This window comes from Pseudomonas sp. B7 (genome assembly GCF_016735645.1).
Taxonomy (GTDB): domain Bacteria; phylum Pseudomonadota; class Gammaproteobacteria; order Pseudomonadales; family Pseudomonadaceae; genus Aquipseudomonas; species Aquipseudomonas glycinae.
Window position 1 is genome coordinate 1 of sequence record NZ_JAERRE010000011.1, and the last position, 112950, is coordinate 112950.

The window sequence follows — 112950 nt, forward strand, 5'->3', positions numbered from 1 at the left end:
AGACCGGCATTTCCAACTCCTTCCAGTCTTCGATGAACTGAAGCAACCCGCTTCGAAACCTACTTAACTCATTGAATCTCAAGGAGTTTTCCGTTTCGACTGCGCCGGAAGTGGGGCGAATTATAGAGACTCAGAATCTGCCGTCAACCCTTAATTTCGCTTTTCTTTCAATAAGTTGCGGACAGGCCAAAAAACACTCAAGACCCTCTATATAAAAGAAGGATTCAGCACCCCTTCTTTATAGAGAGAACTTTCAGAGCACTCCATCCTCTTTCATCGCAGCCACTGCTCCAGCTCCAAGACCCAGCACCCGCTGCAAAACCTCCAACGTATGCTCGCCCAACAAAGGAGGCGCATGGCGATACTCAACAGGCGTCCGCGACAACCTAATCGGACTGGCCACCTGCGGCACCATCCCCGCCAGCGCGTGAGGCAGCTCAATCGCCAACCCGCGAGACTTCACCTGTGGATCCTCGAACACCTGTGACAGATCATTGATCGGTCCACACGGTACACCCGCCTGCTCCAGCTGAGCCACCCACTCAGCGGTCGTCTTGAAGACTGTTGCCTGACGGATCAACGGAATTAGAACAGCCCGGTTCGCCACTCGCAGCTTATTAGTCGCAAAACGCGGATCGTCCGCCCACTGCGGCTGCCCCGCCACTTCGGCAAATTTACGGAACTGCCCGTCGTTGCCCACCGTGAGAATGAAGTCGCCGTCAGCCGTAGGAAAATCCTGATACGGCACGATGTTCGGATGCGCATTCCCCAGCCGCTTCGGCGCAGTGCCCGTCGTCAGGTAATTCATCGCCTGGTTGGCCAGACATGCCACCTGTACATCCAGCAGCGCCATGTCGATATGTTGCCCACCGCCATCGTGATCACGATGAGCCAGCGCCGCCAGGATCGCCACGGTCGAATACAGGCCCGTCAGGATATCGGTCAGCGCCACACCCACTTTCACCGGCCCGGCCCCCTCATCACCCTCGGGTCGCCCGGTCAGACTCATGAGCCCGCCGAGACCCTGAATCATGAAGTCATAACCCGCACGCTTGGCATACGGTCCGGTTTGACCGAAACCGGTGATCGAGCAATAGATCAGATCTGGATTGATTGCCTTCAGCGACTCGTAATCCAGGCCGTAAGCCGCCAGGCCACCCACCTTGAAGTTCTCGATCAGGATGTCGGACTTGGCTGCCAGCTCCCGAACCAGCTTCTGACCTTCGGGACGCGTGAAGTCGATCGTCACCGATTGCTTGTTGCGGTTGGCCGACAAGTAGTAAGCCGCCTCGCTGGTGTTCTCGCCATAGGCGTCTTTAAGGAAGGGCGGCCCCCAGGCGCGAGTGTCGTCACCATTACCCGGGCGCTCGACCTTGATCACTTCCGCCCCAAGATCAGCCAGAATCTGACCAGCCCATGGGCCGGCCAGCACTCGCGATAAATCCAGTACCCGTAGATGCGACAGCGCGCCCATGGTCGCTCTCCTGTTAATAGAACGCCTGCAGGCCGGTCTGCGCACGACCGAGGATCAGCGCGTGAACGTCGTGAGTACCTTCATAGGTATTCACCACTTCCAGGTTGACCAGGTGACGGGCCACACCGAACTCATCAGAGATCCCGTTGCCGCCCAACATGTCACGCGCCATGCGGGCGATCTCGAGAGACTTGCCGCAAGAGTTGCGCTTCATGATGGATGTGATTTCAACCGCAGCAGTGCCTTCGTCCTTCATGCGACCCAGACGCAGACAGCCTTGCAGTGCCAAAGTGATCTCGGTCTGCATGTCAGCCAGCTTCTTCTGGATCAACTGAGTGGCAGCCAACGGACGACCGAACTGCTGACGATCCAGGGTGTACTGGCGAGCGGTGTGCCAGCAGAACTCGGCAGCACCCAGCGCCCCCCAGGAGATGCCATAACGTGCGGAGTTGAGGCAGGTGAACGGACCTTTCAGTCCACGCACATCCGGGAAGATGTTCTCTTCCGGCACGAACACATTGTCCATGACAATTTCGCCGGTGATCGAAGCCCGCAGGCCGACCTTGCCGTGAATCGCCGGAGCGCTCAGGCCTTTCCAGCCCTTCTCCAGAACGAAACCACGGATGTCGCCGGCATCGTCTTTGGCCCAGACCACGAACACATCGGCGATCGGGCTGTTGGTGATCCACATCTTGGCGCCGGTCAGGCTGTAGCCGCCTTCCACTTTGCGTGCACGCGTAATCATCGCGCCCGGGTCGGAACCGTGGTTCGGCTCGGTCAGACCGAAGCAGCCAATCCACTCGCCGGAAGCCAGCTTCGGCAGGTACTTCTGTTTCTGTGCTTCGGTACCGAATTCGTTGATCGGCACCATCACCAGCGAAGACTGCACGCTCATCATCGAACGGTAGCCAGAGTCGACACGCTCGACCTCACGGGCAATCAGGCCATAGCTGACGTAGTTGAGGCCGCTGCCACCGTACTGTTCGGGGATGGTCGCGCCCAACAGGCCAACCTCACCCATCTCACGGAAGATCGCCGGATCGGTCTTCTCATGGCGGAAGGCTTCGAGAACGCGCGGCGCGAGGCTCTGCTGGGCGAATTGCTCGGCAGTGTCGCGGATCATGCGTTCTTCTTCAGTCAGCTGTTGATCCAGCAGCAGGGGATCGATCCAGTTGAAGCTAGCTTTGCCGCCCATGAGTGAGTCCTCGCAAATCGGGTGAATTAACGTGGCATTGATCCTAGGCCCGCTTCGCCATCCCGGCAAACGAGGTTTTCGCATCCTGTTGTGCTAATTTCTCACTCCGAAACGTCGCGAAATGCCGATTGAGCGATGTATTAGTGAGGTTGACGTACATGCGCCGCAAGATACCCAGCACCACCGCCCTGATCAGCTTCGAAGCCGCCGCCCGTCACGAGAGCTTTACCAAGGCCGCCGAAGAACTTTCCCTCACTCAAGGCGCCATTTGCCGACAGATTGCCAGCCTGGAGGACTTCCTCAGCGTCGAACTCTTCCGACGCTCGCGTCGCGGAGTGAAGCTGACCGAAGCAGGTCTTTCTTACAGCCGTCGAGTAGCGACCCAGCTTGATGCCGTTGAGCGTGACACCCTGTCGGTCATGGGCCAGCAAGGTACCAACGTGATCGAACTCGCTGTGGTGCCCACCTTCGGCACGCAATGGCTACTGCCAAGGCTCAAGGATTTCCAGCTCAAGCACCCCGAGGTTACGGTCAACCTGACCAACCGCACCCGCCCGTTCCTGTTTGCCGACACTGACTTCGATGCCGCCATCTATTTTGGCGATGCCGACTGGTCCGGTACCGAATCCCACAGGTTGATGGGCGAGAATCCGATGCCGATATGCAGTCCCGCCCTGCTCGGCAACAAGACGCATCTGACACCTGATGAGATCGCCGATCTGCCGCTGCTCCAGCAAACCACCCGCCCCTACGCCTGGCGACAGTGGTTCAACTCGCAACACCTGAACATACCCCGCGACATGACAGGTCCGCGCTACGAGCTATTCTCCATGCTGGCCCAGGCCGCCATGCACGACATGGGCCTCGCGCTGATCCCACCGTTCCTGATTCAGCGCGAACTGGCCGAGAAACGCCTGGTCATTGCCAACCCGAACGCGCTCTCCAGCATCAAGGCGTATTACTTGATGATTCCGGAGCGAAAAGTCGAATCAGCGTCACTCAAGGCTTTTCGCGACTGGTTGGTGAGCCAGGCACACAGCTACAACCTAGAAGAATAAAGGGCTACAGCGATTGCTGACCCCGTAGTCAGAAAAACCAAAGCCCTACAGATATAACTATTTGTCGCAAATAGACAGACTGTATCCGAAAGTCGTACAGACGTCCCACAAGCGCCTGCCGACGTGGCTTTGCGCCCTCATTCGCGACTCATTGCGGCCTATTCACGTCACCGATGAGAAAAATCTTCAAATTCTTCCAGACTCCTTGAAAGGCACGGCCTGCAAGGGATTCAACTGGCCATCTGCGACATTCGGTCACGGGATGACTTGTAGTTAATTTTCCGTCACCCGTCATAATCCCTTGAAGGGTATAAACTTCGCCTGCAAAATGCCGCGCCCCGCCCTGATTTGGCGGGATCGTGCTGATCGGCCGCCCCAGTCGCACCATCCGTAGTGCATGGGTTTACTCAATAAGATCACGCAGGAGATTTGACGTGCACATTGGTGTTCCTCTCGAAACCCAGACCGGTGAAACACGGGTTGCTGCAACCCCGGAAACCATTAAAAAGCTGATCAGCCAAGGTCATAAGGTCACTGTGCAAACCGGCGCCGGCGTTAAAGCCAGCGTTGTCGACAGTGCCTATGAAGCGGCAGGCGCAACCATTGGCAGTGCCAATGACGCGTTTGGCGCCGAGCTGATTCTCAAAGTGGTCGCGCCAAGCGATGCCGAACTGACGCTGATCAAGCGCGGAACGGTGCTGGTGGGCATGCTCAACCCGTTCAACAACGACACCATCGCGAAGATGGCCGAGTGCGGGATTACCGCGTTCGCCCTGGAAGCGGCGCCACGCACCTCCCGGGCCCAGAGCCTCGACGTGTTGTCGTCCCAGGCGAACATTGCCGGCTATAAGGCGGTACTGCTGGCCGCCCACTACTATCCGCGCTTCATGCCGATGCTGATGACCGCTGCGGGCACCGTGAAAGCGGCGCGCGTGCTGATTCTGGGGGCTGGTGTGGCCGGGTTGCAGGCGATTGCCACGGCGAAACGTCTGGGTGCCGTCATCGAAGCGTCCGACGTACGTCCGGCCGTGAAGGAACAGATCGAATCCCTCGGCGCCAAGTTCGTCGACGTGCCTTACGAAACCGATGAAGAACGCGAATGCGCGGTCGGCGTCGGCGGTTACGCACGCCCGATGCCGGCGAGCTGGATGCAGCGTCAGGCCCAAGCCGTGCACGAGCGCGCCAAGCAGGCTGACATCGTCATCACCACCGCACTGATACCGGGCCGCAAGGCACCGACGCTGTTGAGCGCGGACACCGTGGCGCAGATGAAACCCGGCTCGGTGGTCATCGACCTCGCTGCAGCCCAGGGTGGCAACTGCCCGCTGACCGTGGCCGATCAGGTCGTGATCGAGAACGGCGTGACCATCGTCGGCCCGACCAACCTCGCCGGTGAAGTCGCCGCAGACGCCTCGGCGCTGTATGCACGCAACCTGCTGGACTTCCTGAAGCTGGTCTTCACCAAAGAAGGCCAGTTCGAAGTAAACCTCGAAGACGATATCGTCGCCGCGTGCCTGATGTGCCGCGACGGCCAAGTCATCCGCAAAAACGCCTAAGCAGGGATTCAGACGATGGAAGAGCTTATCTCCCCCGGTATCTACAACCTGATCATCTTCGTGCTGGCGATTTATGTCGGTTACCACGTGGTCTGGAACGTTACACCCGCGCTGCACACGCCGCTGATGGCAGTAACCAACGCCATTTCGGCGATCGTGATCGTCGGCGCCATGCTCGCGGCTGCACTGACCGTCACCCCGCTGGGCAAGACCATGGGCACCCTCGCCGTGGCACTGGCCGCGGTCAATGTGTTCGGTGGCTTCCTGGTCACCCGCCGCATGCTTGAGATGTTCAAGAAGAAAGCCCCGAAAGCAAAAGAAGAGGCGCCTAAGTAATGAGCATGAACCTCGTCACGACGCTCTACCTGATCGCATCGATCTGCTTCATCCAGGCCCTCAAAGGCCTGTCGCACCCGACCACGTCGCGCCGCGGCAACCTGTTCGGCATGCTCGGCATGGCGCTGGCAATCATCACCACGATCGGCCTCATCTATAAGCTGGGCGCTGAGCTGGCGACCGCAGGCATCGGTTATGTAATCGTCGGCCTGCTGATCGGCGGCACCGCCGGTTCGATCATGGCCAAGCGCGTTGAAATGACCAAGATGCCGGAACTGGTTGCGTTCATGCACAGCATGATCGGCCTGGCAGCGGTGTTCATCGCCATTGCGGCCGTGGTCGAGCCGCAGTCGCTGGGCATCGTCAAGCAACTGGGCGACTCGATCCCGGCGGGTAACCGTCTGGAGCTGTTCCTCGGCGCAGCCATCGGTGCAATCACCTTCTCCGGTTCGGTGATCGCTTTCGGCAAGCTGTCGGGCAAGTACAAGTTCCGTCTGTTCCAGGGTGCACCGGTACAGTTCAGCGGTCAGCACAAGCTGAACGCGGTACTGGGTCTGGCGACGCTGATCCTCGGCGTCACTTTCATGCTGACCGGCAACCTCGCCGCGTTCGCACTGATGCTGGCCCTGGCGTTCGTCATGGGCGTGCTGATCATCATCCCGATCGGCGGCGCCGACATGCCGGTGGTGGTGTCGATGCTCAACAGCTATTCCGGCTGGGCAGCGGCGGGGATCGGCTTCTCGCTGAACAACTCGATGCTGATCATTGCCGGCTCCCTGGTGGGCTCCAGCGGTGCGATCCTCTCGTACATCATGTGCAAGGCGATGAACCGTTCCTTCTTTAATGTACTGCTCGGCGGTTTCGGCAATACAGCAGACGCCGGTCCTGCCGGCGAGAAAGAAGCCCGTCCGGTGAAATCCGGTTCGGCTGACGACGCGACTTTCCTGCTGACCAACGCTGACACCGTGATCATCGTTCCGGGTTACGGCCTGGCGGTGGCTCGCGCGCAGCATGCCCTGAAAGAGCTGACCGAGAAGCTGACCCACCACGGCGTGACCGTGAAGTACGCGATCCACCCGGTGGCCGGTCGGATGCCTGGCCACATGAACGTACTGTTGGCCGAGGCCGAAGTGCCGTACGACCAGGTGTTCGAAATGGAAGACATCAACTCCGAGTTCGGCCAGGCCGACGTGGTGCTGGTGCTCGGCGCCAACGACGTGGTCAACCCGGCCGCCAAGAACGATCCGAAATCGCCGATTGCCGGCATGCCGATCCTCGAAGCGTTCAAGGCCAAGACCATCATCGTCAACAAGCGCTCGATGGCCAGCGGCTATGCCGGCCTGGACAACGAACTGTTCTATCTGGACAAGACCATGATGGTGTTCGGCGACGCGAAAAAAGTCATCGAAGACATGGTCAAAGCGGTCGAGTAACCCTCGCCGGCAACACCGAACGCCCCGACTTGTCGGGGCGTTTTTGTTTGCGCAAACCGTCGGACAATTTGCCGCGTTGTTGCAGATCCAGTAACGGTGTTTTACTTGAAACCCGCTAAATAGACGCCTCGTTTGCGACCTTGGTAGCGGGACAGGCGCTCGCGAAATTCACTAGACTGCGCATCCTGCTACTCGCTGCCCGAGAAAATAATCCATGTACCGTGACCGTATTCGCCTGCCTTCGTTGTTGGATAAAGTGATGAGCGCCGCCGACGCCGCTGCGCTGATTGAGGACGGCATGACCGTCGGCATGAGCGGCTTCACCCGCGCTGGCGAAGCCAAGGCCGTGCCCCATGCGCTGGCCGAGCGAGCCAAGGTCACGCCGCTGAAGATCAGCCTGATGACCGGCGCCAGCCTGGGCAACGATCTCGACAAGCAACTGACCGAGGCCGGCGTCCTGTCCCGGCGCATGCCGTTCCAGGTCGACAGCACCCTGCGCAAGGCGATCAACGCCGGCGAAGTGATGTTCATCGACCAGCACCTGTCGGAAACCGTCGAGCAACTGCGCAACCAGCAACTGAAACTGCCAGACATCGCCGTGATCGAGGCCGTGGCCATCACCGAACAGGGCCATATCGTGCCGACCACTTCGGTGGGCAACTCGGCGAGCTTCGCGATCTTCGCCAAACACGTGATCGTCGAGATCAACCTGGCGCACAACGCTAACCTGGAAGGTCTGCATGACATCTATATTCCAACCTATCGTCCGACCCGCACCCCGATCCCGCTGGTAAAAGTCGACGATCGCATCGGCAGCACCGCGATCCCGATCCCGCCGGAGAAAATCGTCGCCATCGTCATTACCCAGCAGTCGGACTCGCCGTCCACCGTGTCATCGCCGGATGTCGATACCAAAGCCATCGCCGATCACCTGATCACCTTCCTCAAGCAGGAAGTCGATGCCGGGCGCATGACCAACAAGCTCGGCCCACTGCAGGCCGGGATCGGCAACATTGCCAACGCGGTGATGTGCGGCCTGATCGATTCGCCGTTCGAAGAACTGACCATGTATTCCGAAGTGCTGCAGGACTCGACCTTCGACCTGATTGATGCGGGCAAACTGAGCTTCGCCTCGGGCAGTTCGATCACCCTTTCGGAGCGGCGCAACAGCGACGTGTTCGGCAATCTGGAGAAGTACAAGGACAAGCTGGTACTGCGTCCCCAGGAAATCTCCAACCACCCTGAAGTGGTGCGACGCCTGGGTATCATCGGCATCAACACGGCCCTTGAGTTCGACATCTATGGCAACGTCAACTCCACCCACGTCTGCGGCACGCGGATGATGAACGGCATCGGCGGCTCGGGCGACTTCGCGCGCAACGCACACCTGGCGGTGTTCGTGACCAAGTCGATCGCCAAGGGCGGCGCGATTTCCAGCGTGGTGCCGATGGTCAGCCACGTCGACCACACCGAGCATGACGTCGACATCCTGGTGACCGAGGTGGGCCTGGCCGACCTGCGCGGCCTGGCGCCACGGGAACGCGCCCGGGTCATCATCGATAATTGCGTGCACCCGGATTACCGCCCGGCGCTGAACGATTACTTCGAAAAAGCCTGTGCGATCGGCGGCCACACCCCGCACATCCTGCGTGACGCCCTGAGCTGGCACATCAATCTGGAAGAAACCGGACGCATGCTGGCGGTGTAATCCGCACAGATTTTCCGCTGGCGCAAACACAGTTTCGTCAGCGGAATTTTGAAAACCGCCGCAGCCGTCAAAAACTGTACTGCTGTACCGGTCGTTTCCTACGGCTTTTACCTACTCGAATCATCGAACTGGGTAAAAATGCACCAAATAAGCGCAGACAGGTACAGTTTGCGCAATTTTGACCCGTACACCCCCTATAAACAGTTAACTGGTCACTCACAATACAGGTGAACTGTATCTAGAGAGTCTGGCCAAACGAGAGGATCATGGGCACCAGTTAAACCACTACCTAATCCCGCCACAAGCGGAAGGATGTCAACCATGGAACGTACACTCAGTTCCGAACTGTTCTTCGAAGACAAAGCTGTAAACACCCAGGCTTCCCTGCCTCTGCGCGTAATCGCCAATCTGATGCTGTGGCAGCGCCGCATCTCCAGCCGCCACCAACTGGCTCGCCTGGATTCGCGTCTGCTGGCCGATGCCGGTATCAGCGAAGCACAACGCTACGAAGAGCTGAGCAAGCCGTTCTGGCGCTAATCAGCGTCGCTGGCTCTGGTCGCTAGACCCACCGCCAGCAACCCGAATTGAACACACAAGACCCGTCGCGGGAAACCGCGACGGGTCTTGTCGTTTCAGGGCAGAAAAATCTGAATATCCAGCCCGAAACACCAGACAGGAACAGTTCCCTAAAAATAGATTAATAACAAGTACAGTTACGCAAAATGTGTTCAGGCCAGCATCCTGACCACTGTGCGGATTCCCCACGGAGGCCTAAGATCCATGCAGAACGTGGCGAATGCTGTGCGACTGGCGTCTGACCTTCAGACACCGAGCCACCTCTCAATACGGTTTATCCACAGGAGTTCTCCCATGTCCCGTCTTCGTCTGCTCAGCGCCGCAGCCCTGCTGGCCGTCGCTGCCAACGCCAGCGCCACCAGCTTCATCGTGACCACCGACGCCGTGGTTGGCGCGCTGAAGTCCTCTTCCGATGCCACTTCCGATGTCACCTCGTCCTTCCGTGACGACAAGATCGTGCTCGCTGCCCGTGACGACGCTGCCAGCTTCGTAGCCAGCGAAGGCGAAATCCGTGGCGTGAAACTGGAGAGCGCTCTGGATCACATCCGTCATCAGGCTCCGCAACTGAACGCGACCGACGCACAGTTGGCCCAAGCCATCCTGACGATCTAAGCGACAGAAACATCGCGGGGCACGCCGGTCGTGTCCCGATGCTTCGGCGCTGGCTCTAGTCCGGGCATTGCGCTAGCCTTGGGACTCGCCAACAACTGCCGAGTCTCATGCGTTTTCTTACAAATCTGCTTATCCCCTCTGTACTGATCACCGCCTGCTGGGTTCCTCTGGCAGACGCCTTCGATGTGTCCACGCAGAACACCGTTGTCAGCGTCTGGGCCACCGGCATGGTGTCTTCCGCGCCGTTCGACCGTAAACTGATCGTCGCCGCGCACGACGATGCCGCAGCGTTCGTTGCCAGTGACGGCCAGATGCGCGGCGCACAGCTCGAATCCGCCCTGCATTACCTGCGCAAGAGCCGGCCAAAACTTCATGTCAGCGACCTTGAACTGGCACAGGCAATTCTCGTCCAATAGTCATCCCTGTCCTTTCGGAGTCGTTCCATGCGTAGCCCGCTGATTGCTGCCACCCTTGGCCTGCTGTTGTTGGCCGATATGGCCCAGGCGCACACCCTGGTAGCCACCAGTAACATCATCGTCCGCGCCTCCCAGCGCACCATCGATTTCACTTCCGACACCACTACGTCGATTCGCGATTCGAAAATCATCCGCGAAGCCCACGACGACGCTGCCAGTTTCGTGGCCAGCGACGGTGATATCCGTGGTGCAAACCTGGAAGCGGCCTTCAATACCTTGCGCACCCGCGTACCGGAAGCCCGCGACGCCAGTGATCAGGTACTCGCCGAAGCCATCCTCGCACTGTGAGGTCACTCGGCGCCTGGCTGCTGGCCGGGGCGTTGTTGCTGCTTGGCAACAGCGCCCACGCCGGCCTGCAATTGCGGCTCAAGACCGATGGCTTGAGCCCCGCCCAACAACAGGCCAGCCAGGCGCTGCTCGATGAAGCCATGCAGGCATTGCCGCCGAGCTTCATCGAACGCCTGGACCGGCGCATCGATGTCGGCTGGACCGACGACATGCCCGGCAACGCCTATGGTCAGGCGACGCTCGTCTCCGAGCTGGACCTGAACCGCAAACTGCTCGCCAGCCTCACCGATGGCAGCGCGGCCACTCAAAAAACCAATCGCCCCCACGGCACTGTACGCCGGGAACTGCTGGCCACGGTGCTGCACGAAATCACCCACATTTACGATCGCGCGCGCTTGTGGCCGGCGGCCGAACGCACGCTGATCCAGCGCTGTACCCGCCGCAACAACAGCGCCGGGCTGATCGGCATTCCCGATGAGTGCCGCGGCCAGAACGGTCGCCGCTTCACCCTCAGCGATGATCCACGCCTGCTCGACCTCGCCGGCTGGCAGCAATACGTCGGCCGTCGTGGCGAACGTGAACAGCACAACCGGCAGATCGCCCGCAGCCCCGACCTCTACGAAATCTCCAGCCCGAAGGAGTTTGTCGCGGTCAACATGGAGTATTTCCTCCTCGACCCGAGCTACGCCTGCCGCCGCCCGGCGCTGTATCGCTATTACCAGCAGCACTTCGGCTGGGCACCGCCGGCCAAGGATGCGTGCGCCAAAACCTTCGCCTTCCTTAACGCCGGCAACGACTTTGCCAAACAGCCCCTGGGCCAGGTCGATCCGGAGCGCGTGTACGCGGTGGATTACCTGTTGGCCGAAGCCAACCAGAACTGGGTCAGCCGTTGGGGCCACAGCATGCTGCGTCTGGTGATCTGCGCACCGGGCCGACCGCGCGGGCCGGACTGCCGACTGGATCTGGACCAGCATCTGGTGCTGTCATACCGCGCCTTCGTCGGTGACGTACAGCTGTCGAGCTGGGACGGGCTGGTCGGTAAATACCCGTCGCGTCTATTTGTGTTGCCGCTGGCGCAGGTGATCGACGAATACACCAAGACCGAACTGCGCAGCCTGGCGTCGGTGCCTCTGAATCTCTCGCGCAGCGAAATCGAGGGCGTGGTCGAACACGCCGCCGAAATGCACTGGAGCTACGACGGCAATTACTTCTTCCTCTCCAACAACTGCGCGGTGGAAGGCCTGAAACTGCTACGCAGCGGCAGCAACAACGCCCGGCTCACCGGCCTCGACAGCATCATGCCCAACGGTTTGCTGGAAGTGCTGAAGGGCCGAGGCCTGGCTGACACCAGCGTGCTCGATGATCCGAAAGAGGCGTTGCGCCTGGGTTATCGCTTCGACTCGTTCCGTGATCGTTATCAGGCGATGTTCGATGTGTTGAAGAAGCAATTGCCGATCAAGCAGACAACCGTTGAAGAATGGCTTTCGCTGTCCGCCGAAGAGCGTCGCCCATGGTTCGAACGGGCTGACCTGCGCACCAGCGCCGCGCTGCTATTGCTGGAGCAAGCCAGCTTTCGCCGCCAACTGTTGCTGGCTCAGGATGAGGTCAAGCAACGCTACCTCGGCGCCCGGGAGCTGGAGAACGGTGGCATGGACAAGGCCAACGCGACCTTGCAGCAGATCCTCGCCAACAGCGGCTTCCTCAGCCGGCCGGCAGAACTGCTCGACTCCCGAGGTTATGGCCTGCCGCAACCGAGCGAGTTCAGCCGCCTGGAAGCCGAAAGCAGCCAGCGCCAGAAACAATTGCTGGCACTGACCGGCGATCTCGATAAGGAAGTACGCGCGTTGCTGGAGCCCAAACGAGCAGCCGAGATTGCGGCCAGCGAGGCCAACGTAAAGCAGATCGGCGAGCATCTGCGTAAATTGCACAAGGCCTCGGGCGGACTGGAGTTGCCCTGAAAAACAACGGCCCCGAAAACAAAAGACCGCAGCCTGTGAAGGCTGCGGTCTTTTTTATTGCCTGACGATCAGTACAGAACGCCATCCAGCACTTCGTAAACGATCCCAGTGCCCACCGCGATCAGCACGATGTCACCGCCGGCGCGACGCCATTCATAACCCGGGTAATACGGCAGGCGACTCAACGCCCGATTATCCAGCCGCTCGCCGTAATAGCCATGGGGCAGCGGTCGGCCACGTACCAGGTGGATGCCTGGAGGGGGCGGCGCACCACGAACGAAGTAGCCATGATTGTCACGGATCACCTGACGCACCGGGCCGAAGTCCCGAGGCGGCGGGCCGCCGCGATTGTCGTAGTGGCCCTGCTGCGGGCCGCCGTGGTCGTGATCGTCGCGCGGATCGGCGCTGGCCAGCAGCGGCGCTGCGCTGATCATCAGCACGCCCAGACTGGCAATCAGACGTTTCGGCATTTTCATCGGATCTTTCCTCATTGCACTGACAGCAAAAAGGGGTTCAGAACCTGGCTCTGAACCCCTCGGTCTTGCTCAATTAGTCTGTGCCGCGAGGCCCTAATTCCTCTGTATCAGGAACTTTACCTTCAGCTGACGCGAGCCTTACGCACGCCTTCGGACAGCGCCGAGCACAGGCTCAGCACGCCGTCGATGGCCTGGTCCGGTGTGGTCGCGTTGGCGATGTGATCGATCAGTGCCGAACCCACCACCACACCGTCGGCCAGACGCGCAATGGACGCGGCCTGCTCCGGCGTGCGGATACCAAAACCGATGCTGATCGGCAGATCGGTATGACGACGCAGACGCGCCACCGCTTCTTCGACGTGTTCCAGAGTCGCCGCGCCGGCACCGGTCACACCGGCAACCGACACGTAGTAAACGAACCCGGAGCTGCCATTCAGCACTTTCGGCAGACGCGCATCATCGGTGGTCGGCGTGGTCAAACGGATGAAGTCGATGCCCGCCGCCTGGGCCGGGTCGCACAGCTCCGAGTTGTGCTCCGGAGGCATGTCGACCACGATCAGGCCGTCCACGCCCGCCTCTTTGGCTTCGGCGATGAAGCGCTCGACGCCGAACTTGTGGATCGGGTTGAAGTAACCCATCAGCACCAGCGGCGTGTCGCTGTTGTCCTGGCGGAACTCGCGGACCATTTGCAGGGTTTTCGTCAGGTTCTGCTTGGCGCCCAAGGCACGGATGTTCGCCAGCTGAATCGCCGGGCCGTCGGCCATCGGGTCGGTGAACGGCATGCCCAGCTCGATCACGTCGGCACCGGCTTTCGGCAGGCCTTTGAGGATCGCCAGCGAGGTGTCGTAGTCCGGGTCGCCAGCCGTGACGAAGGTCACCAGGGCGGCGCGGTTCTGTTCCTTGAGTTCGGCAAAGCGGGTTTGCAGGCGGCTCATCAGTGTTTCTCCTGCTTGGATTGCTCTTGTTGAGAGTGTTCCATGTGGTGCATGACGGTCTGCATGTCTTTGTCGCCGCGACCGGACAGGTTGACCACCATCAGGTGATCCTTCGGCAGTTTCGGTGCGCGTTTGAATACTTCGGCCAGGGCGTGGGCGCTTTCCAGTGCCGGGATGATCCCTTCCAGGCGGCAGCACTGGTGGAATGCGGCGAGGGCTTCGTCGTCGGTCACCGAGGTGTACTGGACGCGGCCGATGTCATGCAACCACGCGTGCTCAGGGCCGATGCCCGGATAGTCGAGGCCGGCGGAAATCGAGTGGGCGTCGATGATCTGACCATCGTCGTCCTGCAGCAGGAAGGTGCGGTTGCCGTGCAGCACACCCGGTACACCGCCGTTGAGGCTGGCCGCGTGCTTGCCGGTCTCGATGCCGTAACCGGCGGCTTCGACACCGATGATTTCAACGCTCTTGTCGTCGAGGAACGGGTGGAACAGGCCCATGGCATTGGAGCCGCCACCGATGCACGCCACCAGGCTGTCCGGCAGGCGGCCTTCCTGGGCTTGCAGCTGATCGCGGGTTTCCTTGCCGATCACCGCCTGGAAGTCGCGAACCATGGCTGGATAAGGGTGCGGACCGGCCACGGTGCCGATCAGGTAGAAGGTGCTGTCGACATTGGTCACCCAGTCACGCAGCGCTTCGTTCATTGCGTCTTTCAGGGTGCCGGTGCCGGCGACCACCGGGATCACCTCGGCGCCCAGCAGCTTCATGCGGAACACATTGGCCTGTTGGCGTTCGATGTCAGTGGTGCCCATGTAGATCACGCAGTCCAGACCGAAACGCGCAGCCACGGTGGCGGTGGCCACGCCGTGCATGCCGGCGCCGGTCTCGGCGATGATGCGTTTTTTGCCCATGCGCCGCGCCAGCAGGATCTGGCCGATGCAGTTGTTGATCTTGTGCGCGCCGGTGTGGTTCAGCTCTTCGCGCTTGAGGTAGATCTTGGCGCCACCGCAGAACTCGGTCAGGCGCTCGGCGAAATACAGCGGGCTCGGACGTCCGACATAGTCACGCTGGAAGTAGGCCAATTCTTCTTTGAACGCCGGATCTTCCTTGGCCGCTTCGTATTCGCGGGCCAGGTCGAGGATCAACGGCATCAGGGTTTCGGCAACGTAACGGCCGCCGAACGAGCCAAACAGGCCGTTGGCGTCAGGGCCGTTACGCAGATCGGAGGTGTTCGAAGTCTGGGTCATGGTTCGCTCCAGCGGATTTCACGAGAAGACAATGGCGTTCACTGTACCCCTGACCTTCCAGGCTGAAAACCGATAAGATCGCCACAACCTGTCAGGAAAACTCACAGATATCATGAGCCATGACCTTCCCCCGCTGAACGCCCTGCGCGCCTTCGAAGCCACCGCCCGCCTGAACAGCGTGAGCCAGGCTGCGGAGCAACTGCACGTCACCCACGGCGCGGTCAGCCGCCAGCTCAAGGTGCTGGAAGAGCATCTCGGTGTCAGTCTTTTCGTCAAGGACGGTCGTGGCCTGAAACTCACAGATGCCGGCATTCGCCTGCGCGATGCCAGCGGCGAGGCGTTCGACCGCTTGCGCAGCGTTTGCGCCGAACTGACCCAAAGCACCGCCGACGCGCCGTTCGTGCTCGGTTGCTCCGGCAGCCTGCTGGCGCGCTGGTTCATTCCGCGACTGGGACGCTTGAATGCCGATCTGCCGGACTTGCGTCTGCACCTGTCAGCCGGCGAAGGCGATCTCGATCCACGACGCCCGGGGCTGGATGCATTGCTGCTGTTCGCCGAGCCGCCATGGCCGGCAGACATGCAAGTCTATGAGCTGGCCAGCGAGCGGATCGGCCCGGTCATGAGCCCGCTGTTCAGCGGCTACCAGCGCCTGCAATCAGCACCGCCCATCGCCCTGCTCGACGAACCCTTGCTGCACACGACTTCACGCCCGCAAGCCTGGCCGAGCTGGGCGCAGCAGAGCGGCCTCGACGCCAAGGCGTTGAAACTGGGGCAAGGTTTCGAACACTTGTATTACTTGCTGGAAGCGGCCGTCGCCGGCTTGGGCGTGGCAATCGCGCCAGAACCGCTGGTGACCGAAGACTTGAAGGCCGGACGCCTGGTTGCGCCGTGGGGTTTCAGTGAAACCTCGGCGCAACTGGCGTTGTGGCTACCCAAGCGCGCCGCAGACGGACGCGCCCGGCAATTGGCGCAGTGGCTCAGAAACGAGCTGCGCCAGGCGGATCACTCGCCGCGCTTGAACAGCAGATAAGCGGCCAGCAGACCCAGCGCACCGACCGCCACACCGGCAGTCGTCCACGGGTGTTCCTGCGCGTAATCGCGGGTGGCGATCCCGGTCTCGCGGGTTTTGACTTTGACTTCTTCGTAGGCATCGCTGAGCAGGCTGCGCGAATGTTTCAGCGCACTTTCGGCATTGCTTTTAAGCGCCTTGAGGGTCTTGCGCGACTCGTCAGAAGCGTCGTCCTTCAGGCTTTCCAACGACTTGAGCAGACTCTCGATCTCCGCTTCCATGCTTTGCAACGAGGCTTTGCGTAACGAGGTGTTGGCCATGGTGGCTCTCCTGCATTGGTGATGAGTGGCGTGTGTTGGTTGGGACTTCAGCGTTTCTGGAAAGTGCAGAAAATCTGAACTTCCTCTCGCCCGGATCGCCGAAATCAACACGGCAAATCGCTGCTAGGCTCAATTGCACACTTCAAGGAGAACACCATGAGTGACCATCACACCTACAAGAAAGTCGAGCTGGTCGGTTCGTCCACCACCAGCATCGAAGACGCGATCAACAATGCGTTGGCCGAGGCCAACAAGAGCATCAAGCATCTGGAATGGTTCGAAGTGACCGAAACCCGCGGCCACATCAAGGACGGCAAGGCGGCGCACTTTCAAGTGACCCTGAAAGTAGGGTTCCGGATTGCCAGCAGCTGAGTTTGGTCTACGCTTCTGAACTTGCGCGCTGGCCGAGTGCCATAGGAATGGCAATGCGCTACGAGGTGAGCGCATCGAGCGAATGGCTCGATGCCCGCCTTAATTAATCCGACCAGGGAGTGCGACCGATGAAGAAGTTGATATTGGCAGTAGGTTTGTTGAGCCTTGCGGGTGGTGCGTTTGCTGCCGGCAAGCCTTGTGAAGAACTGAAGGCAGAAATTGCGGCCAAACTCGATGCCAAGGGCGTTTCCGGGTATTCCCTGGAGGTTGTCGACAAGGGTGCAGCCAGTGGCGGCAAAGTCGTCGGCACCTGCGAAGGCGGCGCCAAAGAGATCGTCTACACCCGCGGCTGATCACCTCGGAAAAACAAAAGCCGACGCTATGCGTCGGCTTTTTTGTGCACGGCTATCGGGGCTCAGCCCTTCATCACCTGCGCCAGCAGCTCGTAGGAGTGCAGGCGATCGGCGTGTTCGTACAGGTCGCTGGTGAAGATCAGCTCATCAGCCTGGGTCTGTTCGATCAGCACTTCGAGTTTCGCGCGGATTTTCTGCGGACTGCCGACCATCGCCAGACCGAGGAAATCCCCCACCGCCTCACGCTCGTGGGGCAACCACAGGCCGTCCATGGTTTTTACCGGCGGACGCTGCACCAGACTTTGCCCACGCATCAGCGCGAGGATTCGTTGGTACACCGAGGTCGCCAGGTAGTCGGCCTGTTCATCAGTGTCCGCGGCCACCAGCGGCACGCCGAGCATCACGTACGGCTTATCGAGTACCGCTGACGGCTTGAAGTGATTGCGGTAGACGCGAATCGCCTCGTGCATGAAGCGCGGAGCGAAATGCGAGGCGAAGGCGTAGGGCAAACCGCGCTCGCCGGCCAGTTGCGCACTGAACAGGCTGGAGCCGAGCAGCCAGATCGGCACATTGGTGCCGGTGCCCGGCATCGCGATCACGCGCTGATCAGGGGTGCGCGGCCCGAGATAGCGCGCCAGTTCAGCCACGTCTTCAGGGAAATCATCGGCGCTGCCGGAGCGCTCGCGGCGCAGGGCACGGGCAGTCATCTGATCGGAACCCGGTGCACGGCCCAGGCCGAGGTCGATCCGACCCGGATAGAGGCTTTCAAGGGTGCCAAACTGCTCGGCGATCACCAGCGGCGCATGGTTGGGCAGCATCACACCGCCAGAGCCGACCCGGATGGTCGACGTGCCGCCGGCCAGATAGCCCAGCAACACCGAGGTGGCGGAACTGGCGATGCCATCCATGTTGTGGTGCTCGGCGACCCAGAACCGGGTGTAGCCGAACTTTTCGACGTGCTGTGCCAGATCCAGCGAGTTGCGCAGCGACTGGGCCGGGCTGCCGTTCTCGCGCACCGGCACCAGGTCGAGGGTGGAAAACTTTACGTCGGACAGTTGCTTCATAAACCTGCATCTCCGATTGAGGGCGCAGGTGTGTTCTTGGCGAACGCAAACCTGCCCAATTCATAAGCGTGTTCTGTGCAATGAGGGCATATACCCGAGTTTCAATAGCCGATCCGAAATTTCCTACTAAAAAAGTCAACGATTTACTTGGGCTGAACTTTGTTCCGGCGTCTATCCTCAGAAGCCTTGCAGGCAAAAACCACGACGGCGCGGCGTTTCGCGCCCGATTTGAAGGAGGCACACATGGCTATCGTGAAGAAGGCATCCGCGCATTGGGAAGGTGACCTGAAAACCGGCATCGGCTCGATTTCCACCGAAACCGGCGTCCTGCGTGAAGCGCCCTACGGCTTCAAGGCGCGCTTCGAAGGCGGCAAGGGTACCAATCCGGAAGAACTGATCGGCGCTGCCCATGCGGGCTGTTTCTCCATGGCGTTCTCGATGATTCTCGGTGACGCCGGGCTCAAGGCCGACAGCATCGACACCCAGGCCGAGGTCACGCTGGATCAGGTGGACGGCGGCTTTGCAATCACCGCGGTGAAATTGATCCTCAAGGCAAAAATTCCGGGAGCGACCCAGGCGCAGTTCGAGGAGCTGAGCAACAAGGCCAAGGAAGGTTGCCCGGTGTCCAAGGTGCTGAATGCGAAAATCAGCCTGGACGCTTCGCTAGTGAGTTAAGACGATTCAATCGCTTGAGCCGAATCAGAACCCGCCAGGCAAAAATGTGGTCGAATAAATGACAGCAGCTTTCGCGCATCTTCATGCGCGCTGCTTAGATGGAGCTTCAACCATGAAACGTTTTGCCTTGGCGGTTATCTGTGGCGTGCTGGCAACGTCGGCCTTCGCAGCGCCCAAAGACTGCGAAGAACTCAAGCAAGAGATCGAAATCAAGATTCAGGCGAATGCCGTGCCCTCCTACACCCTGGAGATAGTCTCCAAAGAGGAGGCTGAGAAACACGACATCGCCATGATCGTCGGCACCTGCGACAACGGCACCAAAGCCATCATCTATCAGAAGAACGACCGCTGATACGCCTCAGATGATGCAGTTGACTTCGCGATCCTCGGCGACGATTTCCCGCTTGTCGTTATACAGGCGGGCACTCGGGGTGAAGGCCAGAGAACGGCCTTCCAGCCTGTAGCGCTGCCCCGCTTCGAAATGATCGTAGCGGATGGTCAGATAACACAGGCGCTCCACCGGGCCGGTCATCAGGCTGCCACCTCCCCCGAACACTTCAAAATCGAAGCGCACCCGCAACTCGTGGCTGCCGGGCGTTACCTGGAAGAAACGCCCGTCAGTCAGCCGCTGGTTGTCGAGACGCTCGGCCATCAGCAACTTACCGCCCGGGGACGGCGTGGAGAATTCGACCCAGGCCATGTTCGGATCGGCGGGGGGCAATGGTGTCTGGCAACCGGCGAGCAGGCCGGCGGCGAGCAACAGCATCAACGTGCGCATGATGAATGTCCGTGAGTTCGGACATCCAGCATAACGCCGATCAGGTTCGCTGGCAGCCTGCCGGCGTGCCCTGGCCCACCACGTTGCGTTGTTGATCGTAGAGTTTGGCCCACGGGCGGAAACCGATGCTTCCCGCCTGCAACTGATAACGCTGGCCGGCGTTGAAATCCTTGAATTTCACGCTCAACTGACAATCACGCCATAGCGGCTCGGCATCCGGGCCGATGTTGGTCGCCTCGACCGGAAATTGATAACGCACCCTCAGCTCATGGCTGCCGGGCTGCACTTCGAAGTAACGATGATCGACGGAAGCCTTGTTGTCGACTTCCAGCGCCTGGAGCGCCGTGTCCTGTTGCCGGGCATCCAGATCGATCCAGGCTTGCGAGGGGTCAGGGGTCGGCATTCCGAATCCGGCACAACCGGCCAGCGTCAGCACGCTTCCTGTCAGTATCAACATGCGCATAGCGGAGCTCCAATGGGCGGGATAGTCTTGGGCAGACTTTCCGGGGGATTTCTTATTTTGATCAGGCCGCTTCCAAGCCATGGGTTACTTGATCGCGTTTTGCGGGTTTTGTTTCCGGGTGTGATGATTTTGTTGCTCAACGGTTGCTCAAGCCTGAGCTATTACGGCCAGCTGGCCAGCGGTCAGCTGCAGCTTTTGCGGGCGCGGGAGCCGGTGGCCAAGGTGATCGCAGACCCGGCTCGCGATGCCAAGCTGCGCACTCACCTGGCCCAATCCCAGAAAGCCCGGGCCTTCGCCAGCGAACACCTGCACCTGCCGGACAACCAAAGCTATCGCCTTTACGCCGATATCGGTCGGCCGTTTGTCGTGTGGAATGTGTTCGCCACCCCGGAGTTTTCCCTGAGCCCGCAGAACCATTGCTTCCCGATTGCCGGTTGCGTGGCCTACCGCGGCTATTACAGCCAGAGCGCGGCGCGGGGCGAAGCTGCGATTCAGCGCCTGCAAGGCATGGACGTGTCGATCGGCGGCGTCGAGGCCTACTCGACCCTCGGCTGGTTCAACGACCCGATCCTCAATTCGATGATGGGCTGGGGCGACGAGCGTCTGGCGACGCTGATCTTCCATGAACTGGCCCACCAGCGTTTCTATGTGAAGGACGACACCGAGTTCAACGAGTCCTTCGCGACCTTCGTCGAGCAGGAAGGTACGCGGCAGTGGCGAGCGTTTCGCGGCTTGCCCCCGGAAAACGACTCGAAGCTCAAGCAGCGCGATCAATTCATTCAGTTGATCCTCGATACCCGTTCACGCCTTGAAAAACTCTATGCACAACCATTGGCGACAGCGCAGATGCGCGAACGCAAGGCGGCGGAGTTCGAACGGTTTCGACACGACTACCGAATGATGCGCGATGGCCAGTGGGCCGGAGACAAACGTTATGACGCCTGGGTCAATGCGCCGTTGAACAACGCACGGCTGTTGCCGTTCGGGCTATATGACCAATGGGTACCGGCGTTTGCGGCGTTGTTCGGGCAAGTGAAGGGAGATTGGCCGCAGTTTTATGCGCGGGTCGAACAGCTGGGTAAATTGCCGGCGGACAAGCGCAAGGCAGCACTGCGTGAGCTGGCTGCCCTTCGCCCGGATTGACGATCAGCGCTGCAAAAACGCCTGATGCAGCTCCGCCAGCGTCTCGAAGTGATACGCCGGTGCTTCAGCGCTCAGCTCTTCATGGCTGCCAAAACCGTAACCCACGGCCGCCGCGTCCAGACCGTTGCTGCGAGCACCGATCAGGTCGTGTTTGCGGTCACCGATCATCAACGTACTGGCCGGGTCCAGTCTTTCCTCGGCGATCAGGTGGGCAATCAGCTCGACCTTGTTGGTACGGGTGCCGTCCAGTTCGCTGCCGTAGATCACCTTGAAGTGTTTGGCGAAATCAAAGTGCCGGGCGATTTCCCGGGCGAACACCCAAGGCTTCGACGTCGCGATATACAACTGCCGGCCCTGGCTGCCCAGGGTTTCCAACAACGGCGTGACGCCGTCGAACACCCGGTTCTCGTACAGGCCGGTAACCTTGAAGCGCTCGCGGTAGTAATTCACCGCCTCCCAAGCCTTGGCTTCGTCGAAACCATAAAACTGCATGAACGCTTGCAACAGCGGCGGGCCGATGAAGTGTTCCAGTCTGGTCAGATCCGGCTCGTCGATGCCGAGTTTGCTCAAGGCGAACTGGATGGAACGGGTGATGCCCTCACGCGGGTCGGTGAGGGTGCCGTCAAGGTCGAACAGTACGGTCTGGTAATGCATGAAAAATCCCGGGCGGTAGAAAGAAAAGTCAGAGCTGGTCGTAGCCTTCAGCCAGATGCAGGTCCTTGAGCTTCACGTAGTTCGCCGCGCTGTAGGTGAAAAAGGCGTTTTCCTTGTCGGTCAGCTGGCGGATCTGTTTCACCGGACTGCCGACGTACAGAAAGCCGCTTTCCAGATGCTTGCCCGGTGGCACCAGGCTGCCGGCGCCGATGATCACGTCGTCCTCGACCACCGCGCCGTCCATGACGATGCTGCCCATGCCGATCAACACGCGGCTGCCGACGGTGCAGCCGTGCAGCATGACCTTGTGGGCGATGGTCACGTCATCGCCGATCAGGAGCGGGAAGCCGTCCGGGTTGAACGGGCCGGCGTGGGTAATGTGCAACACGCAGCCGTCCTGCACGCTGGTGCGCGCGCCGATACGGATGCGGTGCATGTCGCCACGGATCACGGTCAGCGGCCACACGGAGCTATCTTCGCCGATTTCGACGTCGCCGATCACCACCGCCGAGCCGTCGACAAAAGCGCCTTGGCCCAAGCGTGGGGTGTGATTCTGGTACTTGCGAAGGGACACGATTAGTTCTCTCTCTGTCGCCGATAGCTGCGGTGGGTGTCGATTGTAATTAAGATGGGCGCATGTTTCTTCCAGCCAAGGTGCCAACCGTGAGCGTGAACAACCCTCTTCTGCAGTCCTACGACCTGCCGCCGTTCTCCGCGATCCGTGCCGAACACGTGCAGCCGGCCATCGAAACCATCCTGGCCGACAACCGCGCCGCCATCGCCGAAATCCTCAAGACCCAAGGCCAGAACCCGACCTGGGCCGGGCTGGTGCTGGCGATGGACGAACTCAATGATCGCCTGGGCGCTGCCTGGAGTCCGGTCAGCCACCTCAATGCCGTGTGCAACAGCGCCGAACTGCGTGAAGCCTACGAGTCGTGCCTGCCGGCATTGAGCGCCTACTCCACCGAAATGGGCCAGAACCGCGAACTGTTCCAGGCCTATGAAGCCCTGGCCAACAGCCCGGCAGCCGCCGGTTTCGACGTGGCGCAAAAAACCATTCTGGAACACGCCCTGCGCGATTTCCGCCTGTCGGGTATCGACCTGCCGGAAGCCGAACAGAAACGCTACGCCGAAGTGCAGAGCAAGCTATCGGAGCTGGGCAGCCGCTTTTCCAACCAGTTGCTCGACGCCACTCAGGCCTGGACCAAGCACCTGACCGATGAAGCCGCCCTCGCCGGCCTGACCGATTCGGCCAAGGCGCAAATGGCTGCTGCGGCACAGGCCAAGGGCCTCGACGGCTGGCTGATCACCCTGGAATTCCCGAGCTACTACGCGGTGATGACCTACGCCCAGGACCGTGCGCTGCGTGAAGAAGTCTACGCCGCCTACTGCACCCGTGCGTCGGATCAAGGCCCGAACGCCGGCCAGAACGACAATGGCCCGGTGATGGACGAAATCCTCGACCTGCGTCAGGAACTGGCAAAACTGCTCGGTTTTTCCAGCTTCTCCGAACTGAGCTTGGCCACCAAAATGGCCGAGTCCAGCGATCAGGTGCTGAGCTTCCTGCGTGATCTGGCCAAGCGCAGCAAACCGTTCGCCGCCCAGGATCTGCAACAGCTCAAGGCTTACGCCGCCGAGCAGGGCTGCGCCGATCTGCAAAGCTGGGACAGCGGTTTCTACGGTGAAAAACTCCGTGAACAGCGTTACAGCGTCGCTCAGGAAACCCTGCGCGCCTACTTCCCGATCGACAAAGTGCTGGGTGGTCTGTTCGCCATCGTTCAGCGCCTGTACGGCATCGAAATCGCCGAACTGAAAGGCTTCGACACCTGGCACCCGGACGTGCGCCTGTTCGAAATCAAGGAAAACGGTCAGCACGTCGGCCGTTTCTTCTTCGACCTCTACGCCCGCGCCAACAAGCGCGGCGGTGCGTGGATGGATGGCGCCCGCGACCGTCGCCGCACCGTCGACGGCGTGCTGCAAAGCCCGGTGGCCAACCTTGTGTGCAACTTCACCCCGGCCGACAGCGGCAAACCTGCGCTGCTGACCCACGATGAAGTGACCACCCTGTTCCACGAATTCGGCCACGGCCTGCATCACCTGCTGACCCGCGTCGAGCATGCCGGCGTTTCCGGTATCAACGGCGTGGCGTGGGACGCCGTCGAGTTGCCGAGCCAGTTCATGGAAAACTGGTGCTGGGAGCCGGAAGGTCTGGCGCTGATTTCCGGCCACTACGAGACCGGCGAGCCGCTGCCGCAGGATCTGCTGGAAAAAATGCTCGCGGCGAAGAACTTCCAGTCCGGCCTGATGATGGTGCGCCAACTGGAATTCTCGCTGTTCGACTTCGAACTGCACGCCACCCACGGTGACGGCCGCAGCGTCGCGCAAGTGCTGGAAGGCGTACGCAACGAAGTCTCGGTAATGCGACCTCCGGCCTACAACCGCTTCCCGAACAGCTTCGCGCACATCTTCGCCGGCGGTTACGCGGCGGGTTACTACAGCTACAAATGGGCGGAAGTGCTGTCGGCAGATGCCTTCTCCAAGTTCGAAGAAGACGGCGTGCTGAATGCCGACACCGGTCGCGCCTTCCGCGAAGCAATCCTCGCCCGCGGCGGCTCGCAGGAGCCGATGGTGCTGTTCGTCGACTTCCGTGGCCGTGAGCCATCGATTGACGCACTCTTGCGCCACAGCGGCCTGAGTGAGGACGCGGCAGCATGAGTGAGGCACCCGTGAAGACCAAAAAACGCTTTATCGCCGGGGCGGTCTGCCCGGCGTGCAGCGAGCCGGACAAACTGATGATGTGGAGCGAGGACGATGTCCCGCACCGCGAATGCGTGGCGTGCGGCTACAGCGATACGCTCAATGCCCAAGGGCTGTCGGTACCGAAAGAACTGGGCACGCGGGTCAATACCAGCGCGCTCAAGCCGGCTCCGGACAAAACGGTTCAGGCGGTGCAGTTCTTCCCGAATCCGAAGCTGAAGAAAAAGCCCGACGAGCAGCACTGATCCAGAACCACCTTCCACGATTCGTCGGTGGAAGGTGGTATTGGCTTACCACCTGTCCCCCGCACTTGCTTCGTAGGCTGGCCTTTTGCGCCACGCCTCGAAGGAAGCTGCCATGCCCGACACCAATCCCCTCCTGCAACACTGGACGCTGCCACCGTGGCCAGCGATTCACGCCGAGCATTTACTGCCGGCCGTCAACAGCATTATTGCCGATAACCGACGCATCATCGCCCAGGTGATCGCCAGTCAGACCGAACATCCCGGCTGGGATGATCTGGTGCTGAGCATCGACGAGGCCGACGCGCGCCTCGGCGAAGTCCGCTCGATTCTCGAAACGTTGTCGATGGTCAGATCCGACGATCCGGTCTGGCTCGTGGAAAGCGCCAAGGCGCATCTGGCGATCAATCAGTATCGCTCTGAAAAAGCCCACAATCGCCGGTTGTACGAGACCTATCAGCGTTTGGCGCAGAGCTCGATCGCCGGCAGTTTCGATGAGGCGCGCAACATCGCACTGTCGCGAATTCTGCGCCGATTCAAGCAGTCGGGCATTGAGCTTCCCACTGAACAGCAGCAGGAGCTGGCGCGGTTGAACCGCGAGATCGGAGGCTTGGAATTCGTATTTCTGGACAACCTCGAGCGCTGGGCCGAGGCGTGGAGCAAACGTGTTGACGATGTGGCACTGCTTACGGGTCTGCCGCCGGCGATGAAGGATCGGCTGGCACTCGCCGCACGCCAGACCGGCCATGACGGCTGGTTGATCCGCCTGGACCAGAACACCTTCCAGCACATCCTTAAATACGCCGAGAACCGCGCCTTGCGGGAGGAATGCTATGTGGCCTACATGACCCGTGCCTCCGATCGAGGGCCGCTGGCCGGCCGCTTCGACAACGCCCCGGTACTGAAGAAGCTGCTCGCCTTGCGTCAGCAGAAAGCCCGTTTGCTCGGTCATGAAAACGCCGCGCAACTGAGTCTTGCCAAAAACAGCGCCGGGACAACGGCATGGGTTAGTGGTTTTCTACAGCGTCAGGCGGCGCAACTGGCACCTACCCTCGCGCAGGATGCAGAACAACTGACAGACTTCGCGCAGCAACGCGGGATCGACCGGGTCCAGCCGTGGGATGAAGACTTCCTCGCCGAACAATGGCGCCAGCAGCAGTTTCCCGGTGCGCTTGAAAACCTGCGGGATTACTTCCCGCTCGAGGGCACCCTGCGCAGGCTCTTGCTGTTTTGCGAGCGAATGTTCGGGATCCGCATCGTCGAGCAATCCGGCGGTGGGCACTTGCACGACGATGTGCGCCTGCTGGAAATCAGCGAGGATGAGCAGGTCATCGGCTACATCTACCTCGATCCGTTTCACCGCGATGGCGCTGCGGATTTCCCCGGCACCTTCACGCTGCGCAACCGCCGGATCAATGCCGAAGGCCGCCCGGCGCTGCCGATTGCCCTGCTCTACAGCAATTTCACACCGGCCAGCGATACCCATCCGTGCCGGCTCGAGCTCCACGATCTGCGGGTGCTGTTTCATGAATTCGGCCATTGCCTCCAGCACGTGCTGACGCGCTCGCCCCATCACAGCCTGTCCGGCATCCTTCAATTGGGCCATGAAGCGGCGGAGTTTTCCGGGCAATTGTTCGAGCAGTGGTGTCTGTCGCGTGAGTTTTTGCTGTGGCTGGGTGCTCATTTTCAGACGGGCAAACGATTGAGCGCAGCAAGGGTCGACGCGGCATTGTCAGCCAGTCAGGCCCATTCCGCCCGGCAACAGGCCTTTTTGCTGATGGGGGCGATGATCGATTTCGAGCTGCACCTGACCCACGGCGATGGGCGCTCGGTCGAGGAGACTTGCACCGATGTGCAGCGCAGCCTGGGTCATCTGCAACTGCCGGACGATCATCGCTTCGCCAATGGATTCGATTACATGGTGACCCAGTACGACGCCTCGGTTTACGCCTACGTCTGGTCGGGCGTGCTGGCTCAGGAAGCGTTCAAGCGCTTCAGCCGGGACTGGGTGTTCAACGCGCAAACCGGCCGTGAGTTTCGTGCAACGTTCTTTGCGCCGGGTGCGGGGCGTCCATTGCTGGACGCGGTGGAAGCGTTCATCGGCCGGCCGGTCGCCGGCCTCGTTGACGGAGAGGCCGGACGAGTTACTTCAGATTGACCGTCTGAAACCAGCTCTTCATCGAGCACGTGGCAAACGCGCTGGTGCTGCAATCGCCATTGGCCAGCGCGGTGCGCAACTTGTCGACATCGGCCTGCATCACGTAGCGCACGCTGTCCCGGAAGTGCCCACTCTCGCCAAAGCCGCCCTGGGTCATTTCGTTCAGGGCGTCTTCCTTGCTCCAGCCCTGCACGACGATCCGGTACATCGCCGCCATCAGGCCGGTGCGATCGGAGCCGTGCTTGCAGTGCATCAGCACCGGGCCTTCGGCTTCGGCGGACTGAATGGCACGCAGGGTCTTGAGCACATCACTGTCGTCCACGTGATTGGTGCGATAGGGCAATTGCACCTGATGGATTCCGGGGGTTTTCAGCCAGTTGGAATCCGCTTCCGGCAGGAAGTTGATAACCGTCGCCACTTTCAGGTTGTTCAACAACGGCACTGCACCGTCATCGGGGAGTGCACTGCGGTAAAGCGTGGGCGACATCTGGAACAGGTTGTATTGCACCTCGACCGGTTGCGCCCACTCAGTGGGACGAGCAGCAGCCGGAGCCTCCGCCGCTTGGGCGGGAATACAGCTGAACAGGGCAAGCAGCGACAAACAGAATGCGGAGGAAAAACGCGTCAGGAACATGCTTTGCGGCGACCGTGTGGGTTTTGTCATTGAAGGCCTCAGCTTGCGAGCCATGCAGTCAAATCCCCGTGAGGCGCTTGTAAAAGAATCGTGAAGACACCGGTTTACTTGGCGAAAAACGCTGTTTTTTTGGCTGAATCGGTTCATCTCGTTGCTTAGCCTGCTACCATTTGTCACATCATGTTGCAGACGCGTCCTCGTTGTTCCCGGCCTTCCGGCCACGTCGCAAACAGAAAATTCTTGAGCCGTTCGCAGAAACGGCTGACAACCATCAATGCCTGATGAGGTGCACCCCCCATGTCTGATGAAGATCGAGACAACCCGCGGCGTGAGTTTTTGCGCAAATCCCTGACCCTGATTCCGGTCGTGACTCTGGCCGGCAGCGGTCTCGGCAGCACGGTGCTGCAAGCCGCGCCCGAAAGCGCGCCTGCCACATCCCAGGCAAAATCGGCCACGGTTGAAGCCAGCACGTATCAGCCGAGCTACTTCACCGCTGAAGAGTGGGCGTTCATCAATGCCGCCGTCGCGCAATTGATCCCCAACGATGCGCAGGGTCCAGGTGCACTCGAGGCCGGCGTGCCGGAATACATCGACCGTCAGATGAACACGCCGTACGCCGCCGGTGCCCTTTGGTACATGCAGGGCCCGTTCAACGCCGACGCCGCGCCGGAGATGGGCTGGCAGAGCAAACTGGTGCCAAAAGAGATCTATCGCCTCGGCATTGCCGCCACGGATCAGTGGGCAAAATCCATCAACGGTAAAACATTTGCCGAGCAAGACAGCGCTACCCGAGACGATCTGCTCAAGCAGCTTGAAGCCGGAAAACCGCAATTCGACGCGGTTCCGGCGAAGATTTTCTTCAGTCTGCTGCTGCAGAACACCAAGGAAGGGTTCTTCTGCGACCCGATCCACGGCGGCAATAAAGGCATGGTCGGCTGGACCATGATCGGCTTCCCCGGCGCCCGCGCCGATTTCATGGATTGGGTGGAACGCAACGAGCAATACCCCTTCCCGGCAGTTTCGATTCGCGGCGAGAGGGCGTGAGCATGGCAACGGTAATGAAGAAGGTCGACGCAGTGATCGTCGGTTTCGGCTGGACAGGCGCGATCATGGCCAAGGAGCTGACCGAAGCAGGCCTCAACGTGCTGGCGCTGGAACGCGGGCCGATGCAGGACACCTACCCGGACGGCAACTATCCACAGGTGATCGACGAACTCACCTACAGCGTGCGGAAAAAACTCTTCCAGGACGTTTCCAAGGAAACCGTCACCATCCGCCACAGCATCAACGACATCGCCCTGCCGAATCGCCAGTTGGGCGCGTTCCTGCCCGGCAATGGCGTGGGCGGCGCCGGGCTGCACTGGTCGGGCGTGCACTTTCGGGTCGACCCGATCGAGTTGCGCATGCGCAGCCACTACGAAGAGCGCTACGGCAAAAGCTTCATCCCCAAGGACATGACCATCCAGGACTTCGGCGTCAGCTATGAAGAGCTGGAACCGTTCTTCGATTTCGCCGAAAAAGTCTTCGGCACCTCCGGCCAGGCCTGGACCGTGAAAGGCCAATTGGTCGGCCAGGGCAAGGGCGGCAACCCGTACGCACCGGATCGCTCGAACCCGTTCCCGCTGGAAGCGCAGAAGAACACGGTTTCCGCACAGCTGTTCGGCAAAGCGGCTACCGAAGTCGGTTACAAACCCTACAACCTGCCTTCCGCCAATACTTCAGGGCCGTACACCAACCCCTACGGCGCGCAGATGGGACCATGCAACTTCTGCGGTTTCTGCAGCGGTTACGTTTGCTACATGTATTCCAAGGCGTCGCCGAACGTGAACATTCTGCCGGCGCTGAAGCCGCTGCCGAATTTCGAACTGCGGCCCAACGCCCACGTGCTGCGGGTCAACCTCGACAGTACGAAAACCAAAGCCACCGGCGTCACCTACGTCGACGGCCAGGGCCGCGAGATCGAACAACCGGCGGACCTGGTGATCCTCGGCGCATTCCAGTTGCACAACGTGCGTCTGATGCTGCTCTCCGGCATCGGCAAACCCTACGACCCGGTCAGCGGAGAAGGCGTGGTTGGGCGCAACTTCGCCTACCAGAACATGGCCACGATCAAGGCGTTCTTCGACAAGGACACCCACACCAACAACTTCATCGGCGCCGGCGGCAACGGTGTGGCGGTGGATGACTTCAACGCCGACAACTTCGACCACGGGCCTCACGGTTTCGTCGGTGGCTCGCCGATGTGGGTCAACCAGGCCGGCAGCCGACCGATCGCCGGCACCTCCAACCCGCCCGGTACTCCGGCCTGGGGCAGTGCGTGGAAACGCGCGACCGCCGATTACTACACCCACCAGGTGTCGATGGACGCCCACGGCGCGCATCAGTCCTACCGTGGCAACTACCTCGATCTGGACCCGGTGTACCGCGATGCCTACGGCATGCCGCTGCTGCGGATGACGTTCGACTGGCAGGAAAACGACATCAAGATGAACCGCTTCATGGTCGAGAAAATGGGCAAGATCGCCGAAGCCATGGGCCCGAAAGCCATTGCCGTGATCGGCAAGAAAGTCGGCGACCACTTCAACAGCGCCTCGTACCAGACCACCCACCTCAACGGTGGCGCGATCATGGGCACCGATCCGAAGACCAGCGCGCTGAACCGCTACCTGCAGAGCTGGGACGTGCACAACGTATTCGTTCCGGGTGCCTCGGCATTCCCGCAAGGGCTGGGTTACAACCCGACCGGGCTGGTCGCCGCGTTGACCTACTGGTCGGCGAAAGCGATTCGCGAGCAGTACCTGAAAAACCCCGGCCCGCTGGTTCAGGCTTAAGGAGCGATGACCATGAAGACTCTCGTTATCGCGACCCTCGCGCTGCTCGGCAGCACGGCCGCTCACGGCGCCGAAATTGATCAATCCCTGATCAAACAAGGCGAATACCTCGCCCGTGCCGGCGACTGCGTGGCCTGCCACACGGCCAAGGATGGCAAGCCGTTCGCCGGTGGCCTGCCGATGGAAACCCCGATCGGCACAATTTACTCAACCAACATCACCCCGGATAAAACCGGTGTCGGTGACTACAGTTTCGAGGACTTCGACCAGGCCGTGCGCCATGGCGTGGCCAAAAACGGCACGACCCTGTACCCGGCGATGCCGTACCCGTCCTACGCCCGTGTCAGCGAAACCGACATGCGGGCGCTCTACGCCTACTTCATGCATGGCGTTGCACCGGTGGCGCAAGAGAACAAGGCCAGTGACATCCCGTGGCCATTGAGCATGCGCTGGCCGCTGATGGGCTGGCGCTGGCTGTTCACGCCAAAGGTCGAGGACTACAAACCCGCGTCGGACGATGCCGTCGTCAGCCGTGGGGCATATCTGGTGGAAGGCCTCGGACATTGCGGCGCCTGCCATACGCCACGGGCCTTGACCATGCAGGAAAAATCCCTGAGCGCAGCCGAAGGCAGCAGTTTTCTGTCAGGCAGTGCGCCGCTGGAAGGCTGGATCGCCAAGAGCCTGCGCGGCGACCACAAGGACGGTCTCGGCAGCTGGAGCGAAGAACAACTGGTGCAGTTCCTCAAGACCGGGCGCAGCGACCGCAGTGCGGTGTTCGGTGGCATGAGCGACGTGGTCACCCACAGCATGCAATACATGACCGACGCCGACCTGACCGCGATTGCTCGTTACCTGAAATCGCTGCCGGCCAATGACCCTGCCGACCAGCCGCACCAGTACGACGAAAAAGCTGCCAAGGCCTTGTGGAACGGTGACGACAGTCAGCGCGGTGCGTCGGTCTACATCGACAACTGTGCGGCGTGCCACCGCACGGACGGCCATGGCTACACCCGGGTGTTCCCGGCGCTGGCAGGCAATCCGGTGCTGCAATCGGACGACCCGACTTCGCTGATCCACATCGTGCTCAAGGGTGGAACGCTGCCGGCGACGCACGCGGCACCGTCCACCTTCACCATGCCCGGTTTCGCCTGGCGCCTGTCGGATCAGGAAGTGGCGGATGTCGTGAGCTTCATCCGTGGCAGTTGGGGCAACAAGGGCGCGCCCGTCAAGGCCGCTGATGTCGCCGAATTGCGCAAGGACGATATGAAGCAAACCTCGAACGATGACCTCGGCCAGGTGACACAGCACAACTGACTGTTCGCCAAACGGCACTGGTCAGATCGACAGCGCCTCGATACTGTATATATAAACAGTATCGAGGCACTGCCATGTCCACCCCTCTTCCTCCGCGCGGTCGCGGCACCGCCACCAACCCGCACAACCGCTTCGCGCCGAGTCGCTCGGTGGCCGAGGATGACGGCTGGTTTCAGGAAGTGCCTTTGACCCAAGGCACCGAAGTCAGCTTTGAGACGGCAAAGACCATCATCACCCGCAACACCTCGCCGGACCTGCCCTTCGACCGCTCGATCAATCCCTATCGCGGCTGCGAGCATGGCTGCATTTATTGCTACGCACGTCCCAGCCACGCCTATTGGGACATGTCGCCGGGGCTGGATTTCGAAACCAAACTGATCGCCAAAACCAACGCGGCACAGCTACTGGAAGAACAGCTGGGGAAAAAAGGCTATCAATGCGCGCCGATCAATCTCGGCTCCAACACCGATCCCTATCAGCCGATCGAACGCGAACACAAAATCACCCGCCAGACCCTGGAAGTGCTGCTGCGCTACCGGCACCCGGTGACCATCGTCACCAAGGGCTCGCTGATCCTGCGCGACCTCGACCTGCTCACCGAACTGGCGCAACAACGGCTGGTGGCGGTGATGATCAGCCTGACCACCCTGGACGACGAGCTCAAACGCATTCTCGAACCCCGCGCTGCAGCGCCCAAGGCCCGGTTGCGGGCGATCCGGGTCATGCGCGAGGCGGGGATTCCGGTCGGTGTGCTGTGTTCGCCGATGATTCCGATGATCAACGACAGCGAAATCGAAAGCCTGCTGACCGAGGCCCACGCGGCCGGCGCCCAGAGCGCGGCCTACATGATGCTGCGCCTGCCGCTGGAAGTGGCGCCGCTGTTCGAGGAATGGCTTGAGGCGCACTACCCGCAACGTGCGGCGCATGTGTTGAGCCTGATCCGCCAGAGCCGTGGCGGCGAGCTGTACGACAGCCGTTTCGGTGCCCGGATGCGCGGCGAGGGTCCGTTCGCCGATCTGCTCGCCCAGCGCTTCGCCAAAGCGATCAAGCGCCTGGGGCTCAATCACCGCGAAGGTTTCAACCTCGATTGCACGGCCTTCTGTCCACCGGGTCGCCAGATGGCGCTGATTTAGGGTCAATTGGCCTATGGTTGAGAGGAAGTAACGCTTGACCGGTTTACCCCGGTCACGTTTTTTGTGACCTGGAACACACGTTCTAGAGCGCTTGATTCAGTTTGAGTTAAGTTTCGGCGGTTACCTTGTTCATCGAGTGACTGACGGGTCGGGATGACCCGGATGTTCTAAACAGCCACTGGCTTCACACCGGAATACACGGGAACGACTCCCCGAATCCGCCAATGAGGATGAATCATGAGTGACAAGGATAAACAGCCGTTGGCTGCGTCGGCGCAAGCCGCCCCTGTGGCGGAATCCGCCGATGCAGCGTTGAAGCGTATCGTTGACGGCTTTTTGCATTTTCATCATGAGGTCTTTCCGCAGCAGGAAGAACTCTTCAAGAAACTCGCCACGGCACAGTCGCCACGGGCGATGTTCATCACCTGCGCCGACTCGCGCATCGTGCCCGAACTGATCACCCAGAGTTCGCCCGGCGATCTGTTCGTGACCCGTAACGTCGGCAACGTCGTGCCACCCTACGGCCAGATGAACGGCGGCGTTTCCACCGCCATCGAATACGCGGTCCTGGCCCTCGGCGTGCAGCACATCATCATTTGCGGCCACTCCGACTGCGGCGCCATGCGGGCGGTGCTCAACCCGGACAGCCTGGAAAAAATGCCGACGGTCAAAGCCTGGCTGCGCCACGCCGAAGTCGCGAAAACCATGGTGCATGACAACTGCAACTGCACCGACGAAAAAGAAAGCATGCCGATCCTCACCGAGGAGAACGTCATCGCCCAACTGCAGCACTTGCGTACCCATCCTTCGGTAGCCTCGCGCATGGCGAACGGTCATTTGTTCATCCATGGCTGGGTCTACAACATCGAAACCAGCGAAATCAAAGCTTACGACGCGGATCAGGGTTGCTTCCTGCCGCTCGACGGCAGCCATCCGATTCCGGTGGCGACGCCCAAAGCGCGCTTCTAAATCCTCCTAAAAATCCGTGTGGTTTGACGCCGGCCGCTGTTTCAGCGGCCAGGCCTTGCCACGCCTGAAGAAAACTTCGGGAGAATCGCCATGCGTGCGGCTCAATTGAAAGCTGTGTTGCCACGGGAGTTGCTCGCTTCAGTGGTTGTGTTTCTGGTCGCTCTGCCGCTGTGCATGGGCATTGCCATTGCTTCAGGGCTGCCGCCGGCCAAAGGCCTGATCACCGGGATCATCGGCGGTCTGGTGGTGGGCTGGCTGGCGGGCTCGCCGTTACAGGTCAGCGGGCCGGCGGCGGGTCTGGCGGTGCTGGTGTTCGAGCTGGTGCGCCAGCACGGCATCGAAATGCTCGGGCCGATCCTGCTGCTCGCCGGCTTCCTGCAACTGGTGGCCGGACGGCTGAAGCTCGGTTGCTGGTTCCGGGTCACGGCGCCAGCGGTGGTGTACGGCATGCTTGCGGGGATCGGCGTGCTGATCGTGCTCTCACAGGTGCATGTGATGCTCGATGCGTCACCGAAACCCTCAGGTCTCGACAACCTGACGGCATTCCCCGGCGCGGTGGCGCAGGCCTTGCCGTCCCTTGGCTGGCAGGCCGGTTTGCTCGGGCTGTCGACCATCGCGGTGATGTGGTTGTGGGAGAAATTCCGCCCGCATTCGCTGCGCTTTATTCCGGGCGCGCTGCTCGGTGTCGGTCTGGCGACAGGTGCCAGCCTTTTGCTGGCGCTGCAAGTGAAGCGGGTTGAAGTGCCGGCGAATCTGGCGGAAGCCATCGACTGGCTGAAACCGGCGGATCTGCTCAGCCTGGCCGACCCGACGCTGCTGATCGCCGCGTTCGCCGTGGCCTTCATCGCCAGCGCCGAAACCCTGCTGTCCGCCGCGGCGGTGGATCGCATGCACAGCGGCCCACGTTCGGATTTCGACCGTGAGCTGTCGGCGCAAGGTGTCGGCAACATGCTCTGCGGTCTGGTCGGCGCGCTGCCGATGACCGGAGTCATCGTGCGCAGTTCGGCCAACGTCCAGGCCGGCGCCACCACACGCTACTCAACGATTTTCCATGGCCTGTGGCTGCTGGCGTTCGTGCTGTTGCTGTCGAGCCTGCTGCAGAGCATTCCGGTGGCGAGTCTGGCGGGTGTTCTGGTCTACACCGGTTTCAAACTGGTGGATCTCAAGGCGTTCCGTGGTCTGGGCCGTTATGGCCGGATGCCGATGTTCACCTACGCCGCCACGGCGCTGGCGATCATCTTCACCGACCTGTTGACGGGCGTATTGATCGGTTTCGGCCTGACTTTGTTGAAACTGGCGTTCAAGGCCTCGCGCCTGAAAATCAGCCTGATCGATCTGCCGCAGGAAGGGGAAATGGAGTTGCGTCTGGTGGGCGCGGCGACCTTCCTCAAAGTGCCGGCACTGACTCAGGTGCTGGGCAGCATTCCGCCGGGCACGACGGTGCATGTGCCGCTCAACAACCTGAGCTACATCGACCATTCGTGTCTGGAACTGCTCGAAGAGTGGGGCCGGGCGAATGCGGCCAAGGGGGCGAAACTGTTGATCGAGTCTCGCGGTTTGAAGCGACGGCTCGAGGGGCGGATCCGCACCACAACCGGGATCGGTGCGGCGGGCTGAAAACACTGGGGGAACAGAGCAATCTGTTCCCCCAATCGTTTGCGCAGAGATCAAGCAGCAGGCTGATCCAGCTCCAGGCCCACGCCCAGACGGCGGCTCATGCACGGCCAGCGTTTCCACGCCGCACCGGTGTCCGGGCTGCTGAGTTTCTCGCGGTAGGCTTCCACCGACTCCAGCGCAAAGCTGTCATCGTCGAGCATGCTGTCCACCGCGTGATGCACCACTTCGTCGAGTTGGTTGGCAAATTCCTCACCGATCAACTGGTGAGCAATCAGATTGGCGACCGTCATGTCCAAGGGGATCAGTGGCTGGCCGAAATGCTTGATGTACAGGTCGTTGACCTCTTCGACAAAACGGTGCGCCAGATAGGCTTCGTCCAGCAGACTGTCCAGGCCCACGGGTGGCTGGAGGAAGTACTGCTCGGCGATTTTCAGCACCGGTTTGATCTGCGATTCGATTCCCGCTTCCCTGGCGACTTCATTGGCTGCATCCAGCAGGTCTGGCACTTCGTCGATGTAGGCGGCGACAAAACGCGTCAGCACACCGTTGGCGTCGGTTTCCGGCAACTGGATCGCCGGGTGCAGGTGTTGCATTTGAGCTTCGAGCTGACGGGTCAGCTTTCCGGTTTCAATCTCGTGTTGTCGGGCTATGTGTATTTGCTCGCGCAATGCGGCGGTGTTCATGAAAACTCCAGGAAACAAGGCAATGAAATAGGGAAGACATAACTTAGCTGGCTTACGAAAAATGCTAAGACGCATTTGTCATAATTATTTCATCCTTGATGCACCGGCGTTATATCGGTTTGCCACCACTCGTCTGCATCCTTCTCCATTCGTGCCCTGGAACGCAAGTGCCAGCTGTTTCATTCGATTTACGTCCGCACATTGCATTTTTCAGCCGCTGTCTATACTCGCCAGTGAATGGAGTTAGCTGATGACGCCCGACTGCACCCGCAGCAAGGCCCGGCGATTCAAGTTCGTAGTCTGATGCAGCCGATCCCTTGCCGCAGGCGAAAGCCGGCGGGATAACAAGAACGATAAGGGGAACCCGCAATGATGCGACATCCACACGTCTGGATGGGCCTCCTGTTGTGGTCGATTTTCAGCCCGGTGCAAGCTGCCTGGACTGTGAATATGGCGCCTGGAGCGACTGAAATCAGTCACGCAGTATTCGACCTGCACATGACCATTTTCTGGATCTGTGTGGTGATCGGGATCATCGTCTTCGGCGCCATGTTCTGGTCGATGATGGTGCACCGCCGTTCTACCGGGCAGGTCGCCGCAAAATTCCACGAAAGCACCACCGTCGAAATTCTCTGGACCGTCGTCCCGCTGCTGATTCTGGTGGCGATGGCCGTTCCGGCGACCGCGACCCTGATCAAGATGTACGACACCAGTGAGCCGGATATCGATATCCAGATCACCGGTTATCAGTGGAAGTGGCACTACAAATACCTGGGCCAGGACGTCGAGTTCTTCAGCAACCTGGCCACGCCCGCCGAGCAGATCCACAACAAGGAAGCCAAGGGCGAGCACTACCTGCTCGAGGTCGACAAGCCGCTGGTGCTGCCGACCGGCGCCAAGGTGCGCTTCCTCGTGACCTCCGCCGACGTGATCCACTCCTGGTGGGTGCCGGCCTTCGCGGTCAAGCGCGATGCGATTCCGGGGTTCGTCAACGAAGCCTGGACCCGCATCGACAAGCCCGGCCTCTACCGTGGCCAGTGCGCCGAACTGTGCGGCAAGGATCACGGCTTCATGCCGATCGTGGTCGACGTCAAGGAGAAGGCCGACTACGAAAAATGGCTCGCCGAGCGCAAGGCCGAAGCGTTGCAGCTCAAGGAGCTGACCAGCAAGGAATGGACCCTCGACGAACTCAAGGAACGTGGCGACAAGATCTACCACACCACCTGCGTCGCCTGTCACCAGGCTGAAGGCCAGGGCCTGCCGCCGATGTTCCCGGCCCTCAAAGGCTCGAAAATCGCCACCGGCCCGAAAGAGGCGCACCTGAGCATTGTCTTCCACGGCAAGCCCGGCACCGCCATGGCGGCGTTCGGCAAGCAGCTGTCGGAAGTCGATATCGCAGCGGTCGTGACCTACGAACGTAACGCCTGGGGCAACAACAAGGGCGACATGGTCACGCCAAAAGAAGTGCTGGAGCTGAAACAGGCGGAAAGCAAATGAGCCGGTCTATTGCGTACTTCGTGAACCGGTCGGAGCCCTGCGCTCCGACCTGCCCAGTCCACTCACATGAAGGAGACCGGCCATGAGCGCTGTCATCGATGACCACGGTCATGCCGACCACGACCACGCCCACGGCCCCGCCAAAGGCCTGATGCGCTGGGTGCTGACTACCAACCACAAGGACATCGGCACGCTGTACCTGTGGTTTGCATTCTGCATGTTCCTGCTCGGCGGCTCGTTCGCCATGGTGATCCGCGCCGAGCTGTTCCAGCCCGGCCTGCAGATCGTCGAACCGGCATTCTTCAACCAGATGACCACCATGCATGGTCTGGTGATGGTGTTCGGTGCGGTGATGCCGGCGTTCGTCGGCCTCGCCAACTGGATGATCCCGCTGATGGTCGGCGCACCGGACATGGCCCTGCCGCGGATGAACAACTTCAGCTTCTGGCTGCTGCCGGCGGCGTTCCTGCTGCTGGTCTCGACCCTGTTCACCCCCGGTGGCGGGCCGAACTTCGGCTGGACGTTCTACGCGCCGCTGTCCACCACCTATGCCCCGGAAAGCGTGACGTTCTTCATCTTCGCCATCCACCTGATGGGGATCAGTTCGATCATGGGCGCGATCAACGTGATCGCCACCATCCTCAACCTGCGCGCCCCCGGCATGACCCTGATGAAAATGCCGCTGTTCGTCTGGACGTGGCTGATCACCGCGTTCCTGCTGATCGCGGTGATGCCGGTGCTGGCCGGGTGCGTGACGATGATGCTGATGGACATCCACTTCGGCACCAGCTTCTTCAGTGCCGCCGGTGGCGGTGACCCGGTGCTGTTCCAGCATGTGTTCTGGTTCTTCGGCCACCCCGAGGTGTACATCATGATCCTGCCGGCCTTCGGTGCCGTCAGCCAGATCATCCCGACCTTCTCGCGCAAGCCGCTGTTCGGCTACACCTCGATGGTCTACGCCACGGCGAGCATCGCGTTCCTGTCGTTCATCGTCTGGGCGCACCACATGTTCGTGGTGGGCATCCCGCTGGTGGGCGAGTTGTTCTTCATGTACGCGACGATGCTGATCGCGGTGCCGACCGGGGTGAAGGTGTTCAACTGGGCCAGCACCATGTGGCAAGGCTCGATGACCTTCGAGACGCCGATGCTGTTTGCCGTTGCGTTTGTGATCCTGTTCTCGATCGGCGGTTTCTCCGGGCTGATGCTGGCCATCGCGCCGGCGGACTTCCAGTACCAGGACACCTACTTCGTGGTCGCGCACTTCCACTACGTGCTGGTGCCGGGGGCGATCTTCGGGATCTTCGCGTCGGCCTATTACTGGCTGCCGAAATGGACCGGCCACATGTACGACGAAACCCTGGGCAAGCTGCACTTCTGGCTGTCCTTCGTCGGCATGAACCTGACCTTCTTCCCGATGCACTTCGTGGGTCTGGCGGGCATGCCCCGGCGGATTCCGGACTACAACCTGCAGTTCGCCGACTTCAACATGGTGTCGTCGATCGGCGCGTTCATGTTCGGTGCCACGCAGATCTTCTTCCTGTTCATCGTGATCAAGACCATCCGTGGCGGCGAACCGGCTCCGGCCAAACCGTGGGATGGTGCCGAAGGTCTGGAATGGAGCGTGCCGTCACCGGCGCCGTATCACACCTTCACCACGCCGCCGGAAGTGAAATGAACCCTGTAGCCGTTGAGGGCCGCCACCATGGCTGACTCGATTTCGATGAAGAAGCTGGTCACCCGACTGCTCGGCGTGGTGGTGGCGATGTTCGTCTTCGGCTTTGCCCTGGTGCCGATCTACGACGTGATGTGCAAGGCGTTCGGCATCAACGGCAAAACCGCCGGACAGTACGAGGGCGAGCAGACCGTCGATGCTTCGCGGCAGGTGCGGGTGCAGTTTCTGTCGACCAACACCGCCGACATGCCATGGGATTTCTACCCCAAGCATGACGAGCTGACGGCCAACCCCGGCGCGGTGAACGAGATGATCTTCATCGCGCGCAACCCCACCGACAAACCAATGAGCGCTCAAGCCGTACCAAGCATCGCACCGAGCAATGCGGCGGCGTATTTCCACAAGACCGAATGCTTTTGCTTTACCCAGCAGGTGCTGCAGCCCGGTCAGCAGATCGAGATGCCGGTGCGTTTCATCGTTGACCGCGACATGCCCAAGGACGTGAAGCACCTGACGCTGTCCTACACGCTGTTCGATATCACCGCCCGACATCCTCCGGTGGCTGCAAACACTGGCGGTTAAGCGTGCCCGATAAGGAGAACAATAAATGGCAACTCATGAGCACTATTACGTCCCGGCCCAGAGCAAGTGGCCGATCGTCGCCACGGTGGGGATGTTCGTCACCGTGTACGGTCTGGCGACCTGGTTCAACGATCTGAAGGCAGCGCGTCCGGAATCCCACGGCCCGCTGATCTTTTTCGTCGGCGGCCTGTTGCTGGCGTACATGCTGTTCGGCTGGTTCGGCACGGTGATCAAGGAAAGCCGCGCGGGCTTGTACAGCCCACAACTGGACCGCTCGTTCCGCTGGGGCATGAGCTGGTTCATCTTCTCCGAGGTGATGTTCTTCATTGCCTTCTTCGGTGCGCTGTTCTACGTGCGACACATCTCTGGCCCGGCGCTGGGCGGCGAAGGCACCAAAGGCATCGCCCACATGCTCTGGCCGAACTTCCAGTTCACCTGGCCGCTGCTGCACACGCCGGATCCGAAACTGTTCCCGCCGCCCAAGGAAGTCATCAGCCCTTGGGGCCTGCCGCTGATCAACACCATCCTGCTGGTGAGCTCCAGCGTGACCATCACCATCGCCCACCACGCGCTGAAGAAAGGCCATCGCGGCGCGCTGAAACTGTGGCTGGCGATCACCGTGCTGCTGGGCTGCGCGTTCCTCGGCTTCCAGGCCGAAGAATACATCCACGCCTACCACGAACTGGGGCTGACCCTCGGCTCGGGCATCTACGGCGCGACGTTCTTCATGCTCACCGGTTTCCACGGCGCCCACGTGACCATCGGCACGATCATTCTGTTCGTGATGCTGATGCGCATCATGAAGGGCCATTTCGACAACGAACATCAGTTCGGCTTTGAAGCGGCGAGCTGGTATTGGCACTTCGTCGATGTGGTGTGGATCGGCTTGTTCATCTTCGTTTACGTGCTCTGAGGAACAGAGCTACCAAGGCGCGTGCGACACCAGTTGGCCGCTGTAGAAACCCCAGGCGATCAAGCCGACGGTGCAGGCGGCCAATGCCACCCGAACACTCAAGGCGATCACCAGCCGATTCGAGCTGCTGTCGTCCTTGACCAGGAAAAACAGGCCGCTGAACAGGCTGACCACCGTGGCAATCAGCATCAGGACGATGGCTGCTTTGAGCATGGGAAGAACTCCGGGGGAACAAGCAATGCAGTTGAGTATAGCGATCGCGTTCACTGATTTTCTGGCGCGACCATGAAGCGCTTCCGGCCGGGCGTGGTGCCGACCCTGGTGGTCGGCCTGCTGCTGCCGTTGCTGATTTCGCTGGGCTTCTGGCAGCTGGGCCGGGGCGCGGAGAAAACCGCCCTGCTCGCCAGCTACGCCGAACGCCGCGCCGCCGAACCGATGGCCAGCACCGAGTTGCTGCACAGCGCCGATCCGGCCTTTCGCCGGGTGCATCTGCACGGCCAGTTTGACGCCGCCCACAGCCTGTTGCTGGACAACCGTCAGCGCAACGGCAAGGTCGGCGTCGAATTGCTGCAACCGTTTCAGGATCAGCGCAGCGGCCAGTGGCTGCTGGTCAATCGCGGCTGGCTGCCATGGCCGGACCGGCGCACGGCCCCGCAGTTCAACACACCGGTCGACGCCGTGGATGTCGATGCCTGGGTGTATGTCGCCCCCGGCGCCACCTTCCAGTTGCATGCCGATCCGGTCAGCAGCACCTGGCCGCAAACCGTCACCGCCGTCGAACCCACGAAGCTGTGGAAAACCCTCGAACGCGACGGTTTCGCCTACGAATTACGCGCCGAACCCGGCCCCGCCAGCTATCAGGCCGACTGGCCGGTAGTCGCGATGGGCCCGGAAAAACACCTCGGTTACGCCGTGCAGTGGTTCGCCATGGCCACCGCCCTGCTCGGGCTCTACCTCTATCTCGGCTGGCACAACGCAAAGGAGAAACACCATGGGAGCGGCCATGAATCCACCCAGCATGTCTGAAACGAAAGGCCCGGCCAGTCGCCGTCGCGGACGCATCCAGCTGCTGCTGATCGTGCTCGGCGTGGTCGGTCCGATGATCCTCGCCACCGGCATGTACAAGTTGCAGTTCTGGGTGCCGGAAGGTCGCAGCTATCACGGCGAACTGATCGGCAACGGCCAGACCCGCGCCGACCTCGGCATCCAGGCTGACGAAACGCGCTGGCAGATGCTGGTCACCGCACCGAAGGACTGCGCGGTGGACTGCCAGCAGCTGGTGTACCTGGCGCGGCAGATCCAGATCGGCCTCGGCCGCGAAGCCGGGCGCGCCAGCCACGCCCTGGCCGCTGCACAACCGTTGGCTGCCGACTACGAAGCCAAGCTGACCCGCGAATACCCGCAGCTGCAACGCTACCCGCTGGACGCAGCCACCTTCAGCAAGGCCACGGGCGACAAGGCCACACCGCAGCTGTGGATCATCGATCCCCACGGCAACCTCGTGCTGCGCTACGACCCGAGCGTCAAAGGCAAGGACCTGCTCAACGACCTGCGTCACCTGCTGAAACTGTCGAACATCGGATAAGGGCATCGTCATGGCCAAACCTGGATTTCGCCTCGCGCTGTTTGCCACCCTGCTGGCACTGATCGTGGTGCTGCTCGGCGCCTACACCCGCCTGACCCACGCCGGCCTCGGCTGTCCGGACTGGCCGGGCTGCTACGGCTTCATCAGCGTGCCGAAAAGCGAAGCCCAACTGGCCCATGCCGAACTGCATTTCCCGGACGCGCCGGTAGAAGCACACAAGGGCTGGAACGAGATGATCCACCGCTACTTCGCCGGCACTCTCGGCATGCTGATTTCGGTACTGGCCGGGCGCGCGTGGGTTAATCGTCGTCATCCCGGGCAACCGCTGAAACTGCCACTGTTTCTGCTGGCGGTGGTGTTCGCCCAGGCGGCGTTCGGCATGTGGACGGTGACGCTCAAGCTCTGGCCGCAAGTGGTGACCGGGCATTTGCTCGGTGGCTTCGCGACGTTGAGCCTGCTGTTTCTGCTGACGTTGCGACTGTCCGGCGTACTGCCGGCACTGACCGTGCCCAAGCGTCTGCAATATTGGGCGACTGCCGGATTGCTGTTGGTGATCGGCCAGATTGCTCTCGGCGGCTGGGTCAGTTCCAACTACGCGGCGGTGGCCTGCATCGACTTCCCGACCTGCCACGGCCAATGGCTGCCCCCGGCAGATTTCGCCAACGGCTTTCACCTGACTCAACACATCGGCCCCAATTACCTGGGCGGGCAACTCGACAGCGATGCGCGCACGGCAATTCACCTGACCCACCGCATCGGCGCGTTGCTGGTGACGGTCGTCCTGCTCGGTCTGGCCTGGCAACTGAAAGTGGTGGGCATGACGCGACTGGCCGGGCTGGTGCTGATCGCCCTCGGCGCGCAGATCACCCTCGGCATCAGCAACGTGCTGTTCCATCTGCCGCTGCCGGTGGCCGTGGCGCATAACGCCGGCGGTGCCGCGCTGCTGCTGACGATGGTGCTGGTCAACTACCACGCGCGGACCAGCCTGGTTCGGGTCAGGCAGCCGATGATCGCGCGCTGGCGCCTGAGGCCGCGCAAACACTCGGCGGCGCCCATCACTATTAAAGGAGAGACGCCATGGCGATTCTGATCGGCGAACGTCCGGCGCAGGCGCTGTGGCGTGATTACCTGGAGCTGACCAAACCGAAAGTCGTGGTGCTGATGCTGATCACCTCGCTGGTCGGCATGTTCCTCGCGACCCGCGCCGGGGTGCCGTGGACGGTGCTGGTGTTCGGCAACCTGGGGATCGCGCTGTGTGCCGGTGGCGCGGCGGCGGTCAATCATGTGGTGGACCGGCGCATCGATGCGGTCATGGCCCGCACCCACAAACGGCCGCTGGCCGAGGGCCGGGTTTCGCCCACAGGCGCACTGACCTTTGCGCTGGTGCTGGCACTGCTCGGCCAGGCCCTGCTGCTGACCTTCACCAATCCGCTGACTGCGTGGCTGACCCTGGCCTCGCTGCTCGGCTACGCGGTGATCTACACCGGTTTCCTCAAACGCGCGACGCCGCAGAACATCGTCATCGGTGGCCTTGCCGGCGCCGCGCCGCCGCTGCTCGGCTGGACCGCCGCGACCGGCCACGTCAGCGCCGAACCGTTGCTGCTGGTGCTGATCATCTTCGCCTGGACCCCGCCGCACTTCTGGGCGCTGGCCATCCACCGCAAGGAGGAATACGCGAAGGCCGACATTCCGATGCTGCCAGTCACCCATGGCGAGCACTACACCAAGGTGCACATTCTGCTGTACACCTTCGCCCTGCTGGCGGTCAGCCTGTTGCCGTACGTGATCCACATGAGCGGCCTGCTGTACCTGATCTGCGCGCTCGGTCTGGGAGCCAGGTTTCTGCAATGGGCCGTGGTGCTGTACCGTGGCACTCGGCCGCACGCGGCGATCAACACCTTCAAGTACTCTATCTGGTACTTGTTTCTGCTGTTCATCGCCCTGCTCGTAGACCACTACTTACTGTTGAACCTATGACTCGAACCCAGAAAACCGTCTTCATCCTCGTCGCCGTGATCGCGCTGATCCTCGGCCTGACCGTCAACAAAGTGCTGAGCGGCAAGGGCCAGGGCGACCCGACCGCACTGATCGACGCCGGCATCATCCTGCTGCCGCAGAGCCGCAACCTGCCGGACGTGACGATGACCAATCAGGACGGCCAACCGGTCACGGTCAACGAGCTCAAGGGCAAGTGGAGCCTGCTGTTCTTCGGCTACACCTTCTGCCCGGACATCTGCCCGACCACCCTCGCCCAGCTGCGCCAGATCAAGAGCGAACTGCCGAAGGATGCTGTGGATAAATTGCAGATCGTACTGGTCAGCGTCGATCCGAACCGCGACAACCCTGCGCAGTTGAAGCAGTACCTGGGCTACTTCGATCCACAGTTCATCGGCCTGACGCCGAAGTCGATCGACGAGCTGCAGAAGGTGGCGAACGCAGTGAGCATTCCGTTCATTCCGGCGGACACCAGCAAGCCGAATTACACGGTGGATCACAGCGGGAACCTGGCGGTGATCGGGCCTGATGGGACGCAGCGCGGGTTTATTCGGGCGCCGTTAAATAATGCCAAGCTGGTGGCGCAGTTGCCGGTGATGTTGAACCGCAAGTAAAAACTGAACGCACAAAAAAGGGGACGCCACTGGCGTCCCCTTTTTCGTTTTGATCAGATTAGAACGCCGGCAACACCGCGCCTTTGTACTTCTCGGTAATGAATTTCTTCACTTCCGGGCTGTGCAGGGCGGCAGCCAGTTTCTTCATCGCGTCGCTGTCCTTGTTGTCCGCGCGGGACACCAGGATGTTCACGTAAGGCGAGTCGCTGCCTTCGATGACCAGCGCATCCTTGGACGGATCGAGCTTGGCTTCCAGCGCGTAGTTGGTGTTGATCAGCGCCAGGTCGACCTGGGTCAGCACGCGAGGGATGGTCGCGGCTTCCAGTTCACGGATCTTCAGGTCTTTCGGGTTCTGGGCGATGTCCTTGACGGTCGACAGAATGTTGGTCGGATCCTTCAGGGTGATCACGCCGGCCTTGGCCAGCAGCAACAGCGCACGGCCGCCGTTGGTGGCGTCGTTCGGGATCACCACGTTGGCGCCGCTTGGCAGCTCTTCGATTTTCTTAAACTTGCTGGAGTAGGCGCCCAGCGGCTCCAGGTGCACGCCAGTCACGGAAACCAGGCTGGTGCCCTTGGCCTTGTTGAATTCATCGAGGTACGGCTGGTGCTGGAAGAAGTTGGCGTCCAGACGCTTCTCGGCCACCTGGACGTTCGGCTGAACGTAGTCGGTGAAGACCTTGACCTTCAGATCCACGCCTTCTTTCGCCAGAGCAGGCTTCACGAATTCGAGGATTTCCGCGTGCGGTACCGGAGTGGCAGCAACGGTCAGGGTTTCGTCGGCATGGGCCGAGAACGCTGCAACGGCAGCCAGGGCAACGATCAGTTTTTTCATTCAGCTAACTCCTTTTTCGGCGCCCGTCTGGCGCCTGCCAGCGAATGGCCGGCTCATGTCATTACAAAACCGGTTATTTGCGCGAGAAGTGCACGACCAGTCGGTCGCCGACCATTTGCAGCACTTGCACCAGAATCAGCAGCAATACCACGGTCACGATCATCACGTCAGTCTGGAACCGCTGGTAGCCGAAACGGATCGCCAGGTCACCCAGGCCACCGGCACCGACCACACCGGCCATCGCCGTGTAGGAAACCAGTGTAATCGCCGTCACCGTAATTGCTGCGAAGATGCCCGGACGGGCCTCCGGCAGCAGGGCGTTCATGATGATCTGGCGAGTGGTCGCGCCCATCGACTGGGTTGCCTCGATGATGCCGCGATCAACTTCACGCAGGGCGGTTTCCACCAGCCGCGCGAAGAACGGCGTCGCGCCCACTACCAGCGGCGGAATCGCACCGGCCACGCCGAGCGAGGTGCCGGTGATCAGCACGGTGAAAGGGATCATCACGATCAACAGAATGATGAACGGCAGCGAACGCAGGATGTTCACCACCAGCGACAGCAGCGCGTACACGCCTTTGGCTTCGAGCAACTGACGCGGGCTGCACAGGAACAGCAGCACGCCCAGCGGCAGGCCGAGCAGCACGGTGAACAGCAGCGAACCGCCGAGCATCATCAGGGTGTCGCCGGTGGCGAGCCAGATTTCGTACCAGTCGATATTGGTGAAGAAACTCATCAGGTCTTCCATTAGCGCAACACCTCCATATGAACGTCAGCGGCGGTGAAGCGGGCGAACGCCGCTTCCATGTCGCCACCGGTGACGGCGAGGGTCAATTGCCCGTAAGGAATGTCTTTGATGCGGTCGATACGACCGGCCAGGATGCTGTAGTCCACACCGGTTTCCCGGGCGACAGTACCGAGCAACGGCGCGTAGGTCGCTTCGCCCTGAAAAGTCAGACGCACGATGCGACCCGGCACGTGAGCGAAGTCATCGCGCTGCTCACTTTCATCAATCTGCTCGCTTTCCTGGACGAAACGCTTGGTGGTCGGGTGTTTCGGATGCAGGAACACATCGGCCACCGAACCTTGCTCGACGATCACGCCGGCATCCATCACGCCGACCTGATCGCACACGCGGCGGATCACATCCATCTCGTGGGTGATCAGGACGATGGTCAGTTTCAGCTCGCGGTTGATCTCGGCCAGCAATTGCAGGACCGACGCCGTGGTCTGCGGGTCGAGGGCGCTGGTGGCTTCGTCGCACAGCAGGATCTTCGGCTTGGTCGCCAGAGCGCGGGCGATGCCGACACGCTGCTTCTGACCGCCGGACAACTGCGCCGGGTACTTTTTGGCGTGATCGGACAGACCGACCCGCGCCAGCAACTCGGCCACACGCTGGTCAATCTCGGCGCGGGACAGTTCACCGGCCAGGGTCAGTGGCAGCGCGACGTTGTCGGCCACGGTCTTGGATGCCAGCAGGTTGAAGTGCTGGAAGATCATCCCGACCTGCTGACGGAAACGGCGCAGGCCGTTGGCGTCCAGCGCGGTGACTTCTTCGCCGTCGACGATGATCTTGCCGCCACTGGATTGCTCCAGGCGATTGATCAGACGCAGCAGGGTACTTTTTCCCGCGCCGGAGTGGCCAATCAGGCCGAACACCTGACCGTTCTCGATGGAGAAGCTGGTCGGGTGCAGCGCGGTGATGTCCTTACCGGCGACGCGGTAAGTCTTATGGACGTTTTGAAACTCGATCACGTAGCGAACCTTGTGGGGCGCGTTGGAAAAGGATCAGCGGTTAGCCGGGCGCGCATTTTAGCCTGTCCGTATAGAGGTTCTTAGCATTTATTTCGCAAATAACCTTCGATTTGGCAATAACAGGATCAAAGGTCATAAAAAAGGAACGCTCGAAACCCTCGTCAGTCACTAATTAAGCGACTTGAAATCCCTGGGTGCCGTGCCTGGGAAACACTCAAGCGTTCCGGAGCAATCCCGGGACAAACAGGAGTTCATGACTGATGAGTACCAAGAAACCTGCCAATGACAAAAGCCAACTGGCCGGCACCGATACCCCGGATCGCGCCAACACCAATGCCAAACTCGACAGCCTGGAGAAGTTTCGCTCCGATGCCACGGGCCAGGCACTGCGCACCAACCAGGGCGTGAAAATTGCTGATAATCAGAACACCCTCAAGGCCGGAGCTCGCGGGCCGTCGCTTTTGGAAGACTTCATCATGCGTGAAAAGATCACGCACTTTGACCATGAACGGATTCCCGAGCGCATCGTCCACGCCCGCGGCACCGGCGCCCATGGTTTCTTTCAGAGCTACGAGAACCATTCGACGCTGACCAAGGCCGGTTTCCTGCAGGATCCGGGGAAGAAAACCCCGGTGTTCGTGCGTTTTTCCACGGTACAGGGGCCACGCGGTTCCGGCGACACGGTGCGTGACGTGCGTGGTTTTGCCGTGAAGTTCTTCACCGACGAAGGCAACTTCGATCTGGTCGGCAACAACATGCCGGTATTTTTCATCCAGGACGCGATCAAGTTTCCCGACTTCGTCCACGCCGTAAAACCCGAGCCGCATAACGAGATCCCCACCGGCGGCTCGGCACACGACACCTTCTGGGACTTCGTGTCGCTGGTGCCAGAATCGGCGCACATGGTTATCTGGGCCATGTCCGACCGGGCGATCCCGAAAAGCCTGCGCAGCATGCAGGGCTTCGGTGTACACACCTTCCGGCTGATCAACGCCGAGGGCAAATCGCGCTTCGTCAAATTCCACTGGCGCCCTACCGCCGGCACCTGTTCGCTGGTCTGGGACGAAGCGCAGAAGCTCGCGGGTAAAGACACCGACTACCATCGGCGCGATCTCTGGGAAGCCATCGAAATGGGCGACTACCCGGAATGGGAACTCGGCGTTCAGGTCATCGAAGAGGAAAACGAACACGACTTCGATTTCGACATTCTCGACCCGACCAAGCTGATTCCCGAGGAAATTGTTCCTATCACGCCATTGGGCAAGATGACCCTCAACCGCAACCCGGACAACTTCTTCGCCGAAACCGAGCAGGTTGCGTTTTGCCCCGGCCATATCGTGCCGGGCATCGACTTCTCCAATGACCCACTGCTGCAAGGCCGGCTGTTTTCCTACACCGACACGCAGATCAGCCGACTTGGCGGGCCGAACTTTCATGAGTTGCCGATCAATCGCCCAGTGGCACCGTTCCACAACGGCCAGCGCGATGCTCAGCACCGCACGGTGATCGACAAGGGGCGCGCCTCGTATGAACCCAATTCCATCGATGGCGGCTGGCCGAAAGAAACCCCGCCGGCTGCGCAGGACGGCGGGTTCGAAAGCTATCCGGAACGCATCGATGCCAACAAGATCCGCCAGCGCAGCGAGTCGTTCAGCGATCACTTCTCCCAGGCGCGGTTGTTCTTCAAGAGCATGAGCAAGCACGAGCAGGAACACATCATTTCGGCTTACAGCTTCGAACTGGGCAAGGTTGAGCGCGAGCACATTCGGGCGCGGGAAGTGAACGAGATCCTGGCCAACATCGATCTGGAACTGGCCAAACGCGTGGCGCAGAACCTTGGCTTGCCGGCACCGTCCAAAGGCACGGTCGATGTGCCGAAAACATCACTGGATCACTCGCCATCGCTGAGTCAGGCCAACTTGTTGCCGGAAAACATCAAGACGCGGAAAGTCGCGATTCTTGCGGCCAACGGCGTCGATGGTGCAGCGATCGATGCGATGAAGAAGGCGCTGACGGCAGAGGGTGCGCACGCCAAACTGCTCGGCCCGACCTCGGCGCCGGTGAAGACCGCCGATGGCAAAAGCCTGGCGGTGGATGCGTCGATGGAAGGTTTGCCTTCTGTGGCGTTCGACGCGGTGTTCGTGCCGGGTGGCGCGGCGTCGGTCAAGGCGTTGAGCGGGGATGGCGTAGCGTTGCATTACCTGCTGGAGGCGTACAAACACCTGAAGGCGATTGCGCTGCAGGGTGAGGCCAAGCAGTTGCTGGATGTGCTGAAGCTGGAGGCGGATGCCGGGTTACTGGAGGGCAAGGATGTTGGCGCGCTGACCAAACCATTCTTTGCTGCGATCGGGCAGCATCGGGTATGGGATCGGGAGGCTAAAGCCAAGGCCATTCCCGCTTAAGCTCTTCGTTGGCTGAAAAGACGCTTTCGCGAGCAAGCCCGCTTCCACAGGATTCACGCTGTACCTGTGGGAGCGGGCTTGCTCCGGGCGGCTTTCCGCCGAAGCTTTTAAGGTTTGCGCGGACTCAGAACCATCTGCGCCGGGACCGTACGCAGAATCTGTTTCTCGATCTTCAGATCGAAATCCGGATCGAGCTTCTTCACACGCTTGGTGATCAACGTCGCCAGCCACGGGTAATCATTGGTGCGTGGGGCCTGAATGCTCACCGCACAGTTGTAATTCACCACATCGGCGGCGATCGCATCCAGTTGGCGGCGAAGTTTGCGGCTATCGGTGATGTTCAGCGCGACCGTGGTGCTCTCGGCGGTCGGATCAATCACCTTGGCTTTCGGCTTGGCTTCAGCGGCTTGCAGCGCCGCTTCGGCTTTTTCCAGCTCAGCCTTGCGCGCTTCGGTGATCGCGCCGTTGACGCCACCGGTCAGTGCCGGGGCCTTGGGCATCAGCACACGGGCACGGGCCAACGCGGTCGCGGCCGCATTCACATCGCCCTTTTGCAGGACGATCTGGCTGCGGCGCAGATAGGCTTCGGCCAACTGGCGCTGGTATTGCTCAAGGGATTGATCGTTGGGTGTCTCGGCCTGCAAGGCTGCCAATTGGTCTTCGGCAGTGGCCAGTTCGCTGCTGGCCAGGCTTTGCTCCAGCTGTGCGATGGCCGTGGCCCGCGCATCGGGGACTTCGGCCACCGGCGGCGTGCTTTGGCAGGCGCCCAGCAGCACTGAAAAGGCCACAAGGAGCAGATAACGGGAGGCGAACGGCTTCATTCCTGCGACTCTCTATTTGCGCAAAAAACGAGCAAGTCTACACCCCTCGACGGGGCAGAACAAAACTCAGCAGAAACAGTGCGGCCGCCGTCACAACGATTGACGGGCCGGCCGGGGTGTCCTTGAACCAGGACAGCGCCAGCCCGCCACACACGGCGAGCATGCCCAGCACGCTCGCACCCAGTGCCATCTGCTCCGGAGAACGGGCGTGACGCTGTGCCGCAGCCGCCGGAATGATCAATAGCGAAGTAATCAGCAACACACCGACGATTTTCATCGCCACTGCGATCACCACCGCGATCAACAGCATCAACGCCATGCGCAAACCGGCCACCGGCAGGCCTTCGACCCTGGCCAGCTCTTCGTGCACGGTGATCGCCAGCAATGGGCGCCATAGCGTCACCAGCAACACCAGCACGGCTGCGCTGCCACCGAGGATCCACGCCAGATCGGTCGGGCTGATCGCCAGCAGGTCGCCGAACAGATAGGCCATCAGGTCGATCCGCACTTCATGCATGAAGCTTAGTACCACCAGCCCGAGAGAGAGCGTGCTCGGTGCGAGAATTCCCAGAAGCGTGTCGGACGCCAGTGGCTGACGCTGCTGCAAGGTCACCAGCAACACCGCCAGCAGCAGGCAGCCCACGGTCACCGCCACGGTCGGGCTGACATCCAGCAAAAAGCCCAGGGCCACGCCAAGCAGTGCGGCGTGGGACAGCGTATCGCCGAAATAGGCCATGCGCCGCCAGACCACGAACGAGCCGAGCGGCCCCGCGACCAACGCCAGCGCCAGACCTGCAAGCAGGGCGTAGAACAGAAAATCAGCCATGCTTGCAGCTATCTCCGTGAACGTGAGGTTGGCCTGTCACAGGCCCTTTGACCACCGAACCGTGCAGGTCGTGGGCATGGTCATGATGGTGGTGATAGATCGCCAGGCTCGGCGCGTTGTTGCCGAACAGCTCGACGAACGCCGGATCGCCACTGACCTGCTCGGGATGCCCGGAGCAGCAGACGTGACGGTTGAGGCATACCACCTGATCGGTGGTGCTCATCACCAGATGCAGATCGTGGGACACCATCAACACGCCGCAGCCATGCCGATCGCGCAGCCGGGTGATCAGGCTGTACAGCTCGGCTTGCCCGGCGACATCGACGCCCTGCACCGGCTCATCGAGCACCAGCAGTTCCGGCTCGCGCAACAAGGCACGGGCCAGCAGCACGCGCTGCATTTCACCGCCGGAAACGCTTTGCACCGGGCTGTCGATAACGTGCTCGGCGCCGACTTCCTTGAGCGCCGCCAGCGCACGCGGGCGATCGACACCCGGCACCAGCCGCAGGAAGCGCAGCACCGACAGTGGCAAGGTCGGATCGACATGAAGTTTTTGCGGCATGTAGCCGACACGCAGTTTCGGCTTGCGCCATACGCTGCCGCTGTCGGGTTTCAACAGACCGAGCACGGCGCGCACCAGCGTGGTCTTGCCGGCGCCGTTGGGGCCGATCAGGGTGACGATCTGCCCCGGTTCGACGCTCAGGTGAATGTTGTCCAGCACGTTCTGCCCGGCAAACCGGACCGCCACCTGCTCCAGACGGATCAGCGCATCGCTCATCAAGCCCCCCGGCAACCGGAGCAGAGGCCGACCACTTCGACGGTCTGGGCCTCGACGATGAAGCCGACATCCTTGGCGCTGTGGACAATCGCGTCGCTGATGGTTTTTTGCTCAAGTTCGATGGCGGCATGGCATTCACGGCAGATCAGGAACTGGCCCTGATGCGAATGTTTTGGGTGCACGCAGCCAACGAAGGCGTTGAGCGAGGAGATGCGGTGCACCAGGCCGTTTTCCAGCAGGAAATCCAGCGCCCGGTACACGGTTGGCGGCGCGGCGCGGCGGCCGTCCTGCTCGCTGAGCACCGCCAGAATGTCGTAGGCACCCAGCGGCTTGTGGCTCTGCCAGACCAGTTCCAGCACGCGCCGGCGCAACGCGGTCAGGCGCAAGCCTTTCTGTGCACACAGGGCATCGGCCTCGGACAGCGCGCTGTGAACGCAGTGCGAGTGGTCGTGGGGACGGCTGGCAATCGGTGTAATAGGCATGAGCGGCGACGAGTTTGGTTAGAGACGTTATTATGTTACCCGTTCTCGCCTCATTGAGTGGTCATCGTGTCCCGACTTTTTTCTGTTTTTGTCGTATTCATCACCGGTTTTCTGCTGATCGGCCCGGCTCAGGCCGAGGTCAGAGTCCTCACCAGCATCAAGCCCCTGCAACTGATTGCCGCTGCGGTGCAGGACGGCGTGGCGATTCCGGAAGTGCTGCTGCCGCCGGGGGCTTCGCCTCATAACTACGCGTTGCGCCCGTCCGACGTGCGCAAGGTGCAATCTGTTGACCTGCTGTACTGGATCGGCCCGGACATGGAAGGTTTCCTGCCTCGCGTGCTGAACGGTCGTACGCTGCCGAGCGTTGCCGTGCAGGATCTGCCGGGCATGAAACTGCGCCGCTTCGCAGCAGACAGTCATTCCCATGCCGAAGAAGCCGACGAACACGATCACGACCATCGCCCGGGCAGTCTCGATGCGCATTTGTGGCTATCGCCGGTGAACGCGCGGGTTATTGCCGACAAAATGGCCGCCGACTTGAGCGCTGCTGACCCGGCCAACGCCGAGCGTTATCAGAGTAACGCCAAAGCGTTCGACGAGCGTCTGGATGCACTGGATCAGCGTTTGAAGAAACGTCTGGCCAGTGTTGAAGGCAAACCCTACTTCGTCTTCCACGAAGCCTTCGATTACTTCGAAGACGCCTACGGCTTGAAACACACCGGCGTGTTCAGCGTTGCAGCAGAAGTGCAACCCGGTGCCCAGCATGTAGCGGCGATGCGCACGCGTTTGCAGGAGGTCGGCAAGACCTGCGTGTTCAGTGAGCCGCCGCTGCGTCCACGACTGGCCGAGACCCTGGTGGCGGGCCTGCCGGTGAAGCTGGCGGAGCTGGATGCTTTGGGCGGGTACACGCCAGCCACGGCTCAGGGTTATGAGCAAGTGCTGGAGAAGCTCGGGAATGATCTGGCGGGTTGTCTCGAATCGCTCTGATACAAAAAAACCGCAGCCTGCACAGGCTGCGGTTTTTTCTTTTACAGGGCGAAAGGTAGCGGCGTACTGACCGTCTGACGCTGCGCCAGCCGCTGCTCGAACTCTTTCGGATCGTGAATCAGCACGTCCTGCCCGGCGAACGATTCCGCCGCAATCAGGCGCGACAGCCAGAACCGAACGCACGCCACTCGCAGCATGGTCGGCCACAGCTCGGCTTCGGCCGCCGTGAATGGACGCAGTGCCGCGTAGGCGCCAAGGAACGCACGCGCACGCGGGCCGTCGATCAGGCCGTTATCGTCCGAACACCAGTCGTTCAGAGCAATCGCCACGTCATAGAGCATCGGCCCGGAGCAGGCGTTGTAGAAGTCGATCAACCCGGTCAGGTGTGTGCCTTCGAACATCGCGTTGTCGCGGAACAGGTCGGCGTGGATGTTCGCCCGTGGCAGCGCGAGAATTTTCTCTCTCTGTTGGGTGATTTCGTCCAGCGCCTTCTGCAGCAGTGCGCGCGGCTCATCGCTCAGGTGCGAAAGAAACTGCGTACCCTCTTCCAGCATCCAGTCCAGGCCACGATCGGTCTTGCGCTTGATCATGTTGTCGCCCTGGGTCGCCAGGTGCAGATGCGCCTGCAAGTCACCGACCTGCGCGCAATGCTGGGCGTTGGCCTGCTTGATGTGCTTGCCAGCCAGGCGCGGTTGCAGCAATGCCGGTTTGCCCTTCAGCTCGCGCAGGGCCACGCCGTCGGTGGTGCGCAGTGCGTAAGGCACCGGCAGATCGGCTTCGTGCAGGACGTCGAGCAGGTCGATGAAGAAAGGCATTTCCTGCACCGGGCCGCGCTCGACCAGGGTCAGGACGAACTCGCCCTTTTCCATGCTGATGAAGAAGTTGGTGTTTTCGCTGCCGGCGGCGATCCCCTGGAAATCGAGCAGACGGCCGAGCCCGTACGGGGCGAGAAAGGTTTCCAGCTCGGGCCGAGCCAGGGGGGTGAACACAGACATGGTTAAAAACTGCTCAGTTCTGGCGCCGTTATCAGACGGCGCCGATTAAAAGTCAGGAAACTTACTTCCAGGTAAAGATTTCCCACGACGGAATCAGCATATCCGGCTGGTCGGACCGGATGTAGTTCGCGTCCGTACCATCGGCGCGCACCAGGAAATAGGGTTTACCGCCCTTCGGTGTGACCTTGATCGCATACACGAACCCACTCCGGCTGTATTCCTGAATGACCTTGTCGCCTTCGGTGTGCGTGCTAATGGTAACTTCCGGCTCCGACGATGGCGCATCATCCGCCGCGATCGCGGCCAGCGGTGAGACAGCAATCAGACTGACCAGCAGCAAGCGATTTAACGTACGCATGATAACCTTGTCCCTTTGTCGTCAACGGTCCCGCTATTCTAGCGCCGGGCCCGCCGAAAAGGTTGATTCTGCTCATGAGCCAAGCCCCCCTCGTCCTGGTGGACGGTTCGTCTTACCTGTACCGCGCCTTTCACGCGCTGCCACCGCTGACCACCTCCAAAGGCCTGCCGACCGGTGCGGTCAAAGGCGTGCTGAACATGCTCAAGAGCCTGCGCAAGCAGTATCCGGACAGCCCGTTCGCGGTAGTGTTCGACGCCAAGGGTGGGACATTTCGCGATGAGATGTACGCCGAATACAAGGCCAACCGCCCAAGCATGCCGGACGACATGCGCGTGCAGATCGAGCCGCTGCACCAGAGCGTGATCGCCCTCGGTTTCCCGCTGCTATGCGTCGAAGGCGTCGAGGCCGATGACGTGATCGGCACCTTGGCCCGCAGCAGCGCGGCCGCCGACCGCCCGGTGATCATCTCCACCGGCGACAAGGACATGGCGCAACTGGTCGACGGCCACATTACCTTGGTCAACACCATGTCCGGTAGTTCGATGGATGTGGACGGCGTGAAGGAGAAATTCGGCGTCGCTCCAGAGCAGATCATCGATTATCTGGCCCTGATGGGCGATTCCTCCGACAACATCCCGGGCGTTCCCGGCATCGGCCCGAAAACCGCTTCCGGCCTGCTGGTAGGCGTCAACGGCGGCCTGACCGAGCTGTATGCGCAGCTCGACATCGTGCCGACCCTGCCGATCCGTGGCGCCAAGACCCTGCCGGCCAAGCTCGAAGAACACAAGGAAATGGCCTTCCTCTCTTATCAACTGGCGACCATCAAGGTCGACGTGCCGCTGGATATCGGCCTCGACGACCTGCAAATGGGTCCGGAAGATCCGGCCAAGCTTTACGAGTTGTACACCCTGCTGGAATTCAAGAGTTGGCTGAATGACCTGGATCGCGATGCCAAGCGCCAGGAACTGAGCGCGGCCGCCGAGCCTGTGCCGGCCGGTGATCTGTTCAGCGCGCCTGCCGAAGAGGAAGCGCCCGCCGCTCCGGCTGAAGCCGCGTACGAAACCATCCTCGATCAGGCGCGATTCGACGTTTGGCTGGAAAAGCTGAAGAACGCCAAACTGTTCGCCTTCGACACCGAAACCACCGGCATCGACGCGCAACAGGCGCAGCTGGTCGGCTTGTCCTTCGCGGTGCAGGCCAACGAAGCGGCCTACATCCCGCTGACCCACTCCTACATCGGCGTGCCGGAGCAGCTGGATCGCGACACTGTGCTGCGCGCACTCAAGCCGATCCTTGAAGACCCGAACAAGCTCAAGGTCGGCCAGCACGCCAAGTTCGACATGAACATCCTGGCCAACTGCGCCATCGGTGGCGATCAGAACGAAGGCATCACCGTGCGCGGAATTGCCTTCGACACGATGCTTGAGTCCTATGTGCTCAACTCCACCGCCACCCGCCACGACATGGACAGCCTAGCGCAGAAGTACCTGGATCACACCACCGTGAGTTTTCAGGACATCGCCGGCAAAGGCGCCAAGCAACTGACCTTCGACCAGATCGCCCTGGAACAGGCCGGGCCGTATGCCGCCGAAGATGCCGACGTGACCCTGCGCCTGCACCAGACGCTGTTCGACAAGCTCAGCGCTATCCCGAGCCTGGCGAGTGTACTGACCGATATCGAGATCCCGCTGGTGCCAGTGCTTGCTCGCATCGAGCGCCAGGGCGCGTTCGTCGACGCTGAACTGCTCGGCATCCAGAGCATTGAACTGGGTAACAAAATGATCGCGCTGGAGCGTGAAGCCTTCGAGATTGCCGGTGAAGAATTCAACCTCGGTTCGCCGAAGCAGCTGGGCGTGATCCTCTACGAAAAACTTGGCCTGCCGGTGCTGAAGAAGACCGCCAAGGGCCAGCCGTCCACCGCCGAAGAAGTGTTGGCGAAACTGGCCGAAGACGATCACCGCTTGCCGAAAGTGCTGATGGAACACCGTTCCATGAGCAAGCTGAAAAGCACCTACACCGATCGCCTGCCGGAGCAGATCAACCCGCGTACCGGGCGTATCCACACTTCGTACCATCAGGCCGTTGCGTCGACCGGTCGCTTGTCGTCGAGCGATCCGAACCTGCAGAACATCCCGGTGCGCACCGCCGAAGGCCGACGCATCCGTCAGGCGTTCGTTGCGCCGAAAGGTTACAAACTGCTGGCAGCGGACTACTCGCAGATCGAACTGCGGATCATGGCCCACCTGTCCCGCGACGAAGGCCTGATGAATGCTTTCCGCAATAACCTGGACGTGCACACCGCCACGGCGGCCGAAGTGTTCAAGGTCGAGCTGAATGAAGTGACGTCTGACCAGCGCCGGGGCGCCAAGGCGATCAACTTCGGTCTGATCTACGGCATGGGCGCGCAGAAACTGGGCAAGGACATCGGCGTCGATACCAAGACCGCCAAGGCCTACATCGACACCTACTTCGCGCGTTATCCGGGCGTTCGCGAATACATGGATCGCACCCGCGCCCAGGCAGCAGACCAGGGCTTTGTGGAAACGATCTTCGGTCGTCGCCTGTATCTGCCGGACATCAACTCCAACAAGCCGCAGGAACGCGCGGCCGCCGAACGCACGGCAATCAACGCGCCGATGCAGGGCACCGCAGCGGACATCATCAAGAAAGCCATGGTGGCAGTGGATAACTGGCTGTGCGCTTCCGGGCTGGACGCCAAAGTCATCCTGCAGGTGCACGACGAACTGGTGCTGGAGGTCCGCGAGGATCTGGTCGATCAGGTTCGCGAAGAAATTCGCGTGCACATGAGCGAAGCCGCGAAACTGGATGTGCCGTTGCTGGTGGAAGTGGGAGTCGGCAACAACTGGGACGAGGCGCACTGAGGCCTCTGGGCCGGGATTTTGCCGCGACAGTGCGTCGCGGCAAAGGCATCGAGTGGGGCTTAGGTCGGATTGTTCTTGAGCTTATTCCAAAGTTTTTTGAAAAGAATCTGAACTAATCTTGCGCCAGGGTACTCAGAGATACTGAATGGCTGGTGAAGCCCTTCGATGCTCCTATGTTGTGTTAAGTGTTGGCAGATATCTGAACCCCGCCCTAGCGGTTCGGAACTTAAACCCCGGAACTTCTCCCTCCCCATATGAAGTCCGGGGCTTTTTTTGCCTGCGATTTACTCAGCAGGCAATTCCTTTATCCGCCAACTCCATCCAGCCCGCCAACACAGTGTAAGCCTCTTCCAGGCCCATGCGTTTTGGTGCGGAGAACAGCTGGATCGTCACTTGATCGCCCCAACCCTTACGGATTTCCGACTGCACCTTGAGCAGCGTGTTCTTGGCTGCGCCGTAGGTCAGCTTGTCTGCCTTGGTCAGCAGAATGTGCATCGGCATGCCGGCGGCAACGGCCCAGTCCAGCATCAGCAGGTCGAAGTCGGTCATTGGATGACGGATGTCCATCATCAGAATCAGCCCCTTCAAACTCTCGCGGCCACCGAGGTAAGCCTCAAGGTGACGCTGCCAGTGTTGCTTCAGCGGGATTGGTACTTTTGCATAACCGTAGCCCGGGAGGTCGACCAGACGCCGTTCATCGTCTAGCTTGAAGAAGTTCAACAGCTGTGTGCGACCCGGGGTTTTCGAGGTGCGCGCCAGGCTGGCGTGAGTCAGAGTGTTCAGCGCACTGGATTTACCGGCGTTGGAACGACCGGCGAACGCCACTTCGAAGCCTTCGTCGTCGGGGCACTGATCGACTTTGGCGGCACTGAGCATGAACGTGGACTGTTGGCACAGGCCGAGGATGGGATTCTTGAGTTGCATGGGATTTCCGATGTGGGCGGCGCCGGGATTAGGCGCGGAACGCGGTGTCGCTTCCGTTTCAGTGACGCCAGTATATAATGCCGCAGATTTTGTGTGTGCTTTGTCCCAGCGAAGGATGAAGTTCACGAGAGCGACAGACCTTGATTGCGCATTAGAACGCAGAACGCTCTCAACCCTGAAAAGGTCGTTTTATGACGAAATGGCTGCTGGCTGCCGGAGTCTTGATGCCGCTTTACAGCGCACAGGCTACACAGGATCCGGAAGCCGTGTACAACCGTGTTTGTGGAGCCTGTCATTCCGGCCAACTACCCATGGCGCCCAAAAGAGGCGATCAGGCAGCTTGGACGCCGAGGTTGGCGAAAGGTATGGAGACGCTGGTGCAACACGTGACCCAGGGTTTCAAGGCGATGCCGCCGCGTGGTTTGTGCATGGACTGCAGTGCCGAGGATTACCAGGCCCTCATCCTCTGGATGAGCGAGAGTAAGCCCGGTCCATAACTCTTAACCCTTAGCCGTAGTTGGATTAGCTGATGAACAAACTGATCGTGAGTCTGCTGTTGACCGTGGGAATCTCAGGCTTCGCCCATGCTTCCGGTGATGCAGCCGCAGGCCAGGCAAAAGCCGCCGTATGCGGCGCCTGCCATGGCCCGGATGGCAACAGCATGGCGCCAAACTTTCCAAAGCTGGCCGGACAGGGTGAACGCTACCTGACCAAGCAATTGCACGACATCAAGTCGGGCAAGCGCACCGTTCTGGAAATGACCGGCCTGCTGACCAACCTGAGCGATCAGGACCTGGCCGATATCGCCGCCTACTTCGCCAGCCAGAAAGGCAGCGTCGGCGCCGCCGATCCGAAGATCGTCGCTCGCGGTGAAGCCCTGTTCCGTGGCGGCAACCTCGAGAAAGGCCTGCCAGCCTGCACTGGTTGCCACTCGCCGAACGGTGCCGGCAACGCAGCTGCCGGCTTCCCGCACCTGGGTGGCCAACACGCTCAGTACATCGCCAAGCAACTGACCGATTTCCGCAAGGAAGAAGCCGGCCGCAACAACGACGGCGACGCGATGACCATGCGTACCATCGCCCGCAAGCTGAGCGACGAAGACATCGCGGCAGTCTCCAGCTACATTCAGGGTCTGCACTAAGACATGCGATTCGAGCGGTGCGTGCAATGGCCAACGCCTGCCACGTTAACGCTCGATTAATCCGTCGCAGGAAGTATAAAAAGGGTGGCTTTGGCCGCCCTTTTTTGTGGCCGCTGCCGTTACACTACAGAACTCATGCCCGCCAGGATCTGTCTGAAAACAGGTCGCGCGAGGCGACCAAAATTGTCCAGGAGTAAAGCATGCGTAATCTGATCATCAGCGCCGCCCTCGTCGCTGCCAGCCTGTTCGGCGTCACCGCCCAGGCCGCCGAAGCCCCTGCTGCCCCTTACGTCGAGCTGAGCAACCCGGTACCGGTCGCCGTGCCTGGCAAGATCGAAGTGGTCGAGCTGTTCTGGTATGGCTGCCCGCACTGCTACGCGTTCGAGCCGGTGATCAATCCGTGGGTTGAAAAACTGCCGTCCGACGTCAACTTCGTACGCATTCCTGCGATGTTCGGTGGCCCGTGGGACGCTCACGGCCAGATGTTCCTGACCCTGGAAGCCATGGGCGTCGAGCACAACGTGCACGCTGCCGTTTTCAACGCGATCCAGAAAGAACACAAGAAGCTGACCGACAAGAACGACATGGCCGACTTCCTCGCCACTCAAGGCGTGGACAAGGACAAGTTCCTGGCGACCTTCGATTCGTTCGCCATCAAAGGGCAGATCGTGAAAGCCCGCGAACTGGCCAAGAAGTATGAAATCTCCGGTGTTCCAACCATGATCGTCAACGGTAAGTACCGCTTCGACATCGGCTCTGCCGGCGGTGCCGAACAGGCGCTGAAACTGGCTGACCAACTGGTGGCCAAAGAGCGAGCGACCAACAAGGCAGCCGCCAACTAAGCGCGGCAATCGCCATGCGCCGCTGGGGAACCGAACGCGTCGTTGGCCTGCATGAACCGCAGGTCAACGAGCATCACCTGGAGTCGACGGGCCTGCCCGCAGACAGCCGTCTGCGCTTGCTCAGCTTCAATATTCAGGTCGGCATCAGCACCGAGCGCTATCGGCACTACCTGACCCGCAGCTGGCAGCATCTGCTGCCGCACCCCGGGCGTTCGAGCAATCTGCAAAAGATCGGCAATCTGCTTGGCGACTTCGATCTGGTCGCCCTGCAGGAAGCCGATGGCGGCAGCCTGCGTTCAGGTTACGTCAATCAGGTCGAACACCTGGCCCAGCTCGGTGCCTTCCCCTACTGGTATCAACAACTCAATCGCAACCTTGGCCGACTGGCCCAGCACAGCAATGGCGTGCTCAGTCGCCTGCGGCCGTGGGCGATCGAAGACCACCCGCTGCCGGGTCCGAAGGGACGCGGGGCGATTCTGGTGCGTTTTGGCGAAGGCCCTGAAGCGCTGGTGGTAGTGATGATGCACCTGGCGCTCGGCGCCCGGGTCCGCAGCATGCAACTGGCCTATATCCGCGAGCTGATCGGCGGCTACAAGCATCAGGTGCTGATGGGCGACATGAACACCCACGCCAGCGATCTGCTGCAACATTCACCGTTGCGCGACCTCGGCCTGCTGGCCCCGCAACTCGAAGCGACATTCCCCAGCTGGCGCCCGCAGCGCTGCCTGGACCATATTCTGCTCAGCCCGACCCTGACCCTGGAAAAGGTCGAAGTGCTGGCACAACCGATTTCCGATCACCTGCCGGTCGCGGTAGAGATTCGTCTGCCGGGTTCGCTCACGGCCGATGCATTGCCCGCGTTGAGCACTGCCCTTCGCGGAACCCCTGAATGAGCGACGAAGCCCAGCGCTGGAAAGAGAAATACCTCAAAAGCATCGAACAACAGGAAAAGCTCGAACGTCGATGGGACGCCCGGCTCGACCTGCTGCGCCGCGGCCTGGTGCGCAGCACCCTGGCGGCGGAAGGCACCGACCGCGTGGTCGATCAGTGCATGAAAGAGATGCGCGACGTGGTGCGCACCGATGACATGGACGCCGGCCTCGCCGCCCTGCTGCCACGTCTGGAAAAAGCCGTGCTCGATTCCGAGCAGCGCCGGGAAACCCGGATCGAGCAGGTCAGCACCGCACTGACTGCACTGGTCACTCAATTGCAATCCCTGCCGCTGCCCCGAGAAGTGGCCCAGCCGCTGAAGAAGTTCGCCAAGCAGCTGGACGGCCGGGTGAGTCAGGCAAGGGAAATGCCGCTGCTGCTCAGCGAACTCAGCGGCCTGCAGGGCAAGGCCTTGAGTCAGCTGGCGACGCCGACGGAACCGGGGCGTCCCGGGTTGTTGCAGCGCCTGTTCGGCAGCCGCGACAGCGAGGAAACCCCTGCTCAAGTGGCCCAGGCTCCTGCGGTGACCCCGTCAGTGCAGCCAGAGCAACCACCCGTCACACATGAAGCTGTGCCAGCGCCGCAAGCGCCTGTTACAAGCGCTGAACAGGTCGCCACTGCGCCCGTCAGCCCAGCGCTGATCGCCGCCCCCGTGGCCGAACCATCCAAAGCTCCAGAGCCAATCCCAGAAGACTTTACAGAGCCGGAGGTGGTCGCATTTGAGCCGGCCAGAATCCTCACCGAAGCGCCCAGCGCTCCCAGCGAACCAGAACCCGTCGAGCCGGAATCAAAGCTGCAACCCTTCACGCCTCCTCCGGTTTTCGCGCCGGCAGTGCCCACGGCCATCAACCCCGACGAGTTGATCCTCCCCGGCGATACCCCTCCGCCCGTGATCCTCGACAGCCTGCCCCTGCCCGAACCCATCGCCCAGGCATTGGCCGCCATCGATCCGGAACAATCCGAGCATGACATTCTCTATGCCCTGCCGGACTCGCCAGAGCCGTCCTACAGCTCGGTCGCCCGACACATCGAAGACACGCTGATTGGCTTGCTGGATGACCTGACCCTGCCGGAGCGCCACCGCCCGCAAGCCGAAGCCATGCGCGACCGGCTGAAAAATGGCCTTAACTGGTACGAACTACTACCGATCCTCGACGATCTTGCGACATTGATGCTGGCCATCACAGACAGCGGCCAGCACGAATTCGAAGCTTATCTGCAGCAACTCAATGAACGCCTCGAGGCATTCCAGAGCAACTTGCAGGCTGCCAGCGAAGGACACGCCGACAACAGCTCCGCCGCGAGAGCAATGGACACGCAGATCCGCGAACAGGTCGACGGCTTGCAGACCAGCGTCCAGGAGGCGGCGGATCTGAATGATCTCAAGCAAGTGCTGGAAAACCACCTCGAGGGCCTGCTCGGCACCATGGATCAGCACCAGAAGCAGCGCGACGCTCGGGAACAGGAAGTCGCCGGACGCCTGAAAAGCCTGGCCGAGCGCGTCGCGCACATGGAGCAGGAAGCGCTGGGCTATCGCGAACACCTCGAAGAGCAGCGCCAGAAAGCCCTGATCGATCCGCTCACCGGCCTGCCCAACCGCGCGGCCTGGACCGAACGGCTCGAACATGAAATCGCCCAGTGGCAGCAGCACGGCAACACTCTGAGCCTGGCCATGCTCGACCTCGATCACTTCAAGCGGATCAACGACAACTACGGGCACCTGGCCGGTGACAAGGTGTTGAAGATCATCGCCACAGTCCTGCGCAAGCGTATGCGTGGCAACGATTTCATCGCTCGTTTCGGCGGTGAGGAGTTTGTCCTGCTGCTTCCAGCCACCCCACCAGCGGTCGGCGCCAAACTCCTGGAAAACCTACGCGCCTCCATCGAGGCCTGCCCGTTTCACTTCAAGGGCGAGCGCGTCACGATCACGATCTCAATGGGACTGGCGGCGTTTCGGCCGGGAGAACACAGCGATCTGGTGCTCAAAAGAGCCGATCAGGCGCTTTATCGGGCGAAAAACGCGGGACGTAACCGGGTGGAGCTGGGCTGAGGCAATTGTTCCATATTGTTTAAATCAGCCCTTTAAGCGTCGAAGCGCAAGGCGATACGTTACACTGTTGCATTATCGTCTTGCGTGTACTGCCCTCTGCCATGAAATTTTTTACCCTCCTCGCGTCGCTCCTCTTACTGGCCGGTTGTGCCAGCGGCCCGCGTTTTGACACCAGCCATCCTTCGGTCAATCACGACAGTCGCGTGCAGTTTGTGATCGTGCACTACACCTCCGCCTCGCTTGAACGCTCACTTCAGTTGCTGACCCACGGCGAAGTCAGCAGTCATTACCTGATCGGCGACGACAAGAGCGCCACCATCTACAAGCTGATGGACGAAAACCTGCGGGCCTGGCATGCCGGAGAAAGCGAATGGCAAGGCCGGACCTGGCTCAACTCCAGCTCGATCGGTATCGAGATCGTCAATCCGGGCTTCAAGGACACACCGACCGGTCGCCTCTGGTATCCCTACAGCGAAGCCCAGGTGCAATCGCTCATCGTTCTGCTCAAGGACATCAGCAAACGCCAGGGCATCAGCCCGCGCCACATCATCGGCCATAGCGACATCGCCCCGTTGCGCAAGCTCGACCCGGGGCCGCTGTTCCCCTGGAAGCGCCTGGCAGCCGAAGGGCTGGGGCTCTGGCCCAATGAACAAGCGGTGGCACGCCAACAGGCGCAGTTCGACGCCGAACTGCCGAGCATCACCTGGTTCCAGAGCCAACTGGCGCGCCTGGGCTACTCGACGCCGCAGACCGGCGAGCTGGATGTGGCGACCCGGCACGTGCTCGCGGCCTTCCAGATGCACTACCGCCCTGCGCGCTTTGACGGCACGCCGGATGCGCAAACGGCAGCGTTGCTGCTGGTGCTGAATCAGACAAAATAATGACGCCCGCCCGACGGTCAGGGCGAAAATGCAATCAGCAGCTATAACTCATTGGTAATTCTTCGGATATCCATGATGGTTGCTACCCGAGAGACGCTGCGTAGCTGGTTTTATCGCCCCTGGTTTCTGGCGATGATCGCGGCTGTCCTCAGTGCGAGCCTGCTGATCACCGGTGGGCTGTTCGTGGCCATGCGCCAGGTCGAACAAAGCGAAAGCCAGGAAATGAACGCTCAGGGCGAGCGGTTCCTGGCGCGTCTGGAGCAACTGTTCGGCCAGTTGCGCGAAAGCCTCGACGACCTCGAAGCCCAGCCCTTGCGAAGTTGCGACGACGAAATGATCGCCACGTTGCAGCAAGTGACGTTCAACTATCGCTTCGTCTATGAAGCGGCCTACATGGATGCCACGCGGATCTGCTCGAACCGCCCGCGTCAGGAAGGCCTGTCGGTGATCCGCCCTCCGGACATCAAAGGCCCGACGTACAGCTATTGGCTGAACACCACCACCGAACCCGATGAAAATCGCGCAGCGTTGATGCTCGGGCGCGGCAACTTTCGCGTGGCCACCTCACGCGGGCATCTGACCGACATGGTTGATCTGTCGCCCGGCAGCAGTCTGCTGGTGGTGCTCGATCATGGAACCCGAGCGATTCCGGTACTTGGCGTGCCACAGGCCTGGCCACCCACCGAGCCCTGGCCGCCGAAAACCCCGAATGCGCTGCAAGTTACCCAGTCGCACCTGATCTATCGCATGCCCACCGACAACCCGGAATACCAACTGGTGCTGATCAGCCCACGCACGGGCATGCACATTCCGGAGCTCTGGTGGTGGATGGTGCCGTTCTGCCTCGTGCTTGGGGCGTTTGTCGGAGTTCTGGTGTTCTGGATCGTCCGCCAGCGCCAATCGCTGGACGCAGAGCTGCACGGCGCGATCCGCCGGGGCGAATTGCAGGTGCTGTATCAACCGATCTTCGATCTCGACAGTCGCAACTGCGTCGGCGCCGAAGCCCTGCTGCGCTGGCGCCGGCCGGACGGCACGCTGACCAGCCCTGACCTGTTCATCCCGATGGCCGAGAACACCGGGCAGATTCGCCAGATGACCGACTTCGTCCTGCAACGCTTGCTCGAGCAGCTCGGCCAGCTGCTGCGAGCCAATCCGCAACTGTACATCTCGGTGAACCTGGCCGCCTGCGACGTGATGGTGCCGCGCATCGGCCAGGTCATGGCGCGGCTGTTGACCCTGCACCGGGTCGCGGCGCGGCAGATTGCTTTTGAGGTGACCGAACGTGGCCTGATCGATGTGGTGGTGGCCCGGGAAAACCTGCAAGCGCTGAGGGATGTCGGCCATCAAGTGCTGATCGACGATTTCGGCACCGGTTATTGCAGCCTGGCGTACCTGCAAACCTTGCCGGTGGACTGCCTGAAGATCGACAAGGCATTCATCGACGCCCTCGGCCATGACGCCGCCAGCAGCGGTGTCGCGCCGCACATCATTCACATGGCCCAGGCCCTGGACCTGAAAGTGATCGCCGAAGGTATCGAATTCGAGTCCCAGGCGGCACTGCTGAGCAGCGAAGGAGTGAAGTTCGGCCAAGGCTGGCTGTTCGCCCACGCCTTGAGCGCGGTGCAGTTCATCGAGCTGATAACACGTGGACGGCGACTCGCCGGGCGCCGGTTGGACGATGAGGCCTAGACCGCCAGCGCCATGTAGAACTGCGTGCCCTGCCCCGGCCGCGAGTAAACACCCATTCGCCCACCGTGCAGCTGGACGATTTCCTTGCACAGCGCCAAACCGAGCCCGGCCCCGCCCTTTTTCCTGCCGACCTGGACGAAGGGTTCGAAGATCCGCCCCTGCTGACCGTAGGCAATCCCTTCACCGTTGTCTTCGACGCTGATGATCACCCGCTCGCCATGGCGCCGGGCCTGCAAGCGGATCAGCCCGTCGCGCGCGGTGTGGCGCAAGGCGTTGTCGATCAGGTTGTCGAGGACTCGATCAAGCTGCGCCTGATCCGCCTGCAAGCGTGGCAGCGAGCCCTGCGCTTCGACATTCAGGGCAACGCCCTTCTGCGCTGCTGAATCGGCGAAACGCAAACGCGCCCGCTCCAGCAGTTCCTCGATGGAGCAAGGCGCCAACGTAAGTTTTTGCAAACCACTCTGATAGCGCGAGAAGTTCAGCAGATCGTTGATCAGCTGCATCAGGCGCTGCATTTCCTCATTAACCGTGTCGAGCAGGTCGGACTCCCGAGACTCCTCAGGAAACTTGGCCCGTTCGCGAAACAGCCCGAACGCCATGTGCATGCCCGTGACCGGTGTGCGCAATTCGTGAGACGCACGCAGGACAAACTCGCTGCGTACCCGTTCGAAGGCGCGTTGCTCGGTGACGTCATGCAAAACCATCACAGCACCGAGGATATGTCCCTGGGTATGACTGACGGGCGTCAGGCTGTAGGTCAGCAGGCGCGATTCGCCATCAACCTCGATGCTCAAATCTTCCGGTGCCCGTTCAAGGGTACCGCCGCGCAGTACCAATTGCAGTTGTGCATCCAGCTCGGGTCGCTGAAGCGCCGTGCCGAGGCCCTCGCCGAAGCGATCGCTGTCCCAGCCCAGTTGCCGCTGGGCCACCGGGTTCAAGTGTTCCAGTCGACCCTGACGGTCGATCATCAACAAGCCGTCATCGATGCTGTCGAGTACCGCTTGCAGACGCTGCTGGCCGGCAAGCAATTCGTCGACGTTGGTCGCCTGATGTTCGCGCAGGGCTTCGGCCATGAGCCCGAAGCGCCGGGTCAGGAGGTTGATCTCCATCGCCGAGGACACTGGCAGGGTCACTTCGAAATTGCCTTGGCCGATATTGTCCGCCGCTTTGGCCAGCGCTTCGATCGGCGCACCAAAACGCCGGGCAATGCCCTGGGCGGTAACGAAGCCAATGATCAGCACCGCCAGCCCCACCAGTCCCAACAGGCCAGCGATCAGCAACGCGCGGTCGCGAGCGGCGTGCTGGACCGAATTGATGTTGTTCAGCGCGTGTTTGTGTTCGGTGATCAACCCGTTGCGCAAGGTGTTGAAGCGCTCACGCAAGTCGCCACCGCCGCTCAGGGCAGCAGCCGGGTCGCGGGAGATGTCGAACGCCTGGAGGAAGCTCAGGTAATCGGCTTTGGCCTGACTGAATCCATACTGGCGATCGTCGTCTTTCTGCTCTTGGGCGATGCCCTCGTCGAGCAACTGGAAGTAATGCTGTTTGGACGCTTCGAACGCCACGGGGTCGGGCTTTTCGGCGAGCATCATGATCAGTTGATCGCCGAGTGTCTGGCGCAGCTTGAGCCCCAGATCCAGGGTGACAAAGTTGTTGCGGATCAGCGCCTCCTGAGTGCCGGCCATCTGCATCACACTGACCAGCCCGAGCATCAACCCGAGCAAGGCCACGGTGATCAGCGCGGAAATGCTCAGGAACAAGCGAGTCCGCAACTTCATCGCCAGTTTCATCGGCGGATGCTCACAGGTTGTACTGCTTGCGCTTGCGATACAGGGTCGAGGCGTCGATCCCCAGAGTCTTGGCAGCCTGATCGAGGGTCCCGGCGGTCGCCAGTACTGCGCCGATGTGAGCCTTTTCCAGCTCGTCGAGGCTCAGCGCGGCGCCGACCCGTGGCGCGTTGTTGGCCGGTTGCTCGGCCATGCCGAGGTGGCTGATTTCCACGCGCTCCTGCGGGCAGATGATGCTCGCCCGCTCGACCACGTTGCGCAGCTCACGGATGTTGCCGGGCCAACGGTAGCCCAGCAGTGCTTCGCGAGCCTCGTCGCTGAAGCCCCGTGCCGGACGCGCATACTCCTTCACGAAACGGGCGAGGAAACGGTCGGCCAGGGTCAGGATGTCTTCGGCCCGCTCGCGCAGCGGCGGCAAATGCAGGGTGATGACGTTCAGGCGATAGAGCAGGTCTTCACGGAAACGGCCGTCGCGCACCATGTCCTCAAGATTGAGGTTGGTGGCGGCGAGGATGCGCACATCGGCGCGGCGGGTGACCGGATCCCCTACCCGCTCATATTCCTTGTCCTGAATGAACCGCAGCAACTTGGGTTGCAATGTCAGCGGAAAATCGCCGATCTCGTCGAGAAACAGCGTACCGCCATCGGCCTGATTGACCCGACCGAGCGTGCTTTCGCTGGCCCCGGTGAAGGCGCCACGACTGTGACCAAACAGCTCGCTCTCCATTAATTCGGCGGTCAGTGACGGGCAATTGATGGTCACACAGGATTTCTTCTCGCGCTTGCTCCAGCCGTGAATCGCCCGGGCCAGCTCACCTTTACCGGTGCCGGACTCGCCGAGGATCAGGATGTTGGCGTCGGTGCCCGCCACTTGCCGCGCGGTTTCCAGTACGACTTTCATCGCCGGGCTGTGGGAATCGAGGCCGTCCTTGGGTTTGCGGATCTCGCCTTCGAGGGCTTCCAGACGCGCCGACAGCTGGCGCACTTCAAGCTGCTTGGCGGTCGCCAGGCGCAATTGATCCGGGCTGCACGGTTTGACCAGATAATCGGCAGCGCCGGCCTGAATCGCGTCTACCGCGGTATCGACGGCCGAATGGGCGGTAACGATGACCACCCGCATCCACGGCGCCTGAATGCGCATCTGCGCGAGTACATCGAGGCCGTTGTCTTCACCCAGGCGTAAATCAAGGAAGCACAGGTCGAACACCTGGCGTTGCAGCAGCGCGTCAGCCTGAGCCGCACTGTTGGCGGTGGCGACGGTATAACCTTCGTCTTCGAGGCAATAACGAAAGGTTCGCAGGATGGCGGATTCATCGTCCACCAGCAGAATGCGGCCTTGGTGCTCAGTGGCTGATTCCATTTTTCCTACGCTCCATAAGTGAATGTCTTGGGTTAGTCCCGGAAAAATCGGGCAAGTTGCATGGTTGATTCTGATCGATTCCAGTCATAGCAGGGTAGCTCTCTCCTGCCCTAACGGCTAATCCACTGATTTCATTAGTTTTTTACACATCGCACAGTTTCAGGTCGGTTTCCTGCCTACTTTTCTGACATCCGTACCCTGTCCTCAATTCAAAAATAATGATTTCTCCTACGAAATAATCGTGCATTACGCACGACCCTATGCGGACCATCGTGCAGGATGCGTCGTCAGGAATTTTCATACCGTTTGTAACTAGCTGATTTTATTGGTTTTTTTCAAACAAAAAAGCTGGCACGCAGGCTGCAATACCTCTTTCAGCCCGGGCAGATATGCACTGCCCCAATCGAACAAGAGTGAGGAACCCAGGATGACTCGCCCACGTGCCGCCCAAATGCGTATCTCGCCACTGCACTTGCAGCAGGCCCTGTTTGGCGCACTTGCGCTGCTGATCACTTTGATCGCCTGCCAGCAATACCTGCGCTGGGAGCACAGTCAGCAACCTGAGCCTTTGATCTCGATGGAACACGCGACGCAGACGCACTTCAGCGCCGTCAGCAGCAGCCAGGCCGACAACGGCGCGATGCGCATGATGGACGTCGACCAGCCACAGCCACTGGGCGACATGCCCCGCGAAGAACGCTGGGTTTTCTGATCAACGAATCTGGGCGCCCCCGCGCCGAGACCGGCAACATCCCTAAATAGAAGCAAGGAGAATCACCATGTTGAGCTGGGCAATCACATTCCTGATCATTGCCATCATCGCTGCAGTACTGGGCTTCGGTGGTATCGCGGGCACCGCCACGGGTATCGCCAAGATTCTCTTTGTCGTGTTCCTGGTGATGTTCATCGCTTCCTTCTTCTTTGGCCGTCGCGGTCGAGGTTGAACATGAAGGGTTTAAAGACATTGGCAGCCGCCCTGCTCCTGGGCGGTAGTGCCATGGCGATGGCGGCCAATGACGGCCAGGCGCGGGTCAACGAACTGCTGAGTTCCGACCCGCAATACAGGGAAACCTGGGAAGGCGTGGTGAAGAAGGAAGAACGCCTGCCGGAATGGGTAATGAACCTCTCCGGCGCGCCGGACCAACAGATGAATGCCGTGACTGAAGATGGCGATCAGTATCTGGTGGGGCCGCTCTGCGAATCGCAGGACAAATGCCTCAACCACCGTCTGATCGTCGCCTTCAGCTTCGACAAGAAACATGCTTACGCCATGTTGGTCGATGTGCCCGAAGGACTGCCGGCCGACAAGTCGCCAACGCGACATGCCACCTACCGCTTCCTCGGCAAGCCCGACCAGGGCATGCAGGATCTGTTGATGGAAACGCTGAAGAAAGATCCGAACTGGTATTGAACACGAGGGCAGCCGAAAAGCTGTCCTCCATTGCGTCGGCCCGAGGAAGGCCGGTGCATGACCAGGGGGCCGGGACGTTCTGACTGTTGCAGGGTCGGAGTGACCTACGGGTACAGGGAGTGCCTGCGATGAGGGCCGGGTCAGGGTAAAAGCTGCGACGCAAGTCCGCCAACCGAAGCGGCTCGACGGACTTGCGCTGAGCTTTCAACGTGACAAAACGTTGATCCAGAGCGTTCTGGTCTTCATTTTTATCGCCCACACTGCGTGCGAAAGCATTTCGCGGTGTTTCCTGGCGACCGTATATCGAGAAAGAGTCGATCCACCAAGTCGGACATTTAGTTTCCGTACGTAGGCTTTTTCCTAAATTTTTCGTCGAAATCACTCGTTCAAAAAATAACCAACCTACGCTGTAATGGCCGGTTCACGGCACTTATGCCTGCCGAAATGTCGTATTCGAACCGGTTGGGACGCCAGTTTCATTTAAAAAAGCTCATGCCGATTCGGCATAGGGTAGGCGTTTACGGCATTAGACGGCGCAACCTTGCATCGGAATAGTTGCGCCTTTTTTCGCCTGCCGGAGAGCCGTAAACACGCGCTTCGGGGCACCTTATACGGAGGCAGATGCACAGACTTTTCCGCTGATGAGCGTTCCAGTTCCTGCATGTGCCTGAGTCAAACGCAAGTAAGGGTAAAGATAATGAAGAAGGCAAAGCTTAGCCTCGCCTGGCAGATCCTCATCGGTCTGGTATTGGGAATTGCAATCGGTGCGTTGCTCAACCATTTCAGTGCCGAGAAGGCCTGGTGGATCAGCAACGTCCTGCAACCGGCAGGCGATATCTTTATCCGTCTGATCAAGATGATCGTGATCCCGATCGTCATCTCTTCCCTGATCGTCGGCATTGCCGGCGTGGGCGACGCCAAGAAGCTCGGGCGCATCGGCCTGAAGACCATCATCTACTTCGAAATCGTCACCACCATCGCCATTGTTGTCGGCCTGCTGCTGGCCAACCTGTTCCACCCGGGTGCCGGCATCGACATGAGCACCCTGGGCACTGTGGATATCTCCAAGTACCAGGCGACCGCCGCCGAAGTGCAGCATGAACACGCGTTCATCGAGACCATCCTCAACCTGATCCCGTCGAACATCTTCGCGGCCATGGCCCGCGGCGAGATGCTGCCGATCATCTTCTTCTCCGTACTGTTCGGTCTCGGTCTGTCGAGCCTGCAGTCGGACCTGCGCGAGCCGCTGGTAAAGATGTTCCAGGGCGTCTCGGAAAGCATGTTCAAAGTCACCCACATGATCATGAACTACGCCCCGATCGGCGTATTCGCCCTGATCGCGGTGACCGTGGCCAACTTCGGTTTCGCCTCACTGCTGCCGCTGGCCAAACTGGTAATCCTGGTTTACGTCGCCATCGCCTTCTTCGCCTTCGTGATTCTCGGCCTGATCGCCAAGATGTTCGGTTTCTCGGTGATCAAGCTGATGCGCATCTTCAAGGATGAGTTGGTGCTGGCTTACTCCACCGCTTCCTCGGAAACCGTGCTGCCACGGGTGATCGAGAAGATGGAAGCCTACGGCGCACCGAAAGCCATCTGCAGTTTCGTAGTGCCGACCGGCTACTCGTTCAACCTCGACGGCTCGACCCTGTACCAGTCCATCGCGGCGATTTTCATTGCCCAGCTGTACGGCATCGACCTGTCGATCAGCCAGCAACTGCTGCTGGTCCTGACCCTGATGGTTACCTCCAAAGGCATCGCCGGCGTACCGGGCGTGTCCTTCGTGGTGCTGCTGGCCACCCTGGGCAGCGTGGGTATTCCGCTGGAAGGCCTGGCCTTCATCGCCGGTGTCGACCGTGTGATGGACATGGCGCGGACCGCCCTGAACGTGATCGGCAACGCCCTCGCCGTACTGGTCATCGCCCGTTGGGAAGGCATGTACGACGACGCCAAGGGCCAGCGCTACTGGAACTCGCTGCCGCATTGGCGCAGCAAGGAAAAACTGCCGGCCGGTGACGTTTCGAAAAACTGATCCCGCCCGCAAGGCACCCTGACAAACCCCGGAGAAATCCGGGGTTTGTCGTTTCTGGCGACCCCGCTATCATTCGCCGCATCTTCCGGGGGGATTTGACTGATGCTTAATGGCCTGTGGCTTGGCTTCTTCGTCGTGGCAGCCGTTTCGGCGCTGGGGCAATGGCTGATCGGCGGCAACGCCGGGATCTTCGCGGCGATGGTGGAAAGCATTTTTGCCATGGCCAAGCTGTCGGTCGAAGTCATGGTGCTGCTGTTCGGCACGCTGACCCTGTGGCTGGGCTTCCTGCGCATCGCCGAGAAGGCCGGAATCGTCGAGTGGCTGGCCAAAGTGCTCGGGCCACTGTTCCTGCGCCTGATGCCGGAAGTTCCAGCCGGACATCCCGCGCTGGGTCTGATCACCCTGAACTTCGCCGCCAACGGCCTGGGCCTGGACAATGCCGCCACGCCGATCGGCCTCAAAGCCATGAAGGCGCTGCAGGAGCTCAATCCCAGCTCGACCATCGCCAGCAATGCGCAAATCCTGTTCCTGGTGCTCAACGCGTCTTCCCTGACCCTGCTGCCGGTGACGATCTTTATGTACCGCGCCCAACAAGGCGCGCCGGACCCGACGCTGGTGTTCCTGCCGATCCTGCTGGCGACCAGTTGCTCGACCATCGTCGGCTTCCTGTCGGTGGCGTTCATGCAGCGCCTGCGGGTCTGGGACCCGGTGGTGCTGGCTTATCTGATTCCCGGCGCGCTGATCCTCGGCGGCTTCATGGCGTTGCTCGCGACGATGTCGGCCACTGCACTGGCGGGGCTGTCGTCGATCCTCGGCAACCTGACGCTGTTCGGCCTGATCATGCTGTTCCTGGTGATCGGCGCGTTGCGCAAAGTGAAGGTCTACGAGGCCTTCGTCGAAGGTGCGAAGGAAGGTTTCGACGTGGCCAAGAACCTGCTGCCGTACCTGGTGGCGATGCTCTGCGCGATCGGCGTATTGCGCGCATCGGGCGCGCTGGACTTCGGCCTCGACGGCATCCGCCATCTGGTGGAGTGGGCAGGGTGGGACACGCGCTTCGTCGATGCGCTGCCGACTGCGATGGTCAAACCGTTCTCCGGCAGCGCCGCCCGGGCGATGCTGATCGAGACGATGAAGACCTCGGGCGTGGACAGCTTCCCGGCGCTGGTGGCCGCAACGATCCAGGGCAGCACCGAAACCACGTTCTACGTATTGGCGGTGTACTTCGGCGCGGTGGGCATCCAGCGCGCCCGGCATGCCGTCGGTTGCGCGCTGCTGGCCGAACTCGCGGGCGTGCTCGGCGCTATCGGTGTCTGCTACTGGTTCTTCGGTTAAGCCTCAAGGCCGGGCAGGTGGGGCAACCTTCTGCCCTTGCTCCACCGCCCACGCCACGACTTTCGCGGTGAGACGATCACTGGCCTGCCCGAATCCGGCCACCACCGCCGGAACCTTCACATCACTGAGCGGCTGACGCTCTTCAAAGCGGCGACTGGCGAGAATCCGCTGGTCGTAACCGCGCACCAGCAACGCATCGACACGCACCACCACGCTGGCCTGTGTGCCCTGATACTCGGTCTGAAACGCCTGCAGGCTGCCGCCCAGTTCCAGGTCTGCCTGGAAATTGCTGTCGTCGGTGCTCAACAGCGATACCCGGCCATCGCGCTGAAAACCATCGAGCAAGCGGTTACGCACCAGCACCGGCGCCGGATCGCTCCAGCGCGAGGCCTTGTAGCTGCTGATCACATCGCCCTGAGGAATCACCGCGATGCTTGGTCGGTTCAGCGCTTCGCTGGCCTGCAGTTTGTTCAGGCGCAGCGACCAATGCTGAGTCGCCGACGAACCGGCCGAGGCGGGCGCCTGTGCGGCTGGCAAACGGTAGACGTCCAGCGGTTCGGACTTGGGCAGGATCGAGCATGCGCTGATCAACGTGAAGCCGGCTAGGAGGGCGAGGCGAGTCAGCTTCATGGCGTGAACTCCTTGTTCTTGTCACTGCCCAGCAGGTAACCGCTGGGGTTGGCCTCCAGGCGTTGGGAAATGGCGCGCAGCGAGTTCAGGGTTTCGCGCAGTTCGCGGATCGCCGGGGCCAGGCCGTTGAGGCCCTGCATGCCGCTGTCGAGGGAATTCTGATTCTTGCTGAGCAGGCCGTTGATGGTGACGCTGCTTTGCTCCAGGGATTTCATCGCCTGTTCGGCACTGCCGAGCGCCTGTTTGCCCTGATCGTTGAGCAGGCCGTTGGCGTTGCGCATCAACGCGGACGTCTGTTCAAGCATGTTGCCCGCCTGTTTGCCGACCGTCGCCAGTTGCTGCATGGCCTGACGCAGGTCGCCGCGCTGATCGTTGATCGAGCCAGTGGTCTGCTCCAGATGCTCGAGGGTCTTGCTCACGCGCTCGATGTTGTCGGCAGAGAACATCTGATTGGCATTACTGAGCAACGTCGTGACCCCGCTCATCAAATCGTTGCTGTCGCTGAGCAGCCGCGAAATGGGCGAAGGCGAGGCGACGATGGTCGGCAGGTTGCCGTCATGGCCCTTGAGTTTCGAGCTTTGCGGCGTGCCCCCGCTGAGCTGGATGATCGAGGTGCCGGTGATCCCGGCCAAGGCCAGTTTGGCCTCGGTGTCTTCCTTGACCGGCGTGTCGCCAGCCAGGCGAATCCGTGCCAGCACTCGACGCGGGTCCTTCGGGTCGAGGCGCAGGCTGACCACGTCGCCGACCTTGATCCCGCTGTACTGCACCGGACTGCCCCGGGACAGACCGCTGACCGCCTCGTTGAACACGACTTCGTAATCCTTGAACTCGGTATCGACACTGGACTTGGCCAGCCACAGACCGAAGAGCAGGGCGCCTGCCACCACAATCACCGTGAACAGGCCGATCAATACATGATGGGCTCGGGTTTCCATGTCAGACCTCGTTGAGCTGTGTGGCGGCGTCCAGCGCCGAGCGGCCGCGAGGGCCGTGGAAGTATTCGTGAATCCACGCGTCGTCGGTTTCCGAGACCACGTCGATGGGGCCCGCCACCAGCACTTTCTTCTGCGCCAGTACCGCGACGCGGTCGGTGATGGTGTAGAGCGTGTCGAGGTCGTGGGTCACCAGAAACACGCTCAGGCCCAGCGCGTCGCGCAGGGTCAGGATCAATTGGTCGAACTGCGCCGCGCCAATCGGATCGAGGCCGGCGGTGGGTTCGTCGAGAAACAGGATGTCCGGATCCAGCGCCAGCGCCCGGGCCAGCGCCGCGCGCTTGATCATGCCGCCGGACAGTGAGGCCGGGTACTTGTCCGCCGCCGACAGCGGCAGCCCGGCCAGCGCCAGCTTCACTGCCGCCAGATGTTCGGCGTCGTCGCGGCTCAGCCCGGCGTGTTCGATGAGGGGCAGGGCGACGTTCTCGGTGACGGTCAGCGACGAGAACAGCGCGCCCTTCTGGAACAGCACACCGAAGCGCCGCTCGATCAGCGAACGCTCATGCTCCGGCAGGCTCGGCAGGTTCTGGCCGAACACCTTGACCATGCCTTCGCTGGGCCGGCGCAGGCCGACGATGCTGCGCAGCAGCACCGACTTGCCGCTGCCGGAACCGCCGACCACGGCCAGGATCTCGCCTTTGTACAAGTCGAGGTCGAGGTTCTCGTGCACGCTCTGGTGGCCGAAGCGATTGCACAGGCCACGAACTTCGATCACCGCCTCGGAGGGCGTGCGGGGTAGACGACTCACCAGCCCATCTCCATGAAAAACAGCGCGGCGACCGCATCGAGCACGATCACCACGAAAATCGATTGCACCACGCTTGAGGTGGTGTGGGCGCCGACCGATTCGGCGCTGCCGCTGACCTTGAAGCCTTCCAGACAGCCGATGGCGGCGATCAGGAACGCAAAGATCGGGGCTTTGACCAGGCCCACCAGGAAATGTTGAATCCCTATGTCGCTTTGCAGCAGCGACAGGAACATCGCCGGCGAGATATCCAGCGACACCGCGCAGACCACCGCGCCGCCGACGATCCCGCAGATCATCGCCAGAAACGTCAGCATCGGCAGCGCCACCAGCAGCGCCAACACCCGCGGTACCACCAGCAATTCCATGGGGTCGAGGCCGAGGGTACGAATCGCGTCTATTTCCTCGTTGGCCTTCATCGAGCCGATCTGCGCGGTGAAGGCACTGGCGGTGCGGCCGGCCATCAGAATCGCCGTGAGCAGCACGCCGAACTCGCGCAGGAAGGCGAAGCCGACCAGATCCACGGTGAACACGCTGGCGCCGAAACTGGCCAGCACCGTCGCCCCGAGGAATGCCACCACGGCCCCCACCAGAAAGGTCAGCAACGCCACGATGGGCGCGGCGTCGAGGCCGGTCTGTTCGATGTGCGCAATCATCGGCGTGATCCGCCAGCGCTTGGGCCGGAACAGGCTGCGGGCGATGGTTTCGAGGATCAGGCCGACGAAGCCGAGCAACTGCAGGGTGTCCTGCCAGACCGTATCGACGGCCCGGCCGATGCGCGTCAGCAGTTGCACGCTGACGCTGATTTCCGGTTCCTTGATCGGCACGCAGAAGTCGGTCAGCGAGCGATACACGGTTTGCAGCAAGGCGCGGTCGGCGCTGGAAATCGTGCAGTCGGGGTGTTCGGCGGACTTGCCCAGCCGCTCGGAGCCGAGCAGTTCCACCAGCAACGACGCGCCGGCGGTGTCGAGGGCGCCGAGGCCGTTTAGATCGATCGGGGTGTTGGCGTCGTACTGGCCGTTGAGCGTTTCGCTCAGTTGCTTGAGCTCGGCGTAATGGGCAAGCGTCCAGTCCCCGGTCACCCGCAGGCGGGCAGGGGTGATCGAGGTGTCCAGGCGGGCACTGCCGGTCGTTGGGCTGCTGGTCATAAGCTCCGTGCTTGTTCGGCTTTTGAGACGAACCTACGTAATAGCACGAACCCGGTTACTTTTCTTTGGTCGGTGTGCTGTCCGTGACCTCGAAGCGCAGCACGCCGATCACCTGTCCGTCCTCGGTCAACACCCGCACCTGCCACTTGCCCGCCGGGTTGCCGGGGAAGTTCTGCTTGTGGGTCCAGGCCCGGTAGCCTTCCTTGCGCCCGCCGTGAATGTCGAGGGCGATGCGGTCGACCTCTTTGCCGTTGAACTGCCAGACGTGATAAATCCGCTCGTCGAGCCCGCGCGGCGCGTTGATCGCGGTGTAGGCGTAGAGCCCGCCACCACGGATCTGCTCGGCGCTGACTTCCTTGAGGCTGGCGCCCGGAACCCGGTCCTGCACCTGAGTGCTGATCGCCACGTCGGTCATCCATAGCGTCGCCGGCGGCACCCACGAACGCAGGACCCAGCCCACGCCACCGATGCCGACCGTGATACACAGGATCGCCAAGGCATTGCGTACGGTGCGGATCGGGAAGATCGACGCCAGGCTCGGGAACGACAGCAGCACCGCAATCCCCAGTGCCCATTTGAAGCTCTGCGAGGTGGTCAGGTGCATGATCACCGGCAGCGCCGTGAGCAGGGCGGCGAACAGGGTCAGGGTATGCAGCGCGAGGAACGCCCAGCGCCGTGGCGCCAGCCACTTGTAGTAGAGCGGGTCGACGATCGAGATCAGCGCCGCGATGCACAACAGCCCGGTGAAAAACAGCTGGCCGCTGTTCCAGGTGGTGGTGATGAAGAAGAACGGCAGGACGAAAAACAGGCTTTCCTGGTGGATCATCTGCGTCGCGTAACGCAGCAGCGGCTGGGGGATTTCCCGTTTGAAGATCCTTGTGAACAGCCTGGTCAGGCTGTTTTCCAGCATCAGCCAGATCCAGCTCAGCAGCATGATCGTGGTGATCCAGCTCGCCAGGCCCTGTTGCCGGTCGACCAGAATGAAGCTGCCGACCCCGGAGATGAAACCACCGAGCGCAATGACCCCGGGGTAGCGCTTCATCAGTTCGAGAATGCGCTGGATCAGGAGGGTCAATTTAGACATGGGGGTGGTTCACGACTGGATAGGAAAAAAACCTCGACAGAGTACCGCCCGCCGGGCCCCGTGGCGAGGCTGCCGGTCATTCCGGATCCACGGAATTGCGCCGATGCAGGTGCCAGCCGAGCAGAATCAGCACCAGCACGCCCAATCCGCCCGCCAGCAGCCACAACACTTGATCGTCGCTGAGCAGCGGTTTCTCGATCCGCAGATAACCCGGTTGCAGCAACAACTCGCGCATGGCCTTGTTCGCCGCCTCCAGCGTCACGCCTTGCAGCTCCCGCGCAGGATCGGCAAAGCGGCCATCCTCGTAGTCGCCCAGCGCGCTCCAGTAGTAATCGGCCAATGCACTGGTGCCTTGCACGGCCCAGGCCTGATGGGCGATGGCGGCTTGTTTCAAGCGATTGAAGGTGTCGGCGTCGAGGCCGTTTTTCAGCAGGCCGGCCTTGAGGTCTTCCAGCACTTGTTCGGCTTCGGCGATGTCACCGCGATCCAGATCGGCGTTGAGGCTCATGAAGCCGACACCGCCGAACACTTCGCGCTCGGCCCACGGCCCGTAGGACAAACCGTGGTTCAGGCGCAATTGGCGGTACAGCGCCCACTCCAGGTATTCCTTGAGCAGGTCGAAGGTTTCATCGTACTGATCGTCCAGCACCGGCTCCGGCACCAGCCAGTGCAGCTTGGCGCTGTTGCCGATGAAGCCGCGAGTGATCGTGCGTTCGTGGGCGGCGCTGGCGCGGATGTCAGGCAATGGACGGTGCTCGCTCGGCTCGACCGCTTCGAGCGCGCCCCACGCCCGTTCCAGATAGGCCGGCAGCAGTTTGTCGAGGTCACCGACGACGATCAGGGTCATGTTGTTCGGCGCGTACCAGGCCTTGCGCACCTTATCCAGCTGCTCGCGGGTCAGGCCATCGACTTCGGCCCGCTGCGGGCATTTCAGGCCCAGCTCGACCGCCAGTTGATTGCTTGCAGTGTGGCCCAGGTCCTGCCGGTCGAGGAAGCGCTGCAGGCGGGTGTAGTGACCACCGTCCTCGCGCTCGACCACCCGCTTGGCGGCGTTGATCGCGTTGTCGTCGAAGCGGGTCTGGGTCAGCAGTGCCAGCAGCAGGTCGAGGACCTTGCGCTGGTTTTTCGCAGGGGCTTCGATGACGAACGTGGTATCGGCGTTGCTGGTGAAAGCGTTCCAGTCACCGCCGAGGGCCTGCATGCGTTCTTCGAGGCCACCTTCGCCGGTGGCGTCGATGCCGCTGAACAGCAAGTGTTCGAGCAGGTGCGGCAGCTCCTTTTCATTGCAGTCGAAATCGTCGAGACCGACACCGATCACCAGCCGGATCGCCACGTGCCCACGCTCGGTGCCGGGCTTGAGCAGCAATTGCAAACCGTTGGGCAGCGCATAGCCTTCGACCTGAAAACGATCCAGGGCGAAGGCGGGCAGGGAACCGAGCAGCAGACAGGCGAACAACAGGCAACGCATAACGAGCTTCCATACGGCTGAATTGGAGATCCGTGTCGTCAGTCCGGCCGCGAGGCCAAACCTTGAGTTACTGACTGACCGCAACCCCAGACGTTCAAGGCGAATGCGTGATGTCCGCCATATCGTCCGCCGCCAGCGCGCCGGTATCGGAAGTTTCCAGCACCACATAGGCGCTGCTGCAGAACAGCGAGTTCAGGCGTTTCATGTCGGCAATCAACTCCAGGTGCAACGAACTGGTCTCGATACTCTGCACGATCTTGCGTTGCAACCGGCTGACATGGGCGTGGGCCAGACGTCGTTCCTGTGCGCGAAAGCGCCGTTTCTCGCGCAGCAACTGGCGGGCGCTCTCCTTGTCGCCGCTGAGGAACACCGACAGCCCGAGCCGCAGGTTGGCGATCAATTGCTGGTGCAGGCCGGCCAATTCTTCCAGCCCGTCTTCGGAAAACGACCGGCGTTGCGAAGTCTTCTGCTGCTGCACCTTGCGCAGCATGCGTTCGATCAGGTCGCTGGCGAGTTTAAGGTTGATCGCCAGCTCGATAATTTCCGCCCAGCGCCGACTGTCCTGTTCGCCGAGATCCTCGCGGGGCATCTGCGCCAGGTACAGCTTGATCGCGCTGTACAGCGCTTCGACATCATCGGTCAGCTTGCGCATTTCCTGGGTGACGGCGGTCTGCTTGCCGCGCAGCACGTCGAGGGTCGCGTCGAGCATGTTGTCGATCAGGTCGCCCATGCGCAGGGTTTCCCGGGCGGCGTTGGCCAGCGCCAGACTCGGCGTGACCAGCGCGGTGGGATCAAGGTGACGGGGCTTGGCGGTGCCATTGACCTCGGGGCGCTCCGGCAGCAGCCAGGCACACAGCCGCGCCATCGGGCCGACGCTCGGGAGCAGGATCAGGCAGCGCGCGGTGTTGTAGAGCAGATGGAAGCCGATGACCATTTCCTGGGGGCTGAAATCCAGGCTGTCGATCCAGTGCACCAGCGGGTCGAGCACCGGAATGATCAGCAGCAGCCCGATCAGTTTGTACAGCAGGCTGCCCAGCGCCACCTGCCGGCCGGCGGCGTTCTGCATGCTGGTGCTCATGAACGCCAGCACGCCGCTGCCGATGTTGGCACCAATCACCAGACCGATCGCCACCGGCAGACTGATCACCGCAGCGCCGGCGAGCGTGGCGGTCAGCAGCACGGCCGCCAGACTGGAGTAGGAAATCATCGCGAACAGCGCGCCCACCAGAGCGTCGAGCAGGATATCGCCAGTCAGCGACGCGAAAATCACCTTCACCCCTTGGGCATGGGTGATCGGCGCAGCGGCCTCGACGATCAATTGCAGCGCCAGAATGATCAGCCCAAGCCCAATGGACACGCGGCCCATCTGCCCGAGCCGGGTCTGTTTGCGCGACAGAAAGAAAATCACCCCGATAAAAATCAGCAGCGGCGACAGCCACGACAGGTCGAACGTCAGCACCCGCGCCATCAGCGCCGTACCGACATCGGCACCGAGCATGGTCGCCAGGGCCGGGGTCAACGCCATCAGGCCCTGACCGACAAAGGACGTCACGAGCATGGCGGTGGCGTTGCTGCTCTGCACCATCGCAGTGACAACGATGCCGGCGACAAAGGCCAGCCAGCGCCTGGACATGTTCTGGCCGATCACGTGGCGCAGATTGGTGCCGTACACCCGCAGGATGCCGGTACGAACGATGTGCGTGCCCCAGATCAGCAGGGCCACGGCAGACAGCAAATTGAGCAGGGTGAGCATGCAGACCCCCTGTAATGGCAGCGCCCCAGAGGGGCAAGTTGACGGTACCGCGCAATTTCTACGTTCTGATACTTAAGCTGTAGTTGGCTAACGGTCTGGGCGCCAGCATTGCACAGCTAAAGCGGGGATTGAAACAAAAGTGTCATGAAAACAGGTTCATGCGGCCATGAAAAAAGGGCCCGAAGGCCCTTTGATCATCAGTGCAGCATTCGGGTTACTGACCCGGAATATCCTTGCGCAGTTTCACCGGATCCTGCTGTTTGCGTTTTTTCGCGATGGCGGTGCGCATCTTGATGTTGATCGCCTCGACCGCCAGCGAGAACGCCATGGCGAAGTAGACGTAGCCTTTCGGTACGTGCACGTCGAACGATTCGGCAATCAGCACGGTACCGACCACCAGCAGGAACGACAGCGCGAGCATTTTCAGCGACGGGTGCTTATCGATGAATTCGCTGATCTTGCCCGAGGCCGCCATCATCACCAGCACCGCCACGATGATCGCCGCGACCATCACCGGTACGTGGGACACCATGCCGACGGCGGTGATCACCGAGTCCAGCGAGAACACGATGTCGATGATCGCGATCTGGATGATGGTGTAGAGGAAGTTGCCGCCCTTGCCCGAAGGCTCGTCGTCGCTTTCGTCTTCACCTTCCAGTGCGTGGTACATCTCCTGGGAGCTTTTCCACAGCAGGAACAGGCCACCGAAGAACAGGATCAGGTCGCGGCCGGAAATGCCCTGGCCGAACACTTCGAACAGGTCGGCGGTGAGGCGCATGACCCAGGTGATCGACAGCAGCAACAGGATCCGCGTGATCATGGCCAGGCCAAGACCGAAGATCCGGGTGCGCTGCTGCATGTGTTTGGGCATGCGGCTGACCAGGATCGAAATCATGATGATGTTATCGATGCCCAGAACGATTTCCAGGGCGGTCAGGGTGAAGAAGGCAACCCAAATCTCAGGGTTGGTCAGCCATTCCATGTGTATTCCTTTGAGCGAGTGTTAAACCAGGACGCCAGCAATCAGCTGGCGTCCGGGTGAGTTTGGTGCCGTTACAACGTGCTGAACAGCGGGAAAGTCCCCAACAGCAAGGCTGCGACCAGTATGCACAGGCAGACCAGCACTGCCCACTTCAGGGTGAAACGCTGATGATCGCCGAACTCGATCCCCGCCAGTGCCACCAGCAGGTATGTCGACGGCACCAGGGGGCTCAGCAGGTGAACCGGCTGGCCGACGATCGAAGCGCGGGCCATTTCCACTGCGGTAATGCCGTAATGGCTGGCCGCTTCGGACAACACCGGCAACACACCGTAGTAGAACGCGTCGTTCGACATGAAGAACGTGAACGGCATGCTCACCAGCGCCGTGATCACCGCCAGGTACGGGCCGAGGAAATCAGGGATCACCGCCAGCAGGCTTTTCGACATGGCATCGACCATGCCGGTGCCCGACAGGATACCGGTGAAAATGCCCGCCGCGAAGATCAGACTGACCACCGACAGCACGCTGCCAGCGTGGGCCGCGACGCGATCCTTCTGCATCTGCAGGCAAGGGTAGTTGACGATCATGGCAATACTGAACGCCACCATGAACAGCACCGGCAGCGGCAGCAGGCCGGCGATCAGGGTGCACATCAGGGCCAGAGTCAGCAGGCCGTTGAACCAGATCAGTTTCGGACGACGGGCATCCGGGAATTGCGAGACGCTGATTTCGCTGTGATCGATTTCGTCGCCGATCAGGTGCAGCTCACCCAGACGCGCACGCTCACGTTTGCCGTAGAAGTAGGCAATGATCAGGATCGCTACCACACCGGCAGCCATCGCCGGGATCATCGGTACGAAGATGTCCGACGGGTCCACGTGCAGCGCACTGGCGGCACGGGCGGTCGGGCCACCCCATGGGGTCATGTTCATCACGCCGCCGGCGAGGATGATCAGACCGGCCATGATCCGCGGGCTCATGCCGATGCGGCTGTACAGCGGCAGCATCGCGGCCACGCAGATCATGTATGTGGTCGCGCCGTCACCATCGAGGGAAACGACGAGCGCCAGTACGGCGGTGCCGACCGAAACTTTCAGCGGGTCGCCCTTGACCAGTTTGAGGATCTTGCGCACGGCCGGGTCGAACAGTCCGGAGTCGATCATCAGGGCGAAATACAGAATCGCGAACATCAGCATCACGCCGGTCGGCGCAAGCTTGGTAATACCTTCGAGCATCATCGGGCCGATCTTCGGCGCGAAACCACCGAACAGGGCGAACAGGATCGGGATGATGATCAGAGCGATCAGCGCAGACAGGCGCTTGGTCATGATCAGGAACATGAACGTGATGACCATGGCGAAGCCAAGGAAAGTCAGCATGGGAATACTCCAGGCGTAGCGCGGCTAGGTAAGTGAGCGGATCGGGCGGGATCAGCGCAGAACGGGAAGCACGAGGCGTACGGGCGGAGTTGCAGCGAAGAGGCGGGTTGCAGAGGACATCAGAATCACCATTGTTGTTGTTAATTGGGCCTGTCGTGCGAGCAATCACACGCGTTGGCCAACCGGTCTGTTGCCGGCAGTGGGGGCGATCCTAATCGGGGAACCTTTCAGCTACCTTTCGCGCAAGAAAGCTTTGGGCGAACGGCCAACCGGCCGTCGGATGCGGGCTAGAGTCAATGAACACGGGAAGCGGAGGGCAGGGCGATGACTGAGTTGCACGGCGGTGGCTGTCACTGCGGACATATCCGCTATCAGTTCAGCGGACCGTTGCACGACATCGCCCACTGTCATTGTTCGATCTGTCGAAAGGTCAGCGGCGGCATCGTCACCACCTGGATCACGCTGCCGGCGGCGAACTTCCAGTGGCTGACAGGGAAACCTTCGCGCTATGACTCGTCGACCAGTTGCGCACGGTTTTTCTGTCCGAACTGCGGCGCACACCTTGCGCTGGTGACGCTGCTCAGCCCCGAGAGCATCGATCTGACGATTGCCACACTGGATCATCCAGAGCAGGCCGCCGCCGAGCGGCATATCTGGACCGACAGCCAGTTACCGTGGCTGCATCTGGACGAGCATTTGCCGGGCGAACCCGAAGAAACCATCTGATTAAAAAACAGACAGATCCAGCGGCCGCATCGCGCCCATCCAGATCGCGTGTTCGGTGTGATCGAGCAAGTCATCGCCGGTGTCCGGGTGCAGGAACACCACCAACCCTTTGCGATTGAGCGCCAGCCACGGCAGCACGTCGCCGATCAGCTCCGGGCCGAAGGCCAGCTGGCAGCTCCAGTCCGGGTGCGGGCCCACCGGGCGTTCGTGCACGCGGCCCATCTTCAATGGAAACAGCGCTGCTGCCTGCTCACAAAGTGCCCGCGCCTGTTTGATCGTGCTGGCGTCGTAATAAACGTGGGCGTGATAACCCTTGATCGTCTGCATCGCAAACCCTCTGAATCGGTTCGAACCCTCGCCGTTGACCGTATGTCACACGCCATACAAGGGAAAACAAAAGGGAACTCAGCCATGAAAAATGCCGAAACCCCGGCGGTGAAAGTGGTGCTCTATGGTGCCATGAGTAGCCTGGGCAGTGCGTTGATGGCTGAACTGCTGCGTCGCCAGCACGAAGTCATTGCCATCCTCGACGATCTGACGGCGCTCGCCCCACGGCCGGGGCTGCGCACCAAAAGCGGCGATCTGCTCGATGCCGAGCGGGTCAACCAGAGTGTCGCCGGCAGCTCGGCAGTGATCTGCCTGCTCAATGCGCCGGGCTTGCCGCTGAGCAGCGATCATGTCGAGAAATCCGTGGTGTTGGGGCCTGTGGAACAGGTGCTGGCGGTGGATGCGCTGATCGACGGACTGCAGGCGGCGAACGTCTCGCGGCTGTTTGTCATCGGCGAATTCGAAGCCCTGGACGATCCGGAAAACGCCGACCCGTTGCAACGCCACGCCGCTCAAGAGGTTCGCGAAGCCCTGCAAAGCAGCCCGCTGCACTGGACGCTGGTGAATGCACCGCGCAGCGTGGCCGGGCTGACGATCGAGCATTTCAGTCAGGTCGGCCGCACGCTTGAACCGGGTCTGGCCGAACCGCTGGAGCGCCTGAACCGGGTGGCGGTGGGCATTGCCGATGAGCTGCGGCTGAATTTGCATCTGCGCCAGCACGTGGATTTTGTCGCCGCTTCTTGATCCGTTACACAGCAATCGACGGCAACGGTAGCCCGGCCAGGGATTCGGCGCTGCTCGCCTGTTCGGCCATCAGCCAATCCACGAACGTCTGGATCAACGCGCCCCGGCGTTTGCGTTGCGGCAGCACCACGTAATAACCGAGGCGCGACAGGGTGGTCTCAGCGATCGGCCGGCACAACAGACCCTGAGTGAGCAAGTTATCCACAAGGTGTCGCCAGCCAATTGCCACGCCCTGACCGCCAATCGCCGCTTGAATCAACAAAGTGTAATTGTCGAAGCGCAACTGGCCCGGGGCCGGCGGCGTACTGATGTTCAGCGCGCGGAACAGGCCGCTCCAGTCGAACCAGTTACTGCTGTTTTCCCCGCGCAGGTGCAGCAGCGGAAACTCCATCAATGCCTGGGCCGGCAAGGGCAGGGAGCAATCCTTGAGCAATTGCGGACTGCACACCGGAAACACTTCTTCGCTGAACAACCAGTGACTTTCGCCCTGCTTGAAGCGACCGTCGCCGAACAGCACGGCAACGTCGATATCCGGACGCAGCATGTTGTGATTGCGCTCGCTGGTGACCAGGCTCACGTCCACCTGTGGATAAGCTTCATGGAAGCGGTGCAGGCGCGGCATCAGCCAATACGCGGCGAAGGCGAAATCGGTGGCGACCTGCAGTACTTCATGTTGCTGCTGCGTGCTGATCGCGCTCAATCCTGCGTCGATATTCTGCAAACCGAGGGTAACCTGCTCGAACAGGATCGATCCGACCTCGGTCAGTTCGATGCCCCGGTAGATGCGGTCGAACAGCCGCGTGCCGAGTTGTTCTTCAAGCCGCTTGATCTGCTGGCTGATGGCCGGTTGGGTCGTGCCGAGCTCCACCGCCGCAGCGGTAAAACTGCGATGACGGGCCGCCGCCTCGAAGGCGCGCAGCAGGTCCAGCGACAAATCACCGAGGGCTTCATACATAAGCTGTGCTTATCCTAGTCATTGTCCGGCGCGGGCTTTACCGGATATTGCGGGGAATCCATGCTCGATCGCAGCAATGTCGCATAAATATTCACTATGGAATGCCGCGATCACATGAAGCGCAAGAACATTCTTTTCATCATGGCCGATCAAATGGCCGCGCCAATGTTGCCGTTCTACGGCCCGTCGCCGATCAAACTGCCGAATCTCAGCCGCCTCGCCGAACAAGGCGTGGTGTTCGATGCCGCGTACTGCAACAGCCCGCTGTGCGCACCGTCGCGTTTTACCTTGGTCAGCGGGCAATTGCCGAGCAAGATCGGCGCCTACGACAACGCCGCCGATTTCCCCGCCGACATTCCCACCTACGCCCATTACCTGCGCCGCCTCGGTTACCGCACCGCGCTCTCCGGCAAGATGCACTTCTGCGGCCCCGATCAACTGCACGGTTACGAAGAGCGCCTGACCAGTGATATCTACCCGGCCGACTACGGCTGGGCGGTGAACTGGGACGAGCCCGATGTGCGGCCGAGCTGGTATCACAACATGTCTTCGGTGTTGCAGGCCGGGCCGTGCGTGCGCACCAACCAGCTCGACTTCGATGAAGAGGTGGTGTTCAAGGCTCAGCAATACCTGTTCGACCACATCCGCGAGGACGGCGACCAGCCGTTCTGCCTGACCGTGTCGATGACTCACCCGCACGATCCGTACACGATTCCCAAGGCATTCTGGGATTTGTACGACGATGCGGATATACCGCTTCCAACGACGCCGGATCAGCATTCACTCGATCCGCATTCCCAGCGTTTGCTCAAGGTCTACGACCTGTGGGACAAGCCGCTGCCTGTGGATAAGATTCGCGACGCGCGCCGTGCCTACTTCGGTGCTTGCAGTTATATCGACGCCAACGTCGGCAAACTTCTGCAAACCCTCGAAGATTGTGGGCTGATGGATGACACCGTCATCGTATTTTCCGGTGACCATGGCGACATGCTCGGCGAGAAGGGCCTCTGGTACAAAATGCACTGGTTCGAAATGGCCGCGCGGGTTCCCCTGTTGATAAGTGCACCCGGTCAGTTCAAATCGGGCCGTGTCAGCGCTGCCGTCTCCACCGCCGACCTGTTGCCGACCTTCGTCGAGCTGGCGGGCGGCAGCCTGGAACCGAATCTGCCGCTGGACGGCCGCTCGCTGGTTCCGCACCTGAACGGGCAGGGCGGTCACGACGAAGTGTTCGGCGAATACATGGCCGAAGGCACCGTCAGCCCGCTGATGATGATCCGCCGTGGCGCCTTCAAATTTATCTACAGCGAAACCGACCCTTGCCTACTCTTCGATGTGGATAACGATCCACGCGAGCAGGAAGAACTCAGCCAATCGCCACAACATCGCCAACTGTTCGACGATTTTCTCGCCGAAGCGCGGGCCAAGTGGGACATCCCGGCCATCCACCGCAAAGTCCTAGAAAGCCAGCGCCGTCGGCGTTTCGTCGCCGAGGCGCTGACGATCGGCAAACTGAAGAGCTGGGATCACCAGCCGCTGGTGGACGCCAGTCAGCAATACATGCGCAACCACATCGACCTCGATGACCTGGAGCGCAAGGCCCGTTATCCACAACCCTGCCAAAACCAATAACGTTAAGGGGAAGTCCATGGTCAAGTTATCCACAGTCGTGACGGTCAGTCTGCTGGCACTGGGCAGCGCATCCGCGTTCGCCGAGAGCTGCGACACGGTGAAAATGGCCGATCCCGGCTGGAGCGACATTGCCGCGACCAACGCCATCACCGGGTTTCTGCTCGATGGCATGGGCTACAAGGCCAAGGTCGACACCCTCGCGGTGCCGATCACCTTCGGCGGCTTGAAGGATGGACAGGTCGACGTGTTCCTCGGCAACTGGATGCCGGCGCAGCAGGGCTTCTACGACAAGTTCGTCGCCACCGGTGACGTCACGCAACTGGCGAAGAACCTCGACGGCACCGAATTCACCCTGGCCGTGCCGGATTACGTGTGGGACGCGGGTGTGCATAACTTTGCCGACCTGAACAAGTACGCCGATAAATTCGAGAAGAAGATCTACGGCATCGGCTCCGGCGCGCCGGCGAACATCTCGCTGCAAGAGATCATCAAGAAGAACGACTTCGACCTGGGCCAGTGGAAGCTGATCGAGTCCAGCGAACAGGCGATGCTCGCCGAAGTGTCGCGGGCAGTGAAGAAACAGAAATTCGTCACCTTCCTCGGCTGGACCCCGCACCCGATGAACGTGCAGCTGAAAATGCATTACCTCAAGGGCGGCGAGAAGTACTTTGGCGACACCGGCAGCGTCTACACCCTGACCCGCAAGGGTTACGCCGAAGCCTGTCCGAATGTGGGTAAATTGCTGACCAATCTTGCGTTCACTCAGGAGATGGAGAACAGCATCATGGCCGAGGTGGTGAACAAGAAGGTCAGCAATGCGGAGGCGGTGAAGGCGTGGATCAAGGCGAATCCGGGGGTGTTGGATAAGTGGCTTGACGGAGTGAAGACTGTGGATGGCAAAGATGCGTTGCCGGCAGTTAAAGCCAAACTGTAACTGCGCGGGCCGATCGTTCCCACGCTCTGCGTGGGAATGCCGCAATGGACGCTCCGCGTCCCGGGCTGCGTACAATGCGCAAAATTTCACCCGCGAGGATCCATGGCCCTCCCCAGCCGTCGCTCACTTTTCCCCTTCCTGACCTGGCTGCCGCGGCAGACCCGCGCCAGCGTCGGGCGGGACCTGGTCGTCGGGCTCAGCGGGGCGATTCTCGCGTTGCCCCAGTCGATTGCCTACGCCCTGATCGCCGGTCTCCCACCGGAATACGGGCTCTACGCCGCCATCGTTCCGGTGTTGATCGCCTGCCTGTGGGGCTCGTCGTGGCATCTGATCTGCGGCCCGACAGCAGCGATCTCGATTGTGCTGTTCGCCAGTGTCAGTCCGCTGGCCGTGCCGGAATCACAGGACTACATCACCCTGATCCTGCTGCTGACCTTCCTTGCCGGGATTTTCCAGTGGCTGCTCGGCCTGTTGCGCTTCGGCGCGCTGGTGAATTTCGTCTCACATTCCGTAGTGCTGGGTTTCACCCTCGGCGCGGCGGTGGTGATTGCCATCGGTCAATTGCCGAACCTGCTGGGGCTGGAGCTGCCGGCCAAGGCCACGGCGCTGGACAGTCTGATGGATCTGCTGCGCCATCTCGGGGCGGTGGATAAACCGTCGCTGGTTCTTGGTGTGGCGACGGTGGTGGTCGGTGCGTTGCTCAAACAATGGCTGCCGCGCTGGCCGACGCTGTTGATGACCTTGGTCCTCGGCAGTCTGGTGGTGTGGCTGTGGCCGGCGATGTTCGGCCATGTTCAACTGGTCAGCGCGTTTTTCGGGCGCTTGCCGCCGTTCAGTGGATTGCCGCTGGATATGGACCTGGCCCTGCGCCTGCTGCCCAGCGCCGTGGCGGTGGGCATGCTCGGGCTGGTCACCAGCCTGTCGATTGCCCGTTCGATATCCGCACGTTCGCAACAGTTGCTCGACGCCAATCAGGAAGTCCGTGCGCAAGGTCTTTCGAACATTGTCGGGGCGTTCTTTTCGGGATCGCTGTCCGCCGGCTCGTTCACCCGTTCCGGGCTGAGTTATGAGGCCGGGGCCTGCTCGCCGCTGGCCGGGGTGTTCTCGGCGTTGTGGGTGGCGTTGTTTGCGATTTTCGGTGCCGGGCTGATCGCGCACATTCCTATTCCGGCCATGGCCGGCAGCATTCTGCTGATCGCCTGGGGACTGGTGGATCATCGCGGCATTCGCGCGTTGCTGCGGGTCAGCCGGGCGGAATTCGTGGTGATGAGCCTGACCTGCGTTGCCACGTTGCTGCTGGAGTTGCAGACGGCAATCTATGCCGGCGTGCTGGCCTCGCTGTTTTTCTACCTCAAGCGCACTTCACAGCCGAGGGTGCAGCACTGGCGCGATGGCGAAGACGATGTGCTGCGGGTCGGCGGGTCGATCTTTTTCGGCGCCAGCCACTATCTGCAAGTGCGCTTGCAACGGATGCAGGGCGCGCGGGTGGTGATCGAGGCGCAGCAGATCAACTTCATCGACTATTCAGGCGTGGAAATGCTTCATCAGGAGGCCCGGCGCCTGCTGCGTCAGGATCGCAGCCTGACCTTGCGTCAGGCGCGACCACAGGTAGTGGAGGAGTTGCGCAAACTCGAAGGGCCGGAGAAATGCCCGATCCGCTTCGAAGACTAAAGCGCCTTACAGCGTCAGTTGTCGACGCAACTCCGCCAGAACCGGCGCAGTGTCGGGACGCACACCGCGCCACAGGAAGAAGGCTTCCGCCGCCTGTTCCGCCAGCATGCCCAAGCCATCCATCACCACGCCCGCGCCATGCTCGCTGGCCCAGCGGCAGAACGCGGTCGGTTCCTTGCCGTACATCATGTCGTAGCACAGGGTCTTGCCGGGTTCGATCAGGCTTTCTGCAATCGGCGGCACATCGCCGGTGAGGCTGGCGGAGGTGGCGTTGATGATCACGTCCACCGGTTCACGCAACCAGTCGTAACCACTGGCCGACACCGGCCCCAGATCACAAAACAGTTCAGCCAGCAGCTCGGCCTTGTCCACTGTGCGGTTGGCGATGATCACCGAGGCCGGTTTCTCCGCCAGCAACGGCTCCAGTGCACCGCGCACCGCGCCACCGGCGCCGAGCAGCAGAATGCGTTTGCCGGTGAGGCTGAACCCGGCATTGACCGTCAGGTCCCGCACCAGCCCGGCGCCGTCGGTGTTATCGCCGAGCAGGCTGCCGTCAGCCAGTTTGCTCAGCGTGTTCACCGCACCCGCGCGTTCGGCGCGGGCGGTCAGGCTGTTGGCCAGGCGATAAGCATCTTCCTTGAACGGCACGGTCACGTTGGCGCCGCGACCTTCCTGGAAAAACGCCGTGGCGCAGCCGGAAAAATCGTCGAGCGGCGCCAGCAGGGTGCTGTAGTCGAGGCTCTGCCCGGTCTGTTCGGCGAACAGTTTGTGAATCATCGGCGACTTGCTGTGGCCGATCGGGTTACCGAAAACGACGTAACGATCCATGAGAAGTCCTCAGGCCTGGGCCAGCCAGTCGCGATCTTGCAGGAAGTACTCGGTCAGGCGCGCTTCTTCGCTGCCCGGTTCGGCTTTCCAGTCGTAGGCCCAGCGCACTTGCGGTGGCAGCGACATCAGGATCGACTCGGTGCGCCCGCCCGATTGCAGGCCGAACAGGGTGCCACGGTCGTAAACCAGGTTGAACTCGACGTAGCGGCCGCGGCGGAATTCCTGGAACTCACGCTGCCTGGCGGTGAAGGCGTCGTTCTTGCGGCGCTGCACGATCGGCAGGTAAGCGTCGATGTACGCATCGCCGATGGCGCGCATGAAGGCGAAACTGGTGTCGAAATCCCACTCGTTCAGGTCATCGAAGAACAGGCCGCCGATGCCGCGCGGCTCGTGGCGATGCTTGATGTGGAAATAGGTGTCGCACCAGGCCTTGTAGCGCGGGTAGACGTCCGGACCGAACGGCGCGCACGCCTTTTCGGCGACGCGGTGCCAGTGTATGCAGTCTTCTTCGTTGCCGTAGTACGGGGTCAGGTCGAAACCACCGCCGAACCACCAGACCGGTTCTTCACCTTCCTTCTCGGCGATGAAAAAGCGCACGTTGGCGTGGGACGTCGGCACATGCGGGTTGTGCGGGTGGATCACCAGCGACACACCAAGGGCTTCGAAACCACGCCCGGCCAGTTCCGGCCGATGGGCGCTGGCAGACGGTGGCAGGCCACTGCCGAAGACGTGGGAAAAGTTGACGCCGCCCTTTTCGATCACCGTGCCGTTCTCGATCACCCGGGTCCGACCGCCACCGCCGGCCGGACGGGTCCAGGCGTCTTCGACGAAGCGCGTGCCGCCGTCTTCAGTTTCCAGCGCGGCGCAGATGCGGTCTTGCAGGTCGAGCAGATAGGCCTTTACGGCGTCGGTGCGGGTCGTCATGGCTTCACCTTGGATCGGGCGGAACTGCGCGGCGCCCCGCGCAAATGGGCGCGTAGCATACCATCGCAAACCGGCACGCCGCAGTTGACGAAGATCAAGCATGAGCGTTCGATAGGGACCTTCCCAAATGACCCAAGGAGTAGGCAGATGGCCAAGCGAATCCAGTTCCGCGCCCACGGCGGCCCCGAAGTGCTCGAGTACGTTGACTATCAACCGGCCGAGCCCGGTCCGCAGCAGGTTCGCGTGAGCAACAAGGCCATCGGCCTGAACTTCATCGACACCTACTACCGCAGCGGTCTTTACGCGCCACCGGCCTTGCCGTCGGGCGTGGGTGCGGAAGGCGCCGGCATTGTCGAGGCGGTGGGCAGCGAAGTCACCCGGTTCAAGGTCGGCGACCGCGTGGCTTATGGCAGCGGCCCGCTGGGTGCATACAGCGACGTCCACGTCCTGCCGGAAGCGAATCTGGTGCACCTGCCGGACGCCATCAGCTTCGAAACCGCCGCCGGCGTGATGCTCAAGGGCCTGACCGTGCAGTACCTGCTGCGCCAGACCTACGAACTCAAGGGTGGCGAAACCATTCTGTTCCACGCAGCGGCCGGCGGCGTCGGCTTGCTTGCCTGCCAATGGGCCAAAGCCCTGGGCGTGAAGCTGATCGGCACCGTCAGCTCGAAAGCCAAAGCCGATCTCGCCAAGGCCCACGGCGCCTGGGAAACCATCGACTACAGCCACGAAAACGTCGCCCAACGGGTACTGGAGTTGACCGACGGAAAAAAAGTCCCGGTGGTCTACGACGGCGTCGGCAAGGACACCTGGCCAGCGTCGCTGGACAGCGTGGCGCCCCGTGGCCTGTTGGTGAGCTTCGGCAACGCCTCGGGTGCGGTGGACGGGGTGAACCTCGGTATTCTCGCGGCAAAAGGTTCGCTGTACGTCACCCGGCCGACCCTGGCGACCTACGCCAATAACGCTGAAAACCTTCAGCGCATGGCGGATGAGCTGTTCGGGATGATCACCAGCGGCAAGCTGAAAGTGGATATCAGCCAGCGTTATCCACTGGCTGATGCGGCGAAAGCGCAGACCGAGCTGTCGGCGCGGCGCACGACAGGTTCGACTGTTTTACTGCCTTAAGGCGTCATCGCCGGCAAGCCGGCGATTGAAGGCACCCGGCCTCAGGCCGGGCGCACGATATTGCCGGTGGCCAGATCCCGAATCAGGCTCGGGTTCTTGCGACCGCCAAGCGCTCCGCCGAGCACCAGATCGACCTGACCACGGAAATACTGCTCGACCCGCAAGCGCGTTCGCGCCGCAGGCCGCCCTTGTGGGTTGGCCGACGTCGAAATCAACGGTCCCACCAGCGAGCACAGATCCCGCACCTGCGGATGATCGCTGACCCGCAGCGCCACGGTGTCATGCACCCCGGTCACCCATTCCGGCAGCAGGTTCTGGTGCGGCACCAGCCAGGTGTTCGGACCCGGCCACGTGCTGGCCATGCGGTCGATCCAGTCCTGGGGGAAATCCTCGAACAGAAAATCGAACTGACGAATGTTGTCGGCGACCAGGATCAAGCCCTTGTCCACCGAACGGTTCTTGATCGCCAACAGGCGATCCACCGCTTCTTCATTCCAAGGATCGCACCCCAGCCCCCAGACGGCTTCGGTTGGATAGGCAATCACCGCCCCGGCGCGAATCTCTCGTGCGGCTTGTTGCACACGCCAACTGTTGACCATGAAAAACTCTCCGCAAACAGGTTTCGCGCAGTTTACCGATCTTCAATGTAAAACCTAGCTCACGCGCGCAAACCAGCGGCCGTTTTCGCACACCGCGCGGCCATCCATCTCCAATTCGGTCAATGCCGCCAGGACTTTGGGTAACGCCCAGCCACTGCTGTCGGCCAGCCCTTCGCTGGTGTGCGGCGCGGCGTGCAATAGACGCAACAACGGGTTGTCCGGATTCGCTGCGGCTGTGGATACCGGCAGATGTTGCCAGCCGCGCAGGGCTTCGAGAATGTGCTCGATGGTTTCCACCAGCACGGCGCCGTCACGGATCAGTTGATGACAGCCCCGGGCGCCGGGGTGGTGGATCGAACCCGGAATGGCGTACACCTCGCGACCCTGTTCCGCCGCCAGCCGCGCGGTGATCAACGAACCGCTGGCCACGCTGGCCTCGACCACCAGCACGCCGAGGGACAAACCGCTGATGATCCGATTGCGTCTTGGGAAGTTGCTGGCCGTCGGCCCGGTGTCCAGAGGAAATTCCGAAACCACCGCACTGCCGGACGCAATCATCACGTCCGCCAACCGCCGATTGCGCTGTGGATAAAAGTTTTCCAGACCGGTACCGAGCACGCCGACCGTTTGCCCGCCGACGTCGACAGCAGCTTGATGCGCCGCCGCATCGATGCCCAGCGCCAGCCCACTGGTGATGACAAATCCGGCCCCGGCCAGACTGCGGGAAAACGCAGCGGCAGTGTCCATGCCCGGGCGGGAAGCGCGGCGACTGCCGATCACCGCCAGTTGCGGTTTTTCCAGAATCCGTGGGTCGCCAGCGACAAACAGCAGGGGCGGTGGATCGGGAATCTGCGCCAGCAAGGCCGGATAATCCGGGTGATCCCACATCAGCAAATGTTGATCCGGACGCTCTAGCCAGCGCAATGCATGGCTGGCGCCGTCCCGAACTTCAGGGCAGCGTCTGGCCTCGGCGCTGGTCGCCGGCAATCCTAACGAGCGCCAGGCGCTGGCCGGTGCGCTGATCGCCTTTGAGGCACAGCCGAAGGCTTCGAGCAGTTTGGTGAAACGCTTGGGACCGATTTCCGGCAAGCGGTGCAGGCGCAGGCGCGCTTCCAGTTCCGCCGGGGAAACCGACGCAGAGACAGGCATCATCATGGATCATCCTTGATCGTTATAAAGCCCGAACCTTTCGGAACAAGCTGTGGATAACTCTGTTGGTAACTTGTGAAGCCAGCTAAGGATTTCTCACTTTGTCCAGCACCGCCAGCGAGCGCGATGCGTTCAGCACGAGGCCGTAACTGAGTTTGTCGTAGGTGCGGAACACCATCAGCAGTCCAGCACGTTCATCCGGGATTTTCAGCGGCTGGCCGGTGATCCGGTCGCGCACGGTTTCCCCGGTTTTCATCACCACCAGCACGTTGCCCTCGGCCAGGCCGTCGCGTTTGCCCTTGTTCAGGGTCACCACGTCCATCGCGCCGATCTGTGTGACGCCGCGCGGCACATCGATGATCAGGCCGTTGATGTCGGTGGTGGGGGCGCTGGGCATGAAGTTCGAGTTGATCGAACGCTCTTCGCCGCTGAACAAGCGGTCGCCGAGACGCACTTCCTGGGTCGTGCGTTGCAGGGCGAGGGTGGCGACGTCTCCTTCAGTGGCGACGATTTCGCCGCCGCCGATGTCGTCGGCGTTGATCCCCAGAAACTCCTTGCTCTGCGGATCGGTGTAGACCTTACCCTGGCGGAAGATGCCGTAGACCGGCTGGTTCGGGTCGAAATGTCCACGGGCGAAGATCCGGTCGCCGGTGCCGCTGAGCACCCGTTCGGCATCGCCGGCGACGATGTACGGCGCCTTGTCGAAGTCCTCGACCTTGTCGACGATGCGGTTGCTCAGCAGAAAGCTGTTGATGGATTTGAGCGGAATGCTCGGAATCGCCTCGGCCACCGGGCTGGTACGGATGCGTGGCGACAACTTGATGGTGCCGCGCGACTCGCCGCGATTGACGGTCAGGCGCGGCTGACCGTTGACGTAACTGAGCGTCAGTGTGTCGCCGGGGTAGATCAGGTTGGGGTTTTCGATCTGCGGATTGGCTCGCCACAGCTGCGGCCACTGCCAGGGTTCGCGCAAATATTTACCGGAGATGTCCCAGAGTGTATCCCCCGAAACCACCGTGTATTGCTGTGGAAAACCTTCCTTGAGTTGCACTTGCCCGTGCGCGGCGCCGGCCGAGGCCAGAAACAGCAGGGCGAGTAGTGATTTCCTCATGCGGTGAATCCCTTTATTATGTGCGTTCGCGTGAAACGCCAGAGCCCCCGTGGCTCGCTCCCTGCTCTATGCTGAAAATCAAGGAGCTACGTTTCACAACGGTAGCCTGCATCTTCGGACCCGCCAGGCCATCGCCCGACTTTACCTCACACGTGCAGCAATCAAGCTTATGGCCATTTTGAACATCCTCGAATTTCCGGACCCGCGTCTGCGCACTATCGCCAAACCTGTGGCTGTAGTGGACGACGAAGTGCGTCAGCTGGTCGATGACATGTTTGAAACAATGTATGAAGCGCCGGGCATCGGCCTTGCCGCGACCCAGGTCAACGTGCACAAACGTATCGTCGTGATGGACCTTTCCGAAGACCGCACCGAACCGCGGGTGTTCATCAACCCCGAGTTCGAATCGCTGACCGACGAAATGGAGCAATACCAGGAAGGCTGCCTCTCGGTGCCGGGTTTCTACGAAAACGTCGACCGCCCGCAGAAGGTCAAGATCAAGGCTCTGGACCGCGACGGCAAGCCTTACGAACTGATCGCCGAAGGCTTGCTCGCCGTGTGCATCCAGCACGAATGCGACCACCTCAACGGCAAGTTGTTCGTCGATTACCTGTCCACGCTCAAACGCGACCGGATCAAGAAGAAACTGGAAAAGCAGCACCGCCAGAACGCTTGATGCCCCTCTCCAAAGGCTTGCTGCGGCAAGCCTTTTTCTTTTTATGAGACTCCCCCATGACTGAGCCACTGCGCATCGTTTTTGCCGGCACCCCGGAATTCGCCGCCGAACACCTCAAGGCCCTGCTGGACAGCGCTTACGAGATCGTTGCGGTCTACACCCAACCGGATCGTCCGGCCGGTCGTGGGCAAAAACTGATGCCGAGCCCGGTCAAACAGCTCGCCCTGGAAAACAATATCCAGGTGTTGCAGCCGCCGACCCTGCGCAATGCTGACGCTCAGGCCGAGCTCGCTGCGCTGAAACCGGATTTGATGGTGGTGGTGGCCTACGGCCTGATCCTGCCGCAAGCGGTGCTGGATATTCCGCGCCTGGGTTGCATCAACAGTCACGCCTCGCTGCTGCCGCGCTGGCGCGGTGCGGCGCCGATCCAGCGCGCCGTGGAAGCGGGCGACGCCGAGAGCGGCGTGACCGTGATGCGCATGGAAGCCGGCCTCGATACCGGGCCGATGCTGCTTAAAGTCGTGACCCCGATCAGCGCCGACGACACCGGCGGCAGCCTCCATGACCGTCTCGCCGAAATGGGCCCACCTGCCGTGGTGCAGGCGATTGCCGGTCTGGCCGCTGGCACCCTGGAAGGCGAAGTGCAGAACGACGAACTCGCCACCTACGCGCACAAACTGAACAAGGACGAAGCACGCATCGACTGGAGCCGCCCGGCCGTTGAGCTGGAACGTCTGGTCCGCGCCTTCAATCCATGGCCGATCACCCACAGCACGCTCAACGGCGAAGCGCTGAAAGTGCTGGCGGCGACACTGGCCGAAGGCAAAGGCGCACCGGGCACGATTCTCGGCGCCAGCAAGGACGGCCTGCTCGTCGCCTGTGGCGAACAGGCGCTGTGCCTGACCCGTCTGCAATTGCCCGGCGGCAAGGCGCTGAACTTCAGCGATCTGTTCAACAGCCGTCGTGAGAAATTCGCCACCGGCACCGTGCTGGGTACAGCGGTGGGTGCGCAATGAACCCGCGTCTGGCCGCCGCCAAGGCACTCGCCGCTGTCCTCAGCGGCAAGGCTTCGCTCAACAGCTCCCTGCCGACGCAACTGGACAAGGTCGAAGATCGCGATCGCGGTTTCACCCAGGACCTGGCGTTCGGCACCGCCCGTTGGCAGCCACGTTTGTCGGCGCTGGCGGAAAAACTGCTGCAGAAGCCGTTCAAGGCAGCGGACGCCGATGTCGAGGCGCTGCTGCTGGTGGGTCTCTATCAACTGCTCTACACCCGCGTCCCGCCGCACGCCGCGATCGGCGAAACCGTCGGTTGCGCCGACAAGCTGAAAAAGCCGTGGGCCAAAGGTCTGCTCAACGCCGTACTGCGCAATGCCCAGCGCGAACATGAGGCGATCTTCGCCGAACTGGAGCGCGATCCGGTGGTACGCACCGCTCACCCGCGCTGGCTGCAAAAATCCCTGAAGGCCTTCTGGCCTGAGCAATGGGAAGCGATTTGCGAGGCCAACAACGCGCATCCGCCGATGATCCTGCGGGTCAACCGCCGTCATCACAGCCGTGACGCCTACCTGGGTCTGCTGACTGAAGCGGGTATCGCCGCGCAGCCGTGCACTTTCAGCCGCGACGGTATCGTGCTGGAGGCCGCCGCCGACGTGCGCAGCCTGCCGGGCTTCGCCGAAGGCTGGATCAGCGTGCAAGACGAAGCCGCACAACTGGCCGCCGACCTGCTCGACCTCGCACCGGGCCAACGGGTGCTGGACGCCTGCTGTGCACCGGGCGGCAAGACGTGCCACATCCTCGAAGCCGAACCGGCACTGGCCGGCGTGGTGGCGGTGGATCTGGAAGCCAAACGTCTGGTGCGAGTGAAGGAAAACCTTGAGCGTCTCGGCCTGAACGCCAAACTGATCGCCGCCGACGGTCGCGACACGGCAGCCTGGTGGGACGGCAAACCGTTCCAGCGCATCCTGCTCGACGCTCCATGCTCGGCAACCGGCGTGATCCGCCGCCATCCGGACATCAAGCTGACCCGCCAGGCCGACGACATCCCAGCCCTCGCGCAACTGCAAGGCGAGTTGCTCGACGCGATGTGGAAAACCCTCGAAGTGGGCGGCATCCTGCTCTACGCCACCTGCTCGGCCTTGCCGACCGAAAATACCGAAGTCATCGGCGCGTTTCTTGAGCGCACGCCGGGCGCCCGGGAGCTGGATCTGGCTACCACCGCCGGAATCAAACAGCCTCATGGTCGCCAATTGCTGGCCCAACAGGGCGGGCATGACGGGTTCTACTACGCCAAGCTGATCAAGATCGCTGCCGCGCGCGGCTAAACGGATTCAACGGAGTGACTGGATGAAAATCATCATCCTCGGTGCGGGACAGGTCGGCGGTTCGCTGGCTGAACATCTGGCCAGCGAGGCCAATGACATCACGGTGGTCGACACTGACGGCGACCGTCTGCGCGATCTTGGCGACCGCCTCGACATCCGTACCGTGCAGGGCCGTGGCTCGTTGCCGAACATTCTGCGTCAGGCCGGTGCCGACGACGCCGACATGCTGGTGGCGGTGACCAACAGCGACGAAACCAACATGGTCGCCTGCCAGGTTGCTCACACCCTGTTCCACACCCCGACCAAGATTGCCCGGGTGCGCGAAGCGTCGTACCTCACCCGCGAGGAGCAACTGTTCCAGAACGAGGCGATTCCGGTCGACGTGCTGATCAGTCCCGAGCAGGTGGTGACCAACTACATCAAGCGTCTGATCCAGCACCCCGGCGCCTTGCAGGTGATCGATTTCGCCGAAGGCCAGGCGCAACTGGTCGCGGTGCGCGCCTACTACGGCGGGCCGCTGGTCGGTCAGCAACTGCGCCAGTTGCGCGAACACATGCCGAATGTGGAAACCCGAGTGGCCGCGATTTTCCGCCGCGATCGACCGATTCTTCCCCAGGGCGACACAGTGATCGAGGCGGACGACGAGGTCTTCTTCATCGCTGCCCGTGCGAACATTCGCGCGGTGATGAGCGAAATGCGCCGGCTCGACGAAAGCTACAAACGCATCGTCATCGCCGGCGGCGGGCAGATCGGCGAACGGCTGGCCGAGGCCATCGAAAGCCGCTACCAGGTGAAGATCATCGAGATGAACCCGGCACGTTGCCGCTACCTCTCCGATACCCTCGACAGCACCGTGGTGCTGCAGGGCAGCGCGTCGGATCGCGACCTGCTGCTGGAAGAGAACATCGCCGACGCGGACATCTTCCTCGCGCTGACCAACGACGACGAAGCCAACATCATGTCGTCGCTGCTGGCCAAGCGCCTGGGCGCGAAGAAGGTGATGACAATCATCAACAACCCGGCCTACGTCGACCTGATCCAGGGCGGCGACATCGACATCGCCATCAGCCCGCAACTGGCGACTATCGGCACCTTGCTGGCCCACGTGCGGCGTGGCGATATCGTCAGCGTGCACTCGTTGCGCCGGGGCGCGGCGGAAGCCATCGAAGCGGTGGCCCATGGTGATTCGAAGTCGAGCAAGGTGATCGGCAAGGCCATCGAAAACATTGCACTGCCACCAGGAACCACCATCGGCGCCATCATCCGCGATGAAGAAGTGATCATCGCCCACGACGACACGGTGATCGCCGCCGGCGACCACGTGATCCTGTTCCTTGTGGATAAAAAGCATATTCGCGATGTGGAGAAGCTGTTCCACGTGGGCTTGAGTTTCTTCTGATCGACCGAGAGGCGAAACCGATGATCGAATCCCTGGAAAAAATGCTCGCCAAGGGTGTGGATAACTCATTGCTGCGCTTCGGCCTGGGCAAGGGTTATCTGGATCTGGGAGAAAACGCGAAGGCGGCCGAGCATTTCCAGCGGTGTGTCGGCTTCGATCCGAAGTATTCGGCAGCGTGGAAACTTTTGGGCAAGGCGCAACTGGCGCTGGGTGACCTGACGGCTGCGCGGCAGGCGTGGGAGCAGGGTCTGGAAGCGGCCCGGGCCCATGGTGACAAGCAGGCCGAGAAGGAAATGACGGTGTTTCTGAAGAAGCTCGATCGGCAGAAGCCGTGACGGCTGTGGATAACCCTTATCGTCGCGTTATCCACAATTGCACATCGCCGATCAGTACCAGCGCGCCTCACCCGGTGGACGTTTCTTGAAGCGTTTCATGCTCCACATGTACTGGCTCGGGTAAGCCGCCACGTAACGCTCGACGACTTTACTCATCGCTGCGCAGGAGGTTTCGGTGTCGGTGCTGTACATCGCTTCCGGCGCCGCTTCCAGGATCACCTTGTAGCCGGAACCGTCCGGCAGACGCAGGGCATGCAGGAACACCCCGACGGCTTTGCCGCCGGCGAGCATGTTCGGCACGAACTTGCTGGTCAGGGCCTGGGTGGCGAAGAACGGCACGAAGATCCCGGCGGATTCGGCCGGCTCCGGGTCCGCGGGAATCCCCACCTGACCGCCCTTGCGCACTTCCTTGATGACACTGAGGATGCCTTCCTTGGTCGACGCGGCGACTTTGTTGCCCAGTTGCACCCGCTGCTTGCGCAGCAATTCATCCACAGCCTTGAGCTTCGGCGGCCGGTAGAAAATGATCGGTTTGCACTGACTGCAATAGAAGTGGTTGAGCACTTCCCAGTTGCCCAGGTGGCTGGTGATGCCGACCACGCCCTTGCCCGAGGCCAGCGCTTCTTTCAGCACCTCGAGGCCTTCGACTTCGCGCACCAGGTCAATGGAACGCTGGGCCGGCCAGATCCAGGCGCAGGCGCTTTCGGTCAGGGACTTGCCGATGTCTTTCAGGGTCTGGCCGACCAGACGCTCGCGTTCGGCCGGGTCCATCTGTGGAAAACATTTGGCGAGGTTGATCCGCACCACATCGCGGGAACGGTTGGGGGTTTTCCACATGATCCAGCCGATCGCCGAACCCACGGCCTGCACGGCCCGCCACGGAAGCAGGGCAAACAGCCGCAGAGCGCCAACCAGCATGGCGCCTTTAAACTTTTCCACAGGTCACTCCTGATCTTGTGCTGTGCGCGAGGCGGCCATTCTAACCGGCGTTGACCAGCTGCGCGTAGCGGTCGCAGTCCTGAGTGTGATCCATGACCATGCCCGAGGCCTGCATCAGCGCGTAGCAGATGGTCGGACCGACGAAGGTGAAACCGGCCTTTTTCAAGCCTTTGCTCATGGCCACGGCTTGCGGGGTGATGGCCGGGACTTCGCTGCGATCCTTGAAATGATTGATCACCGGGCGGTTATCCACAAACGACCAGAGAAACGCCACCGGATCCTCCAGCGCCAGCCACGACTGGGCATTACGCCGGGCGGCATTGAGCTTGAGGCGGTTGCGGATGATCCCCGGATCGAGCATCAATTCATCGATTTCCGCGTCGCTCATCTGCGCCACGCGCTGTACGTCGAAGCCGAACAACACCTCGCGATACCGCTCACGTTTACGCAGCACGGTGATCCACGACAGCCCGGCCTGGAACCCTTCGAGCAAAAGCAACTCGAACAAACCCTGCGCATCGCGTAGCGGCGTACCCCACTCCTGATCGTGGTAAGCCATGTACAGCGGATCTTCGTTGCACCAAAAGCAGCGTGGCATAAGGCTCCAGGGGGTGGAGGTGCGACTGAATCGGGTATACTCCCGCTCTTTAAATCGCAGCCCAAGAAACAGGTGAATTTCGTGAGCCAGCCTACGCCAGCCGTGCGTACCTTCCAAGACTTGATCCTCGCGCTCCAGCAATACTGGGCCGAGCAAGGTTGTGTGGTACTTCAGCCCTACGATATGGAAGTAGGCGCCGGCACTTTCCACACCGCGACATTCCTGCGCGCCATCGGCCCGGAAACCTGGAACGCCGCCTACGTGCAGCCAAGCCGCCGTCCGACTGACGGCCGTTACGGCGAAAACCCAAATCGTCTGCAGCACTACTACCAGTTCCAGGTAGTCCTGAAGCCGAACCCGGACAACTTCCAGGAGCTGTACCTGGGCTCCCTCAAGCATGTCGGCCTGGACCCGCTGGTCCACGACATCCGCTTCGTCGAAGACAACTGGGAATCGCCGACCCTCGGCGCCTGGGGTCTGGGCTGGGAAGTCTGGCTGAACGGCATGGAAGTGACCCAGTTCACTTACTTCCAGCAGGCGGGCGGCATCGAGTGCTACCCGGTGACCGGCGAGATCACCTACGGTCTGGAGCGTCTGGCCATGTACCTGCAGGGCGTGGACTCGGTCTACGACCTGGTCTGGGCTGACGGTCCGTTCGGCAAAGTGACCTACGGCGACGTGTTCCACCAGAACGAAGTGGAGCAGTCCACCTACAACTTCGAACACGCCAACGTCGACAAGCTGTTCGAGCTGTTCGACTTCTATGAAAGCGAAGCCAAGCGCCTGATCGAACTCGACCAGCCGCTGCCGTTGCCAAGCTACGAAATGGTCCTGAAGGCCTCGCACACCTTCAACCTGCTGGATGCGCGCCGGGCGATCTCGGTGACTGCGCGTCAGCAATACATTCTGCGCGTTCGCACCCTGGCGCGCTCCGTCGCCCAAGCCTACCTGCTGGCCCGCGCCAAGCTGGGCTTCCCGATGGCAACCCCGGACCTGCGTGACGAAGTACTGGCCAAGCTGGAGGCTGCACAATGAGTGCTCAAGATTTTCTGGTTGAACTGGGCACCGAAGAACTGCCACCCAAAGCCCTGAACACCCTGGCCGAAGCGTTCCTGGCCGGTATCGACAAGGGCCTGCAAGCTGCCGGCCTGAATTATGAGAGCAAAACCGTCTACGCCGCGCCGCGTCGTCTGGCTGTGCTGATCACCGCGCTGGCCACCCAGCAGCCGGATCGCAGCATCAACCTCGACGGCCCGCCACGTCAGGCTGCGTTCGATGCCGACGGCAACCCGACTCAAGCGGCACTGGGCTTCGCCAAGAAGTGCGGCGTCGAGCTGAGCGAAATCGACCAGAGCGGTCCGAAACTGCGCTACAGCCAGAACATCGCCGGCAAGCCGACCGCCAGCCTGCTGCCGACCATCGTCGAAGACTCGCTGAACGACCTGCCGATCCCGAAACGCATGCGCTGGGGTGCGCGCAAGGAAGAGTTCGTACGTCCGACCCAATGGCTGGTGATGCTGCTCGGCGACCAGATCATCGACTGCACGATTCTCGCGCAGAAGGCTGGCCGTGAATCCCGTGGCCACCGCTTCCACCACCCGCAAAGCGTGCGCATCGGTTCGCCGTCGAGCTACCTGGCCGACCTGCGTGCCGCCTACGTGCTGGCCGATGCCAACGAGCGTCGCGAAATCATCAGCAAACGCACCGAAGAACTGGCGACCCGTCAGGAAGGCACTGCGATCGTGCCGCCGGCGCTGCTCGACGAAGTGACCGCGCTGGTCGAGTGGCCAGTGCCGCTGGTGTGCTCGTTCGAGGAACGTTTCCTCGACGTGCCGCAGGAAGCACTGATCACCACCATGCAGGACAACCAGAAGTACTTCTGCCTGCTGGATGCCGACGGCAAGTTGCTGCCACGGTTCATCACCGTGGCCAACATCGAATCCAAAGACCCGCAGCAGATCATCGCCGGTAACGAGAAAGTGGTTCGCCCACGCCTCACCGACGCCGAGTTCTTCTTCAAGCAGGACAAGAAGCAGAAGCTCGAAGCCTTCAACGATCGCCTGCAGAACGTGGTGTTCCAGGAAAAACTCGGCAGCGTCTACGACAAGGCCGAGCGGGTGTCGAAACTGGCCGCGTACATCGCCGCACGCATCGGCGGCAACGCTTCGTGGGCTGCCCGCGCAGGCCTGCTGTCCAAGTGCGACCTGGCCACCGAAATGGTCGGCGAGTTCCCGGAGATGCAAGGTGTCGCCGGCTACTACTACGCGCTCAATGACGGCGAGCCGGAAGACGTCGCCCTGGCGCTGAACGAGCAATACATGCCACGCGGTGCCGGCGCTGAACTGCCAGCCACCCTGACCGGTGCGGCCGTGGCCATCGCCGACAAGCTCGACACCCTGGTCGGCATCTTCGGCATCGGCATGCTGCCGACCGGCAGCAAAGACCCGTATGCCCTGCGCCGTGCGGCACTGGGCGTGCTGCGGATCCTGATCGAGAAACAACTGGATCTGGACCTGAACGATGCCGTGGCGTTCGCCGTGAATGCGTTCGGTGCCAAGGTCAAGGCTGCCGGCCTGAACGACGCGGTGCTGGAGTTCATCTTCGACCGTCTGCGTGCGCGTTACGAAGACGAAGGCGTGGATGTCGCCACCTACCTGTCGGTACGTGCCCTGAAGCCGGGTTCGGCGCTGGACTTCGACCAACGTGTGCAAGCGGTGCAGGCCTTCCGCAAACTGCCGGAAGCGGCAGCGCTGGCGGCGGTGAACAAGCGTGTGTCGAACCTGCTGAGCAAGGTGGAAGGCTCGGTGCCGACCGAAGTCCAGGCCAAGTACTTCGACAACGCCAACGAGTTCTCGCTGTACTCGGCGATCCAGCAAGCGGACCAGGCTGTACAGCCAATGGCCGCGGCGCGTCAGTACAACGAATCGCTGGCACGCCTGGCCGCCCTGCGCGAGCCGGTGGACGCGTTCTTCGACGCGGTGATGGTCAATGCCGAAGACGCCAACGTACGAGCCAACCGTTACGCGCTGCTGGCGCGTCTGCGTGGCCTGTTCCTGGGCGTTGCCGACATTTCGCTGCTGGGTTGAGGGACTGCTGTTGAAACTGCTGATTCTCGATCGGGACGGAGTGATCAATTACGACTCCGACGCTTACATCAAGTCGGTGGAGGAGTGGATTCCGCTGCCCGGCTCGATCGAAGCGATTGCGCAGTTGAGCAAGGCCGGCTGGACTGTGGCGGTCGCCACCAACCAGTCGGGCATTGCTCGCGGCTACTACGACCTCGCCACCCTCGATGCCATGCACGCGCGCCTGCGCGAACTGGTGGCGGAGCAGGGCGGTGAAGTCGGGCTGATCGTGTATTGCCCGCATGGGCCGGACGAGGGTTGCAACTGCCGCAAGCCGAAACCGGGGATGTTGAGAACCATCGCGCAGCATTACGACGTCGCGCTGACGAATGTCTGGTTCGTCGGCGACAGCCTTGGTGACCTGGAGGCCGCCAAAGCCGTCGATTCACAGCCCGTTTTGGTAAAGACCGGGAAAGGCGAAAAGACTCAGGCCAAGACCTTGCCGGTGGGCACCCTGATTTTTGACGATCTCGCGGCGATTGCCGCAGAACTTATCCACAACTAGAGTGCTTCTGAAGTTCCTGACCAGGGATTGATCGGGAGTGCGCTTGAACAGTCGGGCATTGCCCGTAACGGTAAACGTCGCCATGTCGATACTGCAGGCCATCAGAATCTTCCTCTTTTACCTGCTGCTGGGCACCACCGCTCTGCTGTGGTGCAGCCTGAGCTTTTTTATCGCGCCCTTTCTGTCGTTCAAGGCGCGCTATCGTTTCATCAACGTGTACTGGTGCCGCTGCGCCTTGTGGTTGACCAAGGTGTTTCTCGGTATCCGTTACGAAGTCAAAGGCGCGGAAAACGTGCCTGACCGGCCGTGCGTGATTCAATCGAACCACCAGAGCACGTGGGAGACGTTTTTTCTCTCCGCTTATTTCTCGCCCTTGAGCCAGGTGCTCAAGCGCGAACTGCTGTACGTGCCGTTCTTCGGCTGGGCCATGGCCATGCTGCGGCCGATCGCGATTGACCGCGACAACCCGAAAGCCGCCCTCAAGCAGGTGGCGGCGAAAGGTGACGAGCTGCTCAAGGACGATGTCTGGGTGCTGATCTTCCCGGAAGGCACTCGCGTTCCCCACGGCACCATCGGCAAGTTCTCCCGCAGTGGCAGCGCATTGGCGGTGAATGCAGCGCTTCCGGTACTGCCGATTGCACACAATGCCGGCAAGTTCTGGCCGAAAATCGGCTGGGGCAAAAAGTCCGGTGTGATCACCGTGGTGATTGGTGAGCCTATGTACGCCGAGGGCAGTGGACCTCGCGCCATCGCCGATCTGAATGATCGGGTGCAGGCGTGGAACGAGAAGACACAACGGGAAATGGGCTCGCTGCCCCCGGCTCCTGAGGCACCGGCTGCGAACGATCAGATCGCTGTCTGAGATTTGTGGATAACCTGTGTACGGTTTGTTCGCAAAGCGCCGAATCATCAAACTAAGTGACTGATTTATTTATATATTTCCGAATCTGATAAAACACCGTAAAAGGTGCATAAGTTTTTTTCGGAAGTAAGGAAACCGGCTGATATAGCCGGTTTTTTTATGCCTGCTCTTCAGCGATCAGCGGCAGCTCCAGACGGAACGTCGTGCCTCGATCAACCACGCTCACGCATTCGATCCGGCCACCATGGTGATCGACCACGGCTTTGACCATCGACAACCCCAGGCCCACGCCGTCGATACCTTGTGCAGAAGAAAAGCGCCGGTACTGGCTGAACAGATCGGGCAGTTCCTCTGCAGCGATGCCTTTGCCTTGATCAATCAGTTCACAACGCAGCCAGTCGTCGTGGCAGCTGACACTCAGATCGACGGTTGAACCGGCCGGGCTGTACTTGATTGCATTTTCCAGCAGGTTGAACAGCGCGCGGGTCAGCAAGCCCTGATCGGCCATGATCAGGCGCTCGTGTGATTGTTCGTCCATGTCGCTCGAGAGCTCGATGAGCTTTTGCTGAGCGATCGGCAACGCCTGATCCAGCACGTCCATGACCAGCATCCCGAACAGGCTCGGTTGAAACTGATAGGCCTCGGACTCGGCCCGGGCCAACAGAACGAAGCCGTCGGTGAGTTCCAGCGCCCGACGTACCTGGCGCTCAATCTGTTCGAACAGCGGTGAATCCGTTCCCGTCTGATGCCGGTGTACCTCGAGCAGGGCAAGAATCGCCGAATGAGGAGCGCGCAGGTCGTGGGACAGAAAGCGCAACAGCACGCCACGCTGTTCCTCGGCGGCGCGTTCGGCGCTCAGGTCAGTGAGACTCAGCAGCCAGCCAATCGGTATGTCGCCATCCACTGGCAACAACGCGGCGCGTTCCAGACGCAGGCTACGTTCCTTGTGGTCACGAAACTCCAGCAGAGGCAGCTCGGATAGTGGCGGGCGCGGCTCTGTGGACAACTCCGGATAGCCCAGGCTCGCCAGTTGATCGAGCACATCCTCGCCCACCAGAGTGTGATCGAACAGGTTCCGGGCCTTGCGATTGCCCAACAGGACCTCTCCTCGAGGATCGCTGATCAGCGTTGCGACCGGCAGATATTCCAGCCCGTCGGCAATGAATCGGCGAGTATCGCGGGTACGGCTCATGGCTTGCTCAAGCGCCATGATCTGCCCCTGCAAGCGGTCGGCGCTGGGAAACTGCGCCCGACGTCGTTCGGGAAAGACTTTCGGTTCACTGTCCAGCCGCGCCAACTCCCAGCCGAAGTAGGTGAGCACCACACTCAAGCGACGCCAGTTCCAGATCAGATAGCCGAACAGCATGCCCAGCGCCGCAGGCGTGGGTGACCACCAACGCCGCGTTTCAGCCAGGCCTGCACTGGTCAGCAGCACGCAGGCAATCCCGCCCAATGTCAGCCATAACGCCAGTCGCGGGCGCCACAGCAGCAACCCAAGTACGCACGCAACCATGGCTACCGAAAGTCCTGCGCCCATCAACGGCACCGGGTCATGCAAATTGATCTGCGCACGCCAGGAAAGCAGTGCAGTCAGCGGCAACAGCACTAGACTTATCCACACCCACTCGCGCACCAGTTGCCGGAACAACCGCTGAACCTGGCTGGGTACGCGGCTTTCGTGTCGGCGCTGGTTATTCATGGGAAACAGGGCAGGGCAGGTTGAATGGTTTCATAGGCGGCCGGTCTGAGGACGTAGACCCGAAGAATCATAGCGGCTCACTCCAAGGCGTGCCGCTTACTTTCACTGCATGGAGTGAGCCGATCCGGTCGGCACACCACCCGAGCGACAAGGAACCACCGCGTATGCGCGTTGCGATACTGGACGATGAACCCGCCGAACTGCGCCGGGTCGAGCAGACCCTGCAACAAATGGCCGAGGCCGGAGGACAGCCCTGGTCACTGCACAGCTTCGAAAGCGGTGAAGACCTGCTGCGTCAGTTGCGTCGAGAAACCTTCGACCTGCTGATCCTCGACTGGCAATTGCCCGACCTGACCGGCCTGGCGCTGCTGCGCTGGACCCGCGAACACATGGAAGCGCCGCCAGCGGCCATCATGCTGACCAGCCGCGATGGTGAGAGCGATATCGTCCAGGCCCTGAATGCCGGGGCCGACGATTACGTCAGCAAGCCGTTTAGGCCCAATGAATTGAAAGCCCGGGTTGCAGCGGTACTGCGTCGGCACAGCCTGCAACGTAACGCCGCGGCCGACGTCCTGCGTTTCAATGACCTGGTGTTCGACGACGCCGAGCTGACTGTCACCCGCGACGGGAAACCGATTGTCATGACCGAGCGCGAGTATCGACTCGCTCACTGCCTGTTCAGCAATCTTGGCCGACCGCTTTCACGGGATTACCTGTACGAACGATTCTGGCCCCACGAAGAAATGTCCACGTCGCGACCGCTGGACACGCATATCTATCGCCTGCGCAACAAGCTCGGGCTGACGGCGGATCGGGGTTGGCAGTTACTGACGATTTATGGGTATGGGTATCGTTTGGAGAGTGTGGCGGCAGGCGAGTGAATCGCAGGCAATAAAAAAGGCCAACGCTGGTGCGTTGGCCTTTTCGTTGGTGCTGACCAGGATCAGAAATCCAGGTTGGACACCGCCAGAGCGTTGCTCTCGATGAAGTCACGGCGAGGTTCGACCGCATCACCCATCAGGGTGTTGAAGATCTGGTCTGCGCCAATGGCGTCTTCGATGGTGACTTTCAGCATGCGGCGCACGCTTGGGTCCATGGTGGTTTCCCACAGCTGATCCGGGTTCATTTCGCCCAGACCTTTGTATCGCTGAATGGTGTGGCGCTTGGTGCTTTCGGCCATCAGCCAGTCCAGGGCTTCCTTGAACTCAGTGACCGCTTTTTTACGCTCGCCACGCTGGATGTATGCGCCTTCATCAAGAAGGGTGCTCAGTTGAGCGCCGAGGGTGACGACGGTCTTGTAGTCGTTGCTGCCGAAGAAGTCGCGGTTAAAGGTGACATAGTTCGACAGACCGTGGGAGATCAGTTCGACCTCTGGCAGCCAAACGCCACGTTCACGATCTTCACGCAGGCTGGCCTTGTAGACCAGGCCCGACTTCTCGACGGTGCGCAGACGGACTTCGTACTGGGCCAGCCAGTCCTGCATCTTCGCGTGGTCGCCGAGCATTTCCAGGCTGACGGCCGGCAGGTAGATGAAGTGCTCGGTCAGCTCCTGCGGGTACAGGCGCGACAGACGCTTGAGGGTCTTCATCACCATGCGGAAGTCGTTCACCAGACGTTCCAGCGCTTCGCCGGAAATGCCCGGGGCGTCTTCGTTCAGGTGCAGGCTCGCATCTTCCAGGGCCGACTGCGTCATGTACTCTTCCATGGCGTCGTCGTCTTTGATGTATTGCTCTTGCTTGCCTTTCTTGACCTTGTACAGCGGCGGCTGGGCGATGTAGATGTAGCCACGCTCGATCAGCTCAGGCAACTGACGGAAGAAGAAGGTCAGCAGCAGGGTACGGATGTGCGAACCGTCGACGTCAGCATCGGTCATGATGATGATGTTGTGATAGCGCAGCTTGTCGATGTTGTACTCTTCGCGACCGATACCGCAGCCCAGCGCGGTGATCAGGGTGCCCACTTCCTGGGACGAGATCATCTTGTCGAAACGGGCTTTCTCGACGTTGAGGATCTTGCCCTTCAGCGGCAGGATGGCCTGGGTCTTGCGGTTACGTCCCTGCTTGGCAGAGCCGCCCGCGGAGTCACCTTCCACGAGGTACAGTTCGGACAGCGCCGGGTCTTTTTCCTGGCAGTCAGCGAGCTTGCCCGGCAGGCCGGCGATGTCCAGCGCGCCTTTGCGGCGGGTCATCTCACGGGCCTTGCGCGCTGCTTCACGGGCACGAGCAGCGTCGATCATCTTGCCGACGACCAGTTTGGCTTCGTTCGGGTTTTCCAGCAGGAAGTCGGAGAAGTACTTGCCCATTTCCTGTTCGACCGCAGTCTTCACTTCGGAAGAAACCAGCTTGTCTTTGGTCTGGGAGCTGAACTTCGGATCCGGCACCTTCACCGAGATGATCGCGGTCAGGCCTTCACGGGCATCGTCACCGGTGGTGGCGACTTTGTGCTTCTTCGCCAGGCCTTCCTGCTCGATGTAGTTGTTCAGGTTACGCGTCAGTGCCGAGCGGAAGCCCACCAGGTGAGTGCCACCGTCGCGCTGCGGAATGTTGTTGGTGAAGCACAACAGGTTCTCGTTGAAGCTGTCGTTCCACTGCAGGGCGATTTCCACGCCGATGCCGTCTTCACGCTGGATGTTGAAGTGGAACACCTGGTTGACCGCAGTCTTGTTGGTGTTCAGGTATTCAACGAACGCACGCAGGCCGCCTTCGTACTTGAACAGTTCTTCCTTGCCGCTGCGCTCGTC

At 61.2% G+C, this 112950-nt stretch carries 111 protein-coding genes (1 of these 111 only partly in view); 65 read left to right on the forward strand and 46 right to left on the reverse strand.

What is annotated here, in order from left to right; genetic code table 11:
- Positions 1-253: 253 nt before the first annotated feature.
- Together JKA62_RS22940 and JKA62_RS22945 are read right to left on the reverse strand one after the other, a co-directional pair.
- Entirely contained in the window at positions 254-1474 is a 1221-nt protein-coding gene (locus JKA62_RS22940; protein WP_011331835.1) for a CaiB/BaiF CoA transferase family protein, read from the reverse strand.
- 13 nt (positions 1475-1487) lie between these two features.
- Positions 1488-2669, reverse strand: a complete 1182-nt coding sequence (locus JKA62_RS22945) for an acyl-CoA dehydrogenase (RefSeq protein ID WP_064379316.1) — start codon at positions 2667-2669, stop codon at positions 1488-1490.
- Positions 2670-2827: 158 nt separating this feature from the next.
- On the opposite strand from JKA62_RS22945, the gene JKA62_RS22950 reads away from it, so the two are divergent.
- The 10 genes from JKA62_RS22950 (at position 2828) to JKA62_RS22995 (ending at position 12670) form a co-directional block, all read left to right on the forward strand.
- Entirely contained in the window at positions 2828-3727 is a 900-nt protein-coding gene (locus JKA62_RS22950; protein ID WP_201819601.1) for a LysR family transcriptional regulator, read from the forward strand.
- Between the two features lie 434 nt (positions 3728-4161).
- Complete coding sequence (locus JKA62_RS22955; RefSeq protein WP_011331831.1) at positions 4162-5283, forward strand: Re/Si-specific NAD(P)(+) transhydrogenase subunit alpha; 1122 nt, start codon at positions 4162-4164, stop codon at positions 5281-5283.
- Between the two features lie 15 nt (positions 5284-5298).
- Positions 5299-5619, forward strand: a complete 321-nt coding sequence (locus JKA62_RS22960; RefSeq protein ID WP_003220416.1) for an NAD(P) transhydrogenase subunit alpha — start codon at positions 5299-5301, stop codon at positions 5617-5619.
- Positions 5619-7052 (forward strand): NAD(P)(+) transhydrogenase (Re/Si-specific) subunit beta, encoded by a 1434-nt coding sequence (locus tag JKA62_RS22965; RefSeq protein WP_011331830.1) that lies wholly within the window; start codon positions 5619-5621, stop codon positions 7050-7052. The genes JKA62_RS22960 and JKA62_RS22965 overlap by 1 nt, the downstream gene beginning before the upstream one ends.
- Positions 7053-7266: 214 nt before the next feature.
- A complete protein-coding gene (locus tag JKA62_RS22970; RefSeq protein WP_201819604.1) occupies positions 7267-8760 on the forward strand; it encodes an acetyl-CoA hydrolase/transferase family protein in 1494 nt (497 codons plus the stop codon).
- Positions 8761-9081: 321 nt separating this feature from the next.
- Complete coding sequence (locus tag JKA62_RS22975) at positions 9082-9297, forward strand: DUF1127 domain-containing protein (RefSeq protein ID WP_007911656.1); 216 nt, start codon at positions 9082-9084, stop codon at positions 9295-9297.
- Positions 9298-9630: 333 nt separating this feature from the next.
- Positions 9631-9948, forward strand: a complete 318-nt coding sequence (locus tag JKA62_RS22980) for a DUF2388 domain-containing protein (protein ID WP_007953908.1) — start codon at positions 9631-9633, stop codon at positions 9946-9948.
- A gap of 107 nt (positions 9949-10055) precedes the next feature.
- Positions 10056-10364, forward strand: a complete 309-nt coding sequence (locus JKA62_RS22985; protein WP_011331827.1) for a DUF2388 domain-containing protein — start codon at positions 10056-10058, stop codon at positions 10362-10364.
- 27 nt (positions 10365-10391) lie between these two features.
- The gene (locus tag JKA62_RS22990; protein ID WP_011331826.1) at positions 10392-10712 is read left to right on the forward strand and encodes a DUF2388 domain-containing protein; all 321 of its coding nucleotides are present in this window, start codon (positions 10392-10394) and stop codon (positions 10710-10712) included.
- Positions 10709-12670, forward strand: coding sequence for a DUF7844 domain-containing protein (locus tag JKA62_RS22995; RefSeq protein WP_201819607.1), 1962 nt, complete (start codon positions 10709-10711; stop codon positions 12668-12670). Before JKA62_RS22990 ends, JKA62_RS22995 begins: the two co-directional genes overlap by 4 nt.
- A gap of 68 nt (positions 12671-12738) precedes the next feature.
- Here the strand turns inward: JKA62_RS22995 and JKA62_RS23000 are convergent, their stop codons facing one another.
- The 3 genes from JKA62_RS23000 to trpB all read right to left on the reverse strand — a co-directional run bounded on the left by JKA62_RS23000 (position 12739) and on the right by trpB (position 15328).
- The gene (locus tag JKA62_RS23000) at positions 12739-13146 is read right to left on the reverse strand and encodes an anti-virulence regulator CigR family protein (RefSeq protein WP_201819610.1); all 408 of its coding nucleotides are present in this window, start codon (positions 13144-13146) and stop codon (positions 12739-12741) included.
- A 122-nt stretch (positions 13147-13268) separates the two neighbouring features.
- The gene (gene trpA / locus JKA62_RS23005) at positions 13269-14081 is read right to left on the reverse strand and encodes a tryptophan synthase subunit alpha (RefSeq protein ID WP_201819613.1); all 813 of its coding nucleotides are present in this window, start codon (positions 14079-14081) and stop codon (positions 13269-13271) included.
- On the reverse strand, positions 14081-15328 hold the full coding sequence (gene trpB, locus JKA62_RS23010; protein ID WP_064379337.1) for a tryptophan synthase subunit beta: 1248 nt from the start codon (positions 15326-15328) through the stop codon (positions 14081-14083). The genes trpA and trpB overlap by 1 nt, the downstream gene beginning before the upstream one ends.
- 112 nt (positions 15329-15440) lie before the next feature.
- Between trpB and JKA62_RS23015 the strand changes: the two genes are divergently transcribed.
- Positions 15441-16358 (forward strand): LysR family transcriptional regulator, encoded by a 918-nt coding sequence (locus tag JKA62_RS23015; protein WP_011331821.1) that lies wholly within the window; start codon positions 15441-15443, stop codon positions 16356-16358.
- Here JKA62_RS23015 and JKA62_RS23020 read toward each other — a convergent pair.
- Positions 16331-16657 carry a DUF883 family protein gene (locus JKA62_RS23020; RefSeq protein ID WP_011331820.1) on the reverse strand — a complete coding sequence of 109 codons (327 nt, stop codon included), beginning with the start codon at positions 16655-16657 and terminating at the stop codon, positions 16331-16333. The two genes, JKA62_RS23015 and JKA62_RS23020, sit on opposite strands and share 28 nt — an antisense overlap.
- Before the next feature lie 156 nt (positions 16658-16813).
- Here JKA62_RS23020 and JKA62_RS23025 point away from each other — a divergent pair, with 156 nt between their 5' ends.
- Both JKA62_RS23025 and JKA62_RS23030 read left to right on the forward strand, forming a co-directional pair.
- The gene (locus tag JKA62_RS23025; protein WP_005783406.1) at positions 16814-17029 is read left to right on the forward strand and encodes a dodecin; all 216 of its coding nucleotides are present in this window, start codon (positions 16814-16816) and stop codon (positions 17027-17029) included.
- A 128-nt stretch (positions 17030-17157) separates the two neighbouring features.
- Positions 17158-17382 (forward strand): DUF1161 domain-containing protein, encoded by a 225-nt coding sequence (locus JKA62_RS23030; protein ID WP_011331819.1) that lies wholly within the window; start codon positions 17158-17160, stop codon positions 17380-17382.
- A gap of 62 nt (positions 17383-17444) precedes the next feature.
- Here the strand turns inward: JKA62_RS23030 and JKA62_RS23035 are convergent, their stop codons facing one another.
- Positions 17445-18446 carry an LLM class flavin-dependent oxidoreductase gene (locus JKA62_RS23035; RefSeq protein ID WP_011331818.1) on the reverse strand — a complete coding sequence of 334 codons (1002 nt, stop codon included), beginning with the start codon at positions 18444-18446 and terminating at the stop codon, positions 17445-17447.
- Positions 18447-18689: 243 nt separating this feature from the next.
- Between JKA62_RS23035 and JKA62_RS23040 the strand changes: the two genes are divergently transcribed.
- Both JKA62_RS23040 and JKA62_RS23045 read left to right on the forward strand, forming a co-directional pair.
- On the forward strand, positions 18690-19121 hold the full coding sequence (locus JKA62_RS23040) for an OsmC family protein (RefSeq protein ID WP_011331817.1): 432 nt from the start codon (positions 18690-18692) through the stop codon (positions 19119-19121).
- Positions 19122-19233: 112 nt separating this feature from the next.
- Positions 19234-19473, forward strand: coding sequence for a DUF1161 domain-containing protein (locus tag JKA62_RS23045; RefSeq protein WP_007953935.1), 240 nt, complete (start codon positions 19234-19236; stop codon positions 19471-19473).
- Between the two features lie 6 nt (positions 19474-19479).
- Here the strand turns inward: JKA62_RS23045 and JKA62_RS23050 are convergent, their stop codons facing one another.
- Together JKA62_RS23050 and JKA62_RS23055 are read right to left on the reverse strand one after the other, a co-directional pair.
- Positions 19480-19899, reverse strand: a complete 420-nt coding sequence (locus tag JKA62_RS23050) for a PA0061/PA0062 family lipoprotein (protein WP_011331816.1) — start codon at positions 19897-19899, stop codon at positions 19480-19482.
- A 40-nt stretch (positions 19900-19939) separates the two neighbouring features.
- Positions 19940-20362 carry a PA0061/PA0062 family lipoprotein gene (locus tag JKA62_RS23055; protein ID WP_011331815.1) on the reverse strand — a complete coding sequence of 141 codons (423 nt, stop codon included), beginning with the start codon at positions 20360-20362 and terminating at the stop codon, positions 19940-19942.
- Positions 20363-20419: 57 nt separating this feature from the next.
- On the opposite strand from JKA62_RS23055, the gene JKA62_RS23060 reads away from it, so the two are divergent.
- Positions 20420-21505 carry an aminopeptidase gene (locus JKA62_RS23060; RefSeq protein ID WP_041475096.1) on the forward strand — a complete coding sequence of 362 codons (1086 nt, stop codon included), beginning with the start codon at positions 20420-20422 and terminating at the stop codon, positions 21503-21505.
- A 3-nt stretch (positions 21506-21508) separates the two neighbouring features.
- On the opposite strand, the gene JKA62_RS23065 is transcribed toward JKA62_RS23060, so the two are convergent.
- Positions 21509-22159 carry an HAD family hydrolase gene (locus JKA62_RS23065; RefSeq protein ID WP_011331813.1) on the reverse strand — a complete coding sequence of 217 codons (651 nt, stop codon included), beginning with the start codon at positions 22157-22159 and terminating at the stop codon, positions 21509-21511.
- A 28-nt stretch (positions 22160-22187) separates the two neighbouring features.
- The gene (locus JKA62_RS23070; protein WP_011331812.1) at positions 22188-22733 is read right to left on the reverse strand and encodes a gamma carbonic anhydrase family protein; all 546 of its coding nucleotides are present in this window, start codon (positions 22731-22733) and stop codon (positions 22188-22190) included.
- Between the two features lie 62 nt (positions 22734-22795).
- Between JKA62_RS23070 and prlC the strand changes: the two genes are divergently transcribed.
- From prlC to JKA62_RS23085, 3 genes are all read left to right on the forward strand, one after another.
- Entirely contained in the window at positions 22796-24874 is a 2079-nt protein-coding gene (gene prlC, locus JKA62_RS23075) for an oligopeptidase A (RefSeq protein WP_011331811.1), read from the forward strand.
- Positions 24871-25161: a YheV family putative zinc ribbon protein gene (locus JKA62_RS23080; RefSeq protein ID WP_007953955.1), complete on the forward strand. Its 291-nt coding sequence runs from the start codon at positions 24871-24873 to the stop codon at positions 25159-25161. Before prlC ends, JKA62_RS23080 begins: the two co-directional genes overlap by 4 nt.
- Positions 25162-25273: 112 nt before the next feature.
- A complete protein-coding gene (locus JKA62_RS23085; RefSeq protein WP_201819614.1) occupies positions 25274-27316 on the forward strand; it encodes a M3 family metallopeptidase in 2043 nt (680 codons plus the stop codon).
- Here the strand turns inward: JKA62_RS23085 and JKA62_RS23090 are convergent.
- Positions 27303-27950: a phosphatase domain-containing protein gene (locus JKA62_RS23090; protein ID WP_201819831.1), complete on the reverse strand. Its 648-nt coding sequence runs from the start codon at positions 27948-27950 to the stop codon at positions 27303-27305. The genes JKA62_RS23085 and JKA62_RS23090 overlap by 14 nt on opposite strands.
- A 297-nt stretch (positions 27951-28247) precedes the next feature.
- Here JKA62_RS23090 and JKA62_RS23095 point away from each other — a divergent pair, with 297 nt between their 5' ends.
- From JKA62_RS23095 to JKA62_RS23120, 6 genes are all read left to right on the forward strand, one after another.
- Positions 28248-28994: a gluconate 2-dehydrogenase subunit 3 family protein gene (locus JKA62_RS23095; RefSeq protein ID WP_201819616.1), complete on the forward strand. Its 747-nt coding sequence runs from the start codon at positions 28248-28250 to the stop codon at positions 28992-28994.
- Between the two features lie 2 nt (positions 28995-28996).
- Positions 28997-30781 (forward strand): GMC family oxidoreductase, encoded by a 1785-nt coding sequence (locus JKA62_RS23100; protein ID WP_085613564.1) that lies wholly within the window; start codon positions 28997-28999, stop codon positions 30779-30781.
- Between the two features lie 12 nt (positions 30782-30793).
- A complete protein-coding gene (locus JKA62_RS23105) occupies positions 30794-32095 on the forward strand; it encodes a c-type cytochrome (protein WP_201819618.1) in 1302 nt (433 codons plus the stop codon).
- A 74-nt stretch (positions 32096-32169) separates the two neighbouring features.
- Positions 32170-33228, forward strand: coding sequence for a PA0069 family radical SAM protein (locus JKA62_RS23110; RefSeq protein WP_201819620.1), 1059 nt, complete (start codon positions 32170-32172; stop codon positions 33226-33228).
- Between the two features lie 237 nt (positions 33229-33465).
- The gene (locus JKA62_RS23115) at positions 33466-34197 is read left to right on the forward strand and encodes a carbonic anhydrase (RefSeq protein ID WP_011331804.1); all 732 of its coding nucleotides are present in this window, start codon (positions 33466-33468) and stop codon (positions 34195-34197) included.
- 90 nt (positions 34198-34287) lie between these two features.
- Positions 34288-35814 (forward strand): SulP family inorganic anion transporter, encoded by a 1527-nt coding sequence (locus JKA62_RS23120; RefSeq protein ID WP_201819622.1) that lies wholly within the window; start codon positions 34288-34290, stop codon positions 35812-35814.
- A 50-nt stretch (positions 35815-35864) separates the two neighbouring features.
- Here JKA62_RS23120 and JKA62_RS23125 read toward each other — a convergent pair whose 3' ends face one another.
- A complete protein-coding gene (locus JKA62_RS23125) occupies positions 35865-36497 on the reverse strand; it encodes a hypothetical protein (protein ID WP_039764833.1) in 633 nt (210 codons plus the stop codon).
- Between the two features lie 369 nt (positions 36498-36866).
- Between JKA62_RS23125 and coxB the strand changes: the two genes are divergently transcribed.
- The 4 genes from coxB (at position 36867) to JKA62_RS23145 (ending at position 41161) form a co-directional block, all read left to right on the forward strand.
- Positions 36867-37994, forward strand: a complete 1128-nt coding sequence (gene coxB / locus JKA62_RS23130; protein ID WP_011331801.1) for a cytochrome c oxidase subunit II — start codon at positions 36867-36869, stop codon at positions 37992-37994.
- Positions 37995-38076: 82 nt separating this feature from the next.
- Positions 38077-39669, forward strand: a complete 1593-nt coding sequence (ctaD, locus tag JKA62_RS23135; RefSeq protein ID WP_007953983.1) for a cytochrome c oxidase subunit I — start codon at positions 38077-38079, stop codon at positions 39667-39669.
- 27 nt (positions 39670-39696) lie between these two features.
- Entirely contained in the window at positions 39697-40248 is a 552-nt protein-coding gene (locus tag JKA62_RS23140) for a cytochrome c oxidase assembly protein (protein ID WP_011331799.1), read from the forward strand.
- Between the two features lie 25 nt (positions 40249-40273).
- Entirely contained in the window at positions 40274-41161 is an 888-nt protein-coding gene (locus tag JKA62_RS23145) for a cytochrome c oxidase subunit 3 (protein WP_011331798.1), read from the forward strand.
- A gap of 9 nt (positions 41162-41170) precedes the next feature.
- On the opposite strand, the gene JKA62_RS23150 is transcribed toward JKA62_RS23145, so the two are convergent.
- Complete coding sequence (locus tag JKA62_RS23150) at positions 41171-41374, reverse strand: twin transmembrane helix small protein (RefSeq protein ID WP_064379555.1); 204 nt, start codon at positions 41372-41374, stop codon at positions 41171-41173.
- A gap of 72 nt (positions 41375-41446) precedes the next feature.
- On the opposite strand from JKA62_RS23150, the gene JKA62_RS23155 reads away from it, so the two are divergent.
- From JKA62_RS23155 to JKA62_RS23175, 5 genes are read left to right on the forward strand one after another with little or no spacing between them, the layout of a single operon-like run.
- Complete coding sequence (locus tag JKA62_RS23155; RefSeq protein ID WP_011331796.1) at positions 41447-42187, forward strand: SURF1 family protein; 741 nt, start codon at positions 41447-41449, stop codon at positions 42185-42187.
- Positions 42153-42746: a hypothetical protein gene (locus JKA62_RS23160; RefSeq protein WP_201819624.1), complete on the forward strand. Its 594-nt coding sequence runs from the start codon at positions 42153-42155 to the stop codon at positions 42744-42746. Before JKA62_RS23155 ends, JKA62_RS23160 begins: the two co-directional genes overlap by 35 nt.
- A gap of 10 nt (positions 42747-42756) precedes the next feature.
- The gene (locus JKA62_RS23165; RefSeq protein ID WP_201819628.1) at positions 42757-43836 is read left to right on the forward strand and encodes a COX15/CtaA family protein; all 1080 of its coding nucleotides are present in this window, start codon (positions 42757-42759) and stop codon (positions 43834-43836) included.
- A complete protein-coding gene (cyoE, locus tag JKA62_RS23170) occupies positions 43824-44723 on the forward strand; it encodes a heme o synthase (RefSeq protein WP_007953992.1) in 900 nt (299 codons plus the stop codon). Before JKA62_RS23165 ends, cyoE begins: the two co-directional genes overlap by 13 nt.
- Entirely contained in the window at positions 44720-45355 is a 636-nt protein-coding gene (locus tag JKA62_RS23175) for an SCO family protein (protein WP_007953994.1), read from the forward strand. Before cyoE ends, JKA62_RS23175 begins: the two co-directional genes overlap by 4 nt.
- 58 nt (positions 45356-45413) lie before the next feature.
- On the opposite strand, the gene JKA62_RS23180 is transcribed toward JKA62_RS23175, so the two are convergent.
- The 3 genes from JKA62_RS23180 to JKA62_RS23190 all read right to left on the reverse strand — a co-directional run bounded on the left by JKA62_RS23180 (position 45414) and on the right by JKA62_RS23190 (position 47942).
- Positions 45414-46187 (reverse strand): MetQ/NlpA family ABC transporter substrate-binding protein, encoded by a 774-nt coding sequence (locus JKA62_RS23180; RefSeq protein WP_085647188.1) that lies wholly within the window; start codon positions 46185-46187, stop codon positions 45414-45416.
- A gap of 73 nt (positions 46188-46260) precedes the next feature.
- Positions 46261-46935: a methionine ABC transporter permease gene (locus JKA62_RS23185; protein ID WP_011331789.1), complete on the reverse strand. Its 675-nt coding sequence runs from the start codon at positions 46933-46935 to the stop codon at positions 46261-46263.
- Entirely contained in the window at positions 46935-47942 is a 1008-nt protein-coding gene (locus JKA62_RS23190; protein ID WP_007953999.1) for a methionine ABC transporter ATP-binding protein, read from the reverse strand. The genes JKA62_RS23185 and JKA62_RS23190 overlap by 1 nt, the downstream gene beginning before the upstream one ends.
- Positions 47943-48202: 260 nt before the next feature.
- Here JKA62_RS23190 and katE point away from each other — a divergent pair, with 260 nt between their 5' ends.
- The gene (katE, locus tag JKA62_RS23195) at positions 48203-50344 is read left to right on the forward strand and encodes a catalase HPII (protein ID WP_201819631.1); all 2142 of its coding nucleotides are present in this window, start codon (positions 48203-48205) and stop codon (positions 50342-50344) included.
- Positions 50345-50451: 107 nt separating this feature from the next.
- Here the strand turns inward: katE and JKA62_RS23200 are convergent, their stop codons facing one another.
- From JKA62_RS23200 to zur, 4 genes are read right to left on the reverse strand one after another with little or no spacing between them, the layout of a single operon-like run.
- The gene (locus tag JKA62_RS23200) at positions 50452-51165 is read right to left on the reverse strand and encodes a PA5502 family lipoprotein (protein WP_179693131.1); all 714 of its coding nucleotides are present in this window, start codon (positions 51163-51165) and stop codon (positions 50452-50454) included.
- A gap of 37 nt (positions 51166-51202) precedes the next feature.
- The gene (gene znuB / locus JKA62_RS23205) at positions 51203-51991 is read right to left on the reverse strand and encodes a zinc ABC transporter permease subunit ZnuB (RefSeq protein ID WP_197869007.1); all 789 of its coding nucleotides are present in this window, start codon (positions 51989-51991) and stop codon (positions 51203-51205) included.
- Positions 51984-52769, reverse strand: a complete 786-nt coding sequence (gene znuC, locus JKA62_RS23210; protein ID WP_064379570.1) for a zinc ABC transporter ATP-binding protein ZnuC — start codon at positions 52767-52769, stop codon at positions 51984-51986. Before znuC ends, znuB begins: the two co-directional genes overlap by 8 nt.
- Positions 52769-53251, reverse strand: a complete 483-nt coding sequence (gene zur / locus JKA62_RS23215; protein WP_011331783.1) for a zinc uptake transcriptional repressor Zur — start codon at positions 53249-53251, stop codon at positions 52769-52771. The genes znuC and zur overlap by 1 nt, the downstream gene beginning before the upstream one ends.
- Before the next feature lie 57 nt (positions 53252-53308).
- Here zur and JKA62_RS23220 point away from each other — a divergent pair, with 57 nt between their 5' ends.
- On the forward strand, positions 53309-54238 hold the full coding sequence (locus JKA62_RS23220; RefSeq protein ID WP_201819634.1) for a zinc ABC transporter substrate-binding protein: 930 nt from the start codon (positions 53309-53311) through the stop codon (positions 54236-54238).
- 41 nt (positions 54239-54279) lie between these two features.
- On the opposite strand, the gene JKA62_RS23225 is transcribed toward JKA62_RS23220, so the two are convergent.
- Both JKA62_RS23225 and JKA62_RS23230 read right to left on the reverse strand, forming a co-directional pair.
- Positions 54280-55233, reverse strand: coding sequence for a homoserine kinase (locus tag JKA62_RS23225; RefSeq protein WP_011331781.1), 954 nt, complete (start codon positions 55231-55233; stop codon positions 54280-54282).
- A 61-nt stretch (positions 55234-55294) separates the two neighbouring features.
- A complete protein-coding gene (locus JKA62_RS23230) occupies positions 55295-55591 on the reverse strand; it encodes a DUF2782 domain-containing protein (protein WP_011331780.1) in 297 nt (98 codons plus the stop codon).
- A gap of 74 nt (positions 55592-55665) precedes the next feature.
- Between JKA62_RS23230 and polA the strand changes: the two genes are divergently transcribed.
- Positions 55666-58473 (forward strand): DNA polymerase I, encoded by a 2808-nt coding sequence (polA, locus tag JKA62_RS23235; RefSeq protein ID WP_011331779.1) that lies wholly within the window; start codon positions 55666-55668, stop codon positions 58471-58473.
- Between the two features lie 288 nt (positions 58474-58761).
- On the opposite strand, the gene yihA is transcribed toward polA, so the two are convergent.
- On the reverse strand, positions 58762-59397 hold the full coding sequence (yihA, locus tag JKA62_RS23240) for a ribosome biogenesis GTP-binding protein YihA/YsxC (RefSeq protein ID WP_201819637.1): 636 nt from the start codon (positions 59395-59397) through the stop codon (positions 58762-58764).
- 191 nt (positions 59398-59588) lie between these two features.
- Between yihA and JKA62_RS23245 the strand changes: the two genes are divergently transcribed.
- The 7 genes from JKA62_RS23245 to JKA62_RS23275 all read left to right on the forward strand — a co-directional run bounded on the left by JKA62_RS23245 (position 59589) and on the right by JKA62_RS23275 (position 66930).
- Positions 59589-59894 carry a c-type cytochrome gene (locus JKA62_RS23245; protein WP_041475093.1) on the forward strand — a complete coding sequence of 102 codons (306 nt, stop codon included), beginning with the start codon at positions 59589-59591 and terminating at the stop codon, positions 59892-59894.
- A gap of 32 nt (positions 59895-59926) precedes the next feature.
- On the forward strand, positions 59927-60538 hold the full coding sequence (locus tag JKA62_RS23250; RefSeq protein ID WP_011331776.1) for a c-type cytochrome: 612 nt from the start codon (positions 59927-59929) through the stop codon (positions 60536-60538).
- Positions 60539-60738: 200 nt separating this feature from the next.
- A complete protein-coding gene (locus JKA62_RS23255) occupies positions 60739-61380 on the forward strand; it encodes a thiol:disulfide interchange protein DsbA/DsbL (protein WP_007954043.1) in 642 nt (213 codons plus the stop codon).
- Positions 61381-61394: 14 nt separating this feature from the next.
- Positions 61395-62273 (forward strand): endonuclease/exonuclease/phosphatase family protein, encoded by an 879-nt coding sequence (locus JKA62_RS23260; protein ID WP_011331775.1) that lies wholly within the window; start codon positions 61395-61397, stop codon positions 62271-62273.
- Positions 62270-64360, forward strand: coding sequence for a diguanylate cyclase (locus JKA62_RS23265; RefSeq protein ID WP_011331774.1), 2091 nt, complete (start codon positions 62270-62272; stop codon positions 64358-64360). Before JKA62_RS23260 ends, JKA62_RS23265 begins: the two co-directional genes overlap by 4 nt.
- Before the next feature lie 101 nt (positions 64361-64461).
- Complete coding sequence (locus tag JKA62_RS23270) at positions 64462-65241, forward strand: N-acetylmuramoyl-L-alanine amidase (protein WP_011331773.1); 780 nt, start codon at positions 64462-64464, stop codon at positions 65239-65241.
- A 72-nt stretch (positions 65242-65313) separates the two neighbouring features.
- Positions 65314-66930, forward strand: coding sequence for an EAL domain-containing protein (locus tag JKA62_RS23275; RefSeq protein WP_011331772.1), 1617 nt, complete (start codon positions 65314-65316; stop codon positions 66928-66930).
- On the opposite strand, the gene JKA62_RS23280 is transcribed toward JKA62_RS23275, so the two are convergent.
- Together JKA62_RS23280 and algB are read right to left on the reverse strand one after the other, a co-directional pair.
- Positions 66927-68717, reverse strand: coding sequence for a KinB sensor domain-containing domain (locus JKA62_RS23280; RefSeq protein ID WP_011331771.1), 1791 nt, complete (start codon positions 68715-68717; stop codon positions 66927-66929). The two genes, JKA62_RS23275 and JKA62_RS23280, sit on opposite strands and share 4 nt — an antisense overlap.
- Before the next feature lie 10 nt (positions 68718-68727).
- Positions 68728-70074: a sigma-54-dependent response regulator transcription factor AlgB gene (algB, locus tag JKA62_RS23285; protein WP_007954049.1), complete on the reverse strand. Its 1347-nt coding sequence runs from the start codon at positions 70072-70074 to the stop codon at positions 68728-68730.
- A gap of 427 nt (positions 70075-70501) precedes the next feature.
- Here algB and JKA62_RS23290 point away from each other — a divergent pair, with 427 nt between their 5' ends.
- From JKA62_RS23290 to JKA62_RS23310, 5 genes are all read left to right on the forward strand, one after another.
- Entirely contained in the window at positions 70502-70786 is a 285-nt protein-coding gene (locus JKA62_RS23290; protein WP_201819640.1) for a hypothetical protein, read from the forward strand.
- Between the two features lie 67 nt (positions 70787-70853).
- Positions 70854-71018, forward strand: a complete 165-nt coding sequence (locus JKA62_RS23295) for a DUF1328 domain-containing protein (RefSeq protein ID WP_003177151.1) — start codon at positions 70854-70856, stop codon at positions 71016-71018.
- A gap of 2 nt (positions 71019-71020) precedes the next feature.
- Entirely contained in the window at positions 71021-71485 is a 465-nt protein-coding gene (locus JKA62_RS23300) for an inhibitor of vertebrate lysozyme family protein (RefSeq protein WP_007954053.1), read from the forward strand.
- A gap of 697 nt (positions 71486-72182) precedes the next feature.
- A complete protein-coding gene (gene gltP, locus JKA62_RS23305; protein ID WP_011331769.1) occupies positions 72183-73514 on the forward strand; it encodes a glutamate/aspartate:proton symporter GltP in 1332 nt (443 codons plus the stop codon).
- A 102-nt stretch (positions 73515-73616) separates the two neighbouring features.
- Positions 73617-74846 carry a nucleoside recognition domain-containing protein gene (locus tag JKA62_RS23310; protein ID WP_011331768.1) on the forward strand — a complete coding sequence of 410 codons (1230 nt, stop codon included), beginning with the start codon at positions 73617-73619 and terminating at the stop codon, positions 74844-74846.
- 3 nt (positions 74847-74849) lie between these two features.
- On the opposite strand, the gene JKA62_RS23315 is transcribed toward JKA62_RS23310, so the two are convergent.
- The 9 genes from JKA62_RS23315 to JKA62_RS23355 form a co-directional block, all read right to left on the reverse strand.
- Positions 74850-75476, reverse strand: coding sequence for an ABC-type transport auxiliary lipoprotein family protein (locus JKA62_RS23315; RefSeq protein WP_201819645.1), 627 nt, complete (start codon positions 75474-75476; stop codon positions 74850-74852).
- A complete protein-coding gene (locus JKA62_RS23320; protein WP_011331766.1) occupies positions 75473-76411 on the reverse strand; it encodes an MlaD family protein in 939 nt (312 codons plus the stop codon). Before JKA62_RS23320 ends, JKA62_RS23315 begins: the two co-directional genes overlap by 4 nt.
- Position 76412: 1 nt before the next feature.
- Positions 76413-77216 (reverse strand): ABC transporter ATP-binding protein, encoded by an 804-nt coding sequence (locus tag JKA62_RS23325; protein WP_011331765.1) that lies wholly within the window; start codon positions 77214-77216, stop codon positions 76413-76415.
- Positions 77213-78361, reverse strand: coding sequence for an ABC transporter permease (locus JKA62_RS23330; protein WP_011331764.1), 1149 nt, complete (start codon positions 78359-78361; stop codon positions 77213-77215). Before JKA62_RS23330 ends, JKA62_RS23325 begins: the two co-directional genes overlap by 4 nt.
- 55 nt (positions 78362-78416) lie before the next feature.
- A complete protein-coding gene (locus JKA62_RS23335; protein WP_011331763.1) occupies positions 78417-79445 on the reverse strand; it encodes a DUF5924 family protein in 1029 nt (342 codons plus the stop codon).
- 76 nt (positions 79446-79521) lie between these two features.
- Positions 79522-80913: a M16 family metallopeptidase gene (locus tag JKA62_RS23340; RefSeq protein ID WP_201819648.1), complete on the reverse strand. Its 1392-nt coding sequence runs from the start codon at positions 80911-80913 to the stop codon at positions 79522-79524.
- Positions 80914-81007: 94 nt separating this feature from the next.
- Positions 81008-82666 carry a Na/Pi cotransporter family protein gene (locus tag JKA62_RS23345; RefSeq protein ID WP_011331761.1) on the reverse strand — a complete coding sequence of 553 codons (1659 nt, stop codon included), beginning with the start codon at positions 82664-82666 and terminating at the stop codon, positions 81008-81010.
- Between the two features lie 214 nt (positions 82667-82880).
- On the reverse strand, positions 82881-83648 hold the full coding sequence (locus JKA62_RS23350; protein WP_011331759.1) for a TerC family protein: 768 nt from the start codon (positions 83646-83648) through the stop codon (positions 82881-82883).
- Between the two features lie 71 nt (positions 83649-83719).
- The gene (locus JKA62_RS23355; protein WP_007954069.1) at positions 83720-85027 is read right to left on the reverse strand and encodes a CitMHS family transporter; all 1308 of its coding nucleotides are present in this window, start codon (positions 85025-85027) and stop codon (positions 83720-83722) included.
- A 324-nt stretch (positions 85028-85351) separates the two neighbouring features.
- Here JKA62_RS23355 and JKA62_RS23360 point away from each other — a divergent pair, with 324 nt between their 5' ends.
- Positions 85352-85753 (forward strand): GFA family protein, encoded by a 402-nt coding sequence (locus JKA62_RS23360; RefSeq protein ID WP_011331758.1) that lies wholly within the window; start codon positions 85352-85354, stop codon positions 85751-85753.
- Here JKA62_RS23360 and JKA62_RS23365 read toward each other — a convergent pair whose 3' ends face one another.
- Positions 85754-86080, reverse strand: a complete 327-nt coding sequence (locus JKA62_RS23365) for a DOPA 4,5-dioxygenase family protein (protein ID WP_011331757.1) — start codon at positions 86078-86080, stop codon at positions 85754-85756.
- A gap of 84 nt (positions 86081-86164) precedes the next feature.
- Here JKA62_RS23365 and JKA62_RS23370 point away from each other — a divergent pair, with 84 nt between their 5' ends.
- A complete protein-coding gene (locus JKA62_RS23370; RefSeq protein ID WP_011331756.1) occupies positions 86165-86824 on the forward strand; it encodes an NAD(P)-dependent oxidoreductase in 660 nt (219 codons plus the stop codon).
- A gap of 4 nt (positions 86825-86828) precedes the next feature.
- On the opposite strand, the gene JKA62_RS23375 is transcribed toward JKA62_RS23370, so the two are convergent.
- Positions 86829-87779, reverse strand: coding sequence for a choline sulfate utilization transcriptional regulator (locus tag JKA62_RS23375; RefSeq protein WP_201819651.1), 951 nt, complete (start codon positions 87777-87779; stop codon positions 86829-86831).
- Between the two features lie 114 nt (positions 87780-87893).
- On the opposite strand from JKA62_RS23375, the gene betC reads away from it, so the two are divergent.
- The 3 genes from betC (at position 87894) to JKA62_RS23390 (ending at position 92013) form a co-directional block, all read left to right on the forward strand.
- Positions 87894-89408, forward strand: coding sequence for a choline-sulfatase (betC, locus tag JKA62_RS23380; protein WP_201819654.1), 1515 nt, complete (start codon positions 87894-87896; stop codon positions 89406-89408).
- A gap of 16 nt (positions 89409-89424) precedes the next feature.
- Positions 89425-90342, forward strand: a complete 918-nt coding sequence (gene choX / locus JKA62_RS23385; RefSeq protein WP_011331753.1) for a choline ABC transporter substrate-binding protein — start codon at positions 89425-89427, stop codon at positions 90340-90342.
- A gap of 102 nt (positions 90343-90444) precedes the next feature.
- Positions 90445-92013, forward strand: a complete 1569-nt coding sequence (locus JKA62_RS23390; protein ID WP_201819657.1) for a SulP family inorganic anion transporter — start codon at positions 90445-90447, stop codon at positions 92011-92013.
- Positions 92014-92019: 6 nt separating this feature from the next.
- On the opposite strand, the gene aroE is transcribed toward JKA62_RS23390, so the two are convergent.
- Positions 92020-92841 (reverse strand): shikimate dehydrogenase, encoded by an 822-nt coding sequence (aroE, locus tag JKA62_RS23395; RefSeq protein WP_201819659.1) that lies wholly within the window; start codon positions 92839-92841, stop codon positions 92020-92022.
- 9 nt (positions 92842-92850) lie between these two features.
- Positions 92851-93765, reverse strand: a complete 915-nt coding sequence (gene hemF, locus JKA62_RS23400) for an oxygen-dependent coproporphyrinogen oxidase (protein ID WP_011331750.1) — start codon at positions 93763-93765, stop codon at positions 92851-92853.
- 147 nt (positions 93766-93912) lie between these two features.
- Between hemF and JKA62_RS23405 the strand changes: the two genes are divergently transcribed.
- Complete coding sequence (locus JKA62_RS23405) at positions 93913-94890, forward strand: NADPH:quinone reductase (RefSeq protein ID WP_011331749.1); 978 nt, start codon at positions 93913-93915, stop codon at positions 94888-94890.
- Positions 94891-94931: 41 nt separating this feature from the next.
- On the opposite strand, the gene JKA62_RS23410 is transcribed toward JKA62_RS23405, so the two are convergent.
- The 3 genes from JKA62_RS23410 to JKA62_RS23420 form a co-directional block, all read right to left on the reverse strand.
- Positions 94932-95489 (reverse strand): L-threonylcarbamoyladenylate synthase, encoded by a 558-nt coding sequence (locus JKA62_RS23410; RefSeq protein ID WP_011331748.1) that lies wholly within the window; start codon positions 95487-95489, stop codon positions 94932-94934.
- Between the two features lie 54 nt (positions 95490-95543).
- Positions 95544-96644 carry a DNA-processing protein DprA gene (dprA, locus tag JKA62_RS23415; RefSeq protein WP_201819662.1) on the reverse strand — a complete coding sequence of 367 codons (1101 nt, stop codon included), beginning with the start codon at positions 96642-96644 and terminating at the stop codon, positions 95544-95546.
- Between the two features lie 79 nt (positions 96645-96723).
- Positions 96724-97749, reverse strand: a complete 1026-nt coding sequence (locus JKA62_RS23420; RefSeq protein WP_201819666.1) for a LysM peptidoglycan-binding domain-containing protein — start codon at positions 97747-97749, stop codon at positions 96724-96726.
- A gap of 169 nt (positions 97750-97918) precedes the next feature.
- On the opposite strand from JKA62_RS23420, the gene def reads away from it, so the two are divergent.
- The 5 genes from def to JKA62_RS23445 are packed head-to-tail and all read left to right on the forward strand — an operon-like array spanning position 97919 to position 102482.
- Positions 97919-98425, forward strand: a complete 507-nt coding sequence (gene def / locus JKA62_RS23425; RefSeq protein WP_007954104.1) for a peptide deformylase — start codon at positions 97919-97921, stop codon at positions 98423-98425.
- Between the two features lie 56 nt (positions 98426-98481).
- Positions 98482-99441 carry a methionyl-tRNA formyltransferase gene (gene fmt, locus JKA62_RS23430; RefSeq protein WP_201819669.1) on the forward strand — a complete coding sequence of 320 codons (960 nt, stop codon included), beginning with the start codon at positions 98482-98484 and terminating at the stop codon, positions 99439-99441.
- A complete protein-coding gene (gene rsmB, locus JKA62_RS23435) occupies positions 99438-100748 on the forward strand; it encodes a 16S rRNA (cytosine(967)-C(5))-methyltransferase RsmB (protein WP_201819672.1) in 1311 nt (436 codons plus the stop codon). The genes fmt and rsmB overlap by 4 nt, the downstream gene beginning before the upstream one ends.
- Positions 100749-100770: 22 nt before the next feature.
- Positions 100771-102147, forward strand: coding sequence for a Trk system potassium transporter TrkA (gene trkA / locus JKA62_RS23440; RefSeq protein WP_085606334.1), 1377 nt, complete (start codon positions 100771-100773; stop codon positions 102145-102147).
- 20 nt (positions 102148-102167) lie between these two features.
- On the forward strand, positions 102168-102482 hold the full coding sequence (locus JKA62_RS23445) for a tetratricopeptide repeat protein (protein WP_011331742.1): 315 nt from the start codon (positions 102168-102170) through the stop codon (positions 102480-102482).
- 51 nt (positions 102483-102533) lie between these two features.
- Here JKA62_RS23445 and JKA62_RS23450 read toward each other — a convergent pair whose 3' ends face one another.
- Positions 102534-103421, reverse strand: a complete 888-nt coding sequence (locus JKA62_RS23450) for a lysophospholipid acyltransferase (protein WP_085748012.1) — start codon at positions 103419-103421, stop codon at positions 102534-102536.
- A 40-nt stretch (positions 103422-103461) separates the two neighbouring features.
- Entirely contained in the window at positions 103462-104019 is a 558-nt protein-coding gene (gene tag / locus JKA62_RS23455) for a DNA-3-methyladenine glycosylase I (protein ID WP_201819675.1), read from the reverse strand.
- Positions 104020-104100: 81 nt separating this feature from the next.
- Between tag and glyQ the strand changes: the two genes are divergently transcribed.
- The 4 genes from glyQ (at position 104101) to JKA62_RS23475 (ending at position 108511) form a co-directional block, all read left to right on the forward strand.
- The gene (gene glyQ / locus JKA62_RS23460; protein ID WP_003187265.1) at positions 104101-105054 is read left to right on the forward strand and encodes a glycine--tRNA ligase subunit alpha; all 954 of its coding nucleotides are present in this window, start codon (positions 104101-104103) and stop codon (positions 105052-105054) included.
- Complete coding sequence (gene glyS, locus JKA62_RS23465; RefSeq protein WP_201819678.1) at positions 105051-107105, forward strand: glycine--tRNA ligase subunit beta; 2055 nt, start codon at positions 105051-105053, stop codon at positions 107103-107105. The genes glyQ and glyS overlap by 4 nt, the downstream gene beginning before the upstream one ends.
- A 4-nt stretch (positions 107106-107109) precedes the next feature.
- Positions 107110-107649, forward strand: coding sequence for a D-glycero-beta-D-manno-heptose 1,7-bisphosphate 7-phosphatase (gene gmhB, locus JKA62_RS23470; RefSeq protein WP_201819833.1), 540 nt, complete (start codon positions 107110-107112; stop codon positions 107647-107649).
- An 82-nt stretch (positions 107650-107731) separates the two neighbouring features.
- Entirely contained in the window at positions 107732-108511 is a 780-nt protein-coding gene (locus JKA62_RS23475; RefSeq protein WP_041475091.1) for a lysophospholipid acyltransferase family protein, read from the forward strand.
- 157 nt (positions 108512-108668) lie between these two features.
- Here the strand turns inward: JKA62_RS23475 and JKA62_RS23480 are convergent, their stop codons facing one another.
- Entirely contained in the window at positions 108669-110210 is a 1542-nt protein-coding gene (locus JKA62_RS23480) for a sensor histidine kinase (protein ID WP_201819681.1), read from the reverse strand.
- Between the two features lie 164 nt (positions 110211-110374).
- On the opposite strand from JKA62_RS23480, the gene JKA62_RS23485 reads away from it, so the two are divergent.
- The gene (locus JKA62_RS23485) at positions 110375-111091 is read left to right on the forward strand and encodes a response regulator transcription factor (protein ID WP_011331735.1); all 717 of its coding nucleotides are present in this window, start codon (positions 110375-110377) and stop codon (positions 111089-111091) included.
- Positions 111092-111153: 62 nt separating this feature from the next.
- Here the strand turns inward: JKA62_RS23485 and gyrB are convergent, their stop codons facing one another.
- A protein-coding gene (gene gyrB / locus JKA62_RS23490; RefSeq protein ID WP_011331734.1) for a DNA topoisomerase (ATP-hydrolyzing) subunit B crosses the window boundary here: on the reverse strand, positions 111154-112950 show its 3' portion. It continues 621 nt past the right edge of the window; the window shows 1797 of its 2418 coding nt (coding positions 622-2418); its start codon lies beyond the right edge, outside the window; it ends in the stop codon at positions 111154-111156.

Coding starts and splice junctions, on each gene's coding strand:
- JKA62_RS22940 (WP_011331835.1), bottom strand. CDS start 1,474: ATGGGCGCGCTGTCGCATCTACGGGTACTGGATTTATCGCGAGTGCTG.
- JKA62_RS22945 (WP_064379316.1), bottom strand. CDS start 2,669: ATGGGCGGCAAAGCTAGCTTCAACTGGATCGATCCCCTGCTGCTGGAT.
- JKA62_RS22950 (WP_201819601.1), top strand. CDS start 2,828: ATGCGCCGCAAGATACCCAGCACCACCGCCCTGATCAGCTTCGAAGCC.
- JKA62_RS22960 (WP_003220416.1), top strand. CDS start 5,299: ATGGAAGAGCTTATCTCCCCCGGTATCTACAACCTGATCATCTTCGTG.
- JKA62_RS22965 (WP_011331830.1), top strand. CDS start 5,619: ATGAGCATGAACCTCGTCACGACGCTCTACCTGATCGCATCGATCTGC.
- JKA62_RS22970 (WP_201819604.1), top strand. CDS start 7,267: ATGTACCGTGACCGTATTCGCCTGCCTTCGTTGTTGGATAAAGTGATG.
- JKA62_RS22975 (WP_007911656.1), top strand. CDS start 9,082: ATGGAACGTACACTCAGTTCCGAACTGTTCTTCGAAGACAAAGCTGTA.
- JKA62_RS22980 (WP_007953908.1), top strand. CDS start 9,631: ATGTCCCGTCTTCGTCTGCTCAGCGCCGCAGCCCTGCTGGCCGTCGCT.
- JKA62_RS22985 (WP_011331827.1), top strand. CDS start 10,056: ATGCGTTTTCTTACAAATCTGCTTATCCCCTCTGTACTGATCACCGCC.
- JKA62_RS22990 (WP_011331826.1), top strand. CDS start 10,392: ATGCGTAGCCCGCTGATTGCTGCCACCCTTGGCCTGCTGTTGTTGGCC.
- JKA62_RS23000 (WP_201819610.1), bottom strand. CDS start 13,146: ATGAAAATGCCGAAACGTCTGATTGCCAGTCTGGGCGTGCTGATGATC.
- trpA (WP_201819613.1), bottom strand. CDS start 14,081: ATGAGCCGCCTGCAAACCCGCTTTGCCGAACTCAAGGAACAGAACCGC.
- trpB (WP_064379337.1), bottom strand. CDS start 15,328: ATGACCCAGACTTCGAACACCTCCGATCTGCGTAACGGCCCTGACGCC.
- JKA62_RS23015 (WP_011331821.1), top strand. CDS start 15,441: ATGAGCCATGACCTTCCCCCGCTGAACGCCCTGCGCGCCTTCGAAGCC.
- JKA62_RS23020 (WP_011331820.1), bottom strand. CDS start 16,657: ATGGCCAACACCTCGTTACGCAAAGCCTCGTTGCAAAGCATGGAAGCG.
- JKA62_RS23025 (WP_005783406.1), top strand. CDS start 16,814: ATGAGTGACCATCACACCTACAAGAAAGTCGAGCTGGTCGGTTCGTCC.
- JKA62_RS23030 (WP_011331819.1), top strand. CDS start 17,158: ATGAAGAAGTTGATATTGGCAGTAGGTTTGTTGAGCCTTGCGGGTGGT.
- JKA62_RS23035 (WP_011331818.1), bottom strand. CDS start 18,446: ATGAAGCAACTGTCCGACGTAAAGTTTTCCACCCTCGACCTGGTGCCG.
- JKA62_RS23040 (WP_011331817.1), top strand. CDS start 18,690: ATGGCTATCGTGAAGAAGGCATCCGCGCATTGGGAAGGTGACCTGAAA.
- JKA62_RS23045 (WP_007953935.1), top strand. CDS start 19,234: ATGAAACGTTTTGCCTTGGCGGTTATCTGTGGCGTGCTGGCAACGTCG.
- JKA62_RS23050 (WP_011331816.1), bottom strand. CDS start 19,899: ATGCGCACGTTGATGCTGTTGCTCGCCGCCGGCCTGCTCGCCGGTTGC.
- JKA62_RS23055 (WP_011331815.1), bottom strand. CDS start 20,362: ATGCGCATGTTGATACTGACAGGAAGCGTGCTGACGCTGGCCGGTTGT.
- JKA62_RS23065 (WP_011331813.1), bottom strand. CDS start 22,159: ATGCATTACCAGACCGTACTGTTCGACCTTGACGGCACCCTCACCGAC.
- prlC (WP_011331811.1), top strand. CDS start 22,796: ATGTTTCTTCCAGCCAAGGTGCCAACCGTGAGCGTGAACAACCCTCTT.
- JKA62_RS23080 (WP_007953955.1), top strand. CDS start 24,871: ATGAGTGAGGCACCCGTGAAGACCAAAAAACGCTTTATCGCCGGGGCG.
- JKA62_RS23085 (WP_201819614.1), top strand. CDS start 25,274: ATGCCCGACACCAATCCCCTCCTGCAACACTGGACGCTGCCACCGTGG.
- JKA62_RS23090 (WP_201819831.1), bottom strand. CDS start 27,950: ATGTTCCTGACGCGTTTTTCCTCCGCATTCTGTTTGTCGCTGCTTGCC.
- JKA62_RS23095 (WP_201819616.1), top strand. CDS start 28,248: ATGTCTGATGAAGATCGAGACAACCCGCGGCGTGAGTTTTTGCGCAAA.
- JKA62_RS23100 (WP_085613564.1), top strand. CDS start 28,997: ATGGCAACGGTAATGAAGAAGGTCGACGCAGTGATCGTCGGTTTCGGC.
- JKA62_RS23105 (WP_201819618.1), top strand. CDS start 30,794: ATGAAGACTCTCGTTATCGCGACCCTCGCGCTGCTCGGCAGCACGGCC.
- JKA62_RS23110 (WP_201819620.1), top strand. CDS start 32,170: ATGTCCACCCCTCTTCCTCCGCGCGGTCGCGGCACCGCCACCAACCCG.
- JKA62_RS23115 (WP_011331804.1), top strand. CDS start 33,466: ATGAGTGACAAGGATAAACAGCCGTTGGCTGCGTCGGCGCAAGCCGCC.
- JKA62_RS23120 (WP_201819622.1), top strand. CDS start 34,288: ATGCGTGCGGCTCAATTGAAAGCTGTGTTGCCACGGGAGTTGCTCGCT.
- JKA62_RS23125 (WP_039764833.1), bottom strand. CDS start 36,497: ATGAACACCGCCGCATTGCGCGAGCAAATACACATAGCCCGACAACAC.
- coxB (WP_011331801.1), top strand. CDS start 36,867: ATGATGCGACATCCACACGTCTGGATGGGCCTCCTGTTGTGGTCGATT.
- ctaD (WP_007953983.1), top strand. CDS start 38,077: ATGAGCGCTGTCATCGATGACCACGGTCATGCCGACCACGACCACGCC.
- JKA62_RS23140 (WP_011331799.1), top strand. CDS start 39,697: ATGGCTGACTCGATTTCGATGAAGAAGCTGGTCACCCGACTGCTCGGC.
- JKA62_RS23145 (WP_011331798.1), top strand. CDS start 40,274: ATGGCAACTCATGAGCACTATTACGTCCCGGCCCAGAGCAAGTGGCCG.
- JKA62_RS23150 (WP_064379555.1), bottom strand. CDS start 41,374: ATGCTCAAAGCAGCCATCGTCCTGATGCTGATTGCCACGGTGGTCAGC.
- JKA62_RS23155 (WP_011331796.1), top strand. CDS start 41,447: ATGAAGCGCTTCCGGCCGGGCGTGGTGCCGACCCTGGTGGTCGGCCTG.
- JKA62_RS23160 (WP_201819624.1), top strand. CDS start 42,153: ATGGGAGCGGCCATGAATCCACCCAGCATGTCTGAAACGAAAGGCCCG.
- JKA62_RS23165 (WP_201819628.1), top strand. CDS start 42,757: ATGGCCAAACCTGGATTTCGCCTCGCGCTGTTTGCCACCCTGCTGGCA.
- cyoE (WP_007953992.1), top strand. CDS start 43,824: ATGGCGATTCTGATCGGCGAACGTCCGGCGCAGGCGCTGTGGCGTGAT.
- JKA62_RS23175 (WP_007953994.1), top strand. CDS start 44,720: ATGACTCGAACCCAGAAAACCGTCTTCATCCTCGTCGCCGTGATCGCG.
- JKA62_RS23180 (WP_085647188.1), bottom strand. CDS start 46,187: ATGAAAAAACTGATCGTTGCCCTGGCTGCCGTTGCAGCGTTCTCGGCC.
- JKA62_RS23185 (WP_011331789.1), bottom strand. CDS start 46,935: ATGGAAGACCTGATGAGTTTCTTCACCAATATCGACTGGTACGAAATC.
- katE (WP_201819631.1), top strand. CDS start 48,203: ATGAGTACCAAGAAACCTGCCAATGACAAAAGCCAACTGGCCGGCACC.
- JKA62_RS23200 (WP_179693131.1), bottom strand. CDS start 51,165: ATGAAGCCGTTCGCCTCCCGTTATCTGCTCCTTGTGGCCTTTTCAGTG.
- znuB (WP_197869007.1), bottom strand. CDS start 51,991: ATGGCTGATTTTCTGTTCTACGCCCTGCTTGCAGGTCTGGCGCTGGCG.
- znuC (WP_064379570.1), bottom strand. CDS start 52,769: ATGAGCGATGCGCTGATCCGTCTGGAGCAGGTGGCGGTCCGGTTTGCC.
- zur (WP_011331783.1), bottom strand. CDS start 53,251: ATGCCTATTACACCGATTGCCAGCCGTCCCCACGACCACTCGCACTGC.
- JKA62_RS23225 (WP_011331781.1), bottom strand. CDS start 55,233: ATGTCTGTGTTCACCCCCCTGGCTCGGCCCGAGCTGGAAACCTTTCTC.
- JKA62_RS23230 (WP_011331780.1), bottom strand. CDS start 55,591: ATGCGTACGTTAAATCGCTTGCTGCTGGTCAGTCTGATTGCTGTCTCA.
- polA (WP_011331779.1), top strand. CDS start 55,666: ATGAGCCAAGCCCCCCTCGTCCTGGTGGACGGTTCGTCTTACCTGTAC.
- yihA (WP_201819637.1), bottom strand. CDS start 59,397: ATGCAACTCAAGAATCCCATCCTCGGCCTGTGCCAACAGTCCACGTTC.
- JKA62_RS23245 (WP_041475093.1), top strand. CDS start 59,589: ATGACGAAATGGCTGCTGGCTGCCGGAGTCTTGATGCCGCTTTACAGC.
- JKA62_RS23250 (WP_011331776.1), top strand. CDS start 59,927: ATGAACAAACTGATCGTGAGTCTGCTGTTGACCGTGGGAATCTCAGGC.
- JKA62_RS23255 (WP_007954043.1), top strand. CDS start 60,739: ATGCGTAATCTGATCATCAGCGCCGCCCTCGTCGCTGCCAGCCTGTTC.
- JKA62_RS23260 (WP_011331775.1), top strand. CDS start 61,395: ATGCGCCGCTGGGGAACCGAACGCGTCGTTGGCCTGCATGAACCGCAG.
- JKA62_RS23265 (WP_011331774.1), top strand. CDS start 62,270: ATGAGCGACGAAGCCCAGCGCTGGAAAGAGAAATACCTCAAAAGCATC.
- JKA62_RS23270 (WP_011331773.1), top strand. CDS start 64,462: ATGAAATTTTTTACCCTCCTCGCGTCGCTCCTCTTACTGGCCGGTTGT.
- JKA62_RS23275 (WP_011331772.1), top strand. CDS start 65,314: ATGATGGTTGCTACCCGAGAGACGCTGCGTAGCTGGTTTTATCGCCCC.
- JKA62_RS23280 (WP_011331771.1), bottom strand. CDS start 68,717: ATGAAACTGGCGATGAAGTTGCGGACTCGCTTGTTCCTGAGCATTTCC.
- algB (WP_007954049.1), bottom strand. CDS start 70,074: ATGGAATCAGCCACTGAGCACCAAGGCCGCATTCTGCTGGTGGACGAT.
- JKA62_RS23290 (WP_201819640.1), top strand. CDS start 70,502: ATGACTCGCCCACGTGCCGCCCAAATGCGTATCTCGCCACTGCACTTG.
- JKA62_RS23295 (WP_003177151.1), top strand. CDS start 70,854: ATGTTGAGCTGGGCAATCACATTCCTGATCATTGCCATCATCGCTGCA.
- JKA62_RS23300 (WP_007954053.1), top strand. CDS start 71,021: ATGAAGGGTTTAAAGACATTGGCAGCCGCCCTGCTCCTGGGCGGTAGT.
- gltP (WP_011331769.1), top strand. CDS start 72,183: ATGAAGAAGGCAAAGCTTAGCCTCGCCTGGCAGATCCTCATCGGTCTG.
- JKA62_RS23310 (WP_011331768.1), top strand. CDS start 73,617: ATGCTTAATGGCCTGTGGCTTGGCTTCTTCGTCGTGGCAGCCGTTTCG.
- JKA62_RS23315 (WP_201819645.1), bottom strand. CDS start 75,476: ATGAAGCTGACTCGCCTCGCCCTCCTAGCCGGCTTCACGTTGATCAGC.
- JKA62_RS23320 (WP_011331766.1), bottom strand. CDS start 76,411: ATGGAAACCCGAGCCCATCATGTATTGATCGGCCTGTTCACGGTGATT.
- JKA62_RS23330 (WP_011331764.1), bottom strand. CDS start 78,361: ATGACCAGCAGCCCAACGACCGGCAGTGCCCGCCTGGACACCTCGATC.
- JKA62_RS23335 (WP_011331763.1), bottom strand. CDS start 79,445: ATGTCTAAATTGACCCTCCTGATCCAGCGCATTCTCGAACTGATGAAG.
- JKA62_RS23340 (WP_201819648.1), bottom strand. CDS start 80,913: ATGCGTTGCCTGTTGTTCGCCTGTCTGCTGCTCGGTTCCCTGCCCGCC.
- JKA62_RS23345 (WP_011331761.1), bottom strand. CDS start 82,666: ATGCTCACCCTGCTCAATTTGCTGTCTGCCGTGGCCCTGCTGATCTGG.
- JKA62_RS23350 (WP_011331759.1), bottom strand. CDS start 83,648: ATGGAATGGCTGACCAACCCTGAGATTTGGGTTGCCTTCTTCACCCTG.
- JKA62_RS23355 (WP_007954069.1), bottom strand. CDS start 85,027: ATGCTGACTTTCCTTGGCTTCGCCATGGTCATCACGTTCATGTTCCTG.
- JKA62_RS23360 (WP_011331758.1), top strand. CDS start 85,352: ATGACTGAGTTGCACGGCGGTGGCTGTCACTGCGGACATATCCGCTAT.
- JKA62_RS23365 (WP_011331757.1), bottom strand. CDS start 86,080: ATGCAGACGATCAAGGGTTATCACGCCCACGTTTATTACGACGCCAGC.
- JKA62_RS23370 (WP_011331756.1), top strand. CDS start 86,165: ATGAAAAATGCCGAAACCCCGGCGGTGAAAGTGGTGCTCTATGGTGCC.
- JKA62_RS23375 (WP_201819651.1), bottom strand. CDS start 87,779: ATGTATGAAGCCCTCGGTGATTTGTCGCTGGACCTGCTGCGCGCCTTC.
- betC (WP_201819654.1), top strand. CDS start 87,894: ATGAAGCGCAAGAACATTCTTTTCATCATGGCCGATCAAATGGCCGCG.
- choX (WP_011331753.1), top strand. CDS start 89,425: ATGGTCAAGTTATCCACAGTCGTGACGGTCAGTCTGCTGGCACTGGGC.
- JKA62_RS23390 (WP_201819657.1), top strand. CDS start 90,445: ATGGCCCTCCCCAGCCGTCGCTCACTTTTCCCCTTCCTGACCTGGCTG.
- aroE (WP_201819659.1), bottom strand. CDS start 92,841: ATGGATCGTTACGTCGTTTTCGGTAACCCGATCGGCCACAGCAAGTCG.
- hemF (WP_011331750.1), bottom strand. CDS start 93,765: ATGACGACCCGCACCGACGCCGTAAAGGCCTATCTGCTCGACCTGCAA.
- JKA62_RS23405 (WP_011331749.1), top strand. CDS start 93,913: ATGGCCAAGCGAATCCAGTTCCGCGCCCACGGCGGCCCCGAAGTGCTC.
- JKA62_RS23410 (WP_011331748.1), bottom strand. CDS start 95,489: ATGGTCAACAGTTGGCGTGTGCAACAAGCCGCACGAGAGATTCGCGCC.
- dprA (WP_201819662.1), bottom strand. CDS start 96,644: ATGATGATGCCTGTCTCTGCGTCGGTTTCCCCGGCGGAACTGGAAGCG.
- JKA62_RS23420 (WP_201819666.1), bottom strand. CDS start 97,749: ATGAGGAAATCACTACTCGCCCTGCTGTTTCTGGCCTCGGCCGGCGCC.
- def (WP_007954104.1), top strand. CDS start 97,919: ATGGCCATTTTGAACATCCTCGAATTTCCGGACCCGCGTCTGCGCACT.
- fmt (WP_201819669.1), top strand. CDS start 98,482: ATGACTGAGCCACTGCGCATCGTTTTTGCCGGCACCCCGGAATTCGCC.
- rsmB (WP_201819672.1), top strand. CDS start 99,438: ATGAACCCGCGTCTGGCCGCCGCCAAGGCACTCGCCGCTGTCCTCAGC.
- trkA (WP_085606334.1), top strand. CDS start 100,771: ATGAAAATCATCATCCTCGGTGCGGGACAGGTCGGCGGTTCGCTGGCT.
- JKA62_RS23445 (WP_011331742.1), top strand. CDS start 102,168: ATGATCGAATCCCTGGAAAAAATGCTCGCCAAGGGTGTGGATAACTCA.
- tag (WP_201819675.1), bottom strand. CDS start 104,019: ATGCCACGCTGCTTTTGGTGCAACGAAGATCCGCTGTACATGGCTTAC.
- glyS (WP_201819678.1), top strand. CDS start 105,051: ATGAGTGCTCAAGATTTTCTGGTTGAACTGGGCACCGAAGAACTGCCA.
- JKA62_RS23475 (WP_041475091.1), top strand. CDS start 107,732: ATGTCGATACTGCAGGCCATCAGAATCTTCCTCTTTTACCTGCTGCTG.
- JKA62_RS23480 (WP_201819681.1), bottom strand. CDS start 110,210: ATGAATAACCAGCGCCGACACGAAAGCCGCGTACCCAGCCAGGTTCAG.
- JKA62_RS23485 (WP_011331735.1), top strand. CDS start 110,375: ATGCGCGTTGCGATACTGGACGATGAACCCGCCGAACTGCGCCGGGTC.